Below are 113071 nucleotides of genomic sequence, written 5' to 3'. Positions count from 1 at the left end.
CATGATGAGACACAGAACTCATGAGTAAGGACACATTTGCCCAATCCGCCGCCTATCTCAAACAGGCAGTTCCCCTGATGATCAAGTACCAAATCCCAACTACGCCGGACAACTACCACCTGTGGTACAACTATGTCTCGGCCAGCATGCCCGAACTCAACCAGGCGATCGATCAAGCCATCAAACTGCAGGGAACCTGCTCGCTCACTACCTGCGAGCGCCTCTATCACCAATATCTGGCTGCGCAGGACGAACAGCAGATGGAGGCGATGAAGCTCAACCTTGCAGCCATGGCCAACGAGCTCGGCCACTCCATGCAGGATGCCATCTCCGATACCGGTATGTTTCAGGAGATGCTCGACAAGAGCTTCGACAAGTTAAGTAAGATCGACGATGAGGGGCTGAGCCTGGAAGATACCATGGGCATCTTGCGAGACTTGGTGCGCGAATCGCGGGATGTACGCATGTCCACCATGCACTTTCGCAGCCAGCTCAGCAATGCCGAGAAGGAGATCAAGGAGCTGCGTGCCGCGCTCAACGAAACCCGCAAACTGGCCAACGAGGATGCACTCACCAACCTGCTCAACCGCCGCGCCTTCGATCTGGAGCTGGAGGGGTTGATCCGCAGTCAGCACCCCTTTTCACTGATCCTCGCCGATATCGATCGGTTCAAAAATTTCAACGACGAGTACGGTCACCTGCTCGGCGATCAGGTGCTGCGTGCCTTTAGCAAACGGCTGCGCGATGCCTGCAAGGAGGGGGTCACCGCCTATCGGCTGGGTGGGGAAGAGTTTGCCATGCTGGTTCCCCATCGCTCGCTGGCACTGGCTAGGCAAATGGCAGAGAGCATGCGCCGTTCCATAGAGCGGATGTCGATTCTGGATCGCAAATCTGGCCGCCGCATCGACCACATCACCGCCTCGTTTGGCGTGGGCGAGTTCAACGGTCAGGAGAGTGCAGACTGTCTGGTCGAACGTACCGACAAGCTGCTCTACAAGGCCAAGGAGCTGGGGCGCAACCGGGTGATGCCGCTCCCTTCCTGATTTGTCCTCTGTCCGACCGCAATGCCAATGTAAAAAGCCAGTCAGCTCAACTGACTGGCTTTTTGGCCTCTCTTGCTCCAACAGGGGCTGTTAATTCCAGCCCCTGTGGAGAGCTGCTCAGTGTGAAAGATTACTCCTGCACCTCGCTGACACCTTCGACTTTCACATCAACACGGCGATCCGGAGCCAGGCAGACGATCAGCTCACGCTTGGACTTGCTGACGCAGCTGTCGCCGGTAACCGGTGAGGATTTACCACGCCCTTCCACATTGATCTTGGCGGCCGGGATCCCTTTACCAACCAGATAGTTGGCGACGGTCTGGGCACGCTGCTCAGAGAGTTTCTGGTTGTAGGCATCGGAACCGATACGGTCGGTGTGACCAATTACGGTTGCCACGCCATCTTTGGGTCGAGCCTCTTCAATCTGGCTGTAGAGGCTATCCAGAGCCTGACTGGCCTCTGGCTTGAGGGTCGCCTTGTTGAAGTCAAACAGCACATCAGAGCTCAGGGTGAACTGCTTCTCGACCATCACAGGCTCGGGAGCCGGGGCTGGTGCCGGAGCGGGTGCCACGGGGGCAACCTGACCAAAGCGATAAACCGCTGCCAACGACAGCAAGCCGTTATCCATTCTCAGGCCGGTATCATCACGGCTGCCATACGGGGTGGTGTACTGGTACTCTAGGCGAGCAGCCCAGTCGAGGTTAAACGCATACTCGGCACCCAGAGCACCGACCATGACAAAGCGGCTGTCATCCTTGTAGAGATCGCTCTTGGTATCAGCCCAGCCATAACCGCCACCGACACGACCATACAGATCCAGATTATCGGTAACCGGGAAACCCAGTTTCAGGGTCAGTTGGGCCAGCTGTGCTTTCACTTCATCACTGAAAGCGCCTGCCGCCGTAGTCGCATCGTATTTGTAATTGCCCAGGTAGTCGTAACCCAGCTCCAGCCCCAGATTTTTGTTGATCTGATAGCCGCCGAACACACCCGCACCCAGGGCATCGTTGGTCTCATTGCCAAGCGTCAGGGCATTGCTTTCATCAATGCCGTAGAAGTTGGACCAACCCAGTTTGGCACCACCATACCAGGTGTTGTCCTGACCGGCCGCCTGGGCATTGGCCGCCAGCAAGCCGGTAACCAGCAAGGTAATCAATGATTTTTTCATATCTGAGCCTCTGCAACTTTGTGTAGGAGGAGGTTGATTGATATCAACTCGTCTTCTAGGCGCAATCGCCCAAAAGCGATCACTGCAGATAAACGTTAGCCTATTTTCAAGTCCCTGATATCAATTAACAAAAAACACTGTAACGCAAACTTGTTACAAAAACAGCAACAAGCGTCTGTTATTTGAGCGTACAATGTCGCAAAACGAGCGTTCTACCCAGACTGACGGGTGAGAAAAGGGCCAGCCTCCGCCAGCCCTTGCATGTATCAGCGATGGATAAACTCGTAGTGCTGATCGATAAAATCAGCGACTCGCTGGCTCAATACCTTGTGCACCGTCCTGGTCGGATGCACCTGATCCCAGAACATATGCTCATCGCAGTTGAGAGTCGCTGCTCGCCCTTTTGCCTGCCCGCTCACCACCGCCTGCGCCAGGATCGGGTTACCGGCAATAGCCACTCTTTCGGAGACACTTAAAGCCGGGGTCGCAGCCACCTCGGCGGCGCTGCCGGAGAATGGCTTCCAGGTATAGCCGCCACCGTAGCAGGCGTGTTCTGTGTCACTCAGCCCGAACTGCTGAGGATCGCGCATCATCTCATCAAACTGCTTGTCCACTTCGAACAGCTTCACGATGCCAAGGGGAGCCAGCTCGCGAGTGAGGTTCTGCAACTTCTGGTTGTGGTAGCTGGCCACATGGCGCACCTTCTCCACCACCTTCATGCTGCGGGCTGACGGGGTCTGCCCCAGATCAGGAATGTTGAACAGCAGGATCTGCTGCGCGCCGTTGAGCACCAACCGGTTGGATGCCAGCCGGATGGTATCGATCACCCGATCCGCATCCCGCTCGCTGTTCCAGCCATAGGCCAGATAGTCGTTGGCACCGACCCAGATCACCACCAGATCATCGGGGCGGAACTTGTCCTTTTTCAGGAACTGATCGATCTCGTAATCGAGGTTGTTGATCACCTGATATTTGGGATCCCAGGACCAGAAACCGAGCCAGCCGTTCAGAGCCCCCAGATGGTTATAGGCCACCGCGGTCGCACCGCCTTCCGCCTCGTTGGCCACGACCAGACCGGGGAAACGCTCGTCACCCAACTGCTCCAGCCACACCGGGCCGTTGCTGAAGCGCCCATTGAAGTAGGGTGGGCTGGAGGGGAGATACCCCCGCATCTTTTTGTACATCTTGCCGGTGTCGGAGAGGCTGTCACCAAACATCACAACCCGGGAAAAAGGTTGGCGTCCCTCTGCCGCTTGCGCGGTCAATGCCATTAACCCCAATAAACAAACAAGCCATTTTTTCATATTGTTATGCTCTTCGATTAAGCAGGTGAGACCTGCGGACTTCTCCTCGAGTGGCGACAGGCATGGGAAGAGTCTGCTGCCACTGACTTCTGGTGAAGGCGACAGATTACAGTTCCAGATGAAATCACACATGTTCCGCCACCGATGAAATCGCTTGCGCTCACAAAACAGACAATCACACCAGCCTATTTCTTTCACGCTTGTTTCACGCCCCCCCCGGCACAATGCCCTCATACCAACGACAGGAGTATGAAATGAACAAGGCAAGCGCAAGCGTAATCGGACTGTTGACCCTGATGTCTGTCTCCTCTTTTGCCATGGCGGCCTATACCGGCCCGCAAGAGCAGAACAAGGTTTCCGTTGCTCAACTGAAAGATCTGGCCGATGACAGCTGGGCCACTCTGGAAGGGAAACTGGTCAAGCACCTGGGCGGCGAGAACTATCTGTTCCGCGATGCCAGCGGTGAAGTGGAGGTCGAAGTGGATCAGGATGTGTGGCGTGGCACCGAAGTGGGCCCGGATGATCAGATCCGCATCCATGGTGAAGTGGACCACAGCTGGAACAAAACCGAAGTGGAAGTGAAAACCCTGGAGAAAGTGGGCGCGGCCCCGCAGACCAAGGGCGGCTTTATTGCCAAATAAGGCCACTTCAACGACGAACGGGCCAGACGTTAAAAGGGCGCTTGATATCAAGCGCCCTTTTGCATGGTTAACCCAGCGTCACCGCTTAACCGGCCCGACTGGCAAAGGCTCTCTTGAACCCTTTCTCGGCCTGATTGACCTTGTAGAGGTAACGGCGCGCCTCCTCTTTGGGATGCTGCTCGGTCAACACCTGATAGACCGCCTCGGGGGAGAGCCGGTTGATCCGGCCCGGCGCCGCCTTGCGATCGCTGGAGAAGGTATTGAGTACCCCGCCCGCACCACCGTTATAGGCGGAGATCACCGCATAGCGACGGGAGCGCGGATCCTGAATATCCGCCAGATAGACGGTCTGCAACAGGTGCAGATAGGCGGTACCGACATCGATGTTGTAGGCCGGGTTGAACAGCTCCTCCCGGGTCGGCTGGCCGTTCTTACCCTTGACCCGAACATAGACGTCACGACCCGCGGTGGCCGGGATCACCTGCATCAGGCCATAAGCGTTGGCATGACTCACCGCATAGGGGTTGAAGCTGCTCTCGGTCTTGATCACCGCATAGATCAGGCTCTCCGGCACGCCGTATTTGCGCGACGCTTCCCGGATGATCCCCGCATACTTGTAGCCCCGTCGATCTTCATGGTTGGCCACCATGGGTATATCGACGAAGAAGATGGTGCGAATACCCAGAGTGCGCTTCTTCATCGCCGTGTTGAGCAGGTAATCGGCATAACGCTCGGCGCGCCAGGAGGCGCGGATTGGCTGGCGCTGATTGTCCAGCACCTGACCGTAGAGGAAGGGCTCGCCGCCGGTCAGAATTTCCCGGTCGGAGTAAAGATCCACTTCGGCCGGATCGTCCGGCGTCAGCAGAGTCTCGATGATGGCGCGACGCAGGTGAGCGCGGGGATCGATGCCCGAGACCGTCTCCACCATGATGTGGCCGCTGGAGAAGTCGATGTGGGCCCGGCTCTTGTACTGATCCGTGTATTTTACGTAGTCAAACTTGCCCGCAAACAGCGCCTCCCGCCCCCATATCTCGTTCACGTTATGGGAGAGCGCGCTGATCATATGTTCAAAACCGCGGATATCCTTGCCGTTGACCAGATCGTCATCCTCACTCCCGCTGGGCTTGGGGGAGGATGAGCAGGCAGAGAGAAACAGCAGGGTGCACAGCAGCCAAAAAATTCGGCCCATAGGATCCTCAAACCGGGCAGCAGAGCTGCCCATCATTCATTTGCTGCGACTTCAGGAGCGGTCACGCCAGTGTGGCGCCATTACCGCACCTGTTCACACGTACAACAGCCGGAGAGCTTACTGGGCAGGCGGGGTGTAACCTTCGATCTGCACTTCACCTGCATCAAACAGATAGCTGACCATCTCTTTTTCCAGCAGTTGGCGATGCTCAAGATTCATCATGTTGAGCTTTTTCTCGTTGATCAGCATCACCTGCTTCTTCTGCCACTCGGCCCAGGCTTCCTTGCTGATGTTGTCAAAAATTCGCTTGCCGAGCTCACCGGGATAGAGTTGGAAATCCAGACCCGGGCCCTCTTTTTTCAGGCGTTGGCAAAATACAGTACGGCTCATGTTGACCTCTATGGTTGTAACTCTGGATAGGCGAGCAGACGGGCCGTGGCGGCCGCCAGCCCCACCTCGGCAGGATGGCGTAAGTTATACCAGAGTCGGTTATCTGCTTCCATGAGCCGCAGCGGCTGCGCCTCATCAATGTCAATCAGCAGCGGCCGAATATCGAGATGGAAGTGGCTGAATGTATGGCGAAAACCGGCCAGTTCCCGATAGCCGTGATGGCTCAGGCCAAGGGACGCCAGCAGACCATCCACCTCCGCCAGCGAAGCCACCTGCGGGAAGCAGTAGAGCCCGCCCCAGATCCCCTGCGGCGGCCGCTTCTCCAGCAGCAGCTCATCGCCGTGACGGATCAGCAGCATGATGCCATCGCGAGCCGGAATGCTCTTCTTCGGCTTGCTGTTGGGATAAGCGGTGGGCTTGCCTTGCGACAGCCCCTGGCAATCGGTCCGCACCGGACAGCGATCACAGGCAGGCTTGCTGCGGGTGCAGATTGTCGCCCCGATATCCATCATCGCCTGATTGTATTGCGCCACACCCAGCTTGGGAGTGAGCCGGATGGCGATCTCCCACAGCTCATTCTCCACCTGTTTTTGGCCCGGCCAGCCCGGCAGCGCCAGCCAGCGGGTGAGCACCCGCTTCACGTTGCCATCAAGGATGGCGTGAGGCTGACCAAGAGAGAGCGACAACACGGCCCCGGCGGTTGAGCGACCAATGCCCGGCAGCGCCACCACCTCGTCAAAGCGCTCGGGAAAGAGGCCGTGGTGGTGATCGCGGATCTGCTGGGCCGCCTTGTGCAGATTGCGGGCCCGGGCATAGTAGCCAAGCCCGGTCCAGTGGTGCAGCACCTCGTCGACGGGGGCATCAGCCAGTGCCACCACATCGGGGAAGCGTGCCATAAAACGTTGGTAATAGGGGATCACGGTAGCGACCTGAGTCTGCTGCAGCATGATCTCCGAGACCCAGACCCGGTAAGGGGTCTTCTCCTGCTGCCAGGGCAGGGTTTTGCGGCCATGAAGCTGGTACCACTCCAGAACCCTGCTTGCGAAGGTTGATTGATTCACGTTGTTCTCATGTCGTTGATATATGGGGAACTCTGCGGTTCCTTCGGCTCATCTGGCCTGCGCGGGCATAAAGTCATCCGGCACGCCAGCTGTCTGGTGCGGCAGCGTAAGGCCTCGTCACGCCCAAGTCAAAGCCGCGCTGACTGGCGCTGCGGGCAGGTGGTGGTCAGGCAGCAAAGCGGTAACAAAGACGATATACTCGGGCCCACGATTGATGACGGGAGAGACGGTTTGCAGACTTATCTGGTTGGGGGCGCAGTGCGGGATCGCCTGCTGGGATTGCCGCAGGGCGACAGGGATCATCTGGTGGTCGGCGCCACCGTGGAGCAGATGCTGGCGCTGGGGTTTACCCAGGTCGGTCGTGACTTTCCGGTATTTCTTCACCCCAAAACCCAGCAGGAGTATGCCCTCGCCCGTACCGAACGCAAACAGGGTCAGGGCTACACCGGCTTTGTCTGCCACGCCGCCCCCGATGTGACGCTGGAACAGGATCTGCTGCGCCGGGATCTCACCATCAACGCCATCGCCGAAGATGATCAGGGCCAGCTCCACGATCCCTACGGTGGCATCGAGGATTTGGAAAAGCGGCTGCTGCGCCACGTCTCTCCTGCCTTTGCCGAAGACCCGCTGCGCATCTTGCGGGTCGCCCGCTTCGCCGCCCGCTTCCACGCTCAGGGCTTTACCATAGCGCCGGAGACCCTCGCCCTGATGAGCGAGATGACGGCCGCTGGCGAGCTGGCCCACCTCACGCCAGAGCGGGTCTGGAAGGAGCTGGAAAAAGTGCTGCTGGGGCCAACCCCGCAGATCTTTATCGAGGTGCTGCGCCAGTGCGGCGCCCTCAAGGCACTCTTCCCCGAAATCGACGCTCTGTTCGGCGTCCCCGCCCCGGCCAAGTGGCACCCGGAGATCGACACCGGCATCCACACCCTGATGGTGCTGGAGCAGGCGTGCCGGATCTCCCCCGAGCTGACCGTCCGCTTTGCTGCCCTCTGCCACGACCTTGGCAAGGGAGTAACCCCCAAGGAGTTCTGGCCAAGCCATCACGGTCACGGCCAGAAAGGGCTGCCGCTTATTCGCGCTCTGTGCGAGCGGTTCCGGGTACCCAATGAGTGCCGGGATCTGGCGCTGCTGGTGAGCGATCTGCACACCCACATCCATATCGCCTTTGAGCTCAAGCCCGCCACCCTGCTCAAGGTGTTCGACAAGGCTGATGCCTGGCGTCGCCCCGAGCGCTTTGCCCAGCTGCTGGATGCCTGCCGCGCCGACTTCCACGGCCGCACAGGTTTCGAGGAGCGGGTCTACGCCGAGCCGGACTATGTGGCAGAAGCGCTGGCTGCCGCCCAGGCGGTGCCGGTGAAAGAGATAGTGGCGGCCGGTTACAAGGGAGAAGAGATCAAGGAGCAGCTGGCCAAAAAGCGGACCGATGCCATTAGCCGCATCAAGGATGAGTGGACCTTTATCGAGGAGTAACCTCGGCCCCATAACAGACGGCCGCCCTGATGATGAGCTCCGCAAGGAGAGCATCGCCAGGGCGGCCGTTTTGCATCCAGATTGATATGTGAGGGGACGCTAACCCCTGCTGGTGCCGTTATGCAGGACCAATTCGCTCCATCAGGCTCATATGGGATGAGCCATCGTGGCGCTTGAGGTTCTGACGATACTCGAACTGGCGCTGGCTCTCCTGTTTAAGCCCCAGCATCAGCGAATAACACATGGCCAGCATGATCACCGAGAAGGGCAGCGCGGCTATGATGCTGGCCGCCTGCAGGGCAGCAAGACCGCCAGAGACCAGCAAAATCGCAGCGACCAGCCCCTGCCCCAGACCCCATACGGCGCGGTGCAGCACCGGCGGCTCCTGATCACCGATGGAGAGCAGTGTGGTGATGACCAGCGTGCCCGAATCACTGGAGGTGATGAAGTAGGTGCAGATGAGTAGGGTCAGCACGGCCTTGGTGATCCAGCCGAAGGTATCCCAGTGCAGCAGCTCGACCGTCTTGTAGAGCGCCAGCGTCACATCCTGATTGACCGCAGCGACCACGCCGCCACCGCCAAACAGCTCCAGATTCATCGCCGTGCCGCCAAACACGGTGAGCCAGAACATGCCGAGCAGCGAGGGTACCAGCAGCACACCTAGCACAAACTCGCGAATGGTACGCCCCTTGGAGATACGGGCGATAAACATGCCGACAAACGGCGCCCAGGCAATCCACCAGCCCCAGTAAAACGCCGTCCAGCTCGACTGCCAGGCCGAGGTGCCGTTGGCCTCGGTGTTGGTCCAGAAGCTCAGTTTGACGATGTTCTGCAGGTAATCACCGATGTTCTGCACATAGGCGTTGAGGATATAGGTGGTCGGCCCCAGCACCAGAAAGAGTGCGAGCACGAACACGCTCAACCAGATATTGAGCTCGGAGAGGATCTTCACTCCGCGCCCGACCCCGGAGACCGCCGAGAGGGTGGCGATCAGGCTGATGCCACCAATCAGCCAGAGCTGGTTGGACTGCGATACCGCCATACCAAACATCTGGTTGAGGCCGGTATTCATCTGGGAGACCCCCAGACCAAGGGAGGTCGCCACCCCGAAGACGGTGCCGAACACGGCCAGCACATCGGCCGCATGGCCCCAAAAACCGTAAATCCGCTCGCCAAGGATGGGGTAGAGCACGGAGCGGATCGCCAGCGGCAACTTGCGCCGGTAGCTGAAAAAGGCCAGTGACAGGCCGACGATCACATAGATGGCCCAGGGGTGCAGGCCCCAATGGAAAAAGGTGAGGCGCATGGCGATCTGGGCCGCCTCCGGGGTCATCCCTTCGGTAATGAACGGATTGCCCTGCAGATGATTCATCGGCTCGGCGATGCTCCAGAACACCAGACCGATCCCCATGCCCGCACTAAAGAGCATGGAGAACCAGGCGAAGTAGCCGAACTCCGGTACCTGGTCGTCGTCACCCAGCCGGATGCTGCCAAAACGGCTGAACATCAGGTAGACAGCGAAGAACAGGAACAGGGCGACCACCAGAATGTAGTACCACTTGAACCCGGCAATAATCTGATCCTTGGCACCGACAAACCAGGCGGCCGCGGTATCGGGAACAAATACGCCAAACAGCAAAAACAGGGTGATCACGGTGAGGGCCGTCATGGCCATGGTCGGGTTGAGGCCTTTCAATAGCCCTTTGCTTGCTCGCATCCAGCCTCCTTAGTCGTTGTTGAAAAAGTCTTCGCCCACATGATCACCGGCACCGCCGATGGCGCGATAGACCAGTTTGCCAGCCGCCTGTTCGCGGTGATCTACCAGCGAAACCGAGGGCTGGCCGTTCACGGCGTGACGCTTGCCGAGGAAGATGGCCATGGGGACACCCAGATTGGAGACACCGCTGGTGATCCAAAGGCGGTTGAAGTCGTAAGAGCCACCGATGAACTCCAGCTGGGCCAGGCCGGTATCGAGGCCGGTCAGATAGAAGTTCATGGCACTTTCGTCAGGAAAGAGGTGCACCAGCACATAGGCGTAGCGCAATTCATTCACCAACTCCTTTAGGTTGAAAGTACCTGTCTCACTGCAAGAGAGGGGTAACTCACCATCATAGTGGTGTACTTTGAGGTTGTTGGGGTCTTCATCATAGGCAGGCTGATAGCGCACAAAAGCCGAGGTATCCGGCAGTTCATAGCGCACTCTGACCACACGTAACTCGGCCACCAGAGACTTGATATCCAGCTCGTCATTCATCATTTCGCTCCTCAAATGTCAGGGTGAATTCCGTGAAATGCCCGTCAACCTAACACAGAATTAGTTAGAGCAGAAATTATTACATCAAAAACCATATTGACCTTGTGACGAATTAGGCGGAAAATTTTGCTCCTCTCCATAGCCTTCCAATGACGCACACCCAATGGAAAAACATGATGAAGTGCTGGTCGCCCTGCGCCAGATTATTCGTGCCATCGACATGCACTCCAGGCGCTTGATCAAAGAAGCCGGGCTCACTTCCCCGCAACTATTGCTGCTAAAAGGGATCGACGAGCTGGGACAGATCTCCATGCGTCAGCTGGCCGATCACACCAACATGAGCCAGGCCACCGCCACTACCATCATGGACCGATTGGAGAGCCGTCAACTGGTGCAGCGCGTTCGCAGCAATACCGACAAGCGCAAGGTTCACGCGACACTGACTGACGCAGGCCGCGCCCTGCTGGCCCAGGCCCCGACCCCGCTGCAAGAGCGCTTCATCCAGCGTTTTCAGGCGCTGGAAGCGTGGGAACAGACCCTGCTGCTCTCCTCCCTGCAACGCATCTCCACCATGATGAATGCAGATGAAATCGACGCTGCCCCGGTGCTGAGCGTCAGACCCCTGACCGAAGAGCAAGCTTAAACAGCCACAGAATGACAGACATAAAAAAAGCTCCCGACCGGGAGCTTTTGTCTATCAGGCACCGGAGATAATTACTCTTCCAGGCTGATACCGATATTGGAGACGCCATCCTGAGAGGCGAATGCTCTGATAGCCAGGATACGATCGCTGTCGCGCTCATGGGCAACCCGCTTGAGCAACTCGACCTGAAACTCCAGCTCGGCCTCCATGTACTCGTGCTCGTAGAGCTCCTCTTCTGTCAGATCCCGCTCCTCCAGCAGCTCGATAAAACCGGCCACAGTGCCAACGGAGGCATGGCTGGCATCGTTGGCCTCTTCGCCAACCCGGCAGATCACCGAGTTGTAGGCGCAGCCCAGTGCCACACAGGCATCCAGCGCCGGATAGGCGCCGTAGGATTCAAACTTGCGGGGATCCGGGATATGGGCTTCTAACTCTTCGAGAATGGCTCCCAGATTGACACGTGAGCCCTTGACGGTCAGATAGTTCCACATCTGATCCAGCGCGTGCCGGAAGGCATCTGCATTGCCAAAACCGGAAGCCTGGCTGAACAGGGCATAGTTGGGGTACATGCGCTCTGCCAGCGCCAGGGTGTAGACGGTCTGTTGCCAAGGCTGTAGCTCGGCCAGTCGCTTATAAAACTTGTCACCAAACACTGGAGTCGGATCCTTTGCAAAATGTGGGGCAGATTGTAGCCCACGAGGGGCGTGGCGAAAACGAAAAAGCGCCCTGGTCGGCTATGTTGCGCTGGCAACTCGGGTAAGATGGGACGAGAGCGGCATCTTGTCGCGCCGCAAATTCTGATAAGGAACAAGAGTATGAGCCAACGTACCCTTCTTTTGCTCAGCCAGGATAATGCTCACTACGAACGTCTGCTCAAGGCGGCCAACCTCCCTCATCTGCGCATTCTGCGGGCCGACAACCCGAGCGATGCCGAACAACTTATCGGCGAGGCCCATATTCTGCTGGCAGAGCCAGCCCGCGCCAAGCCACTGCTGCCCAAAGCCAACAAGCTGAGCTGGTTCCAGTCCACCTATGCCGGGGTCGACGTGCTGCTCGATCCGGACAGTCGTCGCAACTATCAGCTCACCAACGTGCGCGGCATCTTCGGCCCGCTGATGAGCGAGTATGTCTTTGGTCATCTGCTCAGTCTGACACGCCAACTTCCTCTCTATCGGGAACAACAAAGACAACGACTCTGGCAGAGTCACCCCTATCAGGGGCTCAAAGGGAAAACCATGCTGATCCTGGGTACCGGCAGCATTGGCCAGCATATCGCCCACACCGGCAAACATTTTGGTATGAAGGTGCTGGGCATCAGCCGCAGTGGTCGGGAGCGTGCCGGGTTTGACCAGGTTTATCAGCTGCCTGCGCTCAACAAGATGCTGGCGCAGGCCGATGTCATCGTCAGCGTGCTGCCTGCCACCCGCGATACCCGTCATCTCTTCAATGCCGCCCGCTTCGAACACTGCAAACCGGGCGCCATCCTGTTCAACGTCGGTCGTGGCAGCGCTGTACACTCGGGCGATTTGCTCACCGCACTGCGTACCGGCAAGCTGGCAATGGCGGTGCTGGATGTATTCGAGCAGGAGCCGCTGCCCGCCGACAGTCCACTGTGGGGACAACCCAACCTCATCGTCACCCCCCACAACAGCGCCTACAGCTTTCCAGAGGATGTGGCCCAGATATTTGTACGCAACTACATTCGCTTTATCGATGGCCAGCCACTGGATGGCAAGATTGACTTCGACAAGGGTTACTGACCAACACTGCGCATGCAAAAAAGCCCCGCCAGTCTGGCGGGGCTTTTTCATTTCAGCTAGTGGCTACAGCGATTAACCGGCGGCCAGCTCCTTGCGGTAGCTCTTCACCTTGGCCAGGAACTGGCGACGCTCCTTGCCACTGAGCGGTTCAGCCATCGGCAGCTTGGCGGTCATGGCATTAACCGGACGGTTGTTGATCCGCAGCTCGTAATGCAAGTGAGCACCAGTCGAGCGACCGGTATTGCCGGAGAGGCCGATCTTGTCGCCCATCTTCACCCGCTGACCGGTTTTGACCAGCAACTTGCTCAGGTGCAGATAACGGGTAGAGAGGGTTCGACCGTGCTTGATGACGATATAGGTACCCGCCAGCGGGTGGCTGGTCGCCTTCTGGACCACACCGTCACCCGTGGCCAGTACCGGGGTACCCACCGGAACGGCAAAGTCGGTCCCCTCGTGGGGACGGATAGCACCAGTCACAGGATGCTTGCGCGCGGGGTTGAAGTTTGAGCTGATCCGGTAACGACTGTGGGTCGGATAACGGCGGAAACCACGCTCCAGGCTGTTGCCCTGACCATCGTAATAGTTGCCATCATCGGAGAGCCAGGCCGACACCGTCTTGCCCTGACTGATCATTTCCACACCCAGCAGCTGGCTGTTACCGGTGCTCTTGCCCTCGACTGTCTCCTGGCGTACCAACACCTTGAATTTATCGCCCTTTTTCAGATCCTGGGCAAAGTTCATCCGCCACTGGAACAGGTTGGCAATCTTCTGGATATGATTGGCCGGAATCCCCGCATTGCGGGCACTGACATAGAAGCTGCCGTTGATCACGCCGTTGTAACGCTGAGGTTGCCACTCGACCTTCTCATTGATCATGGAGGCGGTATAGGCATCATCGCTGCGTGCCATCACCAGAGTCTGCTTGATGTTCAGGCGGATTTTGAGTTGCTGCAGGATGTTGTCCTGATCGATCAGCAGCTCTATGGTCTGGCCCGGTTTCAATCTGGCCAGATAGTTCTTGCTGTCCGCATCAAGTACCTTGTAGAGAGTAGTGGTAGAGAGTCCCAGATTGTTAAAAATGGCGGTCAGGTTCTCACCATTACGCACCCGGTAATCCTGCCACTGCGGTGCGGTATCAACAGGGATGTCGTCATCCGGCGCACTCTGATCAACCAGTTCGTGATCGGGGATTTCGTTAAAGTCGGTGTTGTTTTCGTTGGTTGCCGTACCGGCGGTATCAATGGGCAACTCAAGACGCAGCGGCCGCTCGAGGATGTCACCCGGAGCTGGCAATAATGCCACTGCTGACAGGGTCATGGCCGTCAGCATCAGCATGGCGTAAAAGTGTTTGCGGGGAACCGGTGGTTCCCAATTGGCAGCCTGTACTACCAAGGGACGGAGACGTTTCATCCGCTATCCTGTATTTAGATCTAAAGAGTGTGAGTTGCGATGTCAGTTGTGACAAAACCGTATAAAACTGTTTGTTGGACACAAATAGTTACAAATAGTTCATCACAATCTGCATGAACCTCACATTTTATGCATAACACGCCCTGATGGGCAGAAATGATCGCCTTTTTTAACTATTTTTTCCTATTTTTAAGAGCCGGGTCGGACTCGATTCGGCATTAAAAATTCAAATGTTGCGATAATTTTTCCATGGAGTGGATATGTCGTTAGCAAAACTGTTAATCAGAATAATTGTCGTCCTGTTCCTGATCGGTGCAGCGCTGCTGTTTGCACTGGAAGTCACGACAGTCCGCCAGTCAATCCTTGATCAGATGTCGGCCAATCTGGAGACCGCCATCACAGCCCTTGGACTGGTACTGCAAGGCACCCTGCTCAATGATGATCAGGTGCTGGCCGAAACCATCGTCAATGCCATGTTCGATGGCGGTTTCGTCAGCTCGGTCATGCTGGTGGATCCGGATGGTCAGGTGCTGTTTCAGAAGGTATTCCACTCTACCCAGCAGAATGTTCCCGGCTGGCTTCCCTCGGTTATCGGCATGCCCCCCGTCAAGATTGAGCAAGAGTTGACCGATGGCTGGCGCATGCTGGGCACTCTGACCCTTGAGGGACATAGCGGCTACGCCTATCAGCATCTGTGGAATGCCATCAGTCGCACCGGCATAGCCCTGCTGGCGGGGCTCGTCGTATTTACCCTGGTCATCTCTCTGGTGTGCAAGCGCCTGCTGCAACCACTGGAGCAGATCAATGTGCAGCTGATCCGGCTGCGCAAACACCAGTTCAACAGCACCCTGCCCACCCCTTGGTTGCAAGACCTTAAAGAGGTGGCACTTTCCATCAACCAACTGGTCTCCGAACGCAAGCGGGATCTGCTGCAACAACGGCTCAAGATCACCCAACTGGGAAAACAGCTTGCCCCAACCATGCCACAGCCACTGCAAGGGCTAAGCCCGCTGCCAGAAGGCGGGCAACTGCAAAAATTTGTCTCCACACAAGGGGAAATCGCCCTCTATCAGCGTTTCTTGCCCAGTCAGCCCCTCGGAGCCGACAGCGATCTCGCGACCATCCATAGCACCCTGGAGTTATGGCAGCGCTCCCATATAGAGGGGATCTTGCTACCCCTCTCCCTGCTCAATCATCCGCAATGGTCAGAAATCGCCCCTCTGCTAAGCCAGGGCCGCGGCAAAACACTGGATTGGCGCTGGGATGTGGCCACATTCCCTGCCCATGGCCAAGTCACATTGGCTGCGTTGCAGGAAAAGGGGTGTGAGCTCGCCTTCAGCGCCATTCCCCTCAATGCGGATACCTTCAATCAACTTGACCCGCTCAATCCCATCTTTATCAGCTGTCAGCTGACCGATGAACCGCTCTACTGGAATCTGCTCTCCCAGACCATGCATGCCGCCGGTTATACCCTGCTGGCAGAATCGGGAGAGTGTCGCGACATCGACAAACTGCGGACCTGGGGTATCGATGGTTATGCCAAGGAGACGCAATCATGAAGAAGCTCGCCATGCTGTTGCCCCTGCTGTGGCAACCCTGCCTGATGGCTGAAACCGTCACTATAACCACCGGGGGTGAGCAGGGGATTTATCACCAGATAACCAAAGAATTTTGCCGTCTGGCTCATGAGGTCGACGAGCAACTTGCGTGCAAGCTGCAGAGCTCATCGGGTTCAATAGAAAACCTGAAGCGACTGAAGAGTGGCGAGTCCTCCTACGCCATGGTGCAGTCAGACTGGCTGTATCAGGCAAGCAAGGGCTTGGGCCCTTTTGCCACGCAGCCGCAACCTGAGCTGCGCGCACTATTTGCCACCCATGCAGAGCCCTTCACCATAGTGATACGTGCCGATGGAGATATCACGTCACTGGAACAGCTCAAGCTCGCCCCCATCGATATGGGGTTGAAGAACTCGGGTACCCGCCAGACGGCGCTGGCCCTGTTCAACATCTTGGGAGCGAAAGAACAGGATCTCGATCTGAAGAGCATGGCCAACCTGCCGGATGCGCTCTGTAGCAAGCAGATCGATGCATTTGCACTGGTGATGGGACACCCTAACCGGATTGTGCTCGACACCGCCAAACGTTGCGCGGTCACTTTCCTCCCCATCGATGGGGCCACCCGGGATCAGCTACTCAAGGGTGTCAAATATTACCAACGCAGTCAGGTGCCTGCCCGCATCTACCCCGGCAATCTGAAGGCGACGCCCACCTTTGCTATTGCCGCCACCCTGGTTACCAATGCCACCATGCCGGAAGAGTCTGTCTATCGCCTGACCAAGGCCATGCTGACCCAGCAAACCAAATTCAATGAGCAAACTTATGGCTACGCCAATATGTTTCACCGGGCACGCAATAAAACCGGCCCTGTGCTGAGCATTGAACAGCATCCGGGCGCGGCGAAATATTTCGATGAGTTGAAGGCGGCGGGCAAGCTATAGCTGACGACGGGGAGAGCGCAGTTGCTCGCTGGAGAAACGGGTCTTCATCGATGTCCACTGCGCCAGCCGATCGGCACTCCCCGCCAGCGTCCCTTCCCGCCGTGACTTCATGATCCAGATGCTTTTGGCATCGAAACTGTAAACGGGAATGAGATCGGTACGCTTGCTACCCGGCAGGATCCGGCTGTTGATGTTGTCGAGCACCAGTGGATCAGCCTTGGGTGTCGGGAAGTAGAGCGTCACCATGTGGAACTGGTTGTAACGCACCGCCTTGACGTAGGCCAACCGCAGCTTCTTCTCATCCACCCCCAGCTCCATCAGGGTGTAGTACTTGGAGATGCTGTAATCCTCGCAATCCCCACCCCGGGCACCGATGAACTCCAGCGGATTGGCCCAGTAATCCTCATCTCCCCACAGCTTGGGGTCTTCACTGTAGGTGAGATTGTTGAAGTAGTTGTTCACCAGCTCGATCTTCTGCTGATCCGTGGTTCCCGCTCTGGGAGTGAGCAGACGAGAGAATGCCTCGGCCCGCTGGATGGCGCGGCCACCGTACACCTCCTGCAGTTTGGCCCGCAGATCGGGGCTGGCAATATATTCGGAAAGGCGCGAAGCCTGCACACTGGCGCAACATAGCGCCAGTGTGCAGGCCGGGATCAACAACCATTTCATACCGGACACTCCATGTCAGATGCTGGAGGTCAGTATAGTCCGTCCGGATGAGAGACTCAGCCGCTAATCAGCGACATTGGGCAAATGCGTCTGCCAGTTGTTGCATGAATTGGGGATAACCATCCGGGCCGAGCTGCACCTGTTCACCCACCTCATCAAGCAACAGCACCTTGGCGCCAGTATTGCGTGCCACCGATTCGATCACTGCCGGTGAAAATTGCGGCTCGGCATAAATGCAGCTCGCCTGCTTCTCTTCCAGTGCCTTGCGGATATCCACCAGGGTCTTGGCGCCCGGGCGACGCTCAGGGCTCACGGTAAAGTGACCTTTTGAACTCATGCCGTAATGGCGCTCCCAGTAGCCATACGCCTCGTGGAAGACAAAGTACCCCTTCTCATTCACTGCCTTCATCTGGCCGGCAATCACCTTGTCCTTGGCATCCACCTTGGTATCAAATGCCGCGAGGTTGGCGTCATAGCGAGCCTGATTGGTCGGATCCAGCTTGCCCAATTCACTTGCGATCGCCTTGGCAATTACCTTGGCCTGCGTCGGGCCAAGCCAGATGTGGGGATCGACCCCTTCGTGATGATGCCCCTCATGCCCTTCATCATGGTCACCGTGCTCGTGGGCGGCATGATCGTGATCATCATGGTCATGGGAGTCATGACTATCCTGAGTCGCGTAGTTGAACAGCGGCATTCCCTCAACCTGAGTCAGGGCCAAAGCATGGGGATGATTGGCCAGCGGCTTGGCCATAAAACCTTCCAGCTCGGGGCCAACCCACACCACCAGCCCAGCACTGTTGATGTTGCGAATATCGGAAGGGCGCAGGGAGAAATCGTGGGGAGAGGCACCGGTCGGCAGCAATACCTTGGGCTCGCTCACCCCGTCAGTGATCGCCGCAGCGATGAAGCCAAGGGGCTTGATGGTGGTCAGAACCTCAATGGCACGAACAGGCAAACTCACCGCCAGCAGGGCAGTGAAAAGCACAATAATTCTCATTGGTGAATCTCGTCAGGGGGTGAGTATGTGATAATATAACAGCCGCTTTTTGTTATATTATAACTCTCACTGGCTGTAAACCCCGGAGTTGTCATGAACCAACTGGTAGAGCTGAAAGAGGTCTCTCTCTCGTTTGATGGACGCTCTGTGCTCGACAAGGTCTCCTTTACCCTCAATAAAGGCAAAATCACCACGCTCGTCGGCCCCAACGGGGCGGGCAAGAGCACCCTGAGCAAGCTGGTGCTGGGCCTGCTCACGCCGGATTCGGGCAAGATCACCCGCAGCCGCGATCTGAGAGTCGGCTATGTACCACAGCGCCTCTATCTGGATCCCACCCTGCCGCTGACAGTGCGACGCTTCCTGCAACTGGGCAAAAATAGCCGCCTCTCCATCGAGGAGGCACTGACCCGGGTGGGCGCAGAGGGATTGCTGGAAAACCGGATGCAAAAACTCTCCGGCGGCGAGATGCAGCGCGTGCTGCTGGCTCGCGCCCTGCTGGTCAAGCCCGAGCTGCTGGTGCTGGACGAACCGGTGCAAGGGGTTGATATCACCGGCCAGATTGAACTCTATGCCCTCATCGGTCAGCTCGCCGCCGAGTTCAATTGCGCCGTGCTGATGGTATCCCACGACCTGCATCTGGTGATGGCCAGCACCCACGAGGTGATCTGCCTTAATCGCCACGTCTGCTGCCATGGCGAGCCGGAAAGCGTGGCCCGCCATCCCGAATTTGCCCGCCTGTTCGGGCGCCCGGAGCAGGAGGTGCTGGCGGTCTATACCCACCATCACCACTGCGACGGCGAACACCATCATCATGAACCGCAGGCCCCCGTCATCCGCCTGCCTTCTCGCAACAACGCTCACAGTAAATAGCGCAAGCAACAGGACATTCAAGTGGACAGCTTTCTGTTATACGCCCTCGCGGCCGGTCTCGGCATTGCCCTGCTGGCCGGCCCCCTAGGTAGCTTCGTGGTATGGCGCAAGATGGCCTACTTTGGCGACACCCTCTCCCACGCCTGCCTGTTCGGCATCGCGCTGGGCATTCTGCTGCAGGTCGATCTCACCCTGGCGGTAGTGGTCTGCTGCCTCGCCATGGCAATGCTATTGGTGATCATGAGTCGCAACCAGCAGGTGGCGACCGATACCCTGCTCGGCATTCTGGCCCACAGCGCCCTGTCTCTCGGTCTGGTTACCTTGAGTTTTATGGATAACGTGCGGGTGGATCTGATGGCCTACCTGTTCGGCGACCTGCTCTCGGTACAACCGATGGACCTGCTCTGGATCTACGGCGGTGGCGCGCTGGTGCTGCTCACCCTGTGGCGACTTTGGGATCCCCTGCTCTCCATGACCATCTCGGAAGAGCTGGCGCGGGTCGAGGGGATCCGGGTCGACGTGTTGCGCTGCGTGCTGATGCTGCTGATCGGGCTGGTGATCGCCGTAGCGATGAAGTTTGTCGGGGCGCTGATCATCACCTCCCTGCTGATCATCCCTGCCGCTACCGCCCGCCGCTTTAGCCAGACACCGGAGCAGATGGCCGGCTTTGCCGCGCTGATTGGCTGTCTCGCCGTGCTGGGTGGATTGACCCTCTCCTGGTATCAAGATACTCCGGCAGGCCCCTCTGTCGTCGTCTGCGCCACCAGCCTGTTTGTCCTAAGCCAGTTCAAGAACGCTTGATGCCGCGCTAGAGCGGCATGCTCTGGCGTGTCTCCATCATCAGCCACTGGCGCAACCGGCTGATGGCGGGCTCATGGGCCCGCGAGCGCTTGCAGGTAAAGTAGAAGGCATCCCCCGTCTCCAGCTGGTGTACCGGCAAGGCCACCAGCTGGGGATCATCGGGCCGCAGCATGTAATCATTCACGAATGCCACCCCCTGATCCCAGGCCGCCGCCTCCATCGCCAACAGCACATGGCTGAAGTGGTGCATCCGTGCCTCGTCCGGAATAACCAGCCCGCCGGCCTTGGCCCAGCGCTGCCAATCCTCCCCCCGCGCCTTGTAGATGGACTGCACCGACAGCAGCGGCAACTGCCAGATGGCCTCAGGCCACTCCCCGCTGATCTGCTGCAACAGGCGGCGACTACAGACCGGAAAGAGCCGCTCCTGATAGATAAGATCGTGGCAGTAGCCCCGTCCGTGGGGTGAGACTGTGATAAAGCAATCCGCCACCCTATCAGATAGCTCAGGATCTTCCGCCACCATCTCCAGACTCAAATCCAGCTCGGGGTAGAGCTGGCGCAATCCAGCCAACCGCGGGATCAGCCACTTAACCGCAAACGAGCTGTAGACCGCGAGGCGCAACCGCATCTCGCCGCCACCGCGCAGCTGTTCGCTGCTCTGGGCAATCTGGCTAAGCCCGGCAGCAATCCCTTCGAAGTAGCTCTCCCCCTGGGTTGTCAGCGAGAGCAACCGCCCCTGACGCAGCAGCAAGCGCTCACCCAGAAAATCCTCCAGCAGACGGATCTGGTGGCTGACCGCACTCTGGCTGACGTTCAGTTCCAGAGCGGCGCGGGAGAAGCTGAGCAGCCGGGCCACCACCTCGAAATATTGCACCGCACGCAGGGGAGGAAGCTTCATTATCTAAATATCTCATGAATGGTCATTTTTTATCATTTTACTGGATATCAACCGGCACGCTACCCTCCCCTCATCTGAAGTGGGAGGTGGTATGAATGCAGTAGGGATCGGCATCCTTTATCTGGTGCTGGGCAATATGGTGGCGGTTTTTTCCGATGCGCTGGTCAAGGTACTGGAGCCGGATCAGCCCATCTTCCAGTTTGTCTTTTTCCGCCAGCTCTCGGCCGCCATTCTGCTGATGCCCTGGCTGCTCTGGTCATGGCGCCGCAATCCACCGGTGGCCATCAAGTGGCACCTGCTGCGGGCCCATATCTGGGCGGTCGGCGTCTGTCTGATGGTAGTGGCCCTCACCCGCTTGCCGCTCGCCACTGCCAACGCCCTCTTCTATGCCGCGCCGCTGATGATGGTACCGCTGGCGGTGTGGATGGCGGGGGAAGCGATCTCGCGCCAGAAGGTGCTGACCGCAGTCATCGGATTTATCGGGGTACTGATCGTGCTGCGCCCGACCGAAGTGAACTGGGCCGCACTGGCGGCGCTCGGGGTAGCGCTGTCGATGGCGCTCAACAATCTGCTGATCAAGCGAATCCCGCTTAAGCAGCCCATCGCCCAGACCCTGTTTTTCACCAACGTGCTGAGCATGCCCTTCATTCTCGCGCTGGCCTTGTGGGAAGGGGGCGACTGGCAGTGGCAGATGTGGTGGCCCGCCTTCGGCTCCTCGGCGCTGATCATGGTCTATGCGGGATTGTGCGTGGTGGCCTATCGCAAGGCGGAAGCGAGCAAGATCGCCTCGGCGGAGTACACCGGTCTGCTGATGGCGGTAGCCATCGGGGTATGGCTGTTTGACGAGCAGCCGGGTCTGCCGCTGCTGCTGGGCTGTATCTGTATCGTCCTGCCGCTTATCGCCATGGCGCGCAGCAAGCCAAAGCCGCTGGCCGAGCCAGCGCTCTAATACTCAGGGTCGTTTCAGCAAAGGGGCGACCCTTTGCTGCAGATGAGGGATGACCTCCTGCTCGAACCAGGGATTCTTTTTGAGCCAGAGGGTGTTGCGCGGTGAAGGGTGAGGCAACGGCAGCCAGCCTGGGCCATAGTCAGCCCAGCTGCGCACCGTGTCGGTGAGCGATCCCTTGGCAGCTCCCCGCAGGTAATGGGCTTGTGCATACTGGCCGATCAGCAGGGTCAGTTCGATATTGGGCAACAGCATCAATACCTTGTCGTGCCAGGTGGGCGCACATTCTGGGCGCGGCGGCAGATCGCCGGATTTTCCCCTGCCGGGATAACAGAGCCCCATCGGCATGATGGCGATGCGGGATTCGTCGTAAAAGGTGGCCTTATCGACCCCGAGCCACTGACGCAGCCTGTCACCGGAGGGGTCATCCCACGGGATACCGCTGGCATGCACCCGGGTGCCGGGCGCCTGACCGATGATCAGCAAGCGGGCACTCTCGGCCCCGCGGATCACCGGACGAGGCCCCAGCGGCAGATGAGCCTCACACAGACGGCAGGCCCTGATTTGCTCAAACAACTTATCGATTCGCTGCATGACGTTGATAGTACCAGCATTTCCCTGTTTTCCCTCTTGTGGAAACAGGGCGCGCCCCATACTATCGCCATGAGTGTTTAATTTAATAAACGGACAATAATGAAAAACTGGCTAGGTACCGGCACCGCGACCCTCTCCTTCATCCTGTGGGGGATGCTGCCGCTCTATTATCAATTCATGCCTGAGGTCAACATGTGGGAGCTGATCTCCCACCGGGTGCTCTGGTCTGTGGTGCTGCTGGGTGCCCTGTTTTTGCTGCTTGGCCACAAGGTGCCCTGGGCACAACTGCGCAGCGAGCCGCGCCAGCTCGGCCTCATTCTGCTGGCGGGCCCCGTGATGTCCATCAGCTGGTGCATGTTCACCTGGTGCCTCACTACCGGGCAAGTGCTGACCACCAGCCTCGCCTTCTTTATGACCCCGCTGTTCAATATCGTATTCGCCGTCATCTTCCTCAAAGAGCGACTCACCCCGCAAAAGCATCTGGCGGTCGCCCTGGCACTAGCGGGGCTCGCCTACATGCTCTTCTGCTACGGCCAACTCCCCTGGTTCTCCCTCATCATGGGGGCCAACTTCGCCTGCTATGGCCTTATCAAGAAGAAGATCCACTACGACACCGGCACCAGCCTCTATCTGGAAGCCATGGTGCAACTGCCCGTCGCGCTGATCATCATCGGCACACTGGCGTGGCACGGGGAAGGGGCATTCGTGAACGGGGATTTGGCCGACAAGCTGCTGCTGATGGGCAGTGCGCCCGCTACTCTGCTGCCGGTGGGGCTCTTCTGCTATGCGGTGGCGAGAACCCGGATGAGCACGGTGGGGCTGCTGCAATATATCGAGCCCAGCCTCGCCTTCCTGCTTGCCATCTACTGGTTTGGTGAGGCGCCGGACCCCATCAAGGCGGTCGGTTTCGCCTTTGTCTGGGCAGGTCTGCTGGTGAGCCTGTTGCCGCTGCACCGACTCAAGCGCCGCCCTCAGGGCTTACCGCGATAGGACTCCAGCACCTTGTGCCAGCGGGGATCCTTGTCCATCTGCTCGGCGATGTCGTTGAGGGTGGCATGCAGCTCTGGGCGAGATTTGGGCAGCAGGATATGGCGGGTATAGCTGGATTGGGGGAATGGCGAGATAAACAGCTTGCCCTGATAGTGGTTTGAGTCGATGAAAAAGCCCAGCGCGGAGCCAGGCACCATGGTCACATCGATGCGGCCGCGCACCAGCAGCTCAAGATTGGTCTTCACCTTCTTGGCATCGTGACGCTCCAGCTCTCCCCTTGCTGCCGCATCGTCGATCCCCTGATAGCGGTAGCCCTCCACCCCGCCGAACACCAATCCCTTGAGGGAGTCGGGTCCGCGATAGGTGATCGGCTTGTCGATGTTCGAGATTAGCTCGTTGGTGTCGCGCATCACCGGAAAGGTCCAGAGATAACGCTCGCGATGGGGATCCCCTACCCAGGCGGGATTGACCCAGACCACCAGACCGTCAAAGTCGGGATCCGCCATCTCCAGCGCCAGCCGGGCGCGATTAACCAGCCAGAGCTCGATTCTGGGTTCCCCCCCCAACTTTTCATTGAGATACTTGACCAGCTCGCGGCTCAGTCCGGCATCCACTCCGGTATTGAAGGGCGGATGCTGATGGTAATCGTAGAGACGGATCGTCTCCCCCAGAGCCGGAACCGACAACAGTAACCACAACCAGAACCAGACTCTCATCGCACCTCCTTGCACTGCTTTTGAGTTTGGCACAGAGAAGTACAAATGATAAAACCTCCTGACGGGATATCCCCGCACGCCTCTCCCCCCTCTTCTCGCTGGTTTATCTATATGGTGCGCACCGCCACCGGCCTGCTCTATACCGGGGTCAGCACGGATCCTCAACGTCGTCTGCGTCAGCACCAGAGCGGCAAGGGGGCTCGCGCCCTGCGCGGCAAGGGCCCCTTGACGCTGGCTTGGCAGCAGGAGGTCGGCGAGAAGGGGGCAGCCCTGCGCCTCGAATATCGCCTCAAGCAGCAGCCAAAATCCTTCAAGGAGCAGCTGATCCACAGCCCGGCACTCTGGCAGAGCTGGAGCCCGCAGTGGTTACCCGAAACGACCCGACCTTAAGGGTTACAGCTAAAAAAAGGCCACTCGATGAGTGGCCGAAAAGGGGAAATCAGGGAGCATTTCATAACTTGTTGCACAACTACAGATAGGTATTGTTGCGCTGACGACGGTGGCTGATGAGCCAACAGACTGCCAGCGCGACCAGCAGCCAGGGGGCCAACTTGACGATCAGGGCAAGCATGCCGCTCAGCAGCCCCAGTAGTACAAACACGCCGCTCACCAGCAGCATGGCTACCAGGGTAAAGCCGGTCAGCGCCATGACCAGCAACACTCCCAGCAATATGAAAAATTCCAGCATAACTTGCTCCTTACGGGCTCTCTGTGCCGCCGGGCTGCCTTGCGGTCAATCCAGCCAGCGTTTCAATTCATAACGGGGCGGCATCACCAGCACCGCCAGCAGATAGGCAGCCAGTGCCAGCGGTGGCACCAGGATCAGGGCGAGCAGGGCTACCACTCGCACCGTCACTCTGGAGATCCCCAGCCGTTGGGCAATGCCGGCGCAAACGCCAGTCAGCTTGCGATGGACAAGATCCTTGGGCCAGGGAGTCATGGTTATACCTCCACCTTCTGCCCCTTGAGACGGGCCAGCTCGCGCTCGATCTCGTCATTGAGCTCCAGCTCGCGGAACTGGGCCTCCAGCGAGGGATTCTGCCCCAAAATGGCCGCCTCCAGCTGGGCTTCCAGCTGTTCGACCCGGCCTTGAAAACCGTCAAAGCGCGCCATCAGCTCATGCATGCGCTGGTTGTCCACCTGAGCGCGAGCACGAATGCGGCTGTGGGCCGTCTGCTCGCGCAGGGTCAGCAGTTTCTGCTTCTCCCGCGCCTCGGTCAGCTTGGCTGCCAGTCGCTCGCTGTCGGCGGTGAGCTGGGCCAGCACCTCGGCCACCCGAGCCTTGTCCTGCTCCAGCTGTTCACATTTTTTGACCTCCGCCAGCTTCTCGGTGAGGGCGGCGCGGGCCAGATCCTCACGACCCTTCTGGATGGCGAGCTCGGCCTTGGCCGACCACTCCAGGATCTGCGCCTGCAACCCCTGCTGGTGACGCTCCAGCTGTTTCTGTTCGGCAATCACGCGGGCGGCCTGGGTACGCATCTCGACCTGCACCTGCTCCATCTCTTCGATCATCAGGCGCAGCATCTTCTCCGGCTCTTCACTCTTGTCGAGCAGGCTATGCAGGTTGGCATTTATCACGTCGGTCAGGCGGCTGAATACGCTCATGGTCTGGCTCCTTGTTGATGGGATGGCTATCTCTTCCCATTGCATTACAAGAGCCGTGCCAAGAAAAATTATTGTTGTTTTACATATAGATGGGAATTTACTGAGGAAATTCAAGAAGGGATTGTTGGTGAGAATAGCCAACCTGGTGGTGATTTTTACCAACAAAAAAGGGAGCCTCAAGCTCCCTTGTCGATTCGTCTGCGCTATCCGTCAGGCGGCATGGCTGTGGCCCAGCTTGCTGTCCAGTTCAGTCAGCTTGGCCTCCATCCGGGCGCGGCAGGTATCGGAGAGATCGCGAATGCCGCTGGCACCGTGCTCCTTACTGCAGACCGGCGCCATCACTTCCACCAGCACTTCGCCGTTGTCCCAGCGATTGAGGTCGACCTGACCGAAGTAGCTGGAGCAGACGATGGGCACCACGGGCACTTCAGCCTGTACCGCAGTGTGGAAAGCGCCCGCCTTGAACGGCAGCAGGCCACGTCCCTGGGAGCGGGTCCCTTCCGGGAACATCCAAATGGAGGTGCCGCGGTTCTTGATGCGATCCACCACCTGACCTATGGTGCCGATGGCACGGGAGCGGTTGGAGCGGTCGATCAGCACGTTGCCGGAGAGCCAGAAGATAAGGCCGAACAGCGGCAACCAGAGCAGGCTCTTTTTGCCCACTGCCACCACGCCAGGCTGCACCGCACCGGTCACGGTGAAGATGTCGAAGTTGCTCTGGTGGTTGCAGACGTAGACTGCCGGGCCGACCGATTTGACCTCATCGGCCACCGTCACCTTGACTCGCAGCCCGATCAGCGGGCAGACCGCGTGATACATGCGGGCGAAGACATAGACGTTGTTGGGATGGCGCGGACGAACCAGACAGAGCAGCAGGCCGAACAGGAACCAGAAAATGAGCAGCAGACCAAGCAGCAGCACACGGGCAATTTTGAGCATCGAACACCTCGAGTTTTAACTCGGCGCAGTATACTGATCCCCCTTTTAGCGAACAAGCGTTCGCCAAACAGAACCGACCACCCTCCCCGTCACGCCACCCACAGTGCTGCTCATCAATACGCCGCCGACTTGCCCCACCCGCCATTGGTCGTTAGGATGGCCCCATCTTGATGGACGGGGCGAACATGATGTTGCAACAACTGGTAGCGAAACATCTCCTGCTGCTGGTCTGCCTGCTGGTGCTCAATTGTGCGGCCCAGCCGCTGGTCCGGCTTGCCCTGCTCGATCAGGCGCTCAGCTGTCAGGCACTGCCCGTTCCAGGCTCGGCAACGGATCAAGAGGATGCCAAACCGGCCAGCCCGCAGCTAGGCAGTTGCCAGCTCAACGGCAAGTGGCTGAGCGCCGCCACCCTGCTCTGCATCGAACAGCTCTTCTTTGCCGTGGCGGTGCTGATCGCCCTGCTGGCCCCCCTTTGGCGCTACACACCGCCACTGCCCCCACCCATAGTCATCTCGCCACCCGAACGGCGTCTGCACCTCACCCTCTGCATCTGGCGGGAATGATTCCGGCTCTTTGCCATTGGTCATGACTCATGTTTGCGAGACCATCGCCGCCTTCTTGCACCAACGGGGCACGACTGCGGCGTACTGAAAACAGATTTACGGCATGGCGTTGTTGCAGGGGAATACCTTGCTGCCCCGACGCAACCACGACGACTGCCGACTAGCTTGCACAAGGCTGGCCACTTCAGGCTGGCACTACCCGATTTTAAGGAGTATCCATGAAACCGACTCTGAGCGCCCTGCCCCTGCTGGCCTCTCTCTGCGCAACCCTGCTGGCTCCGACCCTGCACGCGGCCCCCTTCACCCCTGAACAGGAAGCACGCATCAAGGAGCTGATCCGCGAGACTCTGATCGCCAACCCCAAGATCCTCGACGAGGCGGCCGAGTCCTGGGAGAAGCAGAATGCCGCAGCCCAGGAGGCCCAGCTTGGCAACTTCATCAAGGGCAACAAGGATGTGCTGTTCAACAGCGCAACCAGCCCGCGCCTGGGTGCCAAAAACCCCAAGCTGACGCTGGTGCTGTTTACCGACTACAACTGCCCCTACTGCAAGCAGTTCGATCCCCAGCTGACCAGGCTGCTCAAGGCCTATCCGAATGATCTGGGGCTGGTGATCAAATTGCTGCCGTTCAAGGGGCAGAGCTCCGCCAAGGCAGCCCAGTACAGCCTGACCCTGTGGCAACAGGATCCCGCCCGCTTCTTCGCCCTGCACGACAAGCTGATGAGCAAGCAGGGGATGCTGACCGAGGCGGACATCAACAAGGCGCTGGCGGCCACCGGCAATGTGGCACTCAAACCGGAGGGTAAAGCCACCGAGGAGCTGCGCAACAGCCTGCGCATTGGTACCCTGCTGGGTGTACAGGGCACACCGGCGACCCTGATCGGCAACCAGCTGGTGTCGGGCGCCATCCCCTATGAGGAGCTGGAGCAGCTGGTGAAGGCAGAGCTGGCCAGGCAGAGCTAAGGTCGGGGTCGCCCGCAGGGGCAGGAAGCGCTCGCACTGCGACAATGGTGAGCCCTCAGGTCACCCCGTCTCCATGCAAAGAGCCCGGTATCACTACCGGGCTCTTTATTTCAGGAAAGAAAGGTGACAAACCAGCTCTATTGGGCGGGCGCCATCATCCCCTGCCCGAGCCGCCCTCTGGCACTGGTACGCTCGGCTTCGTCAAGCACACCATCTCCGTTCTTGTCCATTTGGGTAAAGAGAGCCTCATGATGCGCCATGAACTGTTCCCTGGTCGTGTCCTGCATCGGCCTCATGTTGCCCATGTTCCCCATCTTGCCAGGCATGGCCTTGCCTGACTGCTGCATTGCCTCGTGCATCTTGGCCATGGCTGCCTCTCTCTCGGCAATCGAGAGGGTGCCATCCTTGTCACTGTCCTGCCGGGTGAAACGCTGCTCGGCTCTTTCCATAAACTGTGCCTTGGTAATGTCCCCCTTGATGAACATCAAGGGCTCATCGATTCTCTCATCGGCAGCGATGGCGAAACCGCCAAGCAGCACCATAGGCAGAAGATAAAATTTGAGCATGGCTGTCCATTCCTTAGTAAGGGTCTCGGTACGCGAGGCCAACTGACGATCGCCAAGATAATCCCCGGCGCCTCCTGTAGTGTAGTCCCTGGGCTATTCCCGACAGGGAGACAGATCCCAAGGTGCCCCGTCACGCTTTTCTGCCAGTGACCTTGCGTCCTATTCATGGCGATGGCGGGAGGTTTCCGCTAAAATGACGGGTTTTTGCCGTGCCTGGTTTGCCAATCCCCACCATCAGGCACTCGCAGCGTGAATCCTATGATGCCAGTGATGCAGGATCTGCCATGAACAACTACTTTCGGGTGCTGGGCGTCAAGTCCAACGCCAGCGAAAACGACATCAAGAAAGCCTATCGTCGGCTGTCGAACCAGTACCACCCCGACAAGCTGCACGGGGCCAGTGAAGAAGAGAAAGAGCAGGCAGCCATCAAGCTGCACCAGGTAAAGCAGGCCTATGAAGTGCTGTCCGATCCGAAACAGCGAGCCGCCTTTATCAAGGATTTCAACAACGTCATCGTGACCGACCCCGCCTCCGCCATGCAGGAGATGTGGGATCAGTTCTACCCCTGAAACAGCAGGCAGAAGAGCAACTATGCAAAAGAGATGGGACCAGGCGCGGCTCAAGTCGCTGCAAAGCGATGCCAGCGAAAACATCGAATCCTACCGGGATCAGGACGACCCCAAGGGGCTGGAACAGTTCACCGACCAGATGAAGAGCCTGCTGCTGGCCGATATGAGCATGCTGGAGTTTATGCCCGAGTATCTGCCGCTGGCCCTCTATGGCCGGGTGCAGTTCCCGGCCAAGGCCAAGTCGCAGTGGAACAAGTGGCTCACCAGCGGCGAGCAGCCGAGCTGGGACGAGTTCAAGGTGAGCGTCGGCTTCAACAACGCCGCCCTGCCGCTGGTCAAGGCGGTGCGGGCCCAGAGCGAAGATCAGCTGATGGAAGCCTGCGCCGTGCTGTTTCTGCTCGACAACCCGCTGCCGCGCGGCAGCCACCGCGGCGATGACGACTATGAGCTGCGCGACGAAGAAGATGAAGACGGGGAAGATGCCGACGCCGACTACCATGGCGGCAGTGACCGCTATGGTGATGACAACGGCGATCAGGATATGTACGACGAAGTCCGTTTCTAATTGGGGCAAGGCATGAGCAACAGTCTGATAGAAATTACCGCCATCGAGATCAAAGAGCTGGCCGTTATCGAGCCGAAGCAGGCCAGCGAGAAGTTCGAGCTGATCGCCAAGACCATGTCTGACGACCAGCTGGCAGAAGTGATTGAAAACATTGATATCGTTACCCTGACCCAGATTAACGGCCAGCACGACATCTCCTTCCCCTCCATCATCTCCGAGCTGATGACCCCGGAGCGGATCCGCGACATCGTCTGCCAGCAGCCGCTCTATTGGGAAGAGGCGATCAAGAACAACGCCGACGAGCTGCAACAGCACACCTTCGACTTCCTCAACTACCTGATCCGCACCCAGGATAGCGAGGCCAAACAGCGCGAGATCCTCGAGTGCGTGGCCGAAGACCCGGCCGGTCTCTTCTACCTCGCCATCCCCTTTATCGAGTTCTATCGCGGCGATCGCTATGAAGAGGACGAAGGCTATCGCGACGTGCTGCATGCCGAAGAGGAAGATCTCGAAGAGTCCCTGCGCTACAGCGAGCGCCAGCAGAGCGAGGATGTCCACGACTACGCGCTGGACGACCCGCGCAGCCTCTTGATGCTCATTCGCGAGCTGGCCCCAGAGGTGGAGAAAGCCATCAAGGCGCTGCTGCGCAACGAGCACTCCACTTGGGACGGCATCATCAACAAGTTTGCCGCCGAGCTGGTGATGCAGGCCAAAGAGAAGAACAAGGTCGAGGAAGACGAGTACGGCGACGTCGACGACATGTTCAGCTTTCTCGATTAAGGAGCCCATTCATGCAGTTAGTCATTCGCGATGCCAACCAGGGCCCCTTTCTGACTCAGGTGCTGCGCTTTGGCCGCGACAACGAACTCTTGAGTCAGCAGCAGCTGGCCGCCATCAAGGGCAAGGCGGTGCTGATGAGCCTCAAATTCGCCGACAAGTACTACAACAAGTACAAGATGCACCTGCTGGAGCAGGCGGCCCACGACGTCATCGGCGTGGTGAGCCTCGGCCTGCAGGAGCTCTCGGCGCGGGATCCGGCCAAGGCACTGGCGCTGCTGCAGGCGCCGGAAGGCCCCATCAAGCCGTTCCAGAAGGGCTGGTCGATGCTCATTACCGTCAGCCCCAAGCAAGGCGGCAACAGCCTCTACGGTGATGTGGATGCGCGCCTCTTGGACAAGATCTCGAGCCCGCCCGATGTGGAGGAGTGGCAAGGGTGGCAGGAGTACGAGAAGGCGCTGACCGAGCACAACAAGAGCCGCCTGATGGAGCTCATCGACCAGCACTTCTTCGCCTGCGAGAGCGACCACCCCACCATGGAGGACAAGCTGGCCGAAGCGCTGCTCTACCGCATCCTCTGCGGCAAGGGCAGTGGCGCCGCCCCGCTCAAGGTGAAGCAGGATCTCAAGCGCAAGCTGGCGCGGGAGATTGAGCTCGACGAGGGCTGGTATGACACCGACTACCTCGCCGCCCAGCTCGCCCTGATGCTAAGCGCGCTGCCTGCCGACATGGCCGCCGCCCTGCGTCAGGAGCTGAGCCCCGGCTTTGTGCCCAACCTGCTGCACACCCTCGGCTTTGTGCGCCAGTACCAGCTGCTGCAAAAAGAGAACGCCTCGCCGGAGAAGCTCGACAACGTCGAGATGCGCGCTGGTCTCAAGCACCCGCTGCTCGGCTGGCCGCTCTACCACGACTTCTAAGGCCGCTTTCGCCGCCCATCAGTCGCACCACAACGCCCGGCCTGCCGGGCGTTGTTCTATCCTCCCCTCACCTCTCCCAAGCAAAGAGAGAACACGCGCAAGTCACCCTGAGGCAACCCCTTCTCTTCCCGATATTTATTCACTCAAGACCCGAGGATGAATAAACAACCTGCAATACAACAACTTGGCACCAGCTGCGTTTCGGGGCAACAAAGCGGGACGAAGATCCCGTTACAGCGCCATAATCGGCACCAAATAGCCGACTGGATCACATCAACCGTGTCGCAATCACGTGGTAAATCGAGCTAAAACCACGGCTCAATCACGCATAAAAAGGCGGAATAGATCAATAAAAAGCAATTAATCGCGCCAGATTAAATTTCAGGTATGGCTATTTGCACCGCTTGGCCGCTAAATGACAGACCGGCCTTCAGACCAGCATGGAAGCGCACAAGGCTAGCCGGCAGCAGACCGGTACGCTCTCAGGATGAGTTGTGATTTTCTCTTCTCACAGGAGACAGACCGTGAGCGCTTCGAATCAACACCCCACCATTCCCCCCGGCTCCGGGGCGCTGTTCTTTATCCAGACCTTCTCGACCCTGGGGTTTGCCGTGCTCTACTCCACCCTGGTGCTCTACGCCACCAAGCGGCTCGGCTTCAGTGAATCCCAGGCCAACGCCATGATGGGGGTCTTCGGGGCCTTCAACTATGGCCTGCACCTGTTTGGCGGCTATCTCGGCGGGCGCTACCTCAGCAACCGCAACCTGTTCGTGATGGGGATGGTGCTGCAGGTGATCGGCTGCTACTTCATCGCCGAGATGGGGATCACCGGCCTCTACTGGGGGCTCGCCATGTTCCTCACCGGCAGCGGCCTCAACGTCACCTGCCTCAACATGATGCTGACCCAGCGCTTCGCCCCGGATGATCACCGCCGCGAGAGCGCCTTCCTGTGGAACTACGCCGGCATGAATCTGGGCTTCTTTATCGGCTTCACGGTGGCGGGCTACTTCCAGCTCACCGAGGATTACCGCACCCTGTTCCTGTTTGCCACGCTGGGCAACATCATCGCCATCATCGCCACCTTCGCCTGCTGGCCGATTCTGGCGGATATCAGCACCCCGCTGCGCCACGTCAAAGGGAGCGGCTTCTACCGCCGCATGCTGGCCGGGATCGCCATTCTGGCCATGCTGGTGCCGGCGCTGCGTCTGCTACTGACCCACGCCAGCTTCAGCGGCAGCTTCGTGCTGATCCTGGGGGCCGTGGTGCTGGTGCTGCTCTGCGTGATGACCGCCCGCCACCCAGACGCCGCCGAGCGCAGCCGCATGGTGGCCTATCTGATCCTCGCCCTCGGCTCCCTCATCTTCTGGTCGCTCTACCAGCTGGCCCCCATGGGGCTGATGCTCTTCTCCGAGCACAACATCAACCTCAACGTGTTCGGGCTGCGGGTCGCCCCCCAGTGGATCCAGAACATCAACACCATTGTCATCGTCATCGGTGGCCCCCTGATGGCGCTGCTGTTCAAGCGACTGCGCGAACAGGGGTGGAATATCGACATCCCCTCCCAGTTTGCCGCCTCCCTGTTCTGCATGGGGCTCGGCATGCTGGTGCTGCCGATCGGCATCCATCTGGCGGGGGCCGACGGGCTGGTCGCCTTCAAGTGGATCGCCATCAGCTATGTGCTGCAGAGTTTTGGCGAGCTGCTGATCTCCCCCATCGGCTACGCCATGATTGGCAAGCTGGCCCCCGCCAGCCTGCAAGGCTTGATGATGGGCTGCTGGATGATGGTGACCGGCGTTGCCTCGGTGCTGGCGGGCTATGTCTCCGGCGCCATGCCGCAAAATATCGGCAGCACCCCGGTGGCCACCAACCCGGGTTACAGCTCGGTATTCAATATGCTCGGCTGGGGCTCGCTGGCGGGCGGCTTGGTGTTGCTCCTGCTGGTGCCCCGCCTGCGCCAGCTGATCGCCTCGAAAATCACCCCGCCACCGGCGGCGACAGCTATCCCCGTCTGATCGGGCTCGGGCCAGCCATTTCAGTGGCCCCTACCAGTGCGAACGGTTGAATCAGCGGCACAGCTGTTAATGCAAAGGGCCCCGCCATCATGGATGGCGGGGCCCTCTCTTTTGGCGGGTTGGATGGTTCTTTTCAGGTTGGCAACCTGGCGCCTGTTGTGGCGTTTGCCCCTATCGTCATCGTCCCCTCACCCTAACCCTCTCCCGAGGGGAGAGGGGATCAGCACCTGCCACTCTGTAGCCGAAGCTGTCACGCTTAGCTATCACGCCATGCCACGGTCACTATCAATGGCTGCGATCTCTGCTCCCTTCTCCCACTCTTTGCCATAGATAGGGGGAGAAAGGTCGGTGAGGAGGGGGAACAAGCCATCACAACAGAAGCCACCGGCAAGCCGCAGAGCGTTAAATCAAGCAGAATCGAGTAGGGTCGATTAGCGAAGCGTAATCGTCCGCACCGCAATCTCGGTGTCTATGGACATAGAGAAGAGATCAGCTGGCGCACCGGCAAAATTGTGGCAACCCGTTTTCGCGATCATCTGATTACGCTTCGCTAATCAGACCTACGGGCCTACGATCCGGCTAATCAGACGTTAGACTCTGCAAATAAACACAATCACCATAGCGTTGAGGTTGATAAATCACCACGATATGCATCTACTTTTTCAGCCAAATCTTTAATTGAATCCAACAACTCTTGGTGGTCATTATTAGGAGAGTATTTAATAACCTTCAAATTGTAGTTTTTTGAAAGTAATGCTTCATGGTTTGATTTTAACTTCTCTGAAAGAACCACATAATGAGGTGGTGCTGCTTCAAATGCCATAGAATAATTTTCCAAAACTAAAGACAAATCAGGATCATTCATTCCACAACCTATGAATAAAAATGTATGTGTGAAAATCAATGAATCAATAGCCTTGTAAAAATTAGCATGTTTATTTCTAATCCCTGCATAATCCTCTCTAGTAAAGATCAATTTATCAGGTGTATCTATACACCCATGGATTTTCAATAATAACCTTTGTTTTTCATTGCCTCTTAATACACGAGGAATATCTTCATCAAAGAAACGCTTTATTTTTATATTATTTGGAACTGCGACATTGGGATTTCCTTGCGCATGGCCAATTTGTGAATATATGAACTGATCATATATTTTATCCACATTAGGAGTCATAACAATAGAGGCGTCGAGAGAAAAAATTGCTTTATGTAGTTCGTTAGGCTGGTACGCAGGAACGAGAAATGATTCTTCGAGATAATTTGCCCAACCATGGCCTAGTTTGTCCTTCAATATTTGACAGCAGCTTAAATAATCACCTTTTTTTAAAAAATCCTTTGCTTCTTTGGCATCTTGGCGATTTATGCTTTCTATTCCCTTCTCCAGAAACTGAGTCCATGATGGTGGCTTTTGGCCATTCTCACCTATAGAACCCATCGACACACCTGCACCGATAAAAATTACAGCTCGCCTTCTAGCTATTGATGAAATAACATCCTTTGGCCAGTTGATCATCCCATTGCCTCCAAATTAGAGACAAAGTTATGAGCGATATTGTTAAATATTTCATAGGCTTCGTTTACTTTAGCAAAATGGGCACCAACAATACCATCTGCGGCAGCTAAACAAAAAATAGGCTTATGACTAACTTGAGACATTGGGACCAAACTATGTAAATTAGGAATGCTACCTAGCTTATAATCAACCCCCTTTTTATAATTATTTCCTATCAAATTCTCTTCTACATGCAACGATATCGAAGACATAATTTTTTCATATGCTTTAACAGCTCTTTTTTCCCCTTGGGCATCTCTTTTAGCTGTGTACTGCTGATTTGTATAGCCCAAGAACTTCAGCCTAAAATCAATATCATCTACTTCAAGGTCATCCGGGTCATCAATAAAGTCCAATGTTTTAGAAAGTTTTCGTCCCCAATCCTTAATCCAAATTGATATATTTTCAGTAGCTCTAATGCTGAATATATCCATCGACAGAGGTAAAACAAAATAATCTGATGCAATCAAGACAGAGCGATTGATCGAACCTAATGAAGGACCAAGATCAAAAAATACATAATCATAATCTTCGCAATGTGATAAAAACTGCCTAAAAATATATGTTGTTCTTAATCCACGAACTCCACCTGTGGTCCAATCTGATGCAAGTACATCTTCGATTAAGGCTAGCCGGGGGTCACCAAGTAGAATATCTACACCAAAGGATTCAGAATGAATAAACTCAATGCTCTCAGAAAAACCTTTCCCTTGTGATAATGGCTTTGCCATATCGTATACTGTACTAGATTGTTTTTTATTATAGAGGCGAGTTAACTCACTCTCTTTTAAAACATACTGAGTTGCATTAGATTGAGGATCTACATCCACAATGAGTACTTTCTTTTCTAATTCTTTTGATAAGAACGCGCCTAAATTACAAGTGAGTGTTGTTTTACCAACACCACCCTTATTTGTAAAAAATGCTACTGCCTTCATTAAACCCCCTTGTTATCAAAAAATGAAGGAGGGCAAAGCCCTCCTATTTTTTATTCTGTATCTATTTTATTTTCGAGATCTACCACAGGCAAGCTCTCTATTTCTATCCTGTCTACCCGCTGCAAACCGCGGGGCAGCTTGGCGCCACGGCGGCCGCGCTCGCCGCGGTAGTAGTCAAGGTCAGATGGCTTAAGAGTGAGCTTGCGCTTGCCGGCAAACAGGGTGACCGACTGGCCCTGCGGGATGACGGCGGCCATCACCACAAACTCTTCCCGTGCTTTCACCCGAGCCGACGGAATGCTGATCAGCTTGTTGCCCTTGCCCTTGCCGAGCACCGGCAAGGTATTGAGCGGGAACAGCAGCATGCGCCCTTCGTTGGAGATGGCCATGCAGAGATCGGTTTCTGGCGAGCCGATCTTCTGGGGTGCCATCACCTGACCCCCTTCCGGCACGGTGAGCAGCGCCTTGCCGTTCTTGTTCTTGCCGATCAGATCGTCATAGGTGCAGACAAAGCCGTAACCGGCGTCGCTGGCGATCAGATACGGCTCGCCTTCGTTGCCCATCACCAGATGACGCACCTCTTCACCGGCACCCAGCGCAAAGCGGCCGGTAAGCGGCTCGCCCTGACTGCGGGCGGAGGGCAGAGTGTGCGCCTCCAGCGAGTAGGTGCGGCCAAAGCTCGACAGGAACACCGCCTGCTGGTTGCTGCGACCAAAGGCGTGGGTGAGGTAGTTGTCCCCCGCCTTGTAGGAGAGCCCCTCGACATCCACGTCGTGGCCCTTGGCGGCGCGCACCCACCCCTTGTCGGAGAGGATGACGGTGACCGGCTCGCTCGGCACCAGCTCTTTCTCGGTCAGCGCCACGGCGGTGGCACGCTCCACCAGCGGGGTGCGACGATCGTCGCCGTACTTCTCGGCATCGGCCAGCAGCTCTTTCTTGAGCAGGGTGTTGAGACGGCGCTCGGAGCCCAGGATCAGCTCCAGCTTGTCGCGCTCTTCGGCCAGTTCGTTCTGTTCGGCACGCAGCTTGAACTCTTCGAGCTTGGCCAGATGGCGCAGTTTCAGCTCCAGAATCGCTTCGGCCTGGGTCTCGGTAATGTTGAAGCGCTCCACCATCACCTTGCCCGGCTCATCCTCGGTACGGATGATCTCGATCACCTCGTCGATGTTGAGGTAGGCGATCAGCAAGCCTTCGAGGATGTGCAGGCGAGCCAGCACCTTGTCGAGGCGGAACTGCAGACGGCGACGCACGGTCTCGCGACGGAACTGGATCCACTCGCTGAGGATGGTCTTGAGGCACTTCACCTGCGGCCGGTTGTCGAGGCCGAGGATGTTGAGGTTGACCCGGTAGTTCTTCTCCAGATCCGTGGTGGCGAACAGGTGGGCCATCAGCCCCTCTACATCCACCCGGTTGGAGCGCGGCACGATCACCAGACGGGTCGGGTTTTCGTGGTCAGATTCATCGCGCAGATCGGTGACCATCGGCAGCTTTTTCGCCACCATCTGGGCGGCGATCTGCTCCATGATCTTGGCGCCGGAGGCCTGATGGGGCAGCGCGGTAATGACGATATCGCCATCCTCCTCGCTCCAGACCGCCCGCTGCTTGATGGAGCCCTTGCCGGTCTCGTAGATTTTGCGGATATCGTCGCGCGGAGTGATGATCTCGGCGTTGGTCGGGTAATCCGGCCCCTGAATGTGCTGCATCAATGCATCCAGCCCCGCATTGGGGTTGTCGAGCAGCTCGGCACAGGCGTAGGCCACTTCCCGCGCGTTGTGGGGCGGGATATCGGTCGCCATCCCCACCGCGATACCGGTCACCCCGTTGAGCAGGATGTGCGGCAGACGGGCAGGCAGCACCACCGGCTCCTTCATGGTGCCGTCGAAGTTCGGCGTCCACTCCACCGTGCCTTGCCCCAGCTCGGAGAGCAGCAGCTCGGAGAAGCGCGACAGGCGCGCCTCGGTATAACGCATGGCGGCGAAGGATTTGGGATCGTCCGGCGCCCCCCAGTTGCCCTGACCGTCCACCAGCGGGTAGCGGTAGGAGAAGGGCTGGGCCATCAGCACCATGGCTTCATAACAGGCGCTGTCGCCGTGGGGGTGGTACTTACCCAGCACGTCACCCACGGTACGGGCGGACTTCTTGTGCTTGGAGAGCGCCGACAACCCCAGCTCGCTCATGGCGTAGATGATGCGCCGCTGCACCGGTTTGAGGCCGTCGCCGATATGCGGCAAGGCCCGATCCATGATGACGTACATGGAGTAGTTCAAGTAAGCCTGTTCGGTAAAGGTGCGCATTGGCTGGCGCTCTACCCCGTCCAGACTGAGCTCGATAGCATCACTCATATGTTTTTCTCTTGCTATGGCGCGCCCCTGGAGGGCACGCCTGAAATGCGGGTCGGCAGGTGACCGACGGCTTAGATGATGGCGAGGTTGCCCTTCTCTTCCAGCCATTCGCGGCGATCGCTCGCCCGCTTCTTGGCCAGCAGCATGTCCATCAGCTGCAGGGTCTCATCAGCCGCATCCCCTTCGCTCTCTCCTGCCGGCTCCATGGTGAGCTGCACCAGACGGCGAGTGTTGGGATCCATGGTGGTTTCCCGCAGCTGCTTCGGGTTCATCTCACCCAGCCCCTTGAATCGGGTCACCATCACCTTGCCTTTCTTCTTCTCGGCCTCGACCCGCTGCAACACGCCGTTCTTCTCGTCCTCGTCGAGGGCGTAGTAGACCTCTTTACCGATATCGATCCGGTAGAGGGGCGGCATGGCAACATAGACGTGGCCCTTCTCCACCAGCGTGCGGAAGTGCTTCACAAACAGAGCGCAGAGCAGGGTGGCGATGTGCAGACCGTCCGAGTCCGCATCCGCGAGGATGCACACCTTGCCGTAGCGCAGGCCACTGAGGTCGTTGGAGTCGGGGTCAAGACCGATGGCGACCGAGATATCGTGAACTTCTTGCGAGGCGAGCACCTGACCGGCCTCCACCTCCCAGGTGTTCAGGATCTTGCCGCGCAGCGGCATGATGGCCTGAAACTCGCGATCCCGCGCCTGCTTGGCACTGCCGCCCGCGGAGTCACCCTCCACCAGGAACAGCTCGCCCTGCATGGGGTCGGCGCAGTTACAGTCAGTCAGCTTGCCGGGCAGCGCCGGGCCTTGGGTAATCTTCTTGCGCACCACCGTCTTGGCGGCGCGCATCCGGCGCTGGGCGCTGCTGATACAGATCTCGGCGATCTGCTCTGCCAGCTCGGTGTTGCTGTTCAGGTAGAGGCTGAAGGCATCCTTCACCACGCCGGAGACAAACGCCGAGCTCTGACGGGAGGAGAGCCGCTCCTTGGTCTGACCGGCGAACTGCGGATCCTGCATCTTGATGGAGAGGATGTAGGCGCAGCGATCCCAGATATCTTCCGGGGTCAGCTTGACCCCCCGCGGCAACAGGTTGCGGAACTCGCAGAACTCGCGCATGGCGTCGAGCAGCCCCTGACGCAGACCGTTGACGTGAGTACCGCCCTGCGCAGTGGGTATCAGGTTCACATAGGATTCGGCGAGGCATTCTCCCCCTTCCGGCAGCCAGCAGAGGGCCCAGTCCACCGCCGACTGTTCGGAGCTGAACGAGCCGATAAAGGGCTGCTCCGGCAGGCAGGTGAACTGCTTGACCGCGTCGACCAGATAATCCTTGAGGCCATCTTCGTAGCACCACTCCAGCTTGATGCCGGTGTTCTTGTCGAGGAACTTGATGGTGAGGCCGGGGCAGAGCACGGCCTTGGCTTTGAGCAGGTGCTCCAGCTTGGTGACCGAGAACTTGGGCGAATCGAAGTAGCTCGCCTGCGGCCAGAAGCGCACCCGGGTACCGGTGTTGCGACGGCCGCAGGTGCCGGTGATGGTCAGCTCCTGCACCTTCTCGCCACGCTCGAAGGCAATGTCGTAGACCTGACCGTCGCGACGTACCGTCACCTCGACCCGATCGGAGAGGGCGTTCACCACCGAAATACCCACCCCGTGCAGACCGCCGGAGAACTGGTAGTTCTTGTTGGAGAACTTGCCGCCCGCGTGCAGCTTGCAGAGGATCAGCTCCACCCCGCTGACACCCTCTTCCGGGTGGATATCGACCGGCATGCCGCGGCCGTCGTCGATCACCTCGAGGGACTGGTCTTCATGCAGGATCACCTCCAGATTGCGGGCGTGACCTGCCAGCGCTTCATCGACGCTGTTGTCGATGACCTCCTGGCCGAGGTGGTTGGGCCGGGTGGTGTCGGTATACATGCCGGGGCGGCGACGCACCGGCTCAAGGCCATTGAGGACCTCAATGGCATCCGCATTGTATTGAGTAGACATGGAGGGCCTTGCGAATTGACGTTTGGGGAGAATCTTACTCGTTGGGAGGGTATTGGACAAACTTGGCTGCGGGAAAGGGTGATCCGGAGGGGATTGTGCCCCTCCCAAGCCAGTTTCAACTCCCTTCGGCGGGGCCCGGCAGCGCCTGTTGCAGTTGGGAGAGCGAACTTTGCAGCCGCCACACCATACCTGCCAGCTCTCGCGCCGTGCCATCGCCATGGTTGGCCAGCCCCAGACTGATCCGTTGCAGCTCGGCCAGCGTGCGGTCGAGGGAGGCGTGCTGCACCCCCTGCTCGGTGAGGATCCCCTTCAGGCTGCGGATACAGTTGTCACGCACCAGATAGAGAGGATGTTCGTCACCGCGCCACTGGCGCAGTTGCCAGACGATATGGCTGCAGTTGAGCAGCACCACGCCCCAGCGCAGCACCCAGAGACGGGCGGTCTGATCCTGACTCTGACCGAGCTGGCTGATGCAGTGGTAGATCAGCGACTCGAACTGGCTCTCGCTCTGGCGCGGGGCCGGCTCCAGCTGATCCATGAAGTGGCGGCGCAGGGAGCGGATAATCCGGCGGCTCTTGCGCCGATCCGAGCTGGGTCGCAGCAGCTGAAACGCCAGCGCGGCACTCATCACCCCCAGCATCTGGGCGAGGCTGCTGTTGATAAACTGCTGATAGTCGTAGCTGGGTGGATTGGTGATGGCGAGAAAGGAGCCGAGCAGCACGATCATCTGACCCCAGAGGCCCGCCTGCCGCACCTGCTGCAGTTTGCAGAGCTGCATGGTGAGCAGCGCCGGAAAGAGCAAGAGGCAGAAGATCCAGAAATCGTCGATGCGGATCATCAGGCCAAACTTGACCGCAAAGCAGATGAGGCTGAGCAGCAGGATCGCCCTGAGCATGGTGTTGGCCCCCTGAGCCGGGGCCGGGGTCGCCGAGTAGAGCACGCAGCAGATGGAGAGCATGGTGAGCGCCGAGCTGCCCGCATCCCATTGACTGTTGATCCAGAAGGTGCAGCCGAGCAGCACGCAGAGGAAGGTGCGCCCGCCGTTATAGGCGGCCTCCAGCGTGTCGGTATGGCTGGTGAGGGAGGTGTGGCGGGGCGGCGCCGGCCACTCCTGATCGTCGTAGCGGGTCAACCGGTCAAGCCAGCGCTGACACTCCAGATAGCTCCAGCAGAAGTGGCGCAGCCGCAGCAAAAAGGTGCGCAGTCGATAATCATGCTCGCTGGTCGGCATCAGGGGAGCCAGTAACCTCGCGACCCGATACTTGTCGCACCCCGGCTTGCCAAGCTCGGCCAGCAGGGTGGCGAGCAGCGCCTGAATACCCTCCGGTTGTTCCGGCCAGTTGTGCAGCATGCGGCGCTGGCTGGAGATAAGGCTGATCAGGCGCAGCTGGCGATGGAGCAGGAAGTTGAGCAGCCGGTTCTGGCGCCGCAGCCGGTGATGGCTCCAGACCGCCTGAATGCGTAGTACGTTCATGGTGAGGATCTGGCCGATCAACCCCTCGTGGGAGCTGCGTACCTCGTGCGTCATCTCCCCCAGCCAGAGCAGCTGGGCATGCTCCAGCAGGCGGGCTTGGCTCTTGCGCAGGGATTCCAGCAGGGTTTCGCTGTCGGAGGTGCTGGGCAGGATCATCATCATCAGACCGCCGCAGAGGATGCCGATGATCACCTCGCTCACCCGCGCCTGGGCAATATCGAAGATATGGTGGGGATCCGCCACATTGACGCAGGAGAAGGCGATGATGGCGGCAGTGTAACCGCCGAGGGCGAAGGCGTAGGAGACGTTGTTCTGATAGTGGTTGGAGATGTAGGTGCACAAGCCCAGCCAGAGGGCGATGAGAAAGCTGAACAGCCAGGGATCGCTGATGCCAAGACCGGTGATCATCACCGCCGCCATCGCCCCCATCAGGCTGCCAACCACCCGCCCCAGACTCTTGCTGATCACCCCGCCCACAGTGGGAAAACTCACCACCGCGGCCGAGCTCATCGCCCAGTAGGGGGAGTCGAGCTGCAGCACGAAGGCCAGCCAGAGCGACAGGCACATGGCCAGCGCATTGCGCAGGGCATAGCGCCACTGCCCCCCTGTCGCCTTCCCCCAGGGGGTACGCAGCCAGAATGACTCGCTCACCCTACTCGCCAATGGTGATGGTGCAGGTGGTGCCGGCGATCAGCGTCACGTCCGCCGGCACATCCAGCAGCCTGATCCGCACCGGCACCCGCTGGGCCAGCCGCACCCAGGGCACGTTGGGTTTGACGTCGATCAGCAGGCCGTTGCCGCCATCGACGCTCTGATCGTGGATGGCGCGCCCTATGCTCTCCACCTCGCCGCGCAACCGCTGTTCACCGCTGTAGAGCACCACTTCAGCCGGTTTGCCCGGTGCTATGTGGCCGAGCTTGGTCTCTTCAAAGTAACCCTGCACATAGAAGGAGTGAGTATCCACCAGCGCCACCAGCGGCACGCCGGCGCTGGCATAGTTGCCGACCCGGGTCTGCAGGTTGGTGATGTAGCCATCGCTCGCGGCATGCACCCGGGTCTTGGCCAGCGACCACTCCGCCTTCTCCAGATTGGCCTGTGCCACCTGATAGGCCGCCTGCATCGCCTGGGCATTGAGGCGCGCTTCGTCCATCGTCTCGGCGGAGATGACGCTACGCGACAGGCCGCTGCGGCGATTCGCCTCATGCTCGGCCTTGTCGAGATCCGATTTCGCCTTGGCCAGCGCCGCCCGGGCATTATCGAGGGCGATCCGGTAGGGCTCGGGGTCGAGCGTAAAGATCTCCTCCCCCGCCTTCACCAGCTGGTTGTCCTTCACCGCTATCTTGATGATCTTGCCCGACACCTCGGGGGTAATGCTGACCAGCTCGGCGCGCACCTTGCCATCCCGGGTCCAGGGCCCCTGCATGTAGTAGTTCCACAGCCACCAGCCCGCCGCCAGCGCCAGCGCGCAGACCAGCAGGGTGGAGAAGTATTTGAGGGTCGCGAGAGGTGATTTAGCCATGTAACAGCATCCATAGAGCGCCGCTGACGGCGAGGATAAAGAGGGAGAGATCCATCAGCAAGGGGTGCCAGACATCCCCGCCATAGAGCCAGTCACGCAGCAGATGGTGCACCGGCAGCCAGCAGAGCAGGCCGAGCAGCACCGCCTTGAACAGCGGCGGAAAGTAGAGAGAGGCGCCCAGTACCAGATCCGGCAGCGCAGAAGGAGTTGTCACAAACGTGCTCCCTGTTGGCAGTGAAGTTCAGAAGAGTTCGGCCATTCCCTGCCCCGGGCGAGGCAAAGTAAACAGGCCGCTAAAGATTAACACTGCCCCGCAGGGTGCAACAGGTACATATGAGCCCCTTTTGTTCAGACCTGTCGATCCGCTGGATGATGCACGCCATCGCGCGTCGGCACCGCCCCCAGCTCGAACGGGTTGACCCCTTCGAGACAAGCGAGGTTGTAGCCATACTCGGCCGGGTTGGAGCGGCGCTGATGGTGGGTATAGATGCCGCAGATACTGCAGAAGTAGTGTTTGGCGGTGCGGGTATTGAACTGGTAGCAGCGCAGCACCTCCTCCCCTTGCAGAATGCGGATGCCGGACAGCGGCACCGAGGCGACGATAGCGCCCCGACGTCGGCATAACGAGCAGTCACAGCGGCGCGGATCAACCACCCCATCCGGCAGGGTCAGCTCCAGCACCACGGCGCCGCAGTGGCAGCTGGCCTTGTGTTTCTCTTGAATCGGGGTATTGCCGATGCGCTTGATCATCCAGCCTCCTTGCAGACGGGTTCACTTCCTCAGATGTCAATCAAACAGGGTATCGCGCCGCCCCTGCTGCAAGTGCTCATGGAGGGTGCGCAACTGGGAGGCCACCACCCGATGGCGGGAGAGCGGGGGCAAGTCGTCGATGGGGAAGTAACCCGCCCCTTTGGTTTCATCGGTTTCGCCCAGCAGCTGGCCGCCGGCCACCTCGCACAGAAAGAAAGCCTTGTGGGCGTGAGGCAGCTGGGGCGGATGAGGATGTTTTAGCTTGTCGAACAGGGCCAGCAGTTGCACCGCACGGCACTCAAGGCCGGTCTCCTCCACCACTTCACGCACCACGGCATCCGCCGGCGAGTCACCGATATCGCACCAGCCACCGGGCAGAGTCCAGCAGTCGTCGCTGCGCTCCTGTACCAGCAGGATATGGCCCGCATCGTTCTGAATGAAGGCCCGCACATCGAGCTTGGGGGTGGGATAACCACTGTCGAGGGCAATCCAGTCGCTGATGGCTTCCGGCGCCAGCTCGCCCTGGCTGGCGATAAGGGCCACGGTGGCCGCTCGCAGCGCCTCGAAACGGCCGATATCGAAGGGGTCTTTGGAGTAGGTGAGGCCCGCTTGCGCCGTGACCAGTACCTGTTCCAGAAAGGCGGCCAACGGCGGTTGCATGATTAAAGCCCGAGGAAACGGATGATCTGGGCGGGGTAGCGCTCGAACGCCACGAAGGCGTGGTCGCCGCCGCACTCCAGCGAGAGGCGGGCAAAGCGGTATTCGTCCAGCGCCTTACGGTAGTCGAGCACCTCATCCCCCTGCTGTTGCAGCACCCAGAGTCGCTCCGGCGCCGTCACCGGTACCGCCAGTGCCCGCAGCTCGTCCATATGTTGAGGCAGCAGTTCGTACTGCTCACCCGTATAGGGATTGGTCTGGGGGCCAAGGTAGTCGCAAAGCAGCTCGTGCGGGCACACCGCCGGATTGATCAGCGCCGCGCGGCAGCCGTACTGCTCGCTGACCCGGGTCGCCATAAAGCCGCCGAGGGAGCTACCCACGGCGCCGAGCTTGTAGTCACTACCATAACGACGCTGCAGATCAGCAATGGTCTGCTCGATAGCCGCCCAGGCCGTCGCTGGCGTATTGGGCTGGGCCGGAATGATCACCTCGATGTCGGGCCGGTTGGCGGCCACCCAGGCAGCCATCTGCTGCGCCTTGGCGGAGCCCGGTGAGGAGTTGAAACCGTGCAGATAAAGGAGAACCGACTTCATGCAATGCTCTCCTCAATAACCGGTGGCGTTGGGGTCGGGCACAAACTGTCCCACCGGCAGGCGCCACACCTCGCTGGCCACCCGCCCATCCGGATAGAGGGTGAGATAGCGCCAGCCCGGGCCGGATTCATCCAGCGCAAAGCCATCAGAGAGAGGTTTGAACTGGATGCAGGTCGATGGGCTGGCAATCAGCCGCACCCCGCGGTGCACCTCGTCAAACTCCTGATGGACGTGGCCAAACAGGATGGTCTTCTGCTGCGGATGACGGGCCAGTACGGCGAACAGGTCATCGGCATTCTTGAGATTGTGTTGATCCAGCCAGGCACAGCCCACCGGCACTGCCTGATGGTGCAGGGTGATAAGAGCGTGGCGATCAGGATATTGACGCAGGGCACGGTCGAGGGCGGCCAGCTGGTGATCGCCAATCATGCCGTGGGGTTTGCCGCGCACCTGGGTGTCGAGCAGGATCACCTGCCAGTGGTCGCCCACCAGCTGTTTGGATTCACTGATCCCGGCGGCATGGAGATATTCGGTCATCAGCGGGCTGTCATCGTGATTACCCGGCAGCCAGTAGATGGGGCGGCCCAGGGGCGCCATCATGGAGGCGAAGCGCTGATAGGATTCCGGGCTGTGATCCTGCGACAGATCGCCGGTCGCCAGAATCACCTCGTAGGGGTGTTCATTGGCCTGCACCTGTTCCAGCACGGCGGCCAGACTCTCTGCGGTGCGCACAGCCAACAGCCGCCCTTCGGCACTCGCGAAGAGGTGGGTGTCGGTAATTTGCAACAGGCGCACACTGCCGTCCTGCGCCTGGGGGAGCTCTGTTTCCAAAATCACGCTTCTTTTTATTTGTTCAACTGGAGATATTGATCGGGCTGGTACCATGTCTGAGACAAAATTTTAGCCATTCGGCCAGAAACAGATTTACCTGCTCCTTTTCGTCCCGCTGGTGCATCTTTTTATTGGGATAATCATAACGTGGTTGCAAACGGGAAATCTGTTGCGCTGCACACACTTCCGCCATCCGCACATCATGATACAAACGAATCTCTATCTGAGCTTGTAAATATTCGGGCAATTCGGGGTTGTGCTGGCTCAGGATCACCTGATTGGTGAAGCGACTCTCGCCAATGATGGTGAGCTGGAACTGCAGATCGTTGCCGACCCGATAGCGGCGCTCGGCGCCGACTTCCCCATCAGGCGGCAGCAGTTTCATCAACGCCATGTAATTGACCTCGCAGGTACGCTGCAAGGACATCAGATCAGGCACATAGCGCCTGCTCTGTTGCAGGGTCAGCGCCACCTCAGCGATCCGCCAGCCAGCGGGCGCGCAGCTCGCCATGGTTGAGGGCCAACCACTGCAGGGCAATGACCGAGGCCGCATTGTCGATACGTCCCTCTTTGAGCCAGGCATAGGCCTGTTCGCGGCTCACCACGTGCACCCGGATATCTTCGCCCTCATCAGCCAGACCGTGCAGTCCCTCGGCCTTGCTGGCATCCACCTCGCCCACAAAGACCTCGATCCGCTCGGTGCTGCCGCCCGGGCTCACCAGATAGCTGATGGCATGCTCGCAGCGGGCCACCTCGATCCCGGCCTCTTCCACCGCTTCGCGGCGCACCACCGCCTCGGCGGTCTCCCCTTCGTCGATGATGCCGGCCACCAGCTCCAGCAGCCAGGGGGTCGGGCTGGTCTCCATGGCGCCGATACGGAACTGCTCCACCAGCACGATCTGGTCGCGTACTGGATCATAGGGCAGCAGCGCGGCAGCATGGCCCCGCTCGAACAGCTCGCGCACGATGGGCTGGTTCCAGCCGCCCGCAAATAACCGATGCTGCAGACGATAGACATTCACCTTGAAGAAGCCGTTATATCCAGCTGATTTTTCAATGATTTTCACATCATCGGCGGCGTAATGCCGATCTTGCGGCAAGGGTTGCTGCGACATCCGGGGCTCCCGTCAGCTTGACTTGTATCAGTTTGACCATAAAATCCGAGGAACATGAATGAACGTTCATTCACTCGGCGTGCCATGGTAATGAGGGGTGGATTTTAGCAGCCACAGACCATTTGGCTAGGCGCGCGGGGAGAAAACTGCGTCCGGTTCTTGACGTTCCCGTCACCGGACCTGAGACTCTTAGCATTAAATTTTGCTTATAGTAGAGTGATTAAGCTGCAATCAAGCTTGGTCGGTGACAATATTTGCCTCTCCAGCAACCAGTTTGGGTTACTACATAAGGTTAAAACGATCTATGAAAAGAACACTTTTGTCAGTCATGGTGTTGCTGGGCGTCAGTGCCGGTGCCCACGCCGAAAACCTGCTCGATATCTATCAACAAGCCCAGCTGAAAGACCCGCAGTTGCTGCAGTCCAAAGCCGTTCGCGACCAAGCCTTCGAGAAGATCAACGAATCCCGAGCCCCTCTGCTGCCCCAGATCGATCTGGGTGCCGGGCTCAATTATCTGCAAAACAAGAACGACACCCAGAGCAATACCAACGCCAAGGGTGAGGTGACGCTGTCGCAATCCCTCTATCGTCGCAGTAACTGGGTCAATCTGGATATCAGCGAGAAGCAGGCCACCCAGTCTGATGTCGCCTACAACCTCGAAATCCAGAACCTGATGGTGCGCACCGCCAAAGCCTACTTTGATGTGCTCAAGGCGATGGATACCCTGGAGTTCGTCCGTGCCAACAAGGTTGCGGTAGAGCGTCAGCTGGAGCAAACCCAGCAGCGTTTCGAAGTGGGCCTGACCGCCATCACCGACGTCCATGAAGCTGAAGCCTCCCGCGACCAGGCGCTGGCTGACGAGATCAATGCCGAAAACTCGCTGGACAACAGCTACGAGACCCTGCGCGAGCTGACCGGTATCGATCACCGCAATCTGGACGTGCTGAACACCGATCGTTTCAGCCCGCAGAAGACCGCCTTCGGCTCCGACAAGTGGCTGGAGCTGGCGCTGGACAAGAACCTGCAACTGCACAGTGCCCGCATCAGCAAGGACATTGCCAAGGAGCAGATCGATCTGGCCAAAACCGGCCATGAGCCGACTCTGGATCTGGGGGCCGGACTGCAAACCAGCAATACCGATTACAAGCTGGATAGTATTCAGAGCGGCGGCAATGACAATCAGGCCAATATCGGTCTGACCTTCAAACTGCCCATCTACAGTGGTGGCGCCACCAGCTCCAAGGTAAAACAGGCTCAATACAACTACGTTGCGGCCAGTGAACTGCTGGAGAAGAACTTCCGCTCGGTGCAGAGCACAGTGCGCTCCTCCTACAACAACGTGAACGCCAGCATCGGCTCGGTACGTGCCTACAGCCAGTCTGTGGTCTCCGCCGACAGCGCCCTGAAGGCAACCGAAGCCGGTTACGAAGTGGGTACCCGTACCATCGTCGACGTGCTGGACTCTACTCGCAAGCTGTACGAGGCCAAGCAGAAGCTCTCCGAAGCCCGTTACAACTACATTCTCAATATCCTGAGCCTGAAACAGGCTGCCGGTATTCTGGAAGCGCAGGATCTGGTGGAAGTGAACCAGGGTCTGATGCCTGCCACGGCAAAAGCCAAAGGCTGATAGCCGCTATCGGACATGAAAAAGGCGACCGCAAGGTCGCCTTTTTGTTATCCGTATTTCTGCCGGTTTGCTACCGCCGATAGTGAGCCCCGCCAGATTGCGGGGCTAGCAGAACGTTAGCCGCGCTCGCGGATCGTCTTGATGATGTCGGTGGTGGAGCAGCCATCCTCGAAGTTGAGAACGCGCACCTCGCCACCATTGGCGGTCACCTCGGCGTAACCGGCGATATCTTCCGGCTTGTAGTCACCGCCCTTGACCAGCAGATCCGGCAGGATCTCGGCGATCAGGCGCTGCGGGGTATCCTCGGAGAAGGGCACCACCCAGTCCACCGCGCCCAGCGCAGCCAGTACGGCCATGCGGCGCTCAGTCGGGTTGACCGGACGACCCGGCCCTTTCAGGCGACGAACCGACTCGTCGGTGTTGACCGCCACGATCAGGCGATCCCCCAGCTTGCCGGCGTTGGCCAGATAGGAGACATGGCCGGCGTGCAGGATGTCGAAGCAACCGTTGGTCATCACCACCTTCTCGCCGCGCAGACGGGCGGCACGAACCGCCACTTTCAGTTGGGCTTCGGACATGACGCCGAAGCCGGTCTCCTGCTCGGTGTAGAGGGCGTTGGCCAGCTCGACCGGACTGACGGTAGAGGTACCCAGCTTGCCGACCACGATACCGGCTGCGGTATTGGCCAGCGCACAGGCTTCGTCCAGGCTCTTGCCTGCCGCCAGCGAGGTGGCGAGGGTCGAGATGACGGTATCACCGGCACCGGTCACATCATAAACCTCGTGGGCCTGAGCTGGCAGATGCAGCTCTGGCTGACCTTCGCGGATCAGGGTCATGCCGTTCTCGGAACGGGTGACCAGCAGGGCATCCAGCTCGAAACGCTTGACCAGATCCAACCCCTTGGCGACCAGCTCCTCTTCGCTCTTCACCTTGCCTACCACAGCCTCGAACTCGGACATGTTGGGGGTCAGCAAGGTAGCGCCGCGATACTTCTCGAAGTCGGTCCCCTTGGGGTCGACCAGCACCGGAATACCGGCGGCTCGGGCGCGCAGGATCATGCCGGGCACGTCGTTGAGAGCACCCTTGCCGTAGTCGGAGAGGATCATCACGTCGCTGTTTGGCAGCGCCTGCTCGACCTTGCTCATCAGCAGGGTGGCATCGACGGAGTGGAAGGGCTCTTCAAAGTCCAGACGCAGCAGCTGCTGGTTGCGGGACAGCACCCGCAGCTTGGTGATAGTCGGGAAGTCGGCCAGACGAACGAAATCACAGGCCACCTTGACGCCAGCCATTTGGCCAGCCAAGGCATCGGCAGCCTCGTCCTGACCGGTCAGGCCAAGCAGCACGGCGTGGGCGCCAAGGGCAGCGGAGTTGAGGGCCACGTTGGCCGCGCCACCGGGACGCTCCTCAATGTGTTCAACCTTGACCACGGGCACCGGCGCCTCGGGGGAGATCCGACCGGTAGGGCCATGCCAGTAACGGTCCAACATGACATCGCCAACGACCAGAACGCGGGCTTTTTCAAAATCGGGCAGGGTGATCTTCATCTGTATCGACTCTCAAAACCTGAAAAATCAGCGGGCGATTTTATCACACTCTTTTATCCGGTGTAGAAAAAGCCGACCGCAGTTGCCGCCGCTGTCACGCTAACCGGACGCAGGCTACCCCTCTGACCAGCACACAGCCATTCGCCCCCGCCCCCCCTTTTCGGCTAGAATCCCCCGATTGTGTTTGCGAACAAGAGATTAGCCATGGCCCATGACAACGCTCCCCGCCTGGAGCCCCGCCTGTTTCATCCCCGTTACTGGGCCAGCTGGTTCGGCCTCGGCCTGCTCTGGCTGCTGACCCTGCTGCCGTGGCGCAGCCAGATGTGGCTGGGCCGTCAGCTCGGTCGCCTCGCCGCCAGGATTTTGAAGTCCCGGGTCAAGATTGCCCGTCGCAATCTGGAGCTGGCGATGCCCGAGCTGACCCGGGATGAGCGGGAGAAACTGCTAAAAGCAAACTTCGAGAGCGTGGGCTGCGCCGTGTTCGAGGTGGGGATCGCCTGGTTCTGGCCAGACTGGCGGATGCGCAACCTGATGAAGGTGGAAGGGGAAGAGCACGTCATCGCCGCCATGGAGAAGGGACAGGGCATGCTGCTGCTCTCCTGCCACTTCCTGACGCTGGAACTCAACGCCCGCTGTTTCGGGCTGGTGCGCCCCGGCGTGGGGGTCTATCGCCCCAACACCAATCCGGTGCTGGAGTATGCCCAGTATCACGGGCGCTGTGCCTCCAACAAATATCTGGTAGACCGGATGGATGTGAAGGGGATGATCAAGGCGCTGCGCAACGGCGACGCCCTCTGGTATGCACCGGATCACGACTACGGCAGCCACGCCAGCGTGTTCGTGCCCTACTTCGCAGTAGAGCAGGCGGCCACCATCACCGGCACAGCCACCCTGGCGCGGGTGAAGAACACCGTCACCCTGCCCTGCTACAACATCCGCACCAGCGAGGGTTACACCCTGCATATCGGGGCGCCGCTCGCCGACTACCCGAGCGGGGATGACATGGTCGATGCCACCCGCGCCAACCGCGAGATTGAAGCCGCTGTGCGCAAGGCGCCAGAGCAGTACATGTGGCTCCATCGCCGCTTCAAGACCCGCCCCTCCCCCGAGGATGCCGGTTTCTACTAAACCGCAGCCCCCGACATGGGATAGCTCGTAAAAACCGACAAACCGCCTGCTGGCGGTTTGTTTTTATCTGCTGTCAGCCCTGTGCGGCAAGCAAGATCCCCCTGCGTCAACCGCACCATAACCTCCAGCACGACCTCCTGCAATCTGCCGACCATTTCCCACAAAAGAGCCCTCATCACTGCCTGCAAAAACTGAAAGCGGGTTACAAATCTATTGATTCATTGGTTATTAGAGAGAGATTTAGATAGATCCATCGCCACTACCCACTGATGAGTAATTGAGTGATTTGTCCCATTCGAATACAAAAACTGAATTTGTGATGCAAATCACCTTTGCACGAAGGAGCGGCAAAGCTGAAGTGGTGATCTAAATCACAAAAAATGGTCATTCAAAACAGAAAAGATCGAAATGTAGCCGAATTACAGCTCTCGAACGTGATCAGGATCACTGGTTTGGGAGGGGGTATCGCTGGGTATCTGAGAGCTGGATCACAAGACACCCCGTTTTCAGCCTAATTTGATCGCAAGCTGGTAGATTGAAGTTGCTTAGACGACCGAGATGGCGGTTCGGCAAAACCGGCCATCCCGACTACCACTTTTAATCAAACAGGCTTAAAACGGGGTCCCGACATGTTATCACCGGATACCAAAGTCAAGATACAGAATTTTGGACGCTTCCTGTCCAATATGGTCATGCCCAACATAGGCGCCTTTATCGCCTGGGGCTTTATCACCGCCCTCTTCATCCCCACCGGCTGGCTGCCCAATGAAACCTTGGCCAAGCTGGTCGGCCCCATGATCACCTACCTGCTGCCGCTGCTGATTGGCTATACCGGCGGCAAGCTGATGGGCGGTGAGCGCGGCGGCGTGGTTGGTGCCATCACCACCATGGGTGTCATCGTGGGAACCGATATCCCGATGTTTATGGGCGCCATGATGGTCGGCCCGCTCGGTGGCTGGGCCATCAAGCGCTTCGACAAGGCGATGGACGGTCGCGTCAAGAGCGGCTTCGAGATGCTGGTCAACAACTTCTCCGCCGGCCTTATCGGCATGCTGCTGGCCATCCTCGCCTTCTTCGTCATTGGCCCCTTCGTCAAGGTGCTCTCCGGCCTGCTGGCCGGTGGCGTCGGCTTCCTGGTGGATAACCACATGCTGCCGCTCACCTCCATCTTCGTCGAACCGGCCAAGATCCTGTTCCTCAACAACGCCATCAACCACGGCATCTTCTCGCCGCTGGGGATCCAGCAGGCCACCGAGCACGGCAGCTCTATCTTCTTCCTGATTGAAGCGAACCCGGGCCCGGGCATGGGCGTGCTGCTGGCCTACATGGTGTTCGGTCGTGGTGCGGCCAAGCAGTCCGCGGCTGGCGCCTCCATCATTCACTTCTTCGGCGGCATCCACGAGATCTACTTCCCATATGTGCTGATGAACCCGCGCCTCATTCTGGCGGTGATCGCCGGTGGCATGACCGGTGTCTTTACCCTGACCCTGTTCAATGCCGGTCTGGTCTCCCCCGCGTCGCCGGGTTCCATCTTCGCCGTGTTGTTGATGACGCCGAAAGCCTCCCTGATCGGGGTCGCCCTCTCCATCATCAGCGCTACTCTGGTCTCTTTCCTGGTCGCCGCCGTGTTCGTCCGCGCCCAGCAGCCGGAAGCTGACGAGGCCGATGCCCTCGGTGAAGCCACTCGCAAGATGAAAGCCATGAAGGGTGCCAAGCCCGAGACCGCAGCGGCCAAGAAGCCGGGCGGCGAGCTGATGGCAGTGCGCAATATCGTGGTCGCCTGCGATGCGGGCATGGGTTCCAGCGCCATGGGCGCTGGCATGCTGCGCAAGCGGGTGCAGGCCGCCGGGCTCGATATCAACGTCACCAACCGCGCCATCGATCAGCTCGACGATCAGGTGGACTGGGTCATCACCCACAAGGATCTGACCGAGCGGGCCCGTCGCCATGCGCCGAACGCTCACCATATCTCGCTCACCAACTTCCTCGACAACGGCCTCTATCAGGAGCTGGTACAGAGCCTGAGCCGCGCCGCCAACGATGACGTCGCCAACCCGCAACTGCTGGTGGCCGCCAACGACGACAGCTACGAGCCGCAAGCTGCAGAAGTCTTTACCCTGAGCCGTCATGACGTGCATCTGGGACTGAAAGCGGACAGCAAGGAGGCCGCCATCCTGACCGCAGGCCGACTGCTGGCAGAGCGCGGCTATGTGGCGCCCGACTACGTCAACGCCATGCTGGAGCGCGAACAGCTGGTCTCCACCTACCTCGGCGAATCCATCGCCGTGCCCCACGGCACCATCGCCGCCAAGGAGTTTGTGAAGCGTACCGGCATCGTCATCTGCCAGTACCCGGCCGGGGTCGCCTTTGGTGAGGCTGCCGATGAGGTAGCGCGGCTGGTGATCGGTATCGCCGCTCGCAACGACGAACACATGCAGGTAATAACCCGCCTGACCAATGCACTGGATGAACCCGGTCTCATCGACCGGCTGGCCAGCACCACGGATCCCCAGGCCTTCCTGGATCTGCTGGGTGCTGAACAGGCTGCGTAATCATCTTTCATCGTCTTTGGTTCAAGAGGTTAATATCATGAAAACATTGCATTTTGGTGCTGGTAACATCGGTCGCGGCTTTATCGGTAAAGTGCTGGCGGATGCCAGCCATCAGGTCACCTTCGCCGACGTCAACGACACCCTGATCGATCAGCTCAACCACCGTCAGGAGTACAAGGTCCATGTGGTAGGTGCGGATCAGAAGCTGGACGTGGTACGCAACGTGGCGGCGGTGAGCTCCGCCGGTCACGAGGTGATCGCCCGTATCATCACCGCCGATCTGGTCACTACTGCGGTCGGCCCCAACATTCTCGACAAGATTGCCAGCACCTTGGCCAAGGGGCTGCAGGCCCGCTTCGATGCCGGCAACCTGACCCCCCTCAACGTCATCGCCTGCGAAAACATGGTGCGCGGCACCAGCCACCTCAAGCAGGAGGTACTCAAGTACCTGCCGGTCGCGTATCATGCCACGCTCGAATCCTGCATCGGCTTCGTCGACTCGGCGGTGGATCGCATCGTGCCGCCCGCTGCGGCAGCCAACGATGACCCGCTGGAAGTGACGGTCGAGAGCTTCAGCGAGTGGATCGTCGACCAGACCCAGTTCAAGGGGGAGCTGCCACAGGTGGCGGGCATGGAGCCCACCGACAACCTGATGGCCTTCGTCGAGCGCAAGCTGTTCACCCTCAACACCGGCCACATCGTCACCGCCTACCTCGGCAAATTGCGGGGCTACCGCACCGTGCGCGAGGCGATCGAAGATCCGGTGATCCGCAGCAAGGTACGCCGCGCCATGGAAGAGAGCGGTGCCGTACTGGTGAAACGCTACGGCTTCGACCCGCGCCTGCACGCCGCCTACATCGAGAAGATCCTGGCCCGCTTCGCCAACCCCTATCTGGTGGACGAGATTGACCGGGTCGGTCGTCAGCCGCTGCGCAAGCTGGCGGCGGGAGATCGACTGGTGAAGCCGCTGCTGGGCACCCTGGAGTACGGCCTGCCGAGCGATCAGTTGCAGGAGGGGATCGCCGCGGCGCTCCACTATCGCAATGCCGATGACCCGCAGGCGGTGGAGCTGCAAGCCCTGCTGGCGGAGCTGGGCCCGGCCAAAGCGCTGGCCCGCGTCACCGGACTGGATGCAGAGAGCGAAGTGGTTCGCGCCATCGTCGCCCGTTACGAAACCCTGTAATGACCCTGCTTGCGGCGCATTCAGCCACCACTGAGAGCGCGCCAAGCGCTTGAATGGCAAGGGAATGTGCCCCATATGATAAAAACCGGGAGAGAGGCTGACTCTCTCCCTGTCAGCTGGACCCAATGCACCTATGACCACACACCAGGAAGATGAAGTACTGGAACGACTGAACGAGCAGGATGGCCCCCGCGGCTTCTTTCTCGAAGCCGTGACCATCCTGGAAGAGGCGGTCGACTCCCTGATGCGACGCGCGTTCCGTCAGGAGGAGTATGCCGTCAAATACGCCATCGAACCCCTGCTCAACCAGAGCGGCCCCCTCGGCCAGCTGGAGGTGCGCCTCAAGCTCATCTTCGCCCTCGGCCTCATCTCCCTCGAGCGCTATCAGGATCTGGAAGCCTATCTCAAGATCCGCGACTTTCTGGTGCGCGACCCCAAGGATTACCGCTTCAGCGACAAGCCGATCCGCGATCTGCTCGACCGCCTGCACGGGGTCAATCAGGGCGGCATGATGAAGCTGGAGCCCCCCGCCAGCGAAGAGGATTGGGCGTTCTACCAGATGCAGCTCAACCGGCTCGATCAGATGGTGCGCTCCGCACTGGTACTGGCGCTGGCCGACTGTGTCGGCGAGCTCCACAAGGAGAGCCCCATCTAATCCGGCCCCAAGGCCACCCCGTCACCACGGTTGGCGTCTGGCTGGCGCCCTTTATACCACCGCCAGCCACCATGACGCCGACTGTCGCACATCTCCCCATACCGGCCATGACGCACGCTCCTTCGGGTGTCAATCTGACCAACTTAGCCACTACACTAGCTCCATACTCACTGCCTGAATCGAGGTCTGCATGATTGCCCTCTCTCTGGCCGGGATCGCCCTGGTCTCCGTGCTGGCCCAATGGCTTGCCTGGTCGCTGCGGGTGCCCGCCATCCTGTTTCTGCTGCTCACCGGCCTGACCCTGGGCCCGGTCAGCGGCCTGCTCGACCCCGATGCCCTGCTCGGGGATCTGCTGTTTCCGCTGGTCTCCCTGTCGGTGGCCATCATCCTGTTCGAGGGGGCACTGACCCTCCATCTGGCCGAGCTCAAGGGGATCGGCAAGGTGGTGCGCAATCTCTGCTCCACCGGCATGCTGGTCAGTTTCGCCGTCATCGGCAGCGCCGGTTACTTCCTGCTGGGGCTGGACTGGCGGGTCGCCACCATGCTCGGCGCTGTGCTGGTGGTAACGGGCCCGACGGTGATCGCACCCATGCTCAACGTGATCCGCCCCACCCGGGAGGTGGACCGCATCCTGCGCTGGGAGGGGATCGTCATCGACCCCATCGGCGCCCTGTTTGCGGTGCTGGTGTTCGAGGCGGTGCGCCTCGGCAGTCAGGGGGATCTCATCAGCCATACCCTGCTGGCACTGGCCAAAACGGTGGGGGTCGGTTCCCTGATCGGGGTGGCGGCAGGCTGGCTCACCACCCTGCTCATTCGCAAGGACTGGCTACCGGTCAGCCTGCACAAGTTCGGGGTGCTGGCGCTAGTGCTGGTCACCTTCAGCCTCTCCAACTGGCTGAGCCACGAATCGGGCCTGCTGGCAGTGACCGTGTTCGGCATCTGGCTCGCCAATCAGGAGGGGCTGGATCTGGAGGAGGTGCTGGCGTTCAAGGAGGATCTCGCGGTCATCCTTATATCCAGCCTGTTTATCCTGCTGGCGGCGCGCCTCGATCTGGCCCAGCTCTGGCAACTCGGCCCCATGGTGCTGGCGCTGCTCTGCGTGGTGCAATTCGTGGCGCGTCCGCTCTGTATTCTGGTCTCGACCTGGGGCTCGGATCTCTCCTGGCGGGCTCGCGCCCTGCTGAGCTGGATCGCCCCACGTGGCATAGTCGCGGCGGCGGTCAGCGCCTCGTTCGCTATCAGCCTGCATCAGGCCGAGATCCCCGATGCCGACAAGCTGGTGCCGCTGGTATTTGCGGTGATCATCTCCACCGTGGTGCTGCAGAGCCTCACCTCGGCGCCGCTGGCCAGCCTGCTCAAGATGCGCCAGAGCGCCCCCAATACCTGGCTCATCATAGGGGCCAACTCGGTGGCTAGGGCCATCGGCAAGGCGCTGGCGGATCAGGGGGTGCCGGTACAGCTCTGCGATCCCGCCTGGGAGTTCTGCAAACAGGCGCGGATGAGCAACCTCCCCTGCTACTTCGGCAACCCCCAGTCGGAACATGCCGAGCTGCACCTGCCGCTCACCAGCATCAGTACCGTGCTGGCCCTCTCCCCCAACCGCCACAACAACGCCCTCGGGGTGCTGCACTTCGCCCACCTCTATGGCGAGGAGCAGGTCTACTCCCTGCGCTCCAGCGAGCAGCACGGCAAGGCGAACCGGGAGAGCGCCACCTTCCGCGCTCGCCAGAACCTGTTTGGGCCCGATATCAACTATGCCAGGCTGAGCGGCCTGCTGAGCCGGGGTGGCCAGATCAAGGCGACCCGCCTGAGCGAGGCGTTCGACTGGGCCCAGTATCAGACCGCCAATCCCGGCGCCATCCCGCTGTTCATCATGGATGGCAAGGGCAAGCCCCAGATCGTTACCGGCCCCGTCACCCCGCAGGCGGGTGAGCTGCTGATCGCCCTGCAACCGCCCAGAGAACAGGGCGCCGAATGAGCGAAGCCAACAATAATCCGCTGATCGCCCCTCTGCTGGTGCTATTGCAACAGGCGGCGGGCAGCTACAAGGTGCACGAGCTAATGGCCTCCCTGCGCCAGCAGGGGGCAATTCCGGTACTGGCTGACGATGAGCAACTACAGCTGTTTCGGGTCAACTTCCTGATCATGAACGCCCTCTACCAGTTGCAGGCCGAGATCTGGCAAGAGGGATGGTGGCTGGTAATCAGCACCCTGGATATCCGGCTCGAACCGCTGGCCGGGAATCAGGAGGCCAACCACGGCTTTGCCCTTGGCGAAAATCTGCGTAGCTACTATCTCGACTGGCAGGTGTTCTGGCAGACCGACCGTGCCGAAGTTGAAGCCCTGCTCAACCGCTTCTGGCGCGCTTATGACGGTGAGGGGCACAAAGCCGAGGCGCTGGCCCTGTTGGGGTTGAATGAGGGGGCGAGTCAGGAGGCGATCCGCCGCCGCTGGCGGGAGCTGGCATTGCAGCACCATCCGGATCGGGGTGGTAATGCCGAGACCTTTATCCGTATCCGCTGGGCCTGGGAGGTCCTGCGGGGATGATCCGGTTGCCGTCCGCACAAAGAGAGGCATAGACTGGAGCTGAATCCCCCTTCACAGGAGAGCATCATGACAGTCAGTGAACTTCGCAAGCTCTATCAACAACAGATCCTGCAAGAGGCCGAAATACTCCACGACGTGGCCATCCCCGGCTGGCTCATCGAATTCAGAGGCAATGATGGCGCTCTCTACGAGCTGACCGACACCCTCGGCTGCCCGGTCAGTTTCGATACGGTCGAGCAGGCCCGCGATCATGTGCATCTGGTAGCTGACTGCCCGATGCAGGTAGAACACCTCTATCGCTTCTTCGAACGTTAACTCAAACCGTCACATCTCACCCCTAGCCCCGGTGAGGCTTGTACCAGGCACATAGTCAGCACGTGCCTGCCACAGGCCTCCCCAGAAAAAACTGCTTCGATTTACTCGTGTTGCAGAGTACAAGTTGCACGCTATCTGGCATAGACAGCCATAAATCTGGCTATGGAGTGGCTATCTCTATGGTCACATGGACCAGCTCTTCATGTATCGCCAACCGCGCGCGGATCTCGCTGGCGGAGACAGGCGCAGTCATCAGCAGGGAGAGCACGCAGGCATACTGCTGCTGGCCCACCCGCCAGACGTGCAGATCGCGGATCTCGGCATCCGGCAGGTCGGCAATCACCTCACGGATCTCACCCACCAACGGGGTATCCATCTCGGCATCCAGCAGCACCCGACCGGAGTCGCGCAGCAGACCCCAGGCCCACACCGCCACCAGTACGGCCCCCACTATGCCCATCAGGGGATCCAGCCAGTCGGCCCCCCACAGCATGCCCCCCACCAGTGCCAGGATCGCCAGCACGGAAGTGGCCGCATCCGCCAGCACGTGGATATAGGCGGCACGCAGGTTGAGATCCTGATGGCCGTGGTGATCGTCATGGTCATGATGATCGTGGTCGTGATGCCCATGATGGTGGTCATGCCCATGGCCGTGGTGATGATGGCCGTGATCATCCTTGAGCAGCCAGGCACAGGCCAGATTCACCAGCAGCCCCACCAGCGCGATGGCGATCGCCTGTTGATAGTGGATCGGGCTGGGATCGAGCAGCCTGAACACCGACTCGAACAGCATCAGCCCGGCCACCCACACCAGCAGGAGAGCGCTGGTGAAGCCACCCAGCACCTCGATCTTCCAGGTGCCGAAGCTGAATCTGTGGTCGCGGGCAAAGTGGCGGGCGGCGCGGTAGGCCAGCACCGAGAGGCCGAGCGCCAGCGCGTGGGAACTCATGTGCCAGCCATCGGCCAGCAGCGCCATGGAGTTGTAGAACCAGCCGCCGCCGATCTCCGCCACCATCATGATGACGGTCAGCAGCACGGCCCAGCGAGTCTTCTGTTCGGCCAGCGGATTCCCTTCGTGGACGACGGGTTGGTGGCAGTGGGATGAGGCAAGGGATGACATGGATTTCTCCTGAGGACGACAATGCAATATACTATACCCCAGTATAGTTTTATTGATCGAGAGGATCCTGCATGTCACACACCATTCACGGTAAAAAGAAGCTGCTGGCACGGGTACGTCGCATCAAGGGACAGGCCGGTGCGCTGGAGCACGCGCTGGAGCAGGAGAGCGACTGCGCCGCCATTTTGCAGCAGATCGCGGCCATTCGCGGTGCCGTCAACGGCCTGATGCTGGAGGTGCTGGAAGGGCACATGCGTGAGCATCTGGGTGCCGAAGAGGCGACCCCGGCCGAGCGGCTGGAAGATCTGGATCAAGTAGTGCGGGTATTGCGATCCTATCTGAAGTAGGACCGGTGAATGAGGCTGCGGGCGACCCCGCATCATTCCGTTTACGGCTGTGTGGCGTCTGCCCGCCAGCCCCCGTCCCTTTCGGGCTTGAGCCACCGCCAGCTTTGCGCCATGATGTCCAGCCCGGCTGACAGCCGGTTTTACTGGACAGTCAATTTCAAGGATCCCCCATGTTTGAACACGTCGATGCCTATGCTGGCGACCCCATCCTGACGCTAGTCGAGACCTTCCACAAAGACACCCGCGAGCAGAAGGTGAACCTGGGGATCGGCCTCTATTACGACGAGCAGGGGCGCATTCCGCTGCTGCCGTCGGTGCAGCAGGCCGAAGCCCAGCGCGCGGCCGCCCCTGCCCCGCGCCCCTACCAGCCGATGGAAGGCGCCGCCAACTACCGCACCGCAGTGCAACACCTGCTGTTTGGTGCCGACCATGAAGCGGTCAAGGCGGGACGTATCGCCACCATCCAGACCATCGGCGGCTCCGGCGCTCTGAAGATCGGCGCCGATCTGCTCAAGCGCTACTTCCCGACCTCCGAGGTGTGGGTCAGCAATCCCACCTGGGATAACCACAAGGCGATGTTCGAAGGCGCCGGCATCAAGGTGCACGACTACCCCTACTACGATGCGGCCACTGGCGGCGTGCAGTTTGATGCGATGATCGACTGCCTGAGTACCCTGCCGGCCAAGAGCATCGTGCTGCTGCACCCCTGCTGCCACAACCCGACCGGGGTGGATCTCTCCCGTGCCCAGTGGGATCGGGTGATCGCGCTGGTGGTCGAGAAGAACCTGATCCCCTTTATGGATATCGCCTATCAGGGCTTCGGCGACGGGCTGGAAGAGGATGCCTACGCCATTCGCGCCATGGTGGCCGCCGGCGTAAGCTTCTTCGTCAGCAACTCCTTTTCCAAGAACCTCTCCTTCTACGGCGAGCGGTGCGGCGGCCTGTCGGTCATCTGCAAGGATGCCGAAGAAGCCAGCCGCGTACTGGGTCAGATGAAGGCCACCGTGCGTCGCAACTACTCAAGCCCGCCCACCCACGGTGGCCAGATCACCGCGGCTGTGATGAGCCAGCCCGAGCTGCACGCCATGTGGGTCGACGAAGTGACCGAGATGCGCACCCGCATCAAGGCCATGCGCCAGAAGCTGTTCGAGGTGCTGAGCGCCAAGGTGCCGGGCCGCGACTTCAGCTACTTCATCAACCAGCGCGGCATGTTCAGCTACACCGGCTTCACCCCGGAGCAGGTGGACAGGCTGCGCGAGGAGTTCGCCGTCTATCTGGTGCGATCCGGTCGCATGTGCGTGGCGGGCCTCAATAGCCGCAACGTCGACTATGTGGCTGACGCCATGGCGGCGGTGCTCAAGGGCTAATCCGCATCAGCCCCGCTTTGGCGGGGCTTTCTTGTCTTGTCTCTTCCCTTCGCTTGTGGAGTACTTATGGATCTGATCGCACTCTCTCGGCTGGGAGGTCGCCATCTGGTCACCCTGCATCTGCTGCTCGACAACCAGAGCGTCACCCGCACCGCCGAGCGGCTCTGCACCACGCCTTCCACCGTTAGCAAGACCCTCAACCAGCTGCGGGGTCTGCTGGGGGATCAACTGCTCTACCGCCAGGGCAACCAGCTGCTGCTCACCCCCATGGCCGAGCGACTGGCTCCCACCCTGCACCGGTTGTTGGGGGAGCTGAACGGCCTCACTCGCCAGAATGCCTTCAACCCCCAGCAGTGGCAGGGCTGCTTGCGGCTGGGATTGCGCGAGAGCGTGATGACCTGGCCGGTGGGCCCCATTCTGGGTCAGCTGATGAAAGAAGTGCCGGGCATGGTGCCGGAGATCTGGAACAAGGATGAGCAGGGGCTGGAGGCGCTGGCAGCGGGCAAACTCGACTTCGTGATCCTGCCCCATGACCAGAGCCAGCCGTTACCGCGCCAGCCCGGGCTGGTGTGGGAGACCCTGCGGGAAGAGAAACTGGTCTGTCTGCTGCGCAAAGACCACCCGGCGCTGGCCAAGCCCTGGGATCTCGATGCCTACCTGAGCTGGCGCCATATCGCCATCCGGGATCAGGAGCTGGCCAACCCCTTCTTCGAGCAGAGCCTTGCCCAGCAACAGGTGCGTCGCCAGATTGGCGCCACCCTGCCCGATTTTGCCAGCGCGGCGGCCCTGCTGCCCCAGACCGATCTGATCCTCACCGCCATCGGTGGCTGGGCGGCATGCATCGCCAGCCAGCCGGATCTGGAGCTGCGTCCGGCACCGTTCGATTACGGCAAGGTGAGTCACAGTCTGGTCTGGTATGGCCCGGCCGGTGATGGCTCGGCCCGCCACTGGTTCCGCCAGCGGATCCTGCAACTGGGTCGCGAGCTGGTCGAGCCCTGAGCCAGGTGACAGCGAGAAGAGATGGATGTTTCGCCACGGCGAAACATCCACGGCAATGAGGGATCAGGGACGCTTGGTATAAATGGGACTGGGGAAGGAGGCGACGTTGCTACCCAGATCCGTAATGCGGGCAGCCCCCTGCTTTTTCACCTGATCGATGCGTAACACCTGATGCATGGGGATAAGGGTGTGACGCACATCGGCAAATTCGCTCTTGAGCTTTTCATGGCTGGGATCGACGATAAGCGCCGTGTGGTTGTCCCAGACAAAATCGGCGATCTCGATAAATCCAAACAGTTGGCCCTGATTCACCTGGCGCACATAAACCTCATAGCGCTCGTTGTGGCAAATAAACTGAACCCGATATAACGCCTTGCTTTCACTCATGATTTATCTGTGATGGAGGAGGGACGGATGGGCAATATCATAACGAGCCCCAAGGCCCCCTCCAATAGACAGAAGTCACAGTTGTGTGCTTTTACTACACAGCAAGGGAATCGATCAGACCTCTTTAGATCAGCGGTGGCAAGGTCACCGCCCCCACTCCCGCAGCACGCAACCGACTCGCCAGCCACTCCAGCTCGCTGCGGGTCGCCTCTGGCCATTGCGCAGCCTCCCCCCGTACCCCGTGGTGGCGAAAGCCATTGAGGCGAATGGGCACAGGCCCCAGCCGCTGCAAGAAGGCGGCGAGATCCGCGTCCAGCTCACCATTCGCATCCAGAAAATCGCTCTTGCCCGGCACGTGGAGCAGCCGCAGTTCGGTCAGCTTGCCGTGACTTGCCAGCAGTTGCAGCGATGCCAGCACCCGTTCGCGGCTGTAACCGGTCAGCGAGAGGTGTACCGAGTCACGCCACCCCTTGAGATCGAGCATGGCACCATCGAGCATCGGCAATAGCCGCTGCCAGCCGGTTTCGGCCAGCGAGCCGTTGCTGTCGAGCAGGCAAGTGAGATGGGCCAGATCCGGCGCGGCCTTGATGGCGGTAAAGAGCGCAACCACGAAGGGGAGCTGAGTAGTCGCCTCACCGCCTGAGACAGTAATCCCGCTCAGCAAGGGGCCGTAGCGGCGCAGCAGGGCCAGCACCTCGGCCACCGTCATGCTGGCGGTCTTGGGATTGGCACTGCGCGGGCAGACATCCAGACAGGCATCGCAATCGGTGCAGAGCGCCTCCTGCCAATTAACCTTACCTTCGCTCATGGAGAGGGCGCCACTCGGACAGACCGCAAGGCAGTCACCGCAATCGTCGCACAGCCCTATGGTGTGCGGGTTATGGCAGCCGGGGCAGCGAAAGTTGCACCCCTGCAGAAACAACACCAGCCGGTTGCCCGGCCCGTCGACACAGGAGAACGGCAGCACCCTGCTCACCAGAGCGCTGCGAGTTGGCAAGACATCAGCCATCAGGACGAACTCAATACTCGCCGATGGTCGATTCGTGGGCGACTACCCGCGGAGCCCGCTGACGAATGGCGGTCACTTCACTCGCCTCGGCACCGAGACAGGTGGTCTGCAAGCGCGATCCCTCCTCTGCGAAGCGAGCCACGTCGCTCTTGCGGATCATGTAGCCGGTCACCCGCACCAGATCGCTGTCGGCCACGTTGGCGGTGAACTCGCGCATGCCGATGGCAAGCGCTCCCTTGCAGAGCTGCAGCAGTGCCTGCGGGTTCTGGCGGATGGTGGGATCCAGCGTGAGGATCTCGCTGATCCCCGAATGGTAATAAGTGTGGTGCGGCGCCAGCGCCAGCACATGGCTGGCCGGATCCGGCTCCTGCCCGTAGGGGATGCGCACCCCGGGGGTGACTGCCACATCGATGCTGAGGCCACCTTGCGAGTGCAGCAGGGCGCGACCACCCCAGGCATGGGTTTGCGGCGTCGCAGTGACATATTCCGAGAGCTGGGCCGAGATGCGATAGCCAAGCTGGTTCGCCTCCTCGCCGTGACCATAGCGATCCGGCAGATTCTCTTTATCCATCAGGATATTGACCGCTTCCGCCATGCCGTAGATGCCGAACATGGGGACGAAGCGATCCTCATCCAGCAGCCCCTCTTTCACCAGGAAGCTGTTGAAGAAGCCGGACTCCTGATGCAAGAAAGCGGCCCGCGCTTCGATCAACTGGGAGGCCAGACGGCAGTAGTGGGGCAGCAGGCAGCCTAGGAAGTCATCGATCCCCTGGCACTGCTCGGCGACCCGCTTGAGGGAGATGCGCACCAGGGTATTGGCGCCACCGGCCTGCGGCAAGGCGTTGTAACAGCTGACGATGCCAAAACCACGCTGGTCAAAGGTATCGCGATGGATCGGGTAGTTGGCGATGTGCGGCTTGCTGCACTCGGCGATGTTCTTCACCGCCTGCAGCAGCAGGCTGTCCGGGGTCTGCTCCGGATCGTGGAAGAAGGTGAGGTTCGGCGCCACCTGCTTGAGCTCGTTGTCGATGCGCAGGATCAGGCGGCAGATGCGGTTGTCATCAGGCCCGATGTTGACGTGCATGAAGGCGTCCGGCAGCACCCTGTCCAGATAGACCCAGAACCCCTTCAGCTTGCGATAGAGGGTCTCGTCATCCAGTTCGCCGACAAACGGCAACAGCAGATGGTCGAGCCGCCCCAGCCAGACCGGCATGCCGGTGACGGAGGGGACATGGTGATAGAGGATGCGCAGGGCATTGAGCGCCTCGTCGAAATCCTGCGGCGCCGCCAGCTCCAGCCAGGCAGAGCCCTGAGTCAGAAATTTTTCATAGTCCGGCAGCACATAACGCGGCTTGTAGGGGGCGTGCCCTTCGAACATGTCGCAGATAAATCCCTGCTCCATCGCCTCGGCGACTGCGGCAGGCAGGTCGGGGTAGGGCAACGCATTCTCGGCGGCCAGCGCCAGTGCGTGGCTCTTCTGAGCAGCGGAGAGATGGGGATCGCGCACGATACGCTGACAGGTTTCGGTCAAAGACATGGGACACTCCTTCACGGACAGAGCACATATCCTCACCATTTGCAGGCTTTTTTTGAAGTGACATTCACAACAATGCGAATGTCTCAAAAAGACATCCGTTAAAGGGGATCACAACCAGAACAGAACGGGGGCCTTGTCTGCCGACAAGGCCCCCGTTGTGCGGATCAGGGCTCGATGATGATGGGCGTACCCGGGTCAATGGCATTCCAGAGCTCATCCATCTCGTGGTTAAGTACCGCAATACAACCGTTGGTCCAGTTGGAGGGCTGTACCCGACGGTTACCCATCCGGTTAAGCTGACCATGGATCATGATCATGCCACCCGGGTTCACCCCCAACTCATTGGCGCGCTTGATGTCGTCCAGATTCGGGTAGTTGATATGTATCGCTTTATAAAAGCCGGAGTTGCTCTTCTTGTAATCCAGGGTGTAGCGCCCCTCCGGGGTACGTTGATCCCCTTCCCGCTGCTTGTGCCCCTTGGGCGCCGGGCCCAGTGCAACCCAGTAGCGCTTCAGTTCCTTGCCATCCTTCATCAGGGTGAGGCTGTAGGTAGACTTCTTGACCACCACCAAATCGGCTTTTTCGGTAAAGGCAAAACTCAGCGCGGGCCACAGCCCCAGCACACACAACAATACGGCTCTCATTCCATCCCTCGACAAGCCTCTGGCAGGGCTTTTTATGGTTGTCACATCATCTGAATAGGCTCGCCCGTTGGCGAGCGAGCGCCATGATATTGGATCGCCATCAATACTCAATAGACCCAATAAAACATATCTTGGCTGCGAACGGTGAATGGTCCATGAACGACCTACACAAACATGACTAATTGACAATAAAAACAAAAACATAGCTTACATTTTCTGGCTAGCCATGATGCCGCAGATCGGTAAATATGTAACAATTGAACCTGATTCAGGATGACATCATGCCTCTGCACTTCTTGCCGAACTCTTCGCTGACCCGCCTGCTGCTGGTCAGCGCACTGCTCTGGCTACCCGCCAGTGTCGCCGCCGATGCACTCTGGCTGCGCGAGCCAGCCCTCTCCCCCGATGGCAAGCAGCTTGCCTTCACCTGGCAGGGGCGCATTTTTGTCGCCAGTGCCGAGGGTGGCCCCGCCACGGCGCTCACCGGCAGCGACTACCTGAGCCAGCGGCCAATCTGGTCGCCGGATGGCAAACAACTCGCCTTTGCCACCAATCTCTACGGCAACGAAGATGTGTTCGTGGTACCCGCCAACGGCGGCGAGATGGTGCGCCTCACTCGCGATTCGCGCACCGATCTGCCGCAAGCCTTCAGCACCGATGGCAAACGACTGCTGCTGAGCAGCCAGCGCCTGGGCGCGCCCGATGCCGACCATTTTGTCGCGGAAGGCTACCAATGGGGCGAGCTCTACTGGACCCCGATCACCGGCGGCACCTTGCAGGCCGATCTGCCGCTGCCTGCGACCCTCGCCCGCCCCCACGGGGAGCGGATCGCCTATCAGATGCCCGCGGCGGATCAACCCTTTCGCAAGCATCAGCACTCGTTCGCGGTACCCCGTCTCTGGCTGTTTGATGGCAAGCAGCACAAGCAGCTGACCGAAGATCGGGTGGCGGCCACCGATCCGGTCTGGAGCGACAAGGGAGATACCCTCCTTTACCTGAGCGAGCGCAGCGGCGATTTCAACGTCTGGCGCCGGGATCTCGCCAGCGGCAAGGAGCAACAGCTGACCCACTATCAGGGCCATCCGGTGCGGGGGCTCAGCGCCTCTCGCAATGGCGATCTGGTCTGGTCATGGCTCGGTGAACTCTATCGCCTCGATGCCGGTAGCAGCGAGCCACGCAAGCTGACCCTCACCCCGCAAGTGGCAAGCACGCCGGATGAGGCGAGCGAGGCCCTGACCCTGGCAGACGAAGCGCTGGTCAGCGAAGAGGCGGATGAGCTGATCCTGGTGAGCGAGGGCAACCTGTTTGCCGTCGACCCCGAGCGGGAGCGGGTGCGTCAGCTGACCCGAGATCCGAGCGAGCAATCCAGCCCTCTCTTCGCCGAGCAGGGCCGCGCCCTCATCTATCTGTCGGAGCAGCAGGGGCACGCCGCCCTCTATCGCCTGCGCAAGGGGGACCCTGATCTGCTGTTCAGCGATCCCGGCACTTTGACCGAGAGTCTGCTGCTGGCGATTCCCGACAAGGGGATCAGCCGTCCGGTGCTCTCCCCCGATGGCAAACAGCTCGCATTCGTGGTGGATGGCCAGGCCATCCACCTGCTGGATCTGGCGAGCAACAAGCAGCGGGAGCTGGTGCCTGCCAGCTTCAACCCGTCGCGCCACGAGGTACATCTCGCCTTTGCCCCCGACTCACGCCATCTGGCGCTCACTTTCCGCCCCGATGCGGCAGAGCAGGAGATCGCGGTGATCGATACGGCCAATCCCAAGGCCAAACCGGTCAATGTCAGCCTCAACGGCTATCAGGATGGACAACCGGGCTGGAGTCAGGATGGCGCCATTCTCTACTGGCAATCGACCCGGTTTGGCGCACTGGGGCCCGATGGCGAACCCCTCGTCACCAACCTGCTCGGCATTTACAGCAGCCGCGCCGCCAGAGCCGATGCCATTGCCGAACTGGAGCCGCCGAAAGGGGGATACGGCTTTGAGAGCGATCGTCTCAACCATCGCGAAGCACTGCTGCTGCAACCCACCGGCACCCTGCTCGCCAGCCGCATCATCGGCGACCAGCTGATCTATCTGGTGGAGGAGATGGGGGTCAACAGCGAGAGCGAGATCAAGGGCTACAGCCAGGATCTGCGCAAGGGCAAAACCAGCGAACTGTTTGGCGAGCAGCCCGGCCCTGCGCTGGCAAGCCTCAACCAGCAGGGCACCCTGGCTACCCTGGTGCGGGATGGTGAGATCACCCGGATCCACCTCGACTCCGGCGAAGCCACCAGCGCCCCCTTCGCCTTGCAGCCCACCAGCCGCTGGCAGGAACGCATGACCGCCGCCTTCGATCAGATCGCCCGGCTCACCCGGGACGAGTTCTATCTGGACGATATGAACGGGGTAGATTGGGAGAGCTATGTCGCCGCTTACCGCCGCCTGCTGCCGGGCATCGGCAACCCGCGGGACTTTGGCAACCTGCTGGCGGAGCTGGCTGGCGAGCTCAATGTCTCCCACACCTGGGGCAGCGGCCCCGCCCCCTTCCCGCGCATGGCGGACGAGACCGCCAGCCTGGGCGCCTACTGGCAGGATGGCGAGCAAGGGGTGATGCTCACCGCCCTGCTCTCTGGCGGCCCGCTGGATCAGGAGAGCGATATCGCCCCGGGCGCCCGCCTGCTCGCCATCAACGGCGTCCCGATTGCCAATCTGGCCGAGCTGGATCAGGCCCTCAACCATCAGGCCGGTGCCCGGCTCGCCCTCACCTTCCAGCAGGAGGGCAACAAGCAAACTGACGAGGTAGTGCTCACCGCCATCGACAAGCAGCAGGAGTACCAGCTGCAACAGGATCGCTGGATTGAGAAACGGCGGGAGCTGGTGGCCAGCCTGAGCGGAGGACGGGTCGGCTACGTCTATCTGCCGGCAATGAATAGCGAGGTCTACGATGCGGTGGTGGCGGATGCCCTCGGCAGGCAGCGCAATCGCGAGGCGATGATCGTCGATGTCCGCTTCAACAGCGGCGGCTATCTCGCCAATACCCTGGTGGAGTTTCTGACCGGCAGCGGCAGCACCAAGGGGATGGCCAGCAGTTGGCCCCGTCAGGGCAAGGGTGAAACCGACGCCGCCACTCGCCAGTGGACCAAGCCTTCGGTGGTGCTGGTCAACGCTGGCAGCTACTCGGAAGGCTCCGCCTTCCCCGAGTACTACCGCACCCTCAAGGTCGGCCCCATCGTCGGCGATCCGGTGCCCGGCACCGGCACCATGGTCTACAGCCACGACTCCCGGCTGATCCCGGGCCTCTCCTACGGCATTCCGACCCTGGGGCTGCGCAAACCGGACGGCACCTTCTACGAGAATCAGGAGCTGATCCCGGACCTGCAGGCGCCCCTCACCCCCGCCGACATGGTGGCCGGGCGCGACCCGCAACTGGAGGCGGCAGTACAAGCCGCCCTCAAGCAGTTGCCAGCCAGCGCCAAATAACGGCGCCCATCGAGCTCAACGAAAGCGAAACAGCTCGCGATGCAGATGCCCGTCCGGCAACAGCCGGGTCAGGGCATCTGCCATCCCCTCCGGCCCGCAAAACCACACCTGCTCGGGCGCATCCTGCGCGATGCGAGCCAGATCCAGCCGCCCGGCCGCCTTGTCCAGATGCAGCTGATAACGCACACCGGTGCGATGACAGAGCTCGGCCAACCGTCGGTGGTAGACAGCTCCCGCCAGATCCGGCGCGCACTGGATCAGGGTGATCCCCTCGCCCCGCTCCCCACGGGCAGCCAGCCCCTCCAGCCAGGCGACGAACGGCGTGATACCTATCCCGGCCCCCAGCCAGAGGGCTCTACCTCCCCCTTGCGGGGCGACAAAGGCGCCATAGGGCCCGGTCACCACCACCCCATCCCCGATGCGCGCCTCTGCCACCAGCTGACGGGTATGATCCCCGAGCGCCCGCACCGCGATCACCAGCTGGCGCCGATCCGCTGACACCCGCACCAGGGTAAAGGGGTGCGGCCCCTCCTTGGCGTCAAACTCGAAGAAGGCAAACTGGCCCGGGCGGTAATGGGCGAGCGGCCTCTCCAGCTCCATGGTCAGCTCGCAGGTCTGATCCGCCAGCGTCCGCACCGCAACGACCCGGCCGGGATGGCGCTTCCGCGCCCCCACTTGCCCCAGCAGGGAGTAGAGGGCCCCGATAGCGCCGATTCCGCCGATCAACCAGATCGATACCCCAACCGGCGTCATGGCTCCCACCTGAGGCAACAGGCAGAGCCCGTGCCCCCACCCCGCCAGATAGATGAGCGGCGCCAGCCGGTGGATCAGCCGAAAACGGCCATAACTCACCAGCGCCAGCAAGCTCACTACCACCAACGCGATCAGTAGATAGAAACTCCACTCACCCAGGGTATTGCCAAGGGCATGGAGCGAGATGCCATTACCTGCACCAGCGCCAGCTGTACTGGCCCCACGCCGCGCAGGACGACTCAGCCAACCCGCCGAGACCGCCCACTTGGGCACCTCCACCACCAGCCAATGCGCAGTGAGCGCCAATGCACCGCCGATGGCCATCTGACGGTGCAATCGCAACATCCGATCCAGACCGCCACACCACACCTCCAACTGCGGCAGACGCAAGGCCAGCAACAGCGAAATCGCCATATAGGTCATCCCCAGCAGGCCGGTCAGTAACAACATCTCATGGCGCCAGGGCCACACCCCGTTGGCATCCCCCGCATAACCGAGCCACCAGACCCCGACCGCCAGCAGTGGCAACAGCCACCACACCCGTTTACTCGTCATAACATGCTCCCTGGTTCCATCGCAGCAGGGCCTCGCCCCTGCTCATGGCACCATTGCACACCCGTCTGGTCACAGGACTTTGCCAGAGGGGGAAGCTTGTGTGGCAATGTGTGACAAACGGCAACAGCAGAGGGGCCCGCTGGCCCCTCTGGTCACCCTTGCTGACTGGCCCTCTCTTCATGGGGAATAGCGCAAAATCCACCTCTGCCGTGATTGACGACCTGCCTGCAAAAGGAATCAAATGGGGACGACACATATCTGCGGCGGAAAACCTGCCGCCCACTCCCCCGGACCAGGAGCCCCCCTTGCTTTCATCCACCGAACAACGCTACTGCCCGAGTTGTCAGCGCGAGACCAACCATGTCGTGGTGCTGGTCGACAAATCCTTTGGCCAGCAGCTGACACCGGCGCAAAAGCGCAAAGCGTTTATCAAGGACTTCATTACCGGCTGGGCCGCCGGCCCCTTTCTGGCCAACATGGATCGCTTTGAACGACATGCCATCTGCGAGCATTGCGGAAATAAAGTCATTGATGAATGAAAAAGGGAGGGGCAATTGCGGGCTTCAATACACCAGCCACCTTTTATGGCCGAAACCCAAAAGAAGGCGTTGCGATTCAGGATCACAACGCCATAGACGTCAATCAAACAACACGGTCACCGGCAACCCTTCCACTTGCAGGTTCGGGGGTAATTTTTCATCCAGCGAGAGTGCGACCTTGAGGGTTGCTTACTCCCCTTCAAACGGTGCGGCTAACTGAGCCGGCAACTTGTCCGCCAGCTCGACCTGTCTGGCGACCCTGGCAGCCAGACGCTCCCCGCTGGGCAGCTTGACGACAGCCTTGTGTCCAGGAGCCATTGAAGAGAGATATTTGGGCTGCACATAGGCTATCACCAGCGGGTCTTCTCGCTTCGAGATAAGTGCCAGAGGAGCCCCCGAGAATACCCAGTCCCCCTCCTGTACCAGCACATCTGAAACCTTGCCAGTCGCCGGAGCTCTTGGCTGTTGATGGTACGCCATCGCTTCCATCTCGGTCAGCTCCTGATCGAGCAAGTGACGAGCACTGGCTAGCGGTCCGGTCAGTTGGTCCTCACTGATTTGCAGTTCCTGCGCTATCTTCTCTGCCCTTGCCTTCTGCAGAGCTATGCGTGACTGAGTCCAATTCAGCAGGGCCGTTGCGTACTCTGCACTGGATACCAGCTTCTCTTTTTTATAACCGGCATACTCCTGATAGATGACCTCCTGCTCCCGGCTCCCCCGTTCGGCAATACCAATCTGTTCGTCCAGATTGCGCAAGATAGCCTGTTCAGCCTCAGCCTTGCTCAATTCGATGGCCGCTCTGCGCGCTTTTCGTTCCGCCATGTTGGCCTTGAGGGTTGGAGATTCGAACTGCATCAGGGCATCGCCTTGTGACACCCCCTGGCCGGGAGCCGTGTAGATGTGTCGAATAAAGCCATCCCCATTGGCAACAACCAGTTGCGGCTCGGTGGTAATGATGGCTGGCGCCTGGGTCAGCCACCACTCGCGCCCCAGATACCACAGCAGAATAATAACGGGACTGAATGCCAGTAACAGGATGAGATACCAGCGAGCCTTGAAGGCGACACGCTTGGCGGGGGCATACAATACCCGGATCCCTTCATCCGACGTGGCATCCTGCTTCTTGGGGGGATTGAATGTGACTTTCATCAGAATTTATTTCCTCGTTTTAATACCCACCAGGGGGCCATGCTGCTCTCTTCATGACCGCGCCGGAACATCTCATTCAACAGTGCGATGGCGCACCACAAGCGCATCAGCAAGGTGTACACCGGGTAAAGACACAACCATGGCAGCAGACGTAGATCTGCCTCCGGGCGTTCAGATATAGCCAGCAAAAACACGGCGAAATTAACCAGGGTAAGAAACAGGTAAACCAGATAGAGACAGATCATCAACGCAGCGACAAACTGCCCCGGATAGCTAAGCACCAACCACCAGCTATAACCCATGACCAGCAGGGGCAGCACCACGTTTTGCGCCACCCCGTAGATCAAGGTAAACAAAAAGGTCTTCCAGCCCAGAATACGCGGCGTCAGGGAGAGCTTGTGCTTGCGCAGATAGAGAAACAGCAGATCTCCATCCCAGCGTAAACGCTGCTTGGCAAGCGTGATCACGTCTGCGGGCGCATCGGTGTGACCGATGGCACGAGGGGCGAACCCTATCTTTAAAGCCGGATGGCGTTTGAGGTAATGCTTAATACGGACCGTCAGATCCAGATCTTCTGCGGTATGGGTATCCCACCCACCAATCTGGCGCAAAAAATCACGACGAAACGCACCGAAGGCTCCCGAGATATTGTTGATGAGGTTCCACTCGCTCAGTCCCGTCTTGCCCCCCTGCATGGAGATCATGTACTCAATGCTCTGCATCCGGGTCAGTACGCCATCGTTCAGATTTCGCACCCTTAATGCCCCTCCCACAGCAGGCACATCAGGATCATCGAAACAAGCCACGATCTCATCGATCATGTTGTTGTCAAAGGAGGTATCTCCATCCGCGTTCATCACTATCTCGCCAGTCGCAGCGGAGAGACCGGCATTGAGAGTGGAGACCCGGCCTCCCCTCTGCCATTTCGGTAGCAGGACCAAACTTCTGTTCTCGCACCCCTCGAATTCACGAACACAATTGAGCGCAGCCTGATAGGTATGCGCGTTGGCCTTGGCGCCATCAATCACAGCAATGATTTCCATTTGACCGCGATAAAGCTGTTCCTTGAGCGTCAATATGGTGGAGCGGATCGCCTCCCCTTCCCCATAACAGGTGATGATGCAAGACACTTTGGGACAGCGCCGAGATCGCGGCAGTTCAGATGCCATGGGAAGCTGGCGCGCATACCATTTCAGGATCCCGGTCAACGTCAGCGCCATCAGTGGCACCTCCATCAACAGCAACATGGGCAACAGCAACAGAATCATCCGGGGAGAAAACTGGAGGCTACCCAGTATCTCTATCAGGATGTAGTGCACCGTATTCATCCACTCATGCATCCGGGCTATCTCCATCCAGCCACTGGCCGAGCCATACCGCTGTATCGTCGCCCAACAGGGCGGGCAAAGGTTGTACTTTCACCGCCAGCGTCAGAGCATCCAGTCCTTCGATGAGATTCAATGCCTGAATGCGCTCCTGCAGAATGCGCCAGTCGTCGGCATCAGTATGCGGCAACAGCAATAACAATCGGTCATCGGCATACTGGCAAACGACATCGGTATCACGGAATAGAGCTTGCAAACGGCTGAGCAGAGCGGCCAGTCGCTGCTGAGTCTTTAGCATGCCCAACTCGGCCCGCAACTCAGCCAGATGCTCAACCCGAATAGCCAGCAAGGTATGGCAGCCACCATGGCGTTGCAGCAAGCTGTTGTTCCATTGCAGCAACCAGGGGAAGTGCTCCATGGCCATAGGGGTACCCCAGGTCAACGGCAGATGCAGTTGTTGAGTTCCTTCCCGTGCGATGTGGCGGGCCAGCTTGCCGATGCGATATTCATAGATGGGCGCAACCACCAGATCATCGGGTTTGTGCGCCTGGCCACATTCATGGCAACGCGCCTGGACGGCAGCCTCCATAAAACGGGCATGGCATGACAAACAACGGAATTTCTCAAGGGGCCTGTCATAGTCAACACCGATGTGACGCAGAGTCGTGACGCACTTGGGACAACGCAGCACACCCTGTCGCATGAATGCATCCTGATCATCCACGTGCCCGCAGGTGAAGCAGTGCACAGCTGGCTTGGCCTGGATGGCGATATGAGCGCATTCGGGACACACATCGACAAAATTGAGATGTGCCGAGTTGCAACTGTGACAAAGACGTACCCGGTCCACCAGCTGCTCACTCTGCAATAAACGCTCTGCAACCAGCTGCGGGAGGGCATCCCCTGCTTCGCTGCCCAGCAGGCAATCCAGCAGGGGATAGCTGTACCCCTGACGGCAACCAGCCTGCCAACGTGGCAACAAGCGAAAATGGGAGCGAGGCCAGCTGTACCAAGCCAGCTTTTCCATGTCATCCGGATGCTCTCGAGGGGTCAACAACGCCAACCGTTCAAGCATGTCAGAGGCCCGTTCATCCAGCTGTGTCAGGAGACCGTCGGCCAACATGGGAGAGAGCGGGCTCTTCACAACACAAAATACCGGCTGCAAATAACGTATCGGGTCACGCCGCACAGCCTGCAATACCCTGTCCTGCTCATCTGCAGGCAGGTTGAGCAGTAATACCGGCTGCTGCAATGGATCCCAGCAGGACAGATCGAGAAGTGGCAAGGCAACACGATCCACCGAGCCTCCCAGCAGCGCAATCTGACCGGGGTGTTCACTCGTGCTCATCATGGGGAAATAACCTCTTTCCATTCACTGACAAATAGATACCAAGCCAATAAAACGGACCCGCCTGTTGCCATGCATCGGCAGACTCAGGCAATGTCGCGAGATGCGCATTGCCCTGCACGGACAGCACAACAGCAGTGTCAACGTTATCGACGGATAGCATGAAGCAGGCGAACGCGCAGAAAGAGTTGAGAGCTGACGCCATTTTCATGTGCGGCTCAGCCATCTCGGGGGGAAGAGATCTGAAGCTTTCCGAGCCCGACTCACATCGGGGGTGGCAAGGTGGGCGATTTTGCAGTTGTGGACAATTTAGTCAACCCGGAAAGATGAGAATAACTAGCAGATAGTTGAATGGATCAATCTTTATGCACAAAGATGACTACAAAAAGCACTATTAACAGAAAAGACAAAAGAGCGTAACTCAGTGAATCTACTATCTTGCAGCCTGCAATTCCTATTCATGTTCATATGAATACATATCTGATGGCAAAATGCGGACCCAATCGGCAAGGCGACAAACTATGTCGCGCACCTGCCAATAATATGGCAGCGTCTGCCACGGTTACGACAACGAATAACCATGAAAAGCACAGCTCCCGGCCTGATCACCGGGAGCTGTGCGGATTATTCGGCTGAAACCGGTTTGTAATGGTTGACGATCCACGCCTCGAAGTCGGCCAGCATGCGGGTTTCCGACTCGTTGTTGTCGGCGATAAGCTCGGCGCCGTGGACCACCCGGATATGGGCATCGAGCGGGCTTTCCTCGCCAGCCGCGGGGCGCTGCTGGGCTGCGGCCATGCAGGCTTGCGCCTGTTGCCACGCCTCAGCGGCGCTCAGGTTGCACGCCTCGGCCAGCGGCACGGCACTGAAGCCTTCACCAGTCAGGCTGCGCAGGGTCTCATCATGAGTCATGCCGTTGCCCGGCCCCCAGTAGTGGGCGGCCAGATCCGGCCCGATGCGCGGGTTGTCGGTGAGGTAGCCATCGCGCTTGAGGAAGTAAGCGCGGGTCTGCTCCACCGCCATCAGCGCCAGCAGGTAGCCGTGATAGGCGCAGGCCGACTCCTGATTAAGGAGGTGCGGAATGGCCAGCAGCGGGCGCGGGCTCTCGACACCGAGGATCTTGCGCTCCCACTTGCGGGCCAGCGCCAGCACAGCCTCGGGAGTACGTTCAGCCTCATCCATGGCGTAGAGATCCCGCTCGAAGTAGGCCACCAGCGCGATCTGACGTTCGTTAAAAGCGCGAAACGGCTGACGGGCGGCGATCATCTCCTTGATAAGCGCATCGGGGATCGCCTCTCCTGCCGCATTTCTGGCGTAGCGTTTGAGCCAGTCGGCATCGTCCAGCAGGCTGTCGCAGAACATCGACTGGGTCTCGGCATAAGCCATAGAGGTGGGCGGAAACTCCTGTGAGAAGCAGGGGGCGTTGCCGGTGACATTGGCAAAATGCGCGGCGTGGCCCCCCTCGTGGAACAGGGTGTTGAGCCCGCTCCAGCCGCTGCCCACCTGCGCCGGATCGGCCAGGCTGGTGAAATTGACCACCGCAGGTATCCACTCCCCCTGCTGGAAGAAGCTCGGCACCGGGCCGTGGCAGAAGCCGTTCTCGTATTTCCCCTCCCGGGTCAGCAAGTCCAGGGTGAGGGTCGCCCCGCGATACTGGATGCCGAGACGACGGAAGCTCTCGACCCAATCCTTCAGCGCCCGCGAGAAGGGCACATAAGGATCGAGCTGGCGGGTTACATCACCACTGATGGCGTAGCGCAGGTTATGGGGCATCAGGGCCGCCTCCCCCTTGGCCGCTTTCAGCTCGGCAAGGCTTTGCTGCAGCCGGGCGTCGGTGCGGGAAATGAAGTCGTCGAGAATGGAGAACAACTGCTCCGGGCTCATCTGCTCGTTCTTGCGCACCTTGTAATCGAAGTAGTCGCGATAGCCCATGGCTCTGGCAAAGCGGTTGCGCAGCGCCACCACCTCGAGAAAACCATTGCCGACCACCCACTGCTCCAGGGTGTGGAACATGGCGAGCGCGCTCTGGCGCACCGCCTCGCTCGGGCTGGCGGCAAGGGAGGTACTGGCGGCGGGTAGGCTACCAGCCACCTGCTGGCCATGCTCATCCAGCAGGGTCAGTTTCAGCCCCTTGCGGCGGGCGAACAGCGCCGCCTCGGCAGCCACCAGCTCATCCATCAGGGCGGCAGCGGCGGGATCTTCAATCACATTGCACTCGAAGAAGGCGATCCAGCCCCACAGGCCGCGTTTGAGATCATCCTCTTCGGCCTGCGCCAGCATCTCCCGCAACGCGGGCAGGCGGGCAGGATTGGCACAAAAAGCCTTGTAGGCTTGCTCGGCCGCGGTAAAACCGGCCTGATCGTCGCTGGTGCCCATATAAGTGGACCAGAAAAGATCCTCTTTGCACCTGTGTACCTGCAGATAATCGGCGTTGAGTTGGTTGAAGTAATTCCTGGCAATGGAACTCATAAATTCCCTCTTGTGATGGGGTCACCCGCAGCGGGGCCCACTCCTTTTTTTAGTGAAATGCCAAATGATTCACACTCTTTGGCAAAAATTGCGCAGGGATGCGCATGAACACGCTACCAAAAAATGGGGAGCGCTGTCTGCTGGCTATACTGTTGTTCAAGCGCTCATCAGAAACGGTCGGCAAACGGCTGAAAGTAAATGAGTTGTTAACTTTGACGAACTGGCTGCAGCGGTACAGAGCCACCATAAAACGGGATAACGAGGGTTTAATCATGTTCAAGCTCGGTGATATCACCGTGAGCCGCAAATTGATCTTGCTGCTCACGTTGGCGTTTGTCGGTTTTGTCTCGCTGCTGCTCATCTCGGCCAATGCGCTCCAGCGAAATCTGATGAGCGAGCGAGAGGCACGGCTCAATGCCGTGCTGGACCAGGCTATGAGCCAGATCCAGTTTCTGGCCAGCACCCTGCCCATGGAACAGGCCCAGCAGGAGGCGCGTAAACTGCTGACCAACACCCGCTTTGATGGCAACAACTACCTGTTTGTCATCGACGAGAACCGCACTATGGTAGTTCACCCCATCCGCCCCGAACTGATCGGTCAGAAAATGGGCGAAGGGGGCGCTGCCACCGCCGGGCAGTTCTGGTATCAGATGGTGGATATCGCCAAGGGGGGCAAGCATGGGACCCTGCAATATGTCTGGACTGGCCCGTCGGGCGAAACCGCTGACAAACTCTCCATGGTCTCCGGCTATCAACCCTGGGGCTGGATCCTCGGCTCCGGCATGCTGCTGCAAGATATTCAGCAGACCATCTGGGCCCAGTACATGAAGATGGGTACCGCCACCGCCATCGTGATCCTGCTGATGGGGCTGCTGGGCTGGCGCATCACCCGCTCCATCGTCTCCCCCCTCAGCCAGATCAACCACGCCATGCAACGGGTCGCCAAGGGGGATTTGGTGGTGAGCATCCCGGTACATGGCAAGGATGAGCTGGGCATGGTCGCCCGCTGTACCAATCAGAGTCTCGATGCCATTCGCCACGCCCTGCTGGAGGCAAGCCAGGGGGCTCGCAATGTGGCGGATGCCGCCTTGCGCATCGCCGCTTCTGCCGAGCAGACCAATCAGGCGGTCACCAGCCAGCGGGATCAACTGGCCCAGCTCGCCACCGCCATGAACGAGATGAGCGCCACCATCTCTGATGTGGCCGGGCACGCCGAAAATACCGCGCGGGATACCCAGGAAGCGACAGGTGAAGCCGGGCTAGGCAACCGTGATGTTCACGCCAGTGTGCATGGCATCAAGGCGTTGGCAACCGAAGTGGAGCAGGCCACTCTGCAGGTCAACCAGCTCAAAGAGGGGGTGATGCAGATCAGTGAAGTGACCGCCGTTATCAGCTCAATCTCGGATCAGACCAATCTGCTGGCGCTCAACGCCGCCATAGAAGCAGCCCGTGCAGGGGAGCAGGGACGTGGCTTTGCCGTGGTCGCCGACGAAGTGCGCCAGCTGGCCAGTCGTACCCGCCAGTCCACCGAAGAGATCCAGAGCACCATCGCCCAGCTGCAGCAACGGGCCGTCACCGCCGCCAACGCCATGGATACCAGCCGCAAACTGGCGGAGAGCAGCGTCAACCAGTCCCAGCAGGCGGGGCAGGATCTCACCCTGATCGTCAACCATATCCAGCATGTGAGCGACATGGCGACCCAGATCGCTACCGCCGCCGAACAGCAGAGCATGGTGGCCGAGGATATGAATCGCAACGTCAGCGGCATCAACGACTCGGCGCTCGAGATGTCCCAGTCCGCCTCGCAACTGGCGCAGGAGAGCGAACTGCTGGCCGGTCTCTCCCGCAGCCTGGATGAGCGGCTTGCGGTGTTCAAACTGGGCAAGGAGTCCAGCAAGACTCCTATGATGCCAACTCTACATCACTCCAATAGCGAGCAGCGCGCCCGCCATTGATGGCGTCAATCCGTGTCGCCTTGTCACTCGACCTGCCAGCTCGGCTGGCAGGTTTTTTTACGCCGACAACACGCAATCAGCATGCACCTTATCGGCATATTCAACGGTATTCGACGCCATTCACAAATTAGAGAACAATTTAAAAACAGCCAGTTAGAACGTTTTTTGTGCCACCGGATTATGCATTTAAACATTTAACTTCAAATAATTAATCAATGCGGTGCACAATGCAGACGGCCGAACATTTGGCCCATCACTAACCATCTAGTCATTTGGCAAACTGACCGAAAGGTCGGGACGCAAAGCCTCCGGTCTACAGACGTTTTGTCCAGGATAGCGGGGTTGCCACACGCAAGTGTGCATCGGGGAACTCCCCGGCCAACTGACTGCCCACATCTATCGAACAGAGGAATGTATGGCAGCAAAAATCCAACTCAATCACATCGCGGCGATGCTGGCCCTGCTGGCCAGCGGCAGCGCACTGGCCCACGGCTACATCAGCCAGCCCGAGAGTCGCAACTATCTGTGCAAAACCGGCGGCAACAGCCAGTGTGGCGGCGTGCAGTGGGAACCCCAGAGCGTGGAGGGCCCATCAGGCTTCCCGCAGAGCGGCCCGCAGGATGGTCAAATCGCCTCGGCGGGCAGCCCGCGCTGGAGCGAGCTGAACATCCAGACCAGCGACCGCTGGACCAAGCGTGAAGTACAGCCCGGCCCCTTCGCCATCAGCTGGACCTTCACTGCCAACCACGTCACCCGCAACTGGCGCTACTACCTAACCAAGCAGGACTGGAACCCCAACCAGCCGCTCACCCGCGCCTCGTTCGACCTGACCCCCTTCTGCATCATCGACGGCAACATGGTGCAGCCGCCCAAGCAGGTGACCCACAACTGTATCCTGCCGGAGCGCACCGGTTATCAGGTGATCCTCGGCGTGTGGGAAGTGGGCGACACCAGCAACAGCTTCTACAACATCATCGATGCCAAGTTCAAAGATGGTAGCCAGCCGCCGCTGGAGTGGAGCCAGGCAGGCACCATCTACCCCTCCATCGACCTCGCAGTGGGTGACAAGGCGATGACCCGGGTATTCGATGCCAACGGCGAGCGCCCCGATCTGCAGACCGTACTGACCATCACCACCGCCGAGCAGGGCCAGAAGAACAGCTGGGCCCATGCCCTCGCCAGCAAGATCAACGCCGAACAGAGCCTGATCCGCGCCGGTCAGCAAGGAGCCGATGGTCAGTTCAATCCGGTCTACGGTATGAACCCCGTCTATCTGCATCGAGACAGCAAACTGGATCGAGTCGAGATTGATATGCAACAGCTGCAGCCGCCGGTAGTGGACAGCATCAGCGTCAGCGGTCTGGCCAGCGACTATGTGCTGGACAACGGCAAGGCAACCCTCGATTTCACCGTCACCGCACAGGGCGATCTGGCCGTCACCAACACCCTCTATGACCACGGCGGCGTCGCCAAGGGTGAAAGCAGTGCCGACATCAAGGACAGCAGCCACACCTTCACCATGGCGCTGGAAGGTCTCAAGGCGGGTCACCACCAGCTGGTGATCAAGGCCACCCCGAAAGCGGGCGGCGAGACCATCCAGCAGACCATGGATCTGATGTTCAAGGAGCAGAGCAGCGGCGAATACGACTTCATCTTCCCGAACTCGCTCAAATCCTATGCCGCCGGCACCAAGGTGCAGCAGCCGAAAAATGGCAAGATCTATCAGTGCAAGCCCTTCCCCTACAGCGGCTACTGCCAGCAGTGGACCACCACTGCCACCCAGTACGAGCCGGGTTTCGGCTCCCACTGGCAAATGGCGTGGGATGAAGTGCACTAACCCACGCTTGGCCACATAAAAAAGGGCGTCCTCTCTAGCAGGGGACGCCCGGAAAAATCAAACCTTGCGGTTTGCATACCAACGGAACCAAGACCTCACTCTTCACTTACTTCACACACTCAACACACTCAACACACTCTTCAAACAGGATTTGTCCATTAACCCTGCCATTTTCCTCCTTCGACAATCACATCATTCGGATCGGTATCAGGGCTCAGCTTGTCACGCACATACTGGTCATAGAGTTTCAGCAGGTACTTCTCCTCCCCCAGCTTGGCGAGACGGTCGTTGACCCAGTCACGCAGCTCGATATTGCCCTTCTTCACCGCCGGGGCGATCGGGTCTTCCGAGCCCAATTTTTCGGGCAATACCCGGTAGCCCGGATTCTCCTTGGCCCAGCTGAACAGCACCAGATTGTCCTGGGCGTAGGCGTCACCGCGCCCTTGGGCCAGTGCCTGCAAAGATTCGGTGTTCTTCTCGAACTTGAGAACCTTCCACTCTGGGTGGTTACGGGTCAGCCAGATGTCGGCCGTGGTGCCGGTGGTCACGATCAGGGTCTTGCTGGCCAGATCATCGAGCTTCTTGGCCGGACTCCCTTCCGGCACCAGCACCTGTACCGCCACTCGCAGGTTCGGGTTGGTGAAATCCACCACCTCGCGCCGCTCCGGGGTCACCGTCATATTGGCGAGGATCAGATCCACCTTGTCGCTCTGCAGGAAGGGGATGCGGCTGGCTGGCTCCACCGCCACGAACTCGATCTTGTTCTCGTCCCCCAGCAGATCCTTGGCGAAGCGGCGGCCGAGATCGGTGTCAAAACCGACGTAGTTCCCCTTCTCGTCCACGTAGCCAAACGGCGGCTTGTCGGTGAAGACGCCGACGATGAGCTTGTCCCGCGCCTTGATCTTGTCGAGGGAACCGTCCGCCGCATGGGCGGCGCCACTGGCAATACCCAGTCCCAATAAGGCACTAAGCAGAACCGAGGTGATTTTTTTCATGCTGACTCCTTTCGTTTGATGACATTTGTATAAGAAAACTTGGCGAGGAACTGGCGCGCACGCTGGCTCCTGGGATTGTCGAAAAATTGGTGAGGTGCTGCCTGCTCCAGAATGTGGCCGCCATCCATGAAGACGATGCGATCCGCCACCGCCCGGGCGAAGGCCAGCTCGTGGGTGACGATAAGCAGGGTCATGCCGCTGCCGGCGAGATCGCGGATCACCTCCAGCACCTCCTGCACCATCTCGGGATCCAGCGCAGCGGTCACCTCGTCAAACAGCATCACCTGCGGGTTCATGCACAGCGCCCGCACGATGGCGATGCGCTGCTGCTGGCCGCCGGAAAGCTGGCGCGGATAGTCATGGCGCCGCTCCCACAGGCCGATGCGGGTCAGCAGCTGCTCGGCTTGCAGCAGTGCCTCTGCCCGCTCCCGCTTTTGCACCTGCAGGGGGCCGAGCAGCACATTTTCCAGCACCGTCAGGTTGGGGAAGAGGTGATAGCTCTGGAACACCATGCCGATCCGCTGGCGCACCCGCTGCCAGTCGGTGGCACCATCCAGCAACACACCATCGAAGCGGATCTCGCCCCCCTGAATGGGTTCGAGCCCGTTGAGAGTGCGCAGCAGTGTGCTCTTGCCACAGCCGCTAGGCCCCAGGATGACGATCACCTCCCCGGCTCGCACGCTGAGGCTGATCCGATCCAGCACCAGATTCGGGCCGAACTGTTTACTGACAGAACCGAGTTCAAGCAGAGGTGTCATACCGCATTACCCCATTGTTGCTCCAGCCGGCGCGAGGCGAGCGAGAGCGGATAGCAGACCAGAAAAAAGAACAGAAACAGCAGACCGTAAATAAGCAGCGAGCCATAGGTGCGCTCGATGACCTGCTGGCCCACCTTGATCACCTCCACCACCCCGATCAGCACCGCCAGCGAACTGGTCTTGATGATGCGGGTGTAGATGTTGATGGTCGGCGGCGTCAGCCGCTGCAACGCCTGCGGCAGCAACACATGGCGATAGAGCTGCCAGGTCGAGAGCCCGAGCGCCAACCCGGCCTCCTGCTGACCACGGGCGAGGGAGTTGAGGCCACCGCGCACCACCTCTCCCACCTCGCTGGCGCCCCAGAGGGCGAGTACCAGCACGGCGCACCAGAAGGCCGGAATATCGAGGCCGAAAAAGATCGGCAACCCGAAGAAAAAGAGATAGAGCCACACCAGCACCGGCACTACCCGAAACAGCTCGAGATAAAGCCGCAGCAGGCCCCGCACCAACCGGCCGCCCTGTTGTGCCAACACGCCGTAAGCGACACCGCCGAGGGTGGCAAGCAGGATGGCCAGTAGCGAGATGGCGAGGGTCTGACCCGCGCCCACCGCCAGCAGTGGCAGCGCCTGCGTCAGCTGCTCAGTAACGGAATTGACCATATTGAGCCCTCCTTTCCTGCGCCTCGGTGGCGAATCTGCGGCAGCTGGAAGATAAGTGCCCACATCGGGATCCTCGCCTGCATCAGCGATTCAGTGACCGAACTGACCATGTTGCAGCCTCCTTTCAACGACGCGCAGAGCGAGCGAGAGCGGCAGGAAGATCAGCACGCACATCAAGGTCAGCACCGCCAGCATCTCGTAGGTCTTGTAGTAGAGGGCGATGTAATTCTTGGTGGTGTAGAGCAGCTCTGGCACCGCCACCGCCGAAGCCACAGTCGTCTCCTTGAGCAGAAAGATGAAGTTGGCAAACAGCGCCGGCAGGCTGGCGAGCCAGGCCTGGGGCAACTGCACGTGGCGCAGCAGTTGCCAGCGGGAGAGGCCGATGGCCCTGCCAGCCTCCAGCTGACTGGCGGGCACCGCCTGAATGCCTGCACGCAGCGCCTCGGTCAGATAACCACCGCCGAGGAAGGTCATGGCAATCACCGCAGTGGTAAAGCCCGACAGCGACAAGCCGAGCGCAGGCAGCCCGAAATAGAGGAAGAAGAGCTGGATAAGCAGCGGCGTGTTGCGAGCCAGCTCGACATATCCGCGGATCAGTGCGCTGAGCTGCCGCTTGTGCAGGCTCAACAGGGCGACGTTGAGCAGGGCGACCGCCAGCGAAGTGAGGATCACTATGGCTCCCAGTTGCAAGGTGACCCAGACCGCCTTGCCGAAGGCGGGCAGCGTCGTGAGGATGAAAGGCAGATCCAGATTCATGCCGGGATCCTCCCGTCACGCTGCAGACGCTGGGGCAGCACAGTGATCGCATCCGGGTACTTGATGCCGGCACCGGTATTGAGCACCACGACCTGCTCTCCCCCACGGATCCAGCCAGCCTCGCGTAGTTGACGAGCAGCAGCAAACGCGGCGGCCCCCTCAGGGCAGACAAAGCTCCCTTCGCGAGAGGCAAGCTGGCGGATCTCGCTCTGGATGGCCTTGTCATCCACCGCGATGGCGCAACCCTCGGTGCGATAGAGGGCGTCCAGCACCAGAAAATCTCCCAGTGCCTTGGGTACATTGATGCCGAAAGCCAGCGTTTGGGAGTCGGGCCAGAAGCTCGATTCGGTGGCTCTCTGTTGCCACGCCTGCACAATGGGCGCGCAGCCACTCGCCTGTACCGCGACCAGTCTGGGCAACGCGCCCTTGACCCAGCCCAGCTCCTGCAGCTCGCGCAGCGCCTTGTAGATACCGATGAGGCCGACCCCGCCACCGGTCGGATAGATGATCACATCCGGCAGGGTCCAGCCCAGCTGTTCGGCAATCTCCAGCCCCATGGTCTTCTTGCCCTCAATCCGGTAGGGCTCCTTCAGGGTTGAGGCGTCAAACAGGGATTGCTCCGCCACCGCCTGCGCCACCTGACGACCGGCATCGCTGATCAGGCCATCCACCAGATAGAGGCGGGAACCGGCGAGAGAGGTCTCCAGTCGAGTGATGGCGGGGGCTGCCTGCGGCATAACGATGGTGCTGCGCAGTCCGGCACGGGCACCGTAGAGCGCCCATGCAGCGCCTGCGTTGCCGTTGGTCGGCATGGCGAAGTGAGTGACGCCGAGTTCACGCGCGCGGGAGATGCCCACCGCTGCACCACGAGCCTTGAAGGAGCCGGTGGGGATGACGCTCTCATCCTTCATCCAGAGATCCGGAATACCGATCTGCTTGCCCAGCGTAGGCAGCCGTAGCAGTGGGGTGAATCCCTCCCCCAGCGTCACAACGTGGGCGGGATCTCGCACCGGCAGCAACTCGTGATAACGCCACAGGCTGGCCGGGCGCCCCAGCAATGCCGCCGGGTGCCATGCTCGCTTCAGCGCATCGAGATCGTAGCTGGCCAGCAGTGGCGCACCAGCCCGGCTCAGTTGCCAGGGCTGGTCAGCCTCATGGATCTCGCCACTCTTGCTGCAACGCAGATGTGATAGGTAGCTATACGGCATGCTTTATCCTGAATGGATCGACTTTGGTCAGTCACTTATTCCATCCTGCAACCCAAGTACCGGATAACAAACAAAATTAACTGGCAAACCTAAGTGAAAAAATTCATATGAAGCCGTCTGTTTTTGCTGGCAATCTCATCTGCCAGCAACAAAAAAGGGGAGCCATTGGCTCCCCTTTTGTCATCTCTTCCTATTCAAATCTGGAAGTCGAGGGCAGGCTCGCTGCCCATGGCGCGGGCTTGAATATCCGCCAGCGCCAGCTCGGGGTTGCAGAGCTGGATAAACTGCCAGGCAAAGTTGTGCTGGAACTGCCCCTGCTTGAGGCCAATCCAGGCGGTATGGGGGGCAAACAGATGGCTGCCATCAAGCTGTACCAGCCCCTGATCGCGCTGTGCGTCGAACGCCATGTCGGCCAGTATGCCGACCCCCATCTCCAGCTCGACATAGGTCTTGATGACATCGGAGTCCTGCGCCGTCAGCAGGATCTGCGGTTCAATGCCAGCCGCAGCAAAGGCTTCATCCACCCGCACCCGCCCGGTCAACCCGGCTTGATAGGTGACGATGGGCCAGTTGGCCAGCGCCGCCAGCGTCAGCTCCCGCTCACCTGCCAGCGGATGTTGCTCGGGCACCACGATATTGTGGTGCCAGCGGTAGTAGGGAAATGCCACCACCCCTTCGCTCTTGTCGAGCTGCTCGCTGCTGATGCCGATATCCACCTCGCCGGTCTGCACCAGCCGCACAATCTCCTCCGGGCTGCCCTGACGAAGCTCCAGCTGTACCAGCGGAAACTGCTCGCGAAACGCCTTCACCACCCGCGGCAGGGCATAGCGGGCCTGGGTATGGGTGGTCGCCACCAGCAAGCGGCCCGAGTCGCGGTTGGCAAAGGTACTGGCCAGTTTGCGGATGTTGTTGGCGTCATTGAGAATGCGCTCGGCAATCACCAGCAGCTCCTTGCCAGGCTCGGTCATACCGAGCAGCCGCTTACCGTAGCGGATAAAGAGCTCGATACCGAGCTCCTCTTCCAGCTCGCGGATATGGCGACTCACCCCGGATTGCGAGGTAAAAAGGGCATTGGCCACCTCGGTCAGGTTGTAATCCCGCCGCGCTGCCTCCCGGATAATACGTAACTGCTGGAAATTCACCTTGTCGCCTCCTGCGAAGAGTGGGCGACACAATCTGCTCGCCCCTCTCATTTTTGTTATTTGGCCGGATCATGCCCGGCTGACAGCCTGAACCGGGCGGCCACACCGCCCGCAACACAGCATCAAATCTGATAGTCGGGATAGAACTGCGCCTGTCTGGCCACCAGCTTCACCCCCTGACCCGGGGCAAACAGCTTGGCCGCCTCCTTGCTCAGCTCCGCCTCATAGTGAGCCCCTTTGGTCTCACCGTCACCACGCAGCTCCACCCGAATGCGTGGCCCCATGGGCAGCAGACGGGTAATGGTGGCGCGGATCCCGCCCGGCGCATCGGCTGGCAAGATCTCCAGTTCATGGGGGCGGACATAGGCGATGGCGGCACTGCCGTGAGCCAGATGGGAAGCCGACGGCCCGCCGAGCAGCTGCTCGCCGACACCGAATCCCTGCTCCGCCACCCGACCGCGGAACTGGTTCACACTGCCGAGGAAGCTGTGGACGAAGGAGCTGGCGGGCTGGTCGTAGACCTCGGCCGGGGTGCCGATCTGCTCGACCCGTCCGGCATTCATCAGCACCACCCGATCCGCTACCTCCAGCGCCTCTTCCTGATCGTGAGTCACGAACAGACTGGTGACGTGCAGCTCGTCGTGCAGCTCGCGCAGCCAGCGACGCAGCTCCTTGCGCACCTGCGCATCGAGGGCGCCGAAGGGCTCGTCCAAGAGCAGTACCTTGGGCTGCACCGCCAGCGCGCGGGCCAGCGCGACCCGCTGACGCTGGCCGCCGGAGAGCTGGGTCGGGTAGCGCTCAGCCACGTGGCTGAGCTGCACCAGATCCAGCAGCTCCTTGACCCGGGCACGAATGGCCGCCTCGGCCGGGCGCTCGCTGCGCGGTTTGACCCGCAGGCCAAACGCTACGTTTTCGAACACCGTCATGTGGCGAAACAGGGCGTAGTGCTGGAACACGAAGCCGACGTTGCGCTCGCGCACATGGAGATCCGATGCGTCCTCGCCACGGATGATGACGTGGCCAGAGTCGGCCTGCTCCAGCCCGGCGATGATCCGCAGCAGGGTGGTCTTGCCGCAACCGGAGGGGCCGAGCAGCGCCACCAGCTCACCGTCGTGAAAGTCGAGGTTAATGTCTGCCAGCGCCGCGTACTGATTGAAATGCTTGTTGAGTTGTTGAACCTGAATGCTCATGGCTGCCTCTTTAAAACGGTGATCAGTGAGATTTGGTGGGCTGGGCACGCAGCCGGGCCAACAGGGTTTCCCCCAGCAGGGTGAAGATCCCGAACAGAGCCAAGAGGCTTGCCACTGCAAAGGCGGCGCCGGTCTGGTACTCGTTGTAGAGGATTTCGATATGCAGCGGCAGGGTATTGGTCTGGCCGCGAATATGGCCGGAAACTACCGACACAGCGCCAAACTCCCCCACTGCGCGGGCGGTACAGAGCAGCAGGCCGTACATCAGGCTCCAGCGAATGCCGGGCAGGGTGACGCGCCAGAACATCTGCAGACCGCTCGCCCCCAGCATGATGGCGGCTTCTTCCTCTTCCGGGCCGCGCGCCTCCATCTGGGGCAGCAGCTCGCGCACCACGAAAGGCACGGTAATGAAGGTGGTAGCTAGGATGATCCCCGGGGTGGCGAAGATGATCTTGATGTCATGTTCGCTCAACCAGTCACCAAACCAGCCGCGGCTGCCGAACATCAACACCAGCATCAGACCGGCGATCACCGGCGACACCGAGAAGGGCAGATCGATGATGGTGATGAGCAGCTGCCGACCGGGGAAGCGGAAACGGGCGATAGCCCAGGCCGCCGCAATCCCGAACAACAAATTGAGTGGAACCGCACAGAGGGTCACCAACGCGGTGAGACCGAGGGCGCTCAAGGCATCCGGCTCGCTGATGGCGTGCCAGAAGAAGGCGAGCCCCGGCGTCAGCGCCTGAATAAAGACGGTGGCCAACGGCAGCAGCAACAGGGCGGCAAACCAACCCAAACCGACCGTGATGAGCAGCCACTTGACCCACTGGGGTTCACGGATCACGACCGGTGCCTTGCGAGCGGGGGTCGCCTCCACAGAGGCCGCCTCAATGGCGATAGCAGATGAACTCATATCCGGCTCCCTCCGATGCGAGACCAGCTCCAGGCCTGCAACTTGTTGATTAGCAGTAACAAAATGAACGAAATCAGCAGCATCACCACGGCGATGGCGGAGGCACCTGCGTAGTCATACTCTTCCAGGTGGCTCATGATCATCAGCGGCGCGATTTCCGAGACCATCGGCAGGTTGCCGGCGATGAAGATGACGGAGCCGTACTCCCCCACCCCACGGGCAAACGCCAGCGCAAAACCGGTGAGCAGGGCAGGCACCAGGGTCGGCCAGAGCACCCGCAGAAAGGTCTGCCAGCGATCGGCGCCGAGGCTGGCGGCGGCCTCCTCTTGCTCGGTTTCAGCCTCCCGCAGCACCGGCTGCAGGGTACGCACCACAAACGGCAATCCGATAAAGGTGAGTGCGATGACCACCCCGATAGGGTTGTAGGCGAGCTGGATGCCGAGCGGCGCCAGCAGCTGGCCGATCCAGCCGTTGGGGGCGAAGATGGCGCACAGGGCGATGCCGGAGACAGCGGTGGGCATGGCAAACGGTAGGTCGATGAGGGCATCCACCAGACGACGACCGGGGAAGGTGTAGCGCACCAGGATCCAGGCCAGGATCAGGCCAAACAGGCTGTTGAGCAGCGCCGCGACAAAGGCCGCACCGAAGCTCAGGCGAAAGGAAGCGAGCACCCGGGGTGAACCGATCACCTGCCAGAACTCGGCGGCGGTCAGGTTGTTGATCGCAAACAGTACCAGGGCCGAGAGCGGCAACAGCACCAGCAGGCCCAGATAGAGCAGACTGAACCCCAGGGTGGGGCCAAAACCGGGCAGGACAGAATAAGAACCAAATCGCATAACACATCCATCTGTTATGAAGAATTTTCGATATGGTGATTCTGCTCACTCCCCTCATCGGCAACAAACATCAATTGCGACTTTGCTAATCACTTTTTTGTCTAACCGCAGAGTCACAAGGCTCTTGGCGCACTCCAAATAAAAAAAGGTCTTTTATATAAATAAAAGACCTAAGAAATGGAGCAATAAGGAGCGGAGCATTCAAAGAACGGGGGCATGGAGTAGCCAGCGAACAGCGCGCTCGCCAACCCTCCAACCACTTCACAGATACCTAGCGAAAGCCCAATACGACCGGCCGGGGCGATGCGGCCTTGACCGGTGCCACTACCAGCTCACCACGGCGGTAGAGTGCCCCCAGCAAATGCAGCCCCTGATGCCAGTCCCCATGACCGGACTGGGCATTGATATGGCCAGCCTCACCGGCATCGAACAGCGGCACCTGCCACTGGCGACTCCAGTATTCGGCCCGTTCAAAGCTCATCCAGGGATCATTGCGGCTGGCCACCAGCTGGGCCGACACCTGCAGCGGCCCGGCCAAGGCCTCATCCGCAATGCCAAAACGGGCAGGATCGGCGGGCGCCACCAGAAAGATCGAGGCCACCTTCTCCGGCTGCAAGCGGGCCGCCGCGATGGCGGTCAGGGCGCCGAAAGAGTGGGCCACCAGATGGACCCGGCTGCGGCGACGTTTCAGCTTGCTCGCCAGCTTGGCACTCCAGACCCTGAGGTCCGGCTTGTCCCACGGCAGCCCGGTCATCCGCTGCCATTGGGGAAAATGATCGTGCCAGCGGCTCTGCCAGTGATCCGGCCCACTGTTGTGCAGACCGGGAACCAGGAGGATCTTGTTCATCTTGGTGCTCCTATCGGCTGGCACAGGGGCCAGTTCAGTGATGGATAACGAAGCTATCAACGACCCGGCTGATAGATCTGGTCAAACAGACCGCCCTGGGCGAAGTGTTTCTTCTGGGCTTTCTCCCAATCCCCTTCCAGATCCTTGACGGTAAAGAGGGCAAGCTGCGGGAACTGGGCTGCCGTCTCCTTCAGGATCGCCGGGTTGCTGGGGCGATAGTGATGTTTGGCGACGATATGCTGCCCCTCGTCAGAGTAGAGATAATCGAGATAGGCCTTGGCCACCGCTTCGGTACCGTGCTTCTTGGCCACCTTGTCCACCACCGCGACCGGCGGCTCCGCCAGAATGGAGACCGAAGGCACCACCAGCTCGAACTTGTCGCTGGCACCCGCCTGACCAAGCACCAGCAGGGCTTCGTTCTCCCACGCCAGCAGCACGTCACCGAGACCGCGCTCGGTAAAGCTGGTGGTGGCACCGCGGGCGCCTGAGTCCAGCACCTTCACGTTCTTGAATAGATCGCCGACAAACTGCTTGGCCCCCTCTTCACTGCCGCTCTTCTTCAGGGCATAGCCCCAGGCGGCCAGATAGTTCCAGCGTGCCCCGCCGGAGGTCTTGGGGTTGGGAGTCACGATGGCGACATCCTTGCGCACCAGATCATCCCAATCCTTGATCTGCTTGGGATTGCCCTTGCGCACCAGGAAGACAATGGTGGAGGTATAGGGCGAGGCGTTGTTGCCGAGGCGGCTCTGCCAGTCGGCAGCGGTCAGCCCCGCCTTGGCGATGGCGTTGACATCGTAGGCCAGCGCCAGCGATACCACGTCGGCCTCCAGTCCATCCACCACAGCACGGGCCTGCTTGCCGGAGCCACCGTGAGACTGGCTCACCACCACGTCGTCGCCGGTTTTGGCCTTCCACTCCTTGGCAAAGGCGGCGTTGTACTCCTGAAACAGCTCGCGGGTCGGATCGTAAGAGACGTTGAGCAGGCGGATCTCGGCGGCATTGGCCTGACCAAATGCCAGCAGAGAGAGCAGGGTCAGGGCGGTCATTCGCAGTTTCATGGTGATTCTCCATATCTTGTTGGGTTGAGAACAGCATGCCGTGGAGTTGTTATGCCCAGAAGAAAGAAATAACTCTTTGCTTATCTCTTTTGCTCATATCAACTCAGCCACCCGCACCGGGAGCCGGACGCAGACTCTGTGAGCCATGCCCCTCTGGCCCCTTGCTCGCTGTGCCATCATGGGAACAAGGCAGGAAGATGACGAAAAGGAAGTCGTTATGTGGATCAATGCAGAACCGGTCAACGGAGCCCTGGTCTCGTTGGCCATCGGCCTTATCATCGGGCTGGAGCGGGGTTGGCAGGTGCGCCAGCTGGGGGATAACCAGCGCATCGCCGGGATGCGTACCTACGGCCTTATCGGCCTGCTCGGCGGGGTGTGCGGTTTGCTGCTGCCCACCCTGGGCCCCTGGCTGCCGCTGCTCGGCCTGCTGGCGGTGGTGATCGGTTGTGGCCTCTCGGTCTGGCTGGCCCAACGCTGGCAGGGGGAGTTCGGCCTCACCAGCTCGGTCGCCATGCTGCTCACCTATTTGCTGGGGCTGATGTCGGTGCTGCTGAGCCCGAGCGAGGCGGTCGCCTGCGCCGTGCTGGCTGCCCTCTTGATGGGGCTCAAGGGCAAGATCCAGCAGGGGATGCTGTTTCTGAGCGAAACCGAGTTCCACGCCACCTTGCGTTTTCTGCTTATCTCGCTGGTGCTGCTGCCGGTGCTGCCCAACGAGGAGATGGGGCCCCTCGATGCCTTCAACCCCTTCAAGATCTGGCTGATGGTGGTGGTGATCGCCGGCATCTCGTTTTGTGGCCACTTCGCGGTGCGGCTGCTCGGCACCCGCGCTGGGCTGGTGCTCACCAGCATACTGGCGGGATTGGCCTCCTCCACCGCTCTCACCCTGCAGTTCGCCCGTCTCAACAAGGAGCAGGGCGGGCTGGAGCGACTGCTGGCTACCGGCATCCTGCTGGCAGGGGCCACCATGTGGCTGCGGCTGCTGGTACTGGTGCTGCTCATTCACAGCGAACTGGCGATGCGCCTCATCGCCCCCCTGTTGCTGCTGGCCACCACAGTCTACGGCTTTGCCTTCTGGTTCTGGCGTCAGCGCGAGGAGCTGACTGACGGCCCGGTGCAGCCGGAAACCAGCAACCCGCTCGATCTTGCCACCGCCATCAAGTTCGGCCTGCTGCTGGCGCTGATCGGCTTTATGGCCACCCTGCTGCAAGACAAGGTGGGCAACTCCGGGGTCTACCTGCTGGCGCTGGTGTCGGGGATCACCGATGTGGACGCCATCACGCTGTCGCTCTCCCAGCTCTCCCACAAGGAGCTGGCGCTGGAGGTGGCCGCCCGCGGCATCCTGCTCGCCGGGCTGGTCAACTCGCTGGTGAAGGGGCTGCTGGCCCTCGGTATCGGCGGTCGCAGTCTGGGGCTGCGGGTGCTGCTCCCTTACTTCATCTCGGCCCTGCTGATCCTGCCCCTCGTCTGGCCCGCAGGTTGACGGGGATCACCTGCAACAAGTGACAGACTGACGGCGCCCCTGACAGTCACGTATACTGCCTGCTCTTGCAGCATGAGGAGGTAGCAATGGCGAGCGACTGGGACAAGGTACTGGCTGGCGGGGCACTGGATAGCCAGAGCGAGGAGATAGCCAACGACCGGATCCGCGGTCAGGCGCAGCTGGCCCGGCTCAATGGTTCACCTGCAGGCGATGCCCCTCTGCGCCAGCAGATCTGCCGCGAGCTCTTTGGCCACTGCCCCGACTCCTGCTGGATCAGCACGCCGTTTACCTGCGAATTCGGCCGCAACATCCATATCGGCGAGAAGACCTTCTTCAACTTCAACGTCACCATTCTCGACGTGGGCGAAGTGCATATCGGCAGCCATGTGCTGCTGGCCCCCAACGTGCAGATCTACACCGCCACCCACACCATGAACTATCTGGAACGACGGAACTGGACTGCCTACAACAAGCCGGTGCGGATCGGTGACGACTGCTGGATTGGCGGCGGCGCCATCATCTGCCCCGGCGTCACCATAGGGCCGCGATCCATTATTGGCGCGGGCGCCGTGGTGACCCGCGACATCCCGGCCGACTCGGTGGCGGTGGGCAATCCGGCCAAGGTGATCCGCAAACTCAAGCAGGATGAGGAGCGCTGCTGGGAGCTGGCCCAGTGATGGCGCTGGCACTGCTGCCACTGGGCGCCGCCCTCTGGCTCGGCCTCGGCGAGCAGCAGTGGTGGCCGCTGGCCGTGTTGCTCTTCATGAGCCTGCTCACGGTAGTCGCCTACGCCTGGGACAAGCGGCAGGCGGTGCGCGGTGAATGGCGCATTCCCGAATCTCGCCTGCACCTGCTGGAGCTGTGCGGCGGCTGGCCGGGGGCACTGGTGGCCCGCCAGTGGCTGCGTCACAAGACCCAGAAGCGCAGCTACCGGCTGGTCTTCTGGTTTATCGTGCTGCTGCACCTCACCCTGTGGGCGCTCTGGGTCGGGCGGCCACTCTGGCAGCAATAGCCAACTGCATCACAAAGGCGAAACGGGGCCCATTGCGGCCAATTGGCGGCTGTGAGAAAACAGAACAGATCCCATCAGCGTTTTCGCCGTTTATAGACGACAAGGAGTCGTGACATGACCATGTGGACAGGCATAGTCCTGATCGTATTTATCAGCCTATTGTTCGGATACCTCGGCAAGCGAGCCCGCTACCAGATGGGGGATGCACGCATCACCGACCGCCTCGGCAAGCAGGATATGATCATCAGAGAATTGCAGGAGCGGATCGCCAATCTGGAGGCGATCGTCATCGAAGAGGAGAAGCGGCGCCCGTTTCGGGAGCTGTGATTTTTCGCCATCAGGCGTCAGATAACCAAAATTCAAATCAAAGAAAGAGGGCTGCATGATGCAGCCCTCTCTTGTTTGAACTGCTTCAGATTGCCAACGGCAGCAACTCGGCATAGTCGCGGATCGCCGGAAAAGCGGTAATGCTCTGCTCCGGCTTGCAGCTATCCGGATTCTGGATCGCCAGCTGATAGCCGATACCATAGTCGGCGGCAGCCCGCAGGATCCGCTCGCTATCATCCACAAACAGGGTGCGGGCCGGATCGAACGCCAGCCGCTCGGCCAGTGCCTGCCAGCAGTGCTGGCTCTCCTTCGACCAGCCCAGTTCGTGGGTACTCACCATCAGATCCAGATGGTCGCTCAGCCCCAGCTGCGCATCCTTCACCGACAGGCTGGCGGGGTGGGCATTGGTGAAAAGCACCAGCTGTTTGCCCGCGGCGCGCAGCGCGGCCAGAAAGGGGATGGCGTGGGGACGCCACTGGATCTTCGCCAGCAGCTCCTGCTTGAGGGCCCGAATGTCGAGCCCCAGGGTCTCGCTCCAGTAATCCACGCAGTACCAGTTCAGGGTGCCGTTGACGGCGTGATAGTGGACGTCGATCTGCGCTTTGGCTTCATCCAGCGGCAGGCCGAGCCGCTCGGCGTAACGCTCCGGCACCAGCTGCTGCCAGAGGTGGTTGTCAAAATGCAGATCGATCAGGGTACCATCCATATCGAGCAAGACGGTATCAATCTGGTGCCAAGGCAAGGTGGTGGAGCGGGAGTGTGGCATCGGGCCTCTTGAGCGCGGATCTCGGAAAACGGGGCGGCAGTATAACGGATTTTTCCTCCCCCTTTGCCATCCCTGGCCCGTGGTGTTCGGTGTGAGAGTCGTTTACTCTTGAAGCACGATTTTTTAACGAGCCGTCACCCCTGATGAGTGAGCACCACAAAAGCCCCCCCGAACAGATTTCGATCGACCAACTGGATCATCCCAAGAGCAAGCCGGAGATCCTCAAGGCCGATATCGTGGCCGAGAGCCGACTGTTCAAGGTGGAATCGCTACACCTCAAGTTCTCCAACGGCGAAGAGCGGGTCTACGAGCGGATGCGCGGCGGCAATCGTGGCGCCGTCATGGTGGTGCCGCTGTTCGATGCCCACACCCTGCTGCTGGTGCGCGAATATGCCGCCGGCACCCACTCCTACGAGCTGGGCTTTCCCAAGGGGCTGATCGACCCGGGCGAAGATGCCTTCGAGGCGGGCAACCGGGAACTGATGGAGGAGGCGGGCTTTGGCGCCAACAGCCTGACCCTGCTCAAACAGGTGTCGCTGGCGCCCGGTTACTTCTCCAGCCGGATGGACATTTTACTGGCGCGGGATCTCTTCCCCGAGCAGCGGATCGGCGACGAACCCGAACCGCTGGAGGTGATCCCCTGGCCACTCAACCGGATCGATGAATTGCTGGCGCGGCCCGACTTCACCGAGTCGCGCAGCATCAGTGCCCTGCTCTTGGCCCAGAAGTGGCTGGCGGAGCAGGCAGAGTAGCCCGCAGACGGGCAGTTAACAGACAGAGGATAACGAGATGCAGGAGTTGTTGGCCTGGGTGCCGGGGGTCAAGGAGATTGCCCGCGAAGCCGGAAGGATCCTTCACGACATCTATCACGGCGGTCAGTTCGAGCGTCAGCTGAAGGAGGATGCCACTCCGGTCACCAGTGCCGATCTTGCTGCCGATGCCTACCTCAAACAGGCGCTGTCGGCGCTCACTCCCCATGTGCCGGTGCTGACCGAAGAGGCGGCCGACATCCCCTTCAGCCAACGATCCAACTGGCGGCAGTACTGGCTGGTGGATCCCCTCGACGGCACTGGCGAATTTATTGCGGGCAGCGGCGACTTCGCCACCCTGATCGCCCTGGTGCGGGACAATGTGCCGGTGCTCGGGGTCATCTACGCCCCCGAGTCCAACGTGCTCTACTGGGCGGTGCGCGGCTACGGCGCCTTCAAGGAGGTGAATGGCGAGGTACTGCCCATCAGCGCTATGCATCACGAGCATGACCAGCCCGACTCGCTGGTAGTAGCCATCAGCCGCCGCCAGAAGCTGGAGAACCTCACCCGCCGCCTCAACCCGGCCATCAACTACGAGCTGATCCCGCTTGGCTCCAGCTCCCTCAAATCCTGTCTGGTGGCGGAAGGGGCTGCCGATTGCTACGTACGACTAGGCCCCACCGGCGAGTGGGACACCGCCGCCGCCCAGTGCATCGTCGAGGCAGCCGGTGGCCGTATCCTCAGCCTGGCGTTGCAGCCACTCAGTTACAACGAAACCGAGTCGCTGGAGAACCCTGACTTTATCGTGATGGGGGATCCGGATCTCGCCTGGGGCAACATTCTGGCCCACTAGGCGGATAGCGATGTCATCACACCAGACAAGCAGGCGGCCCGATGGCCGCCTGCTTTTTCAGGGAAGTTGCCCCGGGTGATGGCCGGTGTGATCCGCTGGTCAAGGCGCTCTTGAACAGCGTGATACGCTGGCAAAGAAGCGAAATGATAGTGAAACATCACAATTGGTCGGCGAGAAATGGTGCGATTTTTCACGTAATTCTGAAAACACCTTATTAGCCAAAATAAAAAAATGATCGCAGATAAAAATTTGGTTTTATATTTCACAAAAATCACCATTGTCAGTTTTGTTGCATTCTGTGACCAAGATTCCATTCCCAATCTCGCTGGCTAAACCCCGCAATGGCAGTGATATGTTTCAGCCCCGCTTTTTGAGAATTAAATCCCGATAAACCACAATTAACTCAGATTAAAACACTGACAAAAAGTGAATTAGTAATGAGTTTATCTGTAGAGGCTACCAAGGAGCTATCCGGTTCCTGCTCCACCACAGCCAGCATCACCCGCTGGCGCCGTCACGACACCCACTGGGTTATCAGCCTGTTTGGCACCGCCGTTGGCGCCGGTATCCTGTTCCTGCCCATCAATCTGGGTCTGGGCGGCATCTGGCCTCTCGTCATCGTCGCGGTACTGGCAGGCCCCATGACCTTCCTCGCCCACCGCGGGCTGGCGCGCTTCGTGCTCTCCTCGTCACGCCCCCACGCCGACTTCACCGAAGTGGCGGAGGAGCACTTCGGCAAGATGGCCGGTCGCCTCATCTCGGCGCTCTACTTCCTCTCCATCTTCCCGATCCTGCTCATCTACGGGGTCGGACTGACCAACACGGTGGAGAGCTTTATGGTCAACCAGCTCGGCATGGCGACCCCGGATCGGGTGATGCTCTCCGGCGTGCTGGTATTCGCCATGATCGCCGTGATGCTGGCGGGTGAGAAAGCGATGCTGCGCGCCTTCGCCTTTATGGTCTATCCGCTGGCGGCCATTCTGGCGGCCCTCTCATGCTACCTGATCCCTCAGTGGCAGTGGCCGGAAGTGACCGCGTTTGAAGGAGTCAGCTTCCTCAACACCGTCTGGCTGGCGCTGCCGGTCACCGTGTTCGCCTTCAGCCACGCCGCCGCCATCTCCGGCTTTGCCAACGTGCAGCGCCGTGAATATGGCGAGCAGGCGGAAGCCAAGAGCGGCCTGATCCTGCGCAACACCACAGTGATGCTGGTGGGCTTCGTGCTGTTCTTCGTCTTCTCCTGCGTGCTGAGCCTCTCGCCAGCCCAGCTGGCTGAAGCCAAGGCCCAAAACGTCTCTGTGCTCTCCTATCTCGCCAACATCACTGACAACCCGGTGATTGTGACTCTGGGGCCGCTCATCGCCTTTATCGCCATCAGCTCCTCCTTCCTCGGCCACTTCCTCGGTGCCCGTGAAAGCCTGAAAAGCCTGATCGCCAAGCCTACCGGCCTGCCGTTGGCCAAGGCAGACAAACTGGGTATCGCCCTGATGTTCTTCGCCATCTGGGGTGCCGCAGTCATCAACCCGGGCATTCTGGGGCTGATGGAGACCCTCTCCGGCCCGGTTATCGCCATGATCCTGTTCATCATGCCGGTGATTGCCATCTACAAGGTGGAGGCGCTGGCCCGCTTCCGTCACGGCTGGACCAACTGCTTTATCCTGCTGACCGGGTCGCTGGCGGTATCGGCGCTGATCTTCAGCCTGTTGAAGTAACGACTCGCAGCAGAAAACAAAAAAGAGAGGCGACCCCGGGGTCGCCTCTCTTGTCTCTGTTCGGGCGTGAACTCAGCCCAGCTTGGCGCCGTTCTCCACCGCCCGCTCGGGAATGGCCATCACCACGGCGCCATCCGGCCGGTAGAAACCGGTCAGCAGAAACTCCGACTGAAACGGGCCAATCTGTTTGGTCGGGAAGTTGACTACGGCGATGATCTGGCGGCCCACCAGCTGCTCTGGCTGGTAGAGGGCGGTGATCTGGGCACTGCTCTTGCGAACCCCCAGTTCAGGGCCAAAATCCGCCCACACCTTGTAGGCCGGTTTACGCGCCTCGGGGAACGGCTCGACCCGCACCAGGGTGCCCACCCGGAGCTCCACCACCTCGAAATCCTGCCAGCTAATCGTCTCCATTTCTGCTCCTGTTTATCGTGCACCTTGCATGACCCGCAGCATGGCCCAAAGAGAGCATCTCGTCTTCGGCGATCAGCCGTTTCGTTGCGGCAGGCGGCCGTTTTGCTGGCGCCAGAGGGACGGAGTGAGCCCGGTCTCACTCAGGAAGCGCTCGCCGAAAGCCCCCTGATTCTGGTAACCGCAGCGGCTGGCAATCTCCCCAACGGGCAGTTGCGTACCGGCAAGCAGGGTACGCGCCAGCGCCATGCGTCGACTGCGAATGTAGTGGGAGACGCTTACCCCCAGCTGCTGGCGAAAGGCGAGCTTGAACTGGCTCTGGCCAAGGCAGGCGATGGTGGCGAGTTGCTGATTGGTCAGCGGGGCGGCGAGGTTGGCATCGATATGGCGCTGCACCTTGAGGATGCGAGCGGCAAGGCGTGGAATGGCTGCTCTCTGCATCCCCTGCCCTTCCGCCAGCAGGGAGAGCCACACCTGCGCCATGCCCGCCACCTGCCGCCCTTCGGCCACCATGCGGTGCAGAAAAGCGAGGTAGTGGCGCTGGGGCTCATCCAGCTCGATAAAGGGGCAGGCCGCCAGATCCCCGGGTAGCCAGTCGCTCTCCTGCACCAGAAACGAAAGCGCGGGATCGGCGGCGTAGTCGTGCCGCTCGCCGGGAGCGATGATGCAGGCAGAACCGGGGGCAAGTCTGCGCCCCCGGCCCTGCACCTCGATCTCGAGGGGGCCGTCGAGGGGGATCACCAGCTGGGCAAAGTCGTGGCTATGGCTGCAGACGTGGTGGTGATAGTGGCGCAGGCTGAAGCGGGACATGGCAGATAGCAATGACGCGGCCAGGGCCGCGTCATTGGGGGTTATTCCTTGTCGAAATCTTCGATCTCTTTGCCCAGCGCTTCCATGATGGCACGCGCTTCGGCAGGGACGCTGTCTGGTTGATCCTTGCGCAAATCTTCGTCGCAAGGGAGCGGCTGGCCGGTGAAAGCGTGCAGGAAGGCTTCACAGAGCAGCTCGCTGTTGGTCGCATGACGCAGGTTATTCACCTGACGGCGGGTGCGCTCATCGGTCAACACTTTCAACACCTTGAGCGGGATCGAGACGGTAATCTTCTTGACCTGTTCGCTCTTCTTACCGTGTTCCGCGTAGGGGCTGACGTAGTCGCCGTTCCACTCTGTTCCCATGACTCACCTGTTCTCATTTAGCCGTGAGCGCGGATTTTAACCCTTAAGGAAATTAATGGCAATCCAACAGCAAAGCCATTTAGACGTCTGGAAGTGTTGACGGCTTTTTTAAGCTGGCGTAGTGTGGTTCATCATGATGCCAGCATTGGCACGATTGCGTGTGGCAAAAGCAGCGTGGCAGGAAGAGCGGCCACCGTCCAGAGAGATCAAGGAGAGAAACATGACCCACAAGGCCACCCTGGCGGTTCGCACCGGGATTGAGACAGACCAGCAACACGGTGCAGTGGTGCCGCCTATCTACCTCTCCAGCAACTACACCTTTGCCGACTTTGGCGAACCCCGTCAATACGATTATGCCCGTTCCGGCAACCCGACCCGCACCAATCTGGCGGACGCGCTGGCGGCACTGGAAGGGGGCGCTGGCGCCGTGGTCACCGGCACCGGCATGGGTGCTATCCATCTGGTCACCACCGCCCTGCTCAAGGCTGGGGATCTGCTGATTGCCCCTCACGACTGCTACGGCGGTACCTGGCGCCTGTTCGAGTATCTGGCGACCAAGGGCCACTACCGGGTGCAGTTTGTCGATCAGGGGGATGAGGCCGCACTGGCCGCCGCTCTGGCCCAGAAGCCTGCGCTGGTATGGGTCGAGACCCCTTCCAACCCGTTGCTGCGGGTGGTGGATATCAGCGCCATTGCCAGCGCAGCTCATGAGGTGGGTGCACAGGTAGTGGTGGACAACACCTTCCTCTCCCCCCTGCTGCAACAGCCGCTGGCACTTGGTGCCGATGTGGTGGTGCACTCCACCACCAAGTACATCAACGGTCACTCAGACGTGGTGGGGGGGGGGGCGATTGCCAAGGAGGCCGCACTGGCCGAGTCGCTGGTGTGGTGGGCCAACTGTCTGGGGCTCACCTCCGGGGCGTTCGACTCCTACCTCACCCTGCGCGGTCTGCGCACTCTGGCCCCCAGATTGCGCACCCATCAGGAGAATACCGACCGCATCCTCGCCTTCCTGCAACAGCAGCCGCTGGTGAAACGCATCTATCACCCCAGCCTGCCGAGCCATCCGGGCCACGATATTGCGCGCCGTCAACAGTCCGGCTTCGGCGCCATGCTAAGTTTTGAACTCGATTGCAGCGAGGCGGGCATTCGCGCCTTCCTTGCGGCCCTCACCCTCTTCTCGGTAGCCGAGTCCCTCGGCGGGGTGGAGAGTCTGGTGGCCCATCCGGCCAGCATGACCCACAGGGCCATGACCCCGGCGGCGCAGCAGGCAGCTGGCATAAGCGCCCAGCTGCTGCGTCTGTCGGTCGGTATTGAACACGGTGAAGATCTGGTGGCCGATCTGGCACAGGCTTTTGCACAGGCGCAGCAGGCAGAACAGGTAGCGAAGTAATGGAACAGCAGCAACAAGGAGAGATCGCGGTGGCAACAGAAGCAGGCTTGAAGCGACGTCACGTCCACAAATTCGGTGGCAGCAGTCTGGCGGATCCGGTCTGTTATCGCCGGGTCGCCAGCATCGTTGAACAACAGGTGGGTGGGGATGAACTGATCGTGGTCTCTGCCGCCGGCAAGACCACCAACCGGCTGATCCAGCTGGTGGAGCTGGCCGAAGCGGGGGATGAAGCAGCTGGTGAAGCCATCTCCGCCCTCCACGCCTATCAACAGGGGCTGATCGACGGCCTGCTGGAAGGCGAGCTGCAGCTCGACCTGAGCAAGCAGCTGGCCGACGACATGCAGCTCATCGCCAAGACGCTTGAGGGGCAGTTTGACCGCTTCGCCCGCAACGGCCTGCTCGCCTTTGGCGAGGTGTGGTCGGCGCGCCTGCTGGCTGCCCTGCTCACCAGCCGCGGCGACAAGGCCATCTGGCTCGATGCCCGCAGCTTCCTGCGCGCCGAGGATGGCGCTCTGGTCAAGGTGGATACCGCCCTCTCCAGCGAACTGCTCAAGGCGCGACTGGCGGAGCATGCCGGTCGCATCGTGGTAACCGGCTTTATCGCCGCCGACATGGAGGGGCGCTCCCTGCTGCTCGGTCGCAATGGATCCGACTACAGCGCCAGCCTGTTGGCGCTGCTGGCGGACGGCGAATCCACCACCATCTGGAGCGATGTGGCCGGGGTCTATAGCGCCGACCCGCGCCGGGTGAAAGAAGCGCGTCTGCTGGAGCGCCTGAGCCTCGCCGAAGCCAACGAGCTGGCCCGCCTTGGCTCCTCGGTGCTGCACTCGCGCACCCTGCAACCGGTGGCCGACAGCCGCCAGCGCCTCACTTTGCGCTGCAGCTACAACCCGGACGAGGGCTGCACCCATATCCTGCGCCGCGCCCCCCGCTCCGGTGGCGCCCGCATCGTCTCCTCGGTGGATCAGATCGCCCTCATCGAGCTGAAGGTGCTGCCGCAAACCAACTACGAGCAGACGGTGGCCACCATCGAGGCCCATCTGGCTCGTCACCGTCTCAACCCGCTCACCCTGCAGCGCCAGCCGGATCGCCGGATCCTGCGCCTCGCCTACACCCTCGAGGTAGCACAGGGCGCCTTCGAGCTGCTGCGCGACTTCCAGCTGCAAGGGAGCTTCACCGGCCTCATCCAAAAAGAGGGGTTCAGTCTGGTTGCGCTAGTCGGAGCCGGGGTCACCGACAACGCGGAGCAGTGTCACCGCTTCTATCAGCTGCTGGCGGATCAACCGCTGGAGTTCGTACAGGTGGCCCGAGATGGCCTGAGTCTGGTGGCGGTGCTGCGTCAGGTAGTGCTGGAGCCGCTGCTCATCGCCCTGCACAGCGCCCTCTTCAGCCGCCCGACCCGGGTTGGACTGGTGGTGTTCGGCAAGGGCAATATCGGCGGCCACTGGCTGAGCCTCTACGCCCGCGAAAAGGCACGGCTGGAACATGAACTCAATCTGGCGCTCACCCTCTACGGGGTATTCAGCTCGGAAGGGGGCCTGCTCGATGAAGAGGGGCTCAACCCCCTGAAGGTACAGGACAACTTCAATCCCAAGCCGCTGATCTGGCCGGAGTTGCTCTCCCAGCTTGAACAGCACGGCTTTGATGCACTGGTTGCGCTGGACATGACCGCCAGCGAAACGGTGAGCCGCTACTATCCGGATTTTGCCCAGCTCGGCATTCATATCATCGCCGCCAACAAGTTTGCCGGTGCCGCCGACAGCGAGTTCTACCAGCGCATCAAGCAAACCTGCCGTGACCATCAGGTGCAGTGGCGCTACAACGCCACCGTGGGCGCCGGGCTGCCAATCCAGTCCAGCATCCAGATGCTGCGTCAGAGCGGCGACCGCATTCAGGGGGTCTCCGGCATCTTCTCCGGCACCCTCTCCTGGCTGTTCCAACAGTATGACGGCACTCGCCCTTTCTCCGAGCTGGTGGACGAGGCGTGGCAGCACGGCCTGACCGAGCCGGATCCCCGCGAAGATCTCTCCGGTCAGGATGTGCGGCGCAAGCTGCTTATTCTGGCGCGGGAAGCAGGCTTCGAGCTCGACTCCGCCGATATCGAGCTGGAGAATCTGGTGTCCGTTACGCTGCGCAAGGTGACCGCCGATCAGTTCATGGACAGACTGAAAGAGCTGGATGACCCGATCCAGACCGCCTTCGAAGGGGCCAAGCGCCTCGGCAAGGTCCTGCGCTACGTCGCCCGCTTTGAGCATGACGGCAAAGCACGAGTCGGGCTGGAGGCGCTGGAGCCCCATCACCCGTTTGCCAACCTCTTGCCGTGCGACAACATCTTCGCCATCGAGAGCGACAGCTATCGCACCAACCCGCTGGTGATCCAGGGGCCGGGGGCGGGTCGGGAAGTGACCGCCGCCGCTATCCAGTACGATCTGTGGCAGATCTGCGCCAGCCTCTAAGGTGATATGCAAAGGGAGCAGCACTCAGCTCCCGCGCACAATAAAAAAGCCCGAGTCGATGACTCGGGCTTTTTGCAGAATGCCGCTTCGATTAGGAGAAGCAGGCCTGCAGCACGTAGAAGATGGCGATAGCCAGAATGGCACCTGCAGGCAGGGTGATGATCCAGGAGACCACGATGTTGCGCAGTACCCCCAGGTTCAGCGCCGCAATGCCGCGCGCCAGACCGACACCCATCACAGCACCGACGAGGGTCTGGGTGGTGGAGATGGGCAGACCGGTACCGGAGGCAATCACTACGGTCGCGGCAGTCGCCAGCTGGGCGGCAAAACCACGGCTCGGGGTCAGGTGAGTGATGCCGGTACCGACCGTCGCCATCACCTTCTCGCCCATGGTCGCCAGACCGATCACGATACCGATACCGCCGAGGGGCAGGATCCACCAGGCAATGGCTGCCTGACTGGAAATCTCGCCACCGGAAGCCACGATAGAGGCCACCGCAGAGAGCGGGCCAATGGCGTTGGCCACATCGTTGGAGCCGTGGGCAAAGGCCATGGCACAGGCGGTGATCACCATCAGGATGCCGAACACCTTCTCCACGTTGGCGAAGTGCATCTTGCTGTCATCCTGCGGGTTGTACTTCTGACCGCGAATGTAGATCCAGCCGGCAAACGCCACTGCGATGGAGATGGCGATGGAGAGCAGAATGCCCTCGCCATCGCTCAGGTGCAGACCGACGTGGGTCAGCCCCTTCTTGATGGTCACCAGACAGATCACCAGCGCAGTCAGGAACATGTAGAACGGCACATAGCGCTTGGCGTTGTTCAGGGGATCATCAGTGTTGAAGATAAGCTTCTGCACGCTGATGAACATGAAGTAGGCGATGACACCTGAGATGGCCGGGGTGATGACCCAAGAGCCGACGATGCCGCCAAACTTGCTCCACTGCACCGCTTCCGGGCCAATGCTCACCACCGCAAAACCGACGATGGCGCCGATGATGGAGTGAGTGGTGGATACGGGCCAGCCGAAGTAGGAGGCGAGGATCAACCAGGCGCCTGCCGCCAGCAGGGAGGCGATCATGCCGAGCACCAGCAGATCCGGTGTATCGGCAAAGGCGTTGCTGTCGATGATGCCGTTACGGATGGTGGCCGTCACTTCGCCACCGGCCAGATAGGCACCGGCAAATTCGAAGATCATGGCAATGATGATCGCCTGACGGATGGTCAGGGATTTGGTGCCGACCGATGTTCCCATGGCGTTGGCCACGTCATTCGCGCCAATGCCCCAAGCCATCAAAAAGCCGAACAAGGCCGCCACGAGCACCAGAGTGGTGCCGTAATTCGCGATAATGTCCATTAATAGTGTTTACCCAGTCAGTCGATTACGAACGAGCCAGCATCAGTTCCAGACGGGCGCCTACGCGCTCGGCCTGATCTGCCAGGTCACCTACCCATTCGAGGATCTTGTAAAGGAACATCACATCAATCGGATTGTAGTTCTGCTCAACCGCTTGCAGCTGTTGGCGCAGTCCAATCTGCATGGTGTCTGTATCGTCCTCGATCAGATCCAGCTGGTGGATCATCTCGGCAACCATTTCCACTTCCCGTCCTTTGAAGCCGGTCTCGAGCAGCTCGTCGAGCTCCCCGATCGCTTTCTCGGCCTGAGCGGTCGCATCAATACAACGTTTGAGGTAAGCCATGAAATCCGTCCGCATTTCAGCGGGGAACTCCATGCGACGGCCAAGCATGCGGCCGGAGATATCCTTGGCACGGTTGGCAATCTTGTCTTGCTGGGTCAACAGCTCCAGCAGGTCGGTACGTGCAACCGGCAGGAACAGGCCGCGAGGCAGTTTCAGACGGATTTCACGCTTGAGGGTATCTGCCTCTTTTTCCAGCTGGGCGATCTGCTGCCGGATCTTCTCGGCATCTTCCCAACGGTCTTCGGCAACGGCGTCAAAGAAAGGAACCAACTGCTGGGAGCACTGGTGAACCTTGACGATATGCTTCTGCAGCGGCTTGATGGGGGACTTGGCAAAAAGCCCCAAAATAGTATTTACTGGCATGGCCAAACCTGTGTCGGTGAAAAAACACTCGATACGATTTTATGAGGCGCGCATGGTAACCGAACTGCGCCCTCAATTAAACCGCGAATTAATCTAGTCGTCTCGCGGGCATTATATCCCCGCGACCCGAATCCTGCCCCCCAAAGTTGTCTGCCAGCCCGGAATGACTATGCAAACTGAGATCGAGATAAAGTTTTTTGTCGCCCGCGACATTCAAGCCGAGTTATCCAACCTGCTGAATTCTCTTGAGATTAAAGAATCGTCACAACAGCAGCTAGGCAACGTCTATTTCGATACGCCGACCCAGGCTCTACGCCAACTGGATATGGGGTTGCGCATTCGCCGCTGCGACGCCTTCGCCGAACAGACCATCAAATGCCGCGGCCAGGTGGTGGGCGGCCTGCACGCCAGACCCGAGTACAACGCTCCCGTGAGCGGCGATCTGCCGACCCTCTCGGCCTTTCCCGATGAGATTTGGCCAACCCTGAGCGAGCGCGACCACATTCAGCAGCAGCTGGTCGCCCAGTTTCGCACCGACTTCCTGCGCCGCCACTGGCTGATCGCCTTCGAGGGGGCCGAGATTGAGCTGGCCTGGGATCAGGGCGAGATCGTCGGCAGTCAAGGCAGCACCACCATCAACGAGCTGGAACTGGAGCTCAAATCAGGCGCTACCGCGGCGCTGTTTGCACTGGCCCAACGCCTCGCCGGGATCGGCGGGCTGCGCCTTGGCGCCCAATCCAAGGCCCAGCGCGGCTATCGACTGGCTGGTCTTGGCAAACCGCTGGCCCTGCAGGCGCTGGTCGAACATGAAGGTATGGATGGCACAACGGGGGTAAGCGAGGGGCTGCGCCACTGGCAGCATCACGAGCAGCTCTGGCTGGAGCATCCTCAGGATAAAGGCATTCAACAGCAGGCACTCGCAGCCCTGTGCCAAGGGATCGATCTGGTCGCCCGCACTGCGGCCACGCTGCCACAACCCGCACCTTGGCTGCCAGCACTGACCAGCCTGCACGCCCATCTGCAAGCCCAATCGGACGAGCAAAACGAGTGGCCTGCCGAACTGGCCGATCTCTTCCTCTATCCGGCATATGTCGAGTTGCAGCTGGCCATCGCCGCCTGGCTGCATCACGCAGCCTGAGTGGTGCGATGTCGTAAATAAAGGCCAGAAACAAAAGCCAAAAACAAAACGGGTGAGCCTTGGCTCACCCGTTTTGCATTACAGCAGGTTGAGCTGCTGCATGGCGCTGCGAATGCGCTCGCGAGTCGCCTCCGACAGCGGCATCACCGGCAGGCGACACTCCTCGCTGCAGAAACCGAGCAGGGAAGCGGCATATTTGGCACCGGCCGGGCTCGGCTCGGCAAACATCGCCTGATGAAGCGGAATCAGCTGGTCTTGCAGTTCACGCGCTTCTTGCCACTTGCCGGCCAGCGTGAGGTTCTGCACCTCGGCCACCAGCTTGGGGGCCACGTTGGCGGTCACAGAGATACAGCCCTGACCACCGCCGATGTTGTAGGCCACAGCCGTGGCATCTTCACCGGATAGCCAGGCGAAAGGCTTTTTGATCAGCTGGCGTTCGGTCCAGGGGCGCGCCAGATCGCCAGTGGCGTCTTTCACCCCGGCAATACGCGGCAGTTCCGCCAGACGGGCCAGGGTCGCGGGTTGCACGTCAACGATGGCGCGCGGCGGGATGTTGTAGACGATGATCGGCTTGGCGGTGGCATCGTGTACCGCCTTGAAGTGGTGGTAGAGCCCCTCCTGATTGGGACGGTTGTAGTAACCGGCTACATGCAGAGTGGCATCAGCCCCCACCCGCTCGGCATGGAGGGTGTACTCGATGGCTTCGACCGGATTGTTGGAGCCCGCTCCGGCAATCACCGGAATGCGACCAGCGACCTGTTTGACCACCAGCTCCACCACCCGGCAGTGCTCGTCATGGGTCAGGGTCGGGCTTTCACCCGTGGTGCCCACCGGCACAATGCCGTGAGTACCCTGCTCGATATGCCACTCAACCAGACGCAGCAGCGCCTCTTCATCCAGCTTTCCCTGTCGAAACGGGGTGATCAACGCAACGATTGAACCTTGAAACATGGGATCTCCTTCTCCTAAATGACGCGCATATGGCAATAAAAAACCCCGGTACGATGTGCGCAACCGGGGTTTGAAGCTTCTCAGGGATGAGAGGTTACGCGCGAACGTCGGCAGGCCCGAATTTCAGGCTTTTTTTGTGCTTTCGTTTCAACCCGTTGAACCGCATTTCGTCATCTCTGGTCAAAAAATGGTGTCTGGGCATATTTCGGGAACACGACATAAATGTCAAGGCGAAAGGGGCTATGTATAATGGCCGCCCAAAATTGCGTGGAGAGACCCGATGAGCAGCCCAATCAGTGCCGTCAGCCAGATGCTGGAACGAAACCAAGCCCTCTTTGTCGGCAAGCGGCTACTTGTCTGTGGCGCGCTGGAGGATGACTACCCCCGCCAGCTGGTGAGCCTGGCCCGGACCCTGACCGTCTTTACCACCGATTACTGCTACTACCGCAGCCAGCAGGCCGCCCTCGGCGAGGCTATCCTGTTCGACCACCAGCTCGGCGGCGCACCGCGCTTCGATGCCCTGTTACTGCTGATGCCCAAGGCCAAGGCCGAGGCACAATATCTGCTGGCCATGATGACCCCCTTGCTGGAAGCGGGTGCCGACCTGTTCCTCGCCGGTGAAAACCGCGGCGGCATCAATGGCGCCGACAAGCTACTGGTCCCCTATGGCGAAAAGCCGATCAAGCGCGATTCGGCCCGCCGCTGCTCCCTCTATCATGGTGAGCTCTGCAAACCGGTCGCCCCGTTCGATCTGGATAGCTGGTTTGGCCGCTATCAGTGCAAGGCCGGTGATACCGAACTGACCGTGCTGGCGCTGCCCGGCGTCTTCAGCGCCGCCGAGCTGGATCTCGGCACCCAGATGCTGCTGGCCGCCGTACCGCCGATGAAGGGCGAACTGCTCGATTTTGGCTGCGGCGCCGGGGTGATTGGGTCCGTGCTGGCCAAGCGCAATCCGGATCTGCAGGTCAACATGGTGGATATCAGCGCGCTGGCGCTCGAATCGAGCCGCCGCACCCTGGCGATCAACGGTCTGAAGGGCAAGGTCACCGCTTCCGATGTCTATTCGGATGTCTCCACCCGTTTCCAGCACATCGTCTCCAACCCGCCATTCCATGCGGGTCTCAAAACCTTCTATGCGGCGACCGAGCAGTTCCTGGCCAAGGCGCCGGAATTTTTGCTGCCAAATGGTTCGCTGACCATTGTTGCCAACGCCTTCTTGCGCTACCAGCCTATACTGGAGACACACTTCAAACGGACTGAAGTGATCAGCAGTGATGCCAAATTCAAGGTCTATCTGAGCAAAATGTAAATAAGTGTAAGCAGCACAATAAAACAGCTAGAGAGCGCCATCCGGCATCTGATAAGGTATTAAGCACACGATAAAAACCACCCCTTTAGGGGTGTTTTTATACCGAACATTGAAAACCTTTTCATGTTGTTAATTCAGGGAGAGAAATACGATGGCAGGCATTTTGACCATGATCCTGGCTGGTGGCGAAGGTACTCGCCTGCAGCCTCTGACCACCACCCGCAGCAAGCCTTCCGTCCCCTTCGGTGGCAGCTACCGGCTAATCGACTTTGTCCTCAACAACTTCGTCAACGCCGACTTTCTGCGCATCTATGTACTGACCCAATTCAAATCCCAGTCCCTTTACCTGCACATGAAGAAGGGGTGGAATATCGTCGGCATCACCGACCGCTTTATCGATCCCATCCCGGCCCAGATGCGGATGGGCAAACGCTGGTATGACGGCACCGCTGACGCCATTTATCAGAACCTCGGCTTTATCGAGCGGGCCGAACCGGATCACGTCTGCATCTTCGGCTCCGACCACATCTACAAGATGGATGTGAGCCAGATGGTCACCTTCCACAAGCAGAAGAACGCCGCCATGACGGTCGCGGCCCTGCGCATGCCCATCGAAGAGGCGAGCGCCTTCGGGGTGATCGAGGTGGATACCGAAGGGCGGATGATCGGCTTTCAGGAAAAGCCGAAGCAGCCCAAGCACATTCCCGGCGATCCGACCCAGGCGCTGGTCTCCATGGGCAACTACATCTTCGAGACCGATGCCCTCTGCCGCGAGTTGAAGCGGGATGCCGCCGAGGAGAACTCCAGCCACGACTTTGGCAAGGATGTGATCCCGAGCCTCTACCCACGTGCCCCCGTCTATGTCTATGACTACAGCACCAACGTCATCCCCGGCGAGAAACCGCACGTCTACTGGCGGGATGTGGGCACCCTCGACTCTTATTGGCAAGCGCACATGGACCTGGTGGCCGACAATCCCCCCTTCTCCCTCTATAACCGCAAGTGGCCCCTGCACACCCACTATCCGGCGCTGCCGCCTGCTACCTTCATCGACAGCGACGAGTGCAAGGTGAAGATCGCCAACTCGCTGATCTCCGCCGGTTGCTTCATTCAGGGCAGCCAGATCCAGCGCTCCATCCTCGGTTTCCGCTGCAATATCGGCGCGTGCAGCCATATCAGTGAGTCGGTGTTACTGGGTGATATCAAGATTGGTGAGGGGTGCTCCATCCGGCGCGCGATCATAGATAAAAACGTTGAAATTGCGCCCGGCACCGTTATCGGTGAAAATCTCGACCACGATAGAGAGCGATTTACCGTATCCGAAGGCGGTATCGTGGTGGTACCTAAGGGAGCAAGAGTTGGCTATTAACCCACTGAAAATCCTGTTTGTTGCCTCGGAGGTTGAGGGGCTGGTCAAGACCGGGGGCCTGGCCGATGTCGCCAGAGCCCTGCCGATGTACCTGGCCCAGAAGGGGCATGATGTCAGGATCATGCTCCCCTTCTACAAGACGATAAAGCGACGGGATGAGGCCAGACTGGTCGCTTCTCGCTGGTTGCCAACCCACCCCGGGCTGCCGGATATCGGTTATCGCATCTACCAGATGGAGCTGGATGGCGTCTGCGTCTATCTGCTCGACTGCCCGCAATATTTCGATCGTCCCCAGCTCTACGCCGAGAACAATCAGGCCTATCCGGATAATGGCGAGCGCTTTGCCTTCTTCTCTGCCGCAGCCCTCCATGCCTGCGAGCAGCTCGGCTTTGCCCCGGATATCGCCCACTGCAATGACTGGCACACCGGCCTGCTGCCACTGCTGCTTAAAACCCGTCACGCCCACAACCCCTTCTTCCAGCAGACTCGCAGCGTGATCAGTATTCACAACGCGGCGTTTCAGGGGGTATTCGGGCGGGAGCAGTTCTGGGCTATGCCCGAGATCGCCGACTACGAACGCCGCATCAACTACGACTACGGCCACGTCAATCTGCTCAAATGCGGGGTGCTATACGCCGACAAGATCAATGCGGTCAGCCCCAACTATGCCCAGGAGCTGCTGACTCACCTCGGCGCCCACGGCATGGCGCATATCTTCCAGCAACGGGCCGCGGATCTCTGTGGCATCCTCAACGGCTGCGATTACAAGGACTGGGATCCGGAGTTCGACGAATTCCTGCCTGCGACCTACAGCATCGACAACATGGCTGGCAAACAGATCTGCAAAGAGAGCCTGCAACAGGAAGCGGGGCTGGCCGTGGCGGACTTGCCCATCTACGGCATGGTTTGCCGCCTGACCGAGCAGAAGGGCGTTCCCCTGCTGCTCCCTGCGCTGGAGAAATTCCTCCACCATCAGGTACAAGTGGTGATCGTCGGCTCTGGCGATCCTGCGCTCGCCACGCAACTGCAAACCATGGCCCGGGATTATCCGGGCAAGCTCGCCTTCATCAACACCTATGACGATCGACTGGCTCATCTGGTCGAAGCCGGTGCCGACTTCTTCCTGATGCCCTCTCTGTTCGAGCCTTGCGGCCTCAACCAGATGTACAGTCTCGCCTATGGCACCCTGCCACTGGTGCGCGCCGTGGGGGGTCTGAAAGATACCGTGGTGGATTGGGATGCGGATCCCGAGCATGCTACCGGCTTCTGCTTCAACGATCCGACTGCCGCCATCCTGCTCGATACCATGCGCCGCAGCCTGCTCTATTTCCTGCAGGACAAGGAGCGTTTTGCCAAGGTGCAGCGCAATGCCATGAGCACCCGCTTCAACTGGCCTGACTCAGTCACCCAGTATGAACGGATGTATCAGAACGCATTGGGCCGTTACTGAATGCCAGACGTCGGCTAATTGCTGAAGTTTTGTACCCTTGGCGCCACTTTGGGCGTCAACAGCGAAAAAAGTCCCCTTTGGCTGTTGACGCTCCCCCAAAACTCTATAGAATCCCCCTCCGCAGTGATGCGAAGGTGGCGGAATTGGTAGACGCGCTAGCTTCAGGTGTTAGTGTCCCACGGATGTGAGGGTTCGAGTCCCTCT

The 113071-nt window shown here is 59.9% G+C and carries 109 protein-coding genes and 1 riboswitch; of the genes, 47 read left to right on the top strand and 62 right to left on the bottom strand.

The window, feature by feature from the left end; all coding sequences use genetic code 11:
* Positions 1–20: 20 nt before the first annotated feature.
* Positions 21–1043, top strand: coding sequence for a GGDEF domain-containing protein (locus tag G5229_RS14070; RefSeq protein ID WP_005343157.1), 1023 nt, complete (start codon positions 21–23; stop codon positions 1041–1043).
* Positions 1044–1173: 130 nt separating this feature from the next.
* On the opposite strand, the gene ompA is transcribed toward G5229_RS14070, so the two are convergent.
* Together ompA and G5229_RS14060 are read right to left on the bottom strand one after the other, a co-directional pair.
* A complete protein-coding gene (gene ompA / locus G5229_RS14065) occupies positions 1174–2211 on the bottom strand; it encodes a porin OmpA (protein ID WP_227341426.1) in 1038 nt (345 codons plus the stop codon).
* Between the two features lie 266 nt (positions 2212–2477).
* Positions 2478–3515, bottom strand: coding sequence for an SGNH/GDSL hydrolase family protein (locus G5229_RS14060; RefSeq protein WP_263085376.1), 1038 nt, complete (start codon positions 3513–3515; stop codon positions 2478–2480).
* A gap of 254 nt (positions 3516–3769) precedes the next feature.
* Here G5229_RS14060 and G5229_RS14055 point away from each other — a divergent pair, with 254 nt between their 5' ends.
* A complete protein-coding gene (locus tag G5229_RS14055; RefSeq protein ID WP_263085375.1) occupies positions 3770–4156 on the top strand; it encodes a YgiW/YdeI family stress tolerance OB fold protein in 387 nt (128 codons plus the stop codon).
* A gap of 85 nt (positions 4157–4241) precedes the next feature.
* Here G5229_RS14055 and mltC read toward each other — a convergent pair whose 3' ends face one another.
* The 3 genes from mltC to mutY form a co-directional block, all read right to left on the bottom strand.
* Entirely contained in the window at positions 4242–5345 is a 1104-nt protein-coding gene (gene mltC, locus G5229_RS14050) for a membrane-bound lytic murein transglycosylase MltC (protein ID WP_005354839.1), read from the bottom strand.
* Positions 5346–5462: 117 nt separating this feature from the next.
* Positions 5463–5735, bottom strand: a complete 273-nt coding sequence (locus G5229_RS14045; RefSeq protein ID WP_005335828.1) for an oxidative damage protection protein — start codon at positions 5733–5735, stop codon at positions 5463–5465.
* An 8-nt stretch (positions 5736–5743) separates the two neighbouring features.
* The gene (gene mutY, locus G5229_RS14040; RefSeq protein WP_421209352.1) at positions 5744–6796 is read right to left on the bottom strand and encodes an A/G-specific adenine glycosylase; all 1053 of its coding nucleotides are present in this window, start codon (positions 6794–6796) and stop codon (positions 5744–5746) included.
* A gap of 231 nt (positions 6797–7027) precedes the next feature.
* Between mutY and G5229_RS14035 the strand changes: the two genes are divergently transcribed.
* A complete protein-coding gene (locus G5229_RS14035; protein WP_113739852.1) occupies positions 7028–8266 on the top strand; it encodes a multifunctional CCA addition/repair protein in 1239 nt (412 codons plus the stop codon).
* A gap of 118 nt (positions 8267–8384) precedes the next feature.
* Here the strand turns inward: G5229_RS14035 and G5229_RS14030 are convergent, their stop codons facing one another.
* Together G5229_RS14030 and G5229_RS14025 are read right to left on the bottom strand one after the other, a co-directional pair.
* The gene (locus G5229_RS14030) at positions 8385–9983 is read right to left on the bottom strand and encodes a BCCT family transporter (RefSeq protein ID WP_421209349.1); all 1599 of its coding nucleotides are present in this window, start codon (positions 9981–9983) and stop codon (positions 8385–8387) included.
* Positions 9984–9992: 9 nt separating this feature from the next.
* Positions 9993–10520 carry a hypothetical protein gene (locus G5229_RS14025; RefSeq protein ID WP_069526903.1) on the bottom strand — a complete coding sequence of 176 codons (528 nt, stop codon included), beginning with the start codon at positions 10518–10520 and terminating at the stop codon, positions 9993–9995.
* Between the two features lie 163 nt (positions 10521–10683).
* Between G5229_RS14025 and G5229_RS14020 the strand changes: the two genes are divergently transcribed.
* The gene (locus tag G5229_RS14020; RefSeq protein WP_216952087.1) at positions 10684–11163 is read left to right on the top strand and encodes a MarR family winged helix-turn-helix transcriptional regulator; all 480 of its coding nucleotides are present in this window, start codon (positions 10684–10686) and stop codon (positions 11161–11163) included.
* A 71-nt stretch (positions 11164–11234) separates the two neighbouring features.
* Here the strand turns inward: G5229_RS14020 and G5229_RS14015 are convergent, their stop codons facing one another.
* Complete coding sequence (locus tag G5229_RS14015) at positions 11235–11816, bottom strand: YjaG family protein (protein WP_216952088.1); 582 nt, start codon at positions 11814–11816, stop codon at positions 11235–11237.
* Between the two features lie 162 nt (positions 11817–11978).
* Between G5229_RS14015 and G5229_RS14010 the strand changes: the two genes are divergently transcribed.
* Complete coding sequence (locus tag G5229_RS14010) at positions 11979–12923, top strand: D-2-hydroxyacid dehydrogenase (protein ID WP_266135387.1); 945 nt, start codon at positions 11979–11981, stop codon at positions 12921–12923.
* A 72-nt stretch (positions 12924–12995) separates the two neighbouring features.
* On the opposite strand, the gene mepM is transcribed toward G5229_RS14010, so the two are convergent.
* Positions 12996–14333 (bottom strand): murein DD-endopeptidase MepM, encoded by a 1338-nt coding sequence (gene mepM / locus G5229_RS14005; RefSeq protein WP_421209347.1) that lies wholly within the window; start codon positions 14331–14333, stop codon positions 12996–12998.
* A 260-nt stretch (positions 14334–14593) separates the two neighbouring features.
* Between mepM and G5229_RS14000 the strand changes: the two genes are divergently transcribed.
* Both G5229_RS14000 and G5229_RS13995 read left to right on the top strand, forming a co-directional pair.
* Positions 14594–15892, top strand: a complete 1299-nt coding sequence (locus G5229_RS14000) for a LapD/MoxY N-terminal periplasmic domain-containing protein (protein WP_421209345.1) — start codon at positions 14594–14596, stop codon at positions 15890–15892.
* Positions 15889–16830 (top strand): TAXI family TRAP transporter solute-binding subunit, encoded by a 942-nt coding sequence (locus tag G5229_RS13995; protein ID WP_421206171.1) that lies wholly within the window; start codon positions 15889–15891, stop codon positions 16828–16830. Before G5229_RS14000 ends, G5229_RS13995 begins: the two co-directional genes overlap by 4 nt.
* Here the strand turns inward: G5229_RS13995 and G5229_RS13990 are convergent.
* Together G5229_RS13990 and znuA are read right to left on the bottom strand one after the other, a co-directional pair.
* The gene (locus G5229_RS13990) at positions 16825–17499 is read right to left on the bottom strand and encodes a transglutaminase-like cysteine peptidase (protein ID WP_042052461.1); all 675 of its coding nucleotides are present in this window, start codon (positions 17497–17499) and stop codon (positions 16825–16827) included. The two genes, G5229_RS13995 and G5229_RS13990, sit on opposite strands and share 6 nt — an antisense overlap.
* A gap of 67 nt (positions 17500–17566) precedes the next feature.
* A complete protein-coding gene (gene znuA / locus G5229_RS13985) occupies positions 17567–18499 on the bottom strand; it encodes a zinc ABC transporter substrate-binding protein ZnuA (protein WP_421209343.1) in 933 nt (310 codons plus the stop codon).
* A 93-nt stretch (positions 18500–18592) separates the two neighbouring features.
* Between znuA and znuC the strand changes: the two genes are divergently transcribed.
* Positions 18593–19369: a zinc ABC transporter ATP-binding protein ZnuC gene (gene znuC, locus G5229_RS13980; protein WP_421209341.1), complete on the top strand. Its 777-nt coding sequence runs from the start codon at positions 18593–18595 to the stop codon at positions 19367–19369.
* 21 nt (positions 19370–19390) lie between these two features.
* On the top strand, positions 19391–20170 hold the full coding sequence (gene znuB / locus G5229_RS13975; protein WP_421209339.1) for a zinc ABC transporter permease subunit ZnuB: 780 nt from the start codon (positions 19391–19393) through the stop codon (positions 20168–20170).
* Positions 20171–20177: 7 nt separating this feature from the next.
* Here znuB and G5229_RS13970 read toward each other — a convergent pair whose 3' ends face one another.
* The gene (locus G5229_RS13970) at positions 20178–21068 is read right to left on the bottom strand and encodes a LysR substrate-binding domain-containing protein (RefSeq protein ID WP_040067029.1); all 891 of its coding nucleotides are present in this window, start codon (positions 21066–21068) and stop codon (positions 20178–20180) included.
* 91 nt (positions 21069–21159) lie between these two features.
* Here G5229_RS13970 and G5229_RS13965 point away from each other — a divergent pair, with 91 nt between their 5' ends.
* The gene (locus G5229_RS13965; protein WP_005335858.1) at positions 21160–22017 is read left to right on the top strand and encodes a DMT family transporter; all 858 of its coding nucleotides are present in this window, start codon (positions 21160–21162) and stop codon (positions 22015–22017) included.
* A 3-nt stretch (positions 22018–22020) separates the two neighbouring features.
* Here G5229_RS13965 and G5229_RS13960 read toward each other — a convergent pair whose 3' ends face one another.
* Complete coding sequence (locus G5229_RS13960) at positions 22021–22608, bottom strand: uracil-DNA glycosylase family protein (RefSeq protein ID WP_043826081.1); 588 nt, start codon at positions 22606–22608, stop codon at positions 22021–22023.
* 99 nt (positions 22609–22707) lie between these two features.
* Here G5229_RS13960 and rarD point away from each other — a divergent pair, with 99 nt between their 5' ends.
* Positions 22708–23598 (top strand): EamA family transporter RarD, encoded by an 891-nt coding sequence (gene rarD / locus G5229_RS13955; protein ID WP_216979526.1) that lies wholly within the window; start codon positions 22708–22710, stop codon positions 23596–23598.
* Here rarD and G5229_RS13950 read toward each other — a convergent pair.
* Positions 23580–24314 carry a substrate-binding periplasmic protein gene (locus G5229_RS13950; protein ID WP_216952096.1) on the bottom strand — a complete coding sequence of 245 codons (735 nt, stop codon included), beginning with the start codon at positions 24312–24314 and terminating at the stop codon, positions 23580–23582. The genes rarD and G5229_RS13950 overlap by 19 nt on opposite strands.
* Positions 24315–24359: 45 nt before the next feature.
* On the opposite strand from G5229_RS13950, the gene G5229_RS13945 reads away from it, so the two are divergent.
* Entirely contained in the window at positions 24360–24704 is a 345-nt protein-coding gene (locus tag G5229_RS13945) for a GIY-YIG nuclease family protein (RefSeq protein WP_216952097.1), read from the top strand.
* A 79-nt stretch (positions 24705–24783) separates the two neighbouring features.
* Here the strand turns inward: G5229_RS13945 and pspG are convergent, their stop codons facing one another.
* From pspG to G5229_RS13925, 4 genes are all read right to left on the bottom strand, one after another.
* Positions 24784–25002, bottom strand: coding sequence for an envelope stress response protein PspG (gene pspG / locus G5229_RS13940; RefSeq protein WP_216952098.1), 219 nt, complete (start codon positions 25000–25002; stop codon positions 24784–24786).
* Positions 25003–25047: 45 nt separating this feature from the next.
* On the bottom strand, positions 25048–25254 hold the full coding sequence (locus G5229_RS13935; RefSeq protein WP_124241612.1) for a PspC domain-containing protein: 207 nt from the start codon (positions 25252–25254) through the stop codon (positions 25048–25050).
* Between the two features lie 2 nt (positions 25255–25256).
* The gene (gene pspA, locus G5229_RS13930; protein ID WP_421209337.1) at positions 25257–25919 is read right to left on the bottom strand and encodes a phage shock protein PspA; all 663 of its coding nucleotides are present in this window, start codon (positions 25917–25919) and stop codon (positions 25257–25259) included.
* Between the two features lie 210 nt (positions 25920–26129).
* Positions 26130–26858 carry a 1-acylglycerol-3-phosphate O-acyltransferase gene (locus tag G5229_RS13925; protein WP_005335875.1) on the bottom strand — a complete coding sequence of 243 codons (729 nt, stop codon included), beginning with the start codon at positions 26856–26858 and terminating at the stop codon, positions 26130–26132.
* A gap of 185 nt (positions 26859–27043) precedes the next feature.
* Here G5229_RS13925 and G5229_RS13920 point away from each other — a divergent pair, with 185 nt between their 5' ends.
* Positions 27044–27421, top strand: a complete 378-nt coding sequence (locus G5229_RS13920) for a hypothetical protein (RefSeq protein ID WP_421209335.1) — start codon at positions 27044–27046, stop codon at positions 27419–27421.
* Positions 27422–27639: 218 nt separating this feature from the next.
* Positions 27640–28383: a DsbA family protein gene (locus G5229_RS13915; protein ID WP_216952101.1), complete on the top strand. Its 744-nt coding sequence runs from the start codon at positions 27640–27642 to the stop codon at positions 28381–28383.
* A gap of 137 nt (positions 28384–28520) precedes the next feature.
* Here the strand turns inward: G5229_RS13915 and G5229_RS13910 are convergent, their stop codons facing one another.
* The gene (locus G5229_RS13910) at positions 28521–28949 is read right to left on the bottom strand and encodes an EF-hand domain-containing protein (protein ID WP_421209333.1); all 429 of its coding nucleotides are present in this window, start codon (positions 28947–28949) and stop codon (positions 28521–28523) included.
* A 284-nt stretch (positions 28950–29233) separates the two neighbouring features.
* Here G5229_RS13910 and G5229_RS13905 point away from each other — a divergent pair, with 284 nt between their 5' ends.
* From G5229_RS13905 to G5229_RS13885, 5 genes are all read left to right on the top strand, one after another.
* Positions 29234–29518 (top strand): DnaJ domain-containing protein, encoded by a 285-nt coding sequence (locus G5229_RS13905; protein WP_005343121.1) that lies wholly within the window; start codon positions 29234–29236, stop codon positions 29516–29518.
* Between the two features lie 22 nt (positions 29519–29540).
* Positions 29541–30083 (top strand): cold adaptation protein AtcA, encoded by a 543-nt coding sequence (gene atcA, locus G5229_RS13900; protein ID WP_421209331.1) that lies wholly within the window; start codon positions 29541–29543, stop codon positions 30081–30083.
* Between the two features lie 12 nt (positions 30084–30095).
* Complete coding sequence (gene atcB / locus G5229_RS13895; RefSeq protein ID WP_005335887.1) at positions 30096–30863, top strand: cold adaptation protein AtcB; 768 nt, start codon at positions 30096–30098, stop codon at positions 30861–30863.
* 11 nt (positions 30864–30874) lie between these two features.
* Entirely contained in the window at positions 30875–31777 is a 903-nt protein-coding gene (gene atcC, locus G5229_RS13890; protein WP_270819166.1) for a cold adaptation protein AtcC, read from the top strand.
* Positions 31778–32301: 524 nt separating this feature from the next.
* Complete coding sequence (locus G5229_RS13885) at positions 32302–33789, top strand: peptide MFS transporter (protein WP_421209329.1); 1488 nt, start codon at positions 32302–32304, stop codon at positions 33787–33789.
* Between the two features lie 613 nt (positions 33790–34402).
* Here G5229_RS13885 and G5229_RS13880 read toward each other — a convergent pair.
* The 13 genes from G5229_RS13880 to nudF all read right to left on the bottom strand — a co-directional run bounded on the left by G5229_RS13880 (position 34403) and on the right by nudF (position 47545).
* Positions 34403–35305, bottom strand: coding sequence for an SIR2 family protein (locus tag G5229_RS13880; RefSeq protein WP_335827543.1), 903 nt, complete (start codon positions 35303–35305; stop codon positions 34403–34405).
* Complete coding sequence (locus G5229_RS13875) at positions 35302–36282, bottom strand: ParA family protein (RefSeq protein ID WP_421209327.1); 981 nt, start codon at positions 36280–36282, stop codon at positions 35302–35304. Before G5229_RS13875 ends, G5229_RS13880 begins: the two co-directional genes overlap by 4 nt.
* Before the next feature lie 50 nt (positions 36283–36332).
* Positions 36333–38624: a DNA topoisomerase IV subunit A gene (gene parC / locus G5229_RS13870; RefSeq protein ID WP_421209325.1), complete on the bottom strand. Its 2292-nt coding sequence runs from the start codon at positions 38622–38624 to the stop codon at positions 36333–36335.
* A gap of 71 nt (positions 38625–38695) precedes the next feature.
* Positions 38696–40606, bottom strand: a complete 1911-nt coding sequence (parE, locus tag G5229_RS13865; RefSeq protein WP_021231692.1) for a DNA topoisomerase IV subunit B — start codon at positions 40604–40606, stop codon at positions 38696–38698.
* A gap of 115 nt (positions 40607–40721) precedes the next feature.
* Positions 40722–42731: an FUSC family protein gene (locus G5229_RS13860; RefSeq protein WP_421209323.1), complete on the bottom strand. Its 2010-nt coding sequence runs from the start codon at positions 42729–42731 to the stop codon at positions 40722–40724.
* 1 nt (position 42732) lies between these two features.
* Positions 42733–43599 (bottom strand): HlyD family secretion protein, encoded by an 867-nt coding sequence (locus tag G5229_RS13855; RefSeq protein WP_215802040.1) that lies wholly within the window; start codon positions 43597–43599, stop codon positions 42733–42735.
* On the bottom strand, positions 43592–43834 hold the full coding sequence (locus G5229_RS13850) for a DUF1656 domain-containing protein (protein ID WP_033113020.1): 243 nt from the start codon (positions 43832–43834) through the stop codon (positions 43592–43594). Before G5229_RS13850 ends, G5229_RS13855 begins: the two co-directional genes overlap by 8 nt.
* A gap of 113 nt (positions 43835–43947) precedes the next feature.
* Positions 43948–44349, bottom strand: a complete 402-nt coding sequence (locus G5229_RS13845) for a GFA family protein (protein ID WP_421209320.1) — start codon at positions 44347–44349, stop codon at positions 43948–43950.
* A gap of 36 nt (positions 44350–44385) precedes the next feature.
* Entirely contained in the window at positions 44386–45009 is a 624-nt protein-coding gene (locus G5229_RS13840) for an NUDIX hydrolase (RefSeq protein ID WP_421209318.1), read from the bottom strand.
* Positions 45010–45011: 2 nt separating this feature from the next.
* On the bottom strand, positions 45012–45599 hold the full coding sequence (locus G5229_RS13835) for a YqiA/YcfP family alpha/beta fold hydrolase (protein ID WP_421209317.1): 588 nt from the start codon (positions 45597–45599) through the stop codon (positions 45012–45014).
* A 12-nt stretch (positions 45600–45611) separates the two neighbouring features.
* A complete protein-coding gene (gene cpdA / locus G5229_RS13830; protein WP_041202814.1) occupies positions 45612–46430 on the bottom strand; it encodes a 3',5'-cyclic-AMP phosphodiesterase in 819 nt (272 codons plus the stop codon).
* Positions 46431–46452: 22 nt separating this feature from the next.
* Positions 46453–46941, bottom strand: a complete 489-nt coding sequence (locus G5229_RS13825) for a DUF1249 domain-containing protein (RefSeq protein WP_196783449.1) — start codon at positions 46939–46941, stop codon at positions 46453–46455.
* Positions 46904–47545, bottom strand: coding sequence for an ADP-ribose diphosphatase (gene nudF / locus G5229_RS13820; RefSeq protein WP_005335901.1), 642 nt, complete (start codon positions 47543–47545; stop codon positions 46904–46906). Before nudF ends, G5229_RS13825 begins: the two co-directional genes overlap by 38 nt.
* A gap of 304 nt (positions 47546–47849) precedes the next feature.
* On the opposite strand from nudF, the gene tolC reads away from it, so the two are divergent.
* Positions 47850–49172: an outer membrane channel protein TolC gene (gene tolC / locus G5229_RS13815; protein ID WP_266135321.1), complete on the top strand. Its 1323-nt coding sequence runs from the start codon at positions 47850–47852 to the stop codon at positions 49170–49172.
* A 116-nt stretch (positions 49173–49288) separates the two neighbouring features.
* On the opposite strand, the gene hldE is transcribed toward tolC, so the two are convergent.
* Positions 49289–50716 carry a bifunctional D-glycero-beta-D-manno-heptose-7-phosphate kinase/D-glycero-beta-D-manno-heptose 1-phosphate adenylyltransferase HldE gene (gene hldE, locus G5229_RS13810; protein ID WP_279500855.1) on the bottom strand — a complete coding sequence of 476 codons (1428 nt, stop codon included), beginning with the start codon at positions 50714–50716 and terminating at the stop codon, positions 49289–49291.
* 204 nt (positions 50717–50920) lie between these two features.
* Between hldE and lpxL the strand changes: the two genes are divergently transcribed.
* From lpxL to G5229_RS13775, 7 genes are all read left to right on the top strand, one after another.
* A complete protein-coding gene (gene lpxL, locus G5229_RS13805) occupies positions 50921–51844 on the top strand; it encodes an LpxL/LpxP family Kdo(2)-lipid IV(A) lauroyl/palmitoleoyl acyltransferase (protein WP_421209315.1) in 924 nt (307 codons plus the stop codon).
* Positions 51845–52473: 629 nt separating this feature from the next.
* Positions 52474–54396 (top strand): PTS mannitol transporter subunit IICBA, encoded by a 1923-nt coding sequence (locus tag G5229_RS13800; RefSeq protein WP_421209313.1) that lies wholly within the window; start codon positions 52474–52476, stop codon positions 54394–54396.
* 37 nt (positions 54397–54433) lie between these two features.
* Positions 54434–55579 carry a mannitol-1-phosphate 5-dehydrogenase gene (locus G5229_RS13795; RefSeq protein WP_216950116.1) on the top strand — a complete coding sequence of 382 codons (1146 nt, stop codon included), beginning with the start codon at positions 54434–54436 and terminating at the stop codon, positions 55577–55579.
* 133 nt (positions 55580–55712) lie between these two features.
* Positions 55713–56234, top strand: a complete 522-nt coding sequence (locus tag G5229_RS13790; protein ID WP_005354914.1) for an MltR family transcriptional regulator — start codon at positions 55713–55715, stop codon at positions 56232–56234.
* A 190-nt stretch (positions 56235–56424) separates the two neighbouring features.
* Positions 56425–58212, top strand: coding sequence for a cation:proton antiporter (locus G5229_RS13785; protein ID WP_421209311.1), 1788 nt, complete (start codon positions 56425–56427; stop codon positions 58210–58212).
* Entirely contained in the window at positions 58209–58781 is a 573-nt protein-coding gene (locus tag G5229_RS13780) for a DNA-J related domain-containing protein (protein ID WP_421209310.1), read from the top strand. The genes G5229_RS13785 and G5229_RS13780 overlap by 4 nt, the downstream gene beginning before the upstream one ends.
* Before the next feature lie 66 nt (positions 58782–58847).
* On the top strand, positions 58848–59096 hold the full coding sequence (locus G5229_RS13775; RefSeq protein ID WP_266135317.1) for a hypothetical protein: 249 nt from the start codon (positions 58848–58850) through the stop codon (positions 59094–59096).
* Positions 59097–59256: 160 nt separating this feature from the next.
* Here G5229_RS13775 and dmeF read toward each other — a convergent pair whose 3' ends face one another.
* On the bottom strand, positions 59257–60216 hold the full coding sequence (gene dmeF / locus G5229_RS13770; RefSeq protein WP_421209308.1) for a CDF family Co(II)/Ni(II) efflux transporter DmeF: 960 nt from the start codon (positions 60214–60216) through the stop codon (positions 59257–59259).
* A 71-nt stretch (positions 60217–60287) separates the two neighbouring features.
* Here dmeF and G5229_RS13765 point away from each other — a divergent pair, with 71 nt between their 5' ends.
* The 3 genes from G5229_RS13765 (at position 60288) to G5229_RS13755 (ending at position 62929) form a co-directional block, all read left to right on the top strand.
* Complete coding sequence (locus G5229_RS13765) at positions 60288–60563, top strand: metal/formaldehyde-sensitive transcriptional repressor (RefSeq protein WP_005343089.1); 276 nt, start codon at positions 60288–60290, stop codon at positions 60561–60563.
* Between the two features lie 170 nt (positions 60564–60733).
* Complete coding sequence (locus G5229_RS13760; RefSeq protein WP_033114017.1) at positions 60734–61930, top strand: aromatic amino acid transaminase; 1197 nt, start codon at positions 60734–60736, stop codon at positions 61928–61930.
* A 66-nt stretch (positions 61931–61996) separates the two neighbouring features.
* Positions 61997–62929: a LysR family transcriptional regulator gene (locus G5229_RS13755; protein WP_216952117.1), complete on the top strand. Its 933-nt coding sequence runs from the start codon at positions 61997–61999 to the stop codon at positions 62927–62929.
* A 63-nt stretch (positions 62930–62992) separates the two neighbouring features.
* On the opposite strand, the gene G5229_RS13750 is transcribed toward G5229_RS13755, so the two are convergent.
* The 4 genes from G5229_RS13750 to G5229_RS13735 all read right to left on the bottom strand — a co-directional run bounded on the left by G5229_RS13750 (position 62993) and on the right by G5229_RS13735 (position 66506).
* On the bottom strand, positions 62993–63316 hold the full coding sequence (locus tag G5229_RS13750) for a DUF1820 family protein (RefSeq protein WP_216952118.1): 324 nt from the start codon (positions 63314–63316) through the stop codon (positions 62993–62995).
* 124 nt (positions 63317–63440) lie between these two features.
* Positions 63441–64325, bottom strand: coding sequence for a YjjW family glycine radical enzyme activase (locus G5229_RS13745; RefSeq protein WP_421209306.1), 885 nt, complete (start codon positions 64323–64325; stop codon positions 63441–63443).
* Between the two features lie 10 nt (positions 64326–64335).
* Positions 64336–65862, bottom strand: a complete 1527-nt coding sequence (locus G5229_RS13740) for a YjjI family glycine radical enzyme (RefSeq protein ID WP_323936353.1) — start codon at positions 65860–65862, stop codon at positions 64336–64338.
* Between the two features lie 164 nt (positions 65863–66026).
* Positions 66027–66506, bottom strand: coding sequence for a L,D-transpeptidase family protein (locus G5229_RS13735; protein ID WP_227341454.1), 480 nt, complete (start codon positions 66504–66506; stop codon positions 66027–66029).
* A gap of 281 nt (positions 66507–66787) precedes the next feature.
* Here G5229_RS13735 and G5229_RS13730 point away from each other — a divergent pair, with 281 nt between their 5' ends.
* Positions 66788–69967 carry a S41 family peptidase gene (locus tag G5229_RS13730; RefSeq protein WP_421209304.1) on the top strand — a complete coding sequence of 1060 codons (3180 nt, stop codon included), beginning with the start codon at positions 66788–66790 and terminating at the stop codon, positions 69965–69967.
* Positions 69968–69982: 15 nt separating this feature from the next.
* Here G5229_RS13730 and G5229_RS13725 read toward each other — a convergent pair whose 3' ends face one another.
* The gene (locus G5229_RS13725; RefSeq protein WP_257725042.1) at positions 69983–71275 is read right to left on the bottom strand and encodes a ferredoxin reductase family protein; all 1293 of its coding nucleotides are present in this window, start codon (positions 71273–71275) and stop codon (positions 69983–69985) included.
* A 305-nt stretch (positions 71276–71580) separates the two neighbouring features.
* Between G5229_RS13725 and G5229_RS13720 the strand changes: the two genes are divergently transcribed.
* Positions 71581–71814: a hypothetical protein gene (locus G5229_RS13720; protein WP_319919530.1), complete on the top strand. Its 234-nt coding sequence runs from the start codon at positions 71581–71583 to the stop codon at positions 71812–71814.
* 189 nt (positions 71815–72003) lie between these two features.
* Here G5229_RS13720 and G5229_RS13715 read toward each other — a convergent pair whose 3' ends face one another.
* The 4 genes from G5229_RS13715 to G5229_RS13700 form a co-directional block, all read right to left on the bottom strand.
* Positions 72004–72963, bottom strand: a complete 960-nt coding sequence (locus tag G5229_RS13715; RefSeq protein ID WP_421209302.1) for an HlyD family secretion protein — start codon at positions 72961–72963, stop codon at positions 72004–72006.
* The gene (locus G5229_RS13710; RefSeq protein ID WP_323912496.1) at positions 72963–74303 is read right to left on the bottom strand and encodes a glycosyltransferase family 2 protein; all 1341 of its coding nucleotides are present in this window, start codon (positions 74301–74303) and stop codon (positions 72963–72965) included. Before G5229_RS13710 ends, G5229_RS13715 begins: the two co-directional genes overlap by 1 nt.
* Positions 74296–75639, bottom strand: coding sequence for a diguanylate cyclase domain-containing protein (locus G5229_RS13705; protein ID WP_227341458.1), 1344 nt, complete (start codon positions 75637–75639; stop codon positions 74296–74298). Before G5229_RS13705 ends, G5229_RS13710 begins: the two co-directional genes overlap by 8 nt.
* 621 nt (positions 75640–76260) lie before the next feature.
* The gene (locus G5229_RS13700; RefSeq protein WP_323912493.1) at positions 76261–78105 is read right to left on the bottom strand and encodes a M3 family metallopeptidase; all 1845 of its coding nucleotides are present in this window, start codon (positions 78103–78105) and stop codon (positions 76261–76263) included.
* Positions 78106–78377: 272 nt separating this feature from the next.
* Between G5229_RS13700 and G5229_RS13695 the strand changes: the two genes are divergently transcribed.
* Positions 78378–80060 carry a methyl-accepting chemotaxis protein gene (locus G5229_RS13695; protein ID WP_323912491.1) on the top strand — a complete coding sequence of 561 codons (1683 nt, stop codon included), beginning with the start codon at positions 78378–78380 and terminating at the stop codon, positions 80058–80060.
* Positions 80061–80324: 264 nt separating this feature from the next.
* Positions 80325–80410: riboswitch (cyclic di-GMP riboswitch) on the top strand.
* A gap of 65 nt (positions 80411–80475) precedes the next feature.
* On the top strand, positions 80476–81897 hold the full coding sequence (gene gbpA / locus G5229_RS13690; protein ID WP_216959534.1) for an N-acetylglucosamine-binding protein GbpA: 1422 nt from the start codon (positions 80476–80478) through the stop codon (positions 81895–81897).
* Between the two features lie 158 nt (positions 81898–82055).
* Here the strand turns inward: gbpA and G5229_RS13685 are convergent, their stop codons facing one another.
* The 11 genes from G5229_RS13685 to G5229_RS13635 form a co-directional block, all read right to left on the bottom strand.
* Positions 82056–82892: a transporter substrate-binding domain-containing protein gene (locus G5229_RS13685; RefSeq protein ID WP_040067363.1), complete on the bottom strand. Its 837-nt coding sequence runs from the start codon at positions 82890–82892 to the stop codon at positions 82056–82058.
* A complete protein-coding gene (locus tag G5229_RS13680) occupies positions 82889–83650 on the bottom strand; it encodes an amino acid ABC transporter ATP-binding protein (protein WP_040067361.1) in 762 nt (253 codons plus the stop codon). The genes G5229_RS13685 and G5229_RS13680 overlap by 4 nt, the downstream gene beginning before the upstream one ends.
* Positions 83647–84309, bottom strand: a complete 663-nt coding sequence (locus G5229_RS13675; RefSeq protein WP_216952128.1) for an amino acid ABC transporter permease — start codon at positions 84307–84309, stop codon at positions 83647–83649. Before G5229_RS13675 ends, G5229_RS13680 begins: the two co-directional genes overlap by 4 nt.
* Positions 84310–84399: 90 nt before the next feature.
* Positions 84400–85065, bottom strand: coding sequence for an amino acid ABC transporter permease (locus G5229_RS13670; RefSeq protein WP_216952129.1), 666 nt, complete (start codon positions 85063–85065; stop codon positions 84400–84402).
* The gene (locus G5229_RS13665) at positions 85062–86273 is read right to left on the bottom strand and encodes a threonine synthase (RefSeq protein WP_216952130.1); all 1212 of its coding nucleotides are present in this window, start codon (positions 86271–86273) and stop codon (positions 85062–85064) included. The genes G5229_RS13670 and G5229_RS13665 overlap by 4 nt, the downstream gene beginning before the upstream one ends.
* A gap of 194 nt (positions 86274–86467) precedes the next feature.
* Positions 86468–87415 (bottom strand): HTH-type transcriptional regulator Cbl, encoded by a 948-nt coding sequence (gene cbl / locus G5229_RS13660; RefSeq protein ID WP_216959546.1) that lies wholly within the window; start codon positions 87413–87415, stop codon positions 86468–86470.
* Positions 87416–87537: 122 nt separating this feature from the next.
* The gene (locus tag G5229_RS13655) at positions 87538–88605 is read right to left on the bottom strand and encodes a sulfate/molybdate ABC transporter ATP-binding protein (protein WP_113740060.1); all 1068 of its coding nucleotides are present in this window, start codon (positions 88603–88605) and stop codon (positions 87538–87540) included.
* Between the two features lie 22 nt (positions 88606–88627).
* Positions 88628–89518, bottom strand: a complete 891-nt coding sequence (gene cysW, locus G5229_RS13650) for a sulfate ABC transporter permease subunit CysW (RefSeq protein WP_005343065.1) — start codon at positions 89516–89518, stop codon at positions 88628–88630.
* Entirely contained in the window at positions 89515–90354 is an 840-nt protein-coding gene (gene cysT / locus G5229_RS13645) for a sulfate ABC transporter permease subunit CysT (RefSeq protein WP_040067348.1), read from the bottom strand. Before cysT ends, cysW begins: the two co-directional genes overlap by 4 nt.
* Positions 90355–90625: 271 nt before the next feature.
* Positions 90626–91201: an RBBP9/YdeN family alpha/beta hydrolase gene (locus G5229_RS13640; protein WP_040067346.1), complete on the bottom strand. Its 576-nt coding sequence runs from the start codon at positions 91199–91201 to the stop codon at positions 90626–90628.
* A 56-nt stretch (positions 91202–91257) separates the two neighbouring features.
* The gene (locus G5229_RS13635) at positions 91258–92259 is read right to left on the bottom strand and encodes a sulfate ABC transporter substrate-binding protein (protein ID WP_128814869.1); all 1002 of its coding nucleotides are present in this window, start codon (positions 92257–92259) and stop codon (positions 91258–91260) included.
* Between the two features lie 217 nt (positions 92260–92476).
* On the opposite strand from G5229_RS13635, the gene G5229_RS13630 reads away from it, so the two are divergent.
* The 4 genes from G5229_RS13630 to G5229_RS13615 all read left to right on the top strand — a co-directional run bounded on the left by G5229_RS13630 (position 92477) and on the right by G5229_RS13615 (position 95078).
* Positions 92477–93739 (top strand): MgtC/SapB family protein, encoded by a 1263-nt coding sequence (locus G5229_RS13630; protein WP_216952134.1) that lies wholly within the window; start codon positions 92477–92479, stop codon positions 93737–93739.
* 86 nt (positions 93740–93825) lie between these two features.
* On the top strand, positions 93826–94416 hold the full coding sequence (locus G5229_RS13625; RefSeq protein WP_216952135.1) for a sugar O-acetyltransferase: 591 nt from the start codon (positions 93826–93828) through the stop codon (positions 94414–94416).
* Complete coding sequence (locus tag G5229_RS13620; RefSeq protein WP_216959552.1) at positions 94413–94751, top strand: DUF1294 domain-containing protein; 339 nt, start codon at positions 94413–94415, stop codon at positions 94749–94751. Before G5229_RS13625 ends, G5229_RS13620 begins: the two co-directional genes overlap by 4 nt.
* Before the next feature lie 114 nt (positions 94752–94865).
* Positions 94866–95078 carry a hypothetical protein gene (locus G5229_RS13615; RefSeq protein ID WP_040067337.1) on the top strand — a complete coding sequence of 71 codons (213 nt, stop codon included), beginning with the start codon at positions 94866–94868 and terminating at the stop codon, positions 95076–95078.
* Between the two features lie 85 nt (positions 95079–95163).
* Here G5229_RS13615 and yrfG read toward each other — a convergent pair whose 3' ends face one another.
* Positions 95164–95844 (bottom strand): GMP/IMP nucleotidase, encoded by a 681-nt coding sequence (gene yrfG / locus G5229_RS13610; protein WP_203977625.1) that lies wholly within the window; start codon positions 95842–95844, stop codon positions 95164–95166.
* A 143-nt stretch (positions 95845–95987) separates the two neighbouring features.
* Between yrfG and nudE the strand changes: the two genes are divergently transcribed.
* The gene (gene nudE / locus G5229_RS13605; RefSeq protein ID WP_216959555.1) at positions 95988–96596 is read left to right on the top strand and encodes an ADP compounds hydrolase NudE; all 609 of its coding nucleotides are present in this window, start codon (positions 95988–95990) and stop codon (positions 96594–96596) included.
* A 37-nt stretch (positions 96597–96633) separates the two neighbouring features.
* Positions 96634–97446 (top strand): 3'(2'),5'-bisphosphate nucleotidase CysQ, encoded by an 813-nt coding sequence (gene cysQ, locus G5229_RS13600; protein ID WP_005357849.1) that lies wholly within the window; start codon positions 96634–96636, stop codon positions 97444–97446.
* On the opposite strand, the gene G5229_RS13595 is transcribed toward cysQ, so the two are convergent.
* On the bottom strand, positions 97443–97760 hold the full coding sequence (locus G5229_RS13595) for a hypothetical protein (RefSeq protein ID WP_227341469.1): 318 nt from the start codon (positions 97758–97760) through the stop codon (positions 97443–97445). The genes cysQ and G5229_RS13595 overlap by 4 nt on opposite strands.
* Before the next feature lie 123 nt (positions 97761–97883).
* Here G5229_RS13595 and G5229_RS13590 point away from each other — a divergent pair, with 123 nt between their 5' ends.
* Positions 97884–99155: an aromatic amino acid transport family protein gene (locus G5229_RS13590; RefSeq protein ID WP_421206145.1), complete on the top strand. Its 1272-nt coding sequence runs from the start codon at positions 97884–97886 to the stop codon at positions 99153–99155.
* A 72-nt stretch (positions 99156–99227) separates the two neighbouring features.
* Here G5229_RS13590 and G5229_RS13585 read toward each other — a convergent pair whose 3' ends face one another.
* The 3 genes from G5229_RS13585 to metJ all read right to left on the bottom strand — a co-directional run bounded on the left by G5229_RS13585 (position 99228) and on the right by metJ (position 100738).
* The gene (locus G5229_RS13585) at positions 99228–99566 is read right to left on the bottom strand and encodes a tRNA-binding protein (protein WP_227341471.1); all 339 of its coding nucleotides are present in this window, start codon (positions 99564–99566) and stop codon (positions 99228–99230) included.
* Between the two features lie 72 nt (positions 99567–99638).
* On the bottom strand, positions 99639–100373 hold the full coding sequence (locus tag G5229_RS13580) for an AraC family transcriptional regulator (protein WP_227341472.1): 735 nt from the start codon (positions 100371–100373) through the stop codon (positions 99639–99641).
* A 41-nt stretch (positions 100374–100414) separates the two neighbouring features.
* On the bottom strand, positions 100415–100738 hold the full coding sequence (gene metJ / locus G5229_RS13575) for a met regulon transcriptional regulator MetJ (RefSeq protein ID WP_005340251.1): 324 nt from the start codon (positions 100736–100738) through the stop codon (positions 100415–100417).
* A 220-nt stretch (positions 100739–100958) separates the two neighbouring features.
* Between metJ and metB the strand changes: the two genes are divergently transcribed.
* Complete coding sequence (metB, locus tag G5229_RS13570; protein WP_219295514.1) at positions 100959–102131, top strand: cystathionine gamma-synthase; 1173 nt, start codon at positions 100959–100961, stop codon at positions 102129–102131.
* The gene (locus G5229_RS13565) at positions 102131–104587 is read left to right on the top strand and encodes a bifunctional aspartate kinase/homoserine dehydrogenase II (RefSeq protein WP_421209296.1); all 2457 of its coding nucleotides are present in this window, start codon (positions 102131–102133) and stop codon (positions 104585–104587) included. Before metB ends, G5229_RS13565 begins: the two co-directional genes overlap by 1 nt.
* A 91-nt stretch (positions 104588–104678) precedes the next feature.
* Here G5229_RS13565 and G5229_RS13560 read toward each other — a convergent pair whose 3' ends face one another.
* Complete coding sequence (locus tag G5229_RS13560) at positions 104679–105944, bottom strand: inorganic phosphate transporter (RefSeq protein WP_042053268.1); 1266 nt, start codon at positions 105942–105944, stop codon at positions 104679–104681.
* A 25-nt stretch (positions 105945–105969) separates the two neighbouring features.
* The gene (locus G5229_RS13555) at positions 105970–106650 is read right to left on the bottom strand and encodes a TIGR00153 family protein (RefSeq protein WP_100654622.1); all 681 of its coding nucleotides are present in this window, start codon (positions 106648–106650) and stop codon (positions 105970–105972) included.
* Positions 106651–106819: 169 nt separating this feature from the next.
* On the opposite strand from G5229_RS13555, the gene G5229_RS13550 reads away from it, so the two are divergent.
* The gene (locus G5229_RS13550; protein WP_421209295.1) at positions 106820–107788 is read left to right on the top strand and encodes an inorganic triphosphatase; all 969 of its coding nucleotides are present in this window, start codon (positions 106820–106822) and stop codon (positions 107786–107788) included.
* A 78-nt stretch (positions 107789–107866) separates the two neighbouring features.
* On the opposite strand, the gene dapA is transcribed toward G5229_RS13550, so the two are convergent.
* Positions 107867–108739 (bottom strand): 4-hydroxy-tetrahydrodipicolinate synthase, encoded by an 873-nt coding sequence (gene dapA / locus G5229_RS13545; protein ID WP_005357833.1) that lies wholly within the window; start codon positions 108737–108739, stop codon positions 107867–107869.
* A 280-nt stretch (positions 108740–109019) separates the two neighbouring features.
* Between dapA and rsmC the strand changes: the two genes are divergently transcribed.
* From rsmC to glgA, 3 genes are all read left to right on the top strand, one after another.
* Positions 109020–110048 (top strand): 16S rRNA (guanine(1207)-N(2))-methyltransferase RsmC, encoded by a 1029-nt coding sequence (gene rsmC, locus G5229_RS13540; protein WP_421209293.1) that lies wholly within the window; start codon positions 109020–109022, stop codon positions 110046–110048.
* Positions 110049–110199: 151 nt separating this feature from the next.
* Positions 110200–111417, top strand: coding sequence for a glucose-1-phosphate adenylyltransferase (glgC, locus tag G5229_RS13535; RefSeq protein ID WP_421209292.1), 1218 nt, complete (start codon positions 110200–110202; stop codon positions 111415–111417).
* Entirely contained in the window at positions 111407–112867 is a 1461-nt protein-coding gene (gene glgA, locus G5229_RS13530) for a glycogen synthase GlgA (protein WP_058058561.1), read from the top strand. Before glgC ends, glgA begins: the two co-directional genes overlap by 11 nt.
* Positions 112868–113071: the final 204 nt, after the last annotated feature.

It is taken from the genome of Aeromonas sp. 602396 (assembly GCF_049173735.1).
GTDB classification, from domain to species: Bacteria; Pseudomonadota; Gammaproteobacteria; order Enterobacterales; family Aeromonadaceae; genus Aeromonas; species Aeromonas veronii_A.
This window is presented reverse-complemented; position numbering and strand designations above follow the sequence as displayed.

What these genes read in the sequence shown, in the direction of transcription:
- G5229_RS14070 (WP_005343157.1), top strand. Translation starts at nt 21, where the DNA reads ATGAGTAAGGACACATTTGCCCAATCCGCCGCCTATCTCAAACAGGCA.
- ompA (WP_227341426.1), bottom strand. Translation starts at nt 2,211, where the DNA reads ATGAAAAAATCATTGATTACCTTGCTGGTTACCGGCTTGCTGGCGGCC.
- G5229_RS14060 (WP_263085376.1), bottom strand. Translation starts at nt 3,515, where the DNA reads ATGAAAAAATGGCTTGTTTGTTTATTGGGGTTAATGGCATTGACCGCG.
- G5229_RS14055 (WP_263085375.1), top strand. Translation starts at nt 3,770, where the DNA reads ATGAACAAGGCAAGCGCAAGCGTAATCGGACTGTTGACCCTGATGTCT.
- mltC (WP_005354839.1), bottom strand. Translation starts at nt 5,345, where the DNA reads ATGGGCCGAATTTTTTGGCTGCTGTGCACCCTGCTGTTTCTCTCTGCC.
- G5229_RS14045 (WP_005335828.1), bottom strand. Translation starts at nt 5,735, where the DNA reads ATGAGCCGTACTGTATTTTGCCAACGCCTGAAAAAAGAGGGCCCGGGT.
- G5229_RS14030 (WP_421209349.1), bottom strand. Translation starts at nt 9,983, where the DNA reads ATGCGAGCAAGCAAAGGGCTATTGAAAGGCCTCAACCCGACCATGGCC.
- G5229_RS14025 (WP_069526903.1), bottom strand. Translation starts at nt 10,520, where the DNA reads ATGAATGACGAGCTGGATATCAAGTCTCTGGTGGCCGAGTTACGTGTG.
- G5229_RS14020 (WP_216952087.1), top strand. Translation starts at nt 10,684, where the DNA reads ATGGAAAAACATGATGAAGTGCTGGTCGCCCTGCGCCAGATTATTCGT.
- G5229_RS14010 (WP_266135387.1), top strand. Translation starts at nt 11,979, where the DNA reads ATGAGCCAACGTACCCTTCTTTTGCTCAGCCAGGATAATGCTCACTAC.
- mepM (WP_421209347.1), bottom strand. Translation starts at nt 14,333, where the DNA reads ATGAAACGTCTCCGTCCCTTGGTAGTACAGGCTGCCAATTGGGAACCA.
- G5229_RS14000 (WP_421209345.1), top strand. Translation starts at nt 14,594, where the DNA reads ATGTCGTTAGCAAAACTGTTAATCAGAATAATTGTCGTCCTGTTCCTG.
- G5229_RS13995 (WP_421206171.1), top strand. Translation starts at nt 15,889, where the DNA reads ATGAAGAAGCTCGCCATGCTGTTGCCCCTGCTGTGGCAACCCTGCCTG.
- G5229_RS13990 (WP_042052461.1), bottom strand. Translation starts at nt 17,499, where the DNA reads ATGAAATGGTTGTTGATCCCGGCCTGCACACTGGCGCTATGTTGCGCC.
- znuA (WP_421209343.1), bottom strand. Translation starts at nt 18,499, where the DNA reads ATGAGAATTATTGTGCTTTTCACTGCCCTGCTGGCGGTGAGTTTGCCT.
- znuC (WP_421209341.1), top strand. Translation starts at nt 18,593, where the DNA reads ATGAACCAACTGGTAGAGCTGAAAGAGGTCTCTCTCTCGTTTGATGGA.
- G5229_RS13970 (WP_040067029.1), bottom strand. Translation starts at nt 21,068, where the DNA reads ATGAAGCTTCCTCCCCTGCGTGCGGTGCAATATTTCGAGGTGGTGGCC.
- G5229_RS13965 (WP_005335858.1), top strand. Translation starts at nt 21,160, where the DNA reads ATGAATGCAGTAGGGATCGGCATCCTTTATCTGGTGCTGGGCAATATG.
- G5229_RS13960 (WP_043826081.1), bottom strand. Translation starts at nt 22,608, where the DNA reads ATGCAGCGAATCGATAAGTTGTTTGAGCAAATCAGGGCCTGCCGTCTG.
- rarD (WP_216979526.1), top strand. Translation starts at nt 22,708, where the DNA reads ATGAAAAACTGGCTAGGTACCGGCACCGCGACCCTCTCCTTCATCCTG.
- G5229_RS13950 (WP_216952096.1), bottom strand. Translation starts at nt 24,314, where the DNA reads ATGAGAGTCTGGTTCTGGTTGTGGTTACTGTTGTCGGTTCCGGCTCTG.
- G5229_RS13945 (WP_216952097.1), top strand. Translation starts at nt 24,360, where the DNA reads ATGATAAAACCTCCTGACGGGATATCCCCGCACGCCTCTCCCCCCTCT.
- pspG (WP_216952098.1), bottom strand. Translation starts at nt 25,002, where the DNA reads ATGCTGGAATTTTTCATATTGCTGGGAGTGTTGCTGGTCATGGCGCTG.
- G5229_RS13935 (WP_124241612.1), bottom strand. Translation starts at nt 25,254, where the DNA reads ATGACTCCCTGGCCCAAGGATCTTGTCCATCGCAAGCTGACTGGCGTT.
- pspA (WP_421209337.1), bottom strand. Translation starts at nt 25,919, where the DNA reads ATGAGCGTATTCAGCCGCCTGACCGACGTGATAAATGCCAACCTGCAT.
- G5229_RS13925 (WP_005335875.1), bottom strand. Translation starts at nt 26,858, where the DNA reads ATGCTCAAAATTGCCCGTGTGCTGCTGCTTGGTCTGCTGCTCATTTTC.
- G5229_RS13920 (WP_421209335.1), top strand. Translation starts at nt 27,044, where the DNA reads ATGATGTTGCAACAACTGGTAGCGAAACATCTCCTGCTGCTGGTCTGC.
- G5229_RS13915 (WP_216952101.1), top strand. Translation starts at nt 27,640, where the DNA reads ATGAAACCGACTCTGAGCGCCCTGCCCCTGCTGGCCTCTCTCTGCGCA.
- G5229_RS13910 (WP_421209333.1), bottom strand. Translation starts at nt 28,949, where the DNA reads ATGCTCAAATTTTATCTTCTGCCTATGGTGCTGCTTGGCGGTTTCGCC.
- G5229_RS13905 (WP_005343121.1), top strand. Translation starts at nt 29,234, where the DNA reads ATGAACAACTACTTTCGGGTGCTGGGCGTCAAGTCCAACGCCAGCGAA.
- atcA (WP_421209331.1), top strand. Translation starts at nt 29,541, where the DNA reads ATGCAAAAGAGATGGGACCAGGCGCGGCTCAAGTCGCTGCAAAGCGAT.
- atcB (WP_005335887.1), top strand. Translation starts at nt 30,096, where the DNA reads ATGAGCAACAGTCTGATAGAAATTACCGCCATCGAGATCAAAGAGCTG.
- atcC (WP_270819166.1), top strand. Translation starts at nt 30,875, where the DNA reads ATGCAGTTAGTCATTCGCGATGCCAACCAGGGCCCCTTTCTGACTCAG.
- G5229_RS13880 (WP_335827543.1), bottom strand. Translation starts at nt 35,305, where the DNA reads ATGATCAACTGGCCAAAGGATGTTATTTCATCAATAGCTAGAAGGCGA.
- G5229_RS13875 (WP_421209327.1), bottom strand. Translation starts at nt 36,282, where the DNA reads ATGAAGGCAGTAGCATTTTTTACAAATAAGGGTGGTGTTGGTAAAACA.
- parC (WP_421209325.1), bottom strand. Translation starts at nt 38,624, where the DNA reads ATGAGTGATGCTATCGAGCTCAGTCTGGACGGGGTAGAGCGCCAGCCA.
- parE (WP_021231692.1), bottom strand. Translation starts at nt 40,606, where the DNA reads ATGTCTACTCAATACAATGCGGATGCCATTGAGGTCCTCAATGGCCTT.
- G5229_RS13855 (WP_215802040.1), bottom strand. Translation starts at nt 43,599, where the DNA reads ATGGCTAAATCACCTCTCGCGACCCTCAAATACTTCTCCACCCTGCTG.
- G5229_RS13845 (WP_421209320.1), bottom strand. Translation starts at nt 44,349, where the DNA reads ATGATCAAGCGCATCGGCAATACCCCGATTCAAGAGAAACACAAGGCC.
- G5229_RS13840 (WP_421209318.1), bottom strand. Translation starts at nt 45,009, where the DNA reads ATGCAACCGCCGTTGGCCGCCTTTCTGGAACAGGTACTGGTCACGGCG.
- G5229_RS13835 (WP_421209317.1), bottom strand. Translation starts at nt 45,599, where the DNA reads ATGAAGTCGGTTCTCCTTTATCTGCACGGTTTCAACTCCTCACCGGGC.
- G5229_RS13825 (WP_196783449.1), bottom strand. Translation starts at nt 46,941, where the DNA reads ATGGCGAGCTGCGCGCCCGCTGGCTGGCGGATCGCTGAGGTGGCGCTG.
- nudF (WP_005335901.1), bottom strand. Translation starts at nt 47,545, where the DNA reads ATGTCGCAGCAACCCTTGCCGCAAGATCGGCATTACGCCGCCGATGAT.
- tolC (WP_266135321.1), top strand. Translation starts at nt 47,850, where the DNA reads ATGAAAAGAACACTTTTGTCAGTCATGGTGTTGCTGGGCGTCAGTGCC.
- hldE (WP_279500855.1), bottom strand. Translation starts at nt 50,716, where the DNA reads ATGAAGATCACCCTGCCCGATTTTGAAAAAGCCCGCGTTCTGGTCGTT.
- lpxL (WP_421209315.1), top strand. Translation starts at nt 50,921, where the DNA reads ATGGCCCATGACAACGCTCCCCGCCTGGAGCCCCGCCTGTTTCATCCC.
- G5229_RS13800 (WP_421209313.1), top strand. Translation starts at nt 52,474, where the DNA reads ATGTTATCACCGGATACCAAAGTCAAGATACAGAATTTTGGACGCTTC.
- G5229_RS13795 (WP_216950116.1), top strand. Translation starts at nt 54,434, where the DNA reads ATGAAAACATTGCATTTTGGTGCTGGTAACATCGGTCGCGGCTTTATC.
- G5229_RS13790 (WP_005354914.1), top strand. Translation starts at nt 55,713, where the DNA reads ATGACCACACACCAGGAAGATGAAGTACTGGAACGACTGAACGAGCAG.
- G5229_RS13785 (WP_421209311.1), top strand. Translation starts at nt 56,425, where the DNA reads ATGATTGCCCTCTCTCTGGCCGGGATCGCCCTGGTCTCCGTGCTGGCC.
- G5229_RS13780 (WP_421209310.1), top strand. Translation starts at nt 58,209, where the DNA reads ATGAGCGAAGCCAACAATAATCCGCTGATCGCCCCTCTGCTGGTGCTA.
- G5229_RS13775 (WP_266135317.1), top strand. Translation starts at nt 58,848, where the DNA reads ATGACAGTCAGTGAACTTCGCAAGCTCTATCAACAACAGATCCTGCAA.
- dmeF (WP_421209308.1), bottom strand. Translation starts at nt 60,216, where the DNA reads ATGTCATCCCTTGCCTCATCCCACTGCCACCAACCCGTCGTCCACGAA.
- G5229_RS13765 (WP_005343089.1), top strand. Translation starts at nt 60,288, where the DNA reads ATGTCACACACCATTCACGGTAAAAAGAAGCTGCTGGCACGGGTACGT.
- G5229_RS13760 (WP_033114017.1), top strand. Translation starts at nt 60,734, where the DNA reads ATGTTTGAACACGTCGATGCCTATGCTGGCGACCCCATCCTGACGCTA.
- G5229_RS13755 (WP_216952117.1), top strand. Translation starts at nt 61,997, where the DNA reads ATGGATCTGATCGCACTCTCTCGGCTGGGAGGTCGCCATCTGGTCACC.
- G5229_RS13750 (WP_216952118.1), bottom strand. Translation starts at nt 63,316, where the DNA reads ATGAGTGAAAGCAAGGCGTTATATCGGGTTCAGTTTATTTGCCACAAC.
- G5229_RS13745 (WP_421209306.1), bottom strand. Translation starts at nt 64,325, where the DNA reads ATGGCTGATGTCTTGCCAACTCGCAGCGCTCTGGTGAGCAGGGTGCTG.
- G5229_RS13740 (WP_323936353.1), bottom strand. Translation starts at nt 65,862, where the DNA reads ATGTCTTTGACCGAAACCTGTCAGCGTATCGTGCGCGATCCCCATCTC.
- G5229_RS13735 (WP_227341454.1), bottom strand. Translation starts at nt 66,506, where the DNA reads ATGAGAGCCGTATTGTTGTGTGTGCTGGGGCTGTGGCCCGCGCTGAGT.
- G5229_RS13730 (WP_421209304.1), top strand. Translation starts at nt 66,788, where the DNA reads ATGCCTCTGCACTTCTTGCCGAACTCTTCGCTGACCCGCCTGCTGCTG.
- G5229_RS13725 (WP_257725042.1), bottom strand. Translation starts at nt 71,275, where the DNA reads ATGACGAGTAAACGGGTGTGGTGGCTGTTGCCACTGCTGGCGGTCGGG.
- G5229_RS13715 (WP_421209302.1), bottom strand. Translation starts at nt 72,963, where the DNA reads ATGAAAGTCACATTCAATCCCCCCAAGAAGCAGGATGCCACGTCGGAT.
- G5229_RS13710 (WP_323912496.1), bottom strand. Translation starts at nt 74,303, where the DNA reads ATGCATGAGTGGATGAATACGGTGCACTACATCCTGATAGAGATACTG.
- G5229_RS13705 (WP_227341458.1), bottom strand. Translation starts at nt 75,639, where the DNA reads ATGATGAGCACGAGTGAACACCCCGGTCAGATTGCGCTGCTGGGAGGC.
- G5229_RS13700 (WP_323912493.1), bottom strand. Translation starts at nt 78,105, where the DNA reads ATGAGTTCCATTGCCAGGAATTACTTCAACCAACTCAACGCCGATTAT.
- G5229_RS13695 (WP_323912491.1), top strand. Translation starts at nt 78,378, where the DNA reads ATGTTCAAGCTCGGTGATATCACCGTGAGCCGCAAATTGATCTTGCTG.
- gbpA (WP_216959534.1), top strand. Translation starts at nt 80,476, where the DNA reads ATGGCAGCAAAAATCCAACTCAATCACATCGCGGCGATGCTGGCCCTG.
- G5229_RS13685 (WP_040067363.1), bottom strand. Translation starts at nt 82,892, where the DNA reads ATGAAAAAAATCACCTCGGTTCTGCTTAGTGCCTTATTGGGACTGGGT.
- G5229_RS13680 (WP_040067361.1), bottom strand. Translation starts at nt 83,650, where the DNA reads ATGACACCTCTGCTTGAACTCGGTTCTGTCAGTAAACAGTTCGGCCCG.
- G5229_RS13675 (WP_216952128.1), bottom strand. Translation starts at nt 84,309, where the DNA reads ATGGTCAATTCCGTTACTGAGCAGCTGACGCAGGCGCTGCCACTGCTG.
- G5229_RS13670 (WP_216952129.1), bottom strand. Translation starts at nt 85,065, where the DNA reads ATGAATCTGGATCTGCCTTTCATCCTCACGACGCTGCCCGCCTTCGGC.
- G5229_RS13665 (WP_216952130.1), bottom strand. Translation starts at nt 86,273, where the DNA reads ATGCCGTATAGCTACCTATCACATCTGCGTTGCAGCAAGAGTGGCGAG.
- G5229_RS13655 (WP_113740060.1), bottom strand. Translation starts at nt 88,605, where the DNA reads ATGAGCATTCAGGTTCAACAACTCAACAAGCATTTCAATCAGTACGCG.
- cysW (WP_005343065.1), bottom strand. Translation starts at nt 89,518, where the DNA reads ATGAGTTCATCTGCTATCGCCATTGAGGCGGCCTCTGTGGAGGCGACC.
- cysT (WP_040067348.1), bottom strand. Translation starts at nt 90,354, where the DNA reads ATGCGATTTGGTTCTTATTCTGTCCTGCCCGGTTTTGGCCCCACCCTG.
- G5229_RS13640 (WP_040067346.1), bottom strand. Translation starts at nt 91,201, where the DNA reads ATGAACAAGATCCTCCTGGTTCCCGGTCTGCACAACAGTGGGCCGGAT.
- G5229_RS13635 (WP_128814869.1), bottom strand. Translation starts at nt 92,259, where the DNA reads ATGAAACTGCGAATGACCGCCCTGACCCTGCTCTCTCTGCTGGCATTT.
- G5229_RS13630 (WP_216952134.1), top strand. Translation starts at nt 92,477, where the DNA reads ATGTGGATCAATGCAGAACCGGTCAACGGAGCCCTGGTCTCGTTGGCC.
- G5229_RS13625 (WP_216952135.1), top strand. Translation starts at nt 93,826, where the DNA reads ATGGCGAGCGACTGGGACAAGGTACTGGCTGGCGGGGCACTGGATAGC.
- G5229_RS13615 (WP_040067337.1), top strand. Translation starts at nt 94,866, where the DNA reads ATGACCATGTGGACAGGCATAGTCCTGATCGTATTTATCAGCCTATTG.
- yrfG (WP_203977625.1), bottom strand. Translation starts at nt 95,844, where the DNA reads ATGCCACACTCCCGCTCCACCACCTTGCCTTGGCACCAGATTGATACC.
- nudE (WP_216959555.1), top strand. Translation starts at nt 95,988, where the DNA reads ATGAGTGAGCACCACAAAAGCCCCCCCGAACAGATTTCGATCGACCAA.
- cysQ (WP_005357849.1), top strand. Translation starts at nt 96,634, where the DNA reads ATGCAGGAGTTGTTGGCCTGGGTGCCGGGGGTCAAGGAGATTGCCCGC.
- G5229_RS13595 (WP_227341469.1), bottom strand. Translation starts at nt 97,760, where the DNA reads ATGGAATCTTGGTCACAGAATGCAACAAAACTGACAATGGTGATTTTT.
- G5229_RS13590 (WP_421206145.1), top strand. Translation starts at nt 97,884, where the DNA reads ATGAGTTTATCTGTAGAGGCTACCAAGGAGCTATCCGGTTCCTGCTCC.
- G5229_RS13585 (WP_227341471.1), bottom strand. Translation starts at nt 99,566, where the DNA reads ATGGAGACGATTAGCTGGCAGGATTTCGAGGTGGTGGAGCTCCGGGTG.
- G5229_RS13580 (WP_227341472.1), bottom strand. Translation starts at nt 100,373, where the DNA reads ATGTCCCGCTTCAGCCTGCGCCACTATCACCACCACGTCTGCAGCCAT.
- metJ (WP_005340251.1), bottom strand. Translation starts at nt 100,738, where the DNA reads ATGGGAACAGAGTGGAACGGCGACTACGTCAGCCCCTACGCGGAACAC.
- metB (WP_219295514.1), top strand. Translation starts at nt 100,959, where the DNA reads ATGACCCACAAGGCCACCCTGGCGGTTCGCACCGGGATTGAGACAGAC.
- G5229_RS13565 (WP_421209296.1), top strand. Translation starts at nt 102,131, where the DNA reads ATGGAACAGCAGCAACAAGGAGAGATCGCGGTGGCAACAGAAGCAGGC.
- G5229_RS13560 (WP_042053268.1), bottom strand. Translation starts at nt 105,944, where the DNA reads ATGGACATTATCGCGAATTACGGCACCACTCTGGTGCTCGTGGCGGCC.
- G5229_RS13555 (WP_100654622.1), bottom strand. Translation starts at nt 106,650, where the DNA reads ATGCCAGTAAATACTATTTTGGGGCTTTTTGCCAAGTCCCCCATCAAG.
- G5229_RS13550 (WP_421209295.1), top strand. Translation starts at nt 106,820, where the DNA reads ATGCAAACTGAGATCGAGATAAAGTTTTTTGTCGCCCGCGACATTCAA.
- dapA (WP_005357833.1), bottom strand. Translation starts at nt 108,739, where the DNA reads ATGTTTCAAGGTTCAATCGTTGCGTTGATCACCCCGTTTCGACAGGGA.
- rsmC (WP_421209293.1), top strand. Translation starts at nt 109,020, where the DNA reads ATGAGCAGCCCAATCAGTGCCGTCAGCCAGATGCTGGAACGAAACCAA.
- glgC (WP_421209292.1), top strand. Translation starts at nt 110,200, where the DNA reads ATGGCAGGCATTTTGACCATGATCCTGGCTGGTGGCGAAGGTACTCGC.